The organism is Pseudomonas sp. GW821-FHT02B10, from assembly GCF_059421865.1.
The window spans coordinates 544,384-628,413 of sequence record NZ_JBWKVU010000003.1; the positions used below are offsets into that span (position 1 = coordinate 544,384).

Annotated in this window: 75 protein-coding genes and 1 tRNA gene (1 of these 76 only partly in view); 28 read left to right on the top strand and 48 right to left on the bottom strand. The window is 62.5% G+C overall.

Translation table 11 applies throughout. The features are described 5' to 3' along the window. The 3 genes in view from AC07VU_RS09890 to AC07VU_RS09900 are tightly spaced (each overlapping or abutting the next) and all read right to left on the bottom strand, a layout consistent with a single transcriptional unit that may run on beyond the window. Window positions 1-1,166: the start of an efflux RND transporter permease subunit gene (locus tag AC07VU_RS09890; protein ID WP_277587632.1), read on the bottom strand. The gene continues 1,900 nt to the left of window position 1, outside the view; the window shows 1,166 of its 3,066 coding nt (coding positions 1-1,166); its start codon is at window positions 1,164-1,166; its stop codon lies off the left edge, out of view. Continuing rightward, window positions 1,163-2,233, bottom strand: coding sequence for an efflux RND transporter periplasmic adaptor subunit (locus tag AC07VU_RS09895; protein WP_274305229.1), 1,071 nt, complete (start codon window positions 2,231-2,233; stop codon window positions 1,163-1,165). Before AC07VU_RS09895 ends, AC07VU_RS09890 begins: the two co-directional genes overlap by 4 nt. Beyond that, on the bottom strand, window positions 2,230-3,324 hold the full coding sequence (locus tag AC07VU_RS09900) for an efflux RND transporter periplasmic adaptor subunit (protein ID WP_457275410.1): 1,095 nt from the start codon (window positions 3,322-3,324) through the stop codon (window positions 2,230-2,232). The genes AC07VU_RS09895 and AC07VU_RS09900 overlap by 4 nt, the downstream gene beginning before the upstream one ends. A gap of 237 nt (window positions 3,325-3,561) precedes the next feature. Between AC07VU_RS09900 and AC07VU_RS09905 the strand changes: the two genes are divergently transcribed. After that, window positions 3,562-4,758, top strand: a complete 1,197-nt coding sequence (locus AC07VU_RS09905; RefSeq protein ID WP_123362187.1) for an AAA family ATPase — start codon at window positions 3,562-3,564, stop codon at window positions 4,756-4,758. A gap of 222 nt (window positions 4,759-4,980) precedes the next feature. Here AC07VU_RS09905 and AC07VU_RS09910 read toward each other — a convergent pair whose 3' ends face one another. The 12 genes from AC07VU_RS09910 to AC07VU_RS09965 form a co-directional block, all read right to left on the bottom strand. Then, on the bottom strand, window positions 4,981-5,862 hold the full coding sequence (locus AC07VU_RS09910; RefSeq protein WP_457275408.1) for a transporter substrate-binding domain-containing protein: 882 nt from the start codon (window positions 5,860-5,862) through the stop codon (window positions 4,981-4,983). Beyond that, window positions 5,859-6,641, bottom strand: a complete 783-nt coding sequence (locus tag AC07VU_RS09915) for an amino acid ABC transporter ATP-binding protein (RefSeq protein WP_007925331.1) — start codon at window positions 6,639-6,641, stop codon at window positions 5,859-5,861. Before AC07VU_RS09915 ends, AC07VU_RS09910 begins: the two co-directional genes overlap by 4 nt. Then, on the bottom strand, window positions 6,638-7,297 hold the full coding sequence (locus AC07VU_RS09920) for an amino acid ABC transporter permease (RefSeq protein WP_085533338.1): 660 nt from the start codon (window positions 7,295-7,297) through the stop codon (window positions 6,638-6,640). Before AC07VU_RS09920 ends, AC07VU_RS09915 begins: the two co-directional genes overlap by 4 nt. After that, entirely contained in the window at window positions 7,278-7,943 is a 666-nt protein-coding gene (locus AC07VU_RS09925; RefSeq protein WP_007925334.1) for an amino acid ABC transporter permease, read from the bottom strand. Before AC07VU_RS09925 ends, AC07VU_RS09920 begins: the two co-directional genes overlap by 20 nt. Window positions 7,944-8,501: 558 nt before the next feature. Continuing rightward, the gene (locus tag AC07VU_RS09930; RefSeq protein WP_053259237.1) at window positions 8,502-9,284 is read right to left on the bottom strand and encodes a MetQ/NlpA family ABC transporter substrate-binding protein; all 783 of its coding nucleotides are present in this window, start codon (window positions 9,282-9,284) and stop codon (window positions 8,502-8,504) included. Between the two features lie 363 nt (window positions 9,285-9,647). Then, window positions 9,648-10,589 (bottom strand): sigma 54-interacting transcriptional regulator, encoded by a 942-nt coding sequence (locus AC07VU_RS09935; RefSeq protein WP_495029789.1) that lies wholly within the window; start codon window positions 10,587-10,589, stop codon window positions 9,648-9,650. A gap of 56 nt (window positions 10,590-10,645) precedes the next feature. Then, entirely contained in the window at window positions 10,646-11,227 is a 582-nt protein-coding gene (locus AC07VU_RS09940; protein WP_009046421.1) for an alpha/beta hydrolase, read from the bottom strand. Window positions 11,228-11,563: 336 nt separating this feature from the next. Then, a complete protein-coding gene (locus AC07VU_RS09945) occupies window positions 11,564-11,965 on the bottom strand; it encodes an ExbD/TolR family protein (protein ID WP_009041659.1) in 402 nt (133 codons plus the stop codon). Between the two features lies 1 nt (window position 11,966). After that, the gene (locus AC07VU_RS09950; RefSeq protein WP_009046420.1) at window positions 11,967-12,692 is read right to left on the bottom strand and encodes a MotA/TolQ/ExbB proton channel family protein; all 726 of its coding nucleotides are present in this window, start codon (window positions 12,690-12,692) and stop codon (window positions 11,967-11,969) included. Between the two features lie 63 nt (window positions 12,693-12,755). After that, window positions 12,756-13,583: an energy transducer TonB gene (locus AC07VU_RS09955; RefSeq protein ID WP_150048405.1), complete on the bottom strand. Its 828-nt coding sequence runs from the start codon at window positions 13,581-13,583 to the stop codon at window positions 12,756-12,758. 437 nt (window positions 13,584-14,020) lie between these two features. Further along, complete coding sequence (locus AC07VU_RS09960) at window positions 14,021-14,344, bottom strand: hypothetical protein (RefSeq protein WP_495029790.1); 324 nt, start codon at window positions 14,342-14,344, stop codon at window positions 14,021-14,023. Window positions 14,345-14,546: 202 nt separating this feature from the next. After that, a complete protein-coding gene (locus AC07VU_RS09965) occupies window positions 14,547-15,404 on the bottom strand; it encodes a LysR family transcriptional regulator (RefSeq protein WP_274305222.1) in 858 nt (285 codons plus the stop codon). A gap of 109 nt (window positions 15,405-15,513) precedes the next feature. On the opposite strand from AC07VU_RS09965, the gene AC07VU_RS09970 reads away from it, so the two are divergent. The 14 genes from AC07VU_RS09970 (at window position 15,514) to AC07VU_RS10035 (ending at window position 31,192) form a co-directional block, all read left to right on the top strand. Next, window positions 15,514-16,173: an ankyrin repeat domain-containing protein gene (locus AC07VU_RS09970; protein ID WP_150048403.1), complete on the top strand. Its 660-nt coding sequence runs from the start codon at window positions 15,514-15,516 to the stop codon at window positions 16,171-16,173. 22 nt (window positions 16,174-16,195) lie between these two features. Next, window positions 16,196-16,657 carry a nucleoside deaminase gene (locus AC07VU_RS09975; RefSeq protein ID WP_053259233.1) on the top strand — a complete coding sequence of 154 codons (462 nt, stop codon included), beginning with the start codon at window positions 16,196-16,198 and terminating at the stop codon, window positions 16,655-16,657. Next, window positions 16,644-17,858 carry a CynX/NimT family MFS transporter gene (locus AC07VU_RS09980; RefSeq protein ID WP_495029791.1) on the top strand — a complete coding sequence of 405 codons (1,215 nt, stop codon included), beginning with the start codon at window positions 16,644-16,646 and terminating at the stop codon, window positions 17,856-17,858. Before AC07VU_RS09975 ends, AC07VU_RS09980 begins: the two co-directional genes overlap by 14 nt. A 315-nt stretch (window positions 17,859-18,173) precedes the next feature. Next, window positions 18,174-18,692, top strand: coding sequence for an Hcp family type VI secretion system effector (locus tag AC07VU_RS09985; protein ID WP_007925756.1), 519 nt, complete (start codon window positions 18,174-18,176; stop codon window positions 18,690-18,692). 134 nt (window positions 18,693-18,826) lie between these two features. After that, window positions 18,827-20,869, top strand: coding sequence for a type VI secretion system Vgr family protein (locus AC07VU_RS09990; RefSeq protein WP_495029792.1), 2,043 nt, complete (start codon window positions 18,827-18,829; stop codon window positions 20,867-20,869). Beyond that, a complete protein-coding gene (locus tag AC07VU_RS09995) occupies window positions 20,859-21,602 on the top strand; it encodes a DUF4123 domain-containing protein (RefSeq protein WP_495029793.1) in 744 nt (247 codons plus the stop codon). Before AC07VU_RS09990 ends, AC07VU_RS09995 begins: the two co-directional genes overlap by 11 nt. After that, window positions 21,599-26,437: an RHS repeat-associated core domain-containing protein gene (locus tag AC07VU_RS10000; protein WP_495029794.1), complete on the top strand. Its 4,839-nt coding sequence runs from the start codon at window positions 21,599-21,601 to the stop codon at window positions 26,435-26,437. Before AC07VU_RS09995 ends, AC07VU_RS10000 begins: the two co-directional genes overlap by 4 nt. A 1-nt stretch (window position 26,438) precedes the next feature. Further along, on the top strand, window positions 26,439-26,789 hold the full coding sequence (locus AC07VU_RS10005; RefSeq protein ID WP_277590060.1) for a hypothetical protein: 351 nt from the start codon (window positions 26,439-26,441) through the stop codon (window positions 26,787-26,789). A 424-nt stretch (window positions 26,790-27,213) separates the two neighbouring features. After that, window positions 27,214-27,642 carry an SMI1/KNR4 family protein gene (locus AC07VU_RS10010; protein WP_277590061.1) on the top strand — a complete coding sequence of 143 codons (429 nt, stop codon included), beginning with the start codon at window positions 27,214-27,216 and terminating at the stop codon, window positions 27,640-27,642. 213 nt (window positions 27,643-27,855) lie between these two features. Next, window positions 27,856-28,302, top strand: a complete 447-nt coding sequence (locus AC07VU_RS10015; protein WP_277590062.1) for an SMI1/KNR4 family protein — start codon at window positions 27,856-27,858, stop codon at window positions 28,300-28,302. A gap of 457 nt (window positions 28,303-28,759) precedes the next feature. Continuing rightward, complete coding sequence (locus AC07VU_RS10020) at window positions 28,760-29,104, top strand: hypothetical protein (protein ID WP_495029795.1); 345 nt, start codon at window positions 28,760-28,762, stop codon at window positions 29,102-29,104. Between the two features lie 191 nt (window positions 29,105-29,295). Then, window positions 29,296-29,859, top strand: a complete 564-nt coding sequence (locus AC07VU_RS10025) for a hypothetical protein (protein ID WP_495029796.1) — start codon at window positions 29,296-29,298, stop codon at window positions 29,857-29,859. Between the two features lie 28 nt (window positions 29,860-29,887). Further along, window positions 29,888-30,238, top strand: coding sequence for a hypothetical protein (locus AC07VU_RS10030; protein ID WP_495029797.1), 351 nt, complete (start codon window positions 29,888-29,890; stop codon window positions 30,236-30,238). A 282-nt stretch (window positions 30,239-30,520) separates the two neighbouring features. Beyond that, entirely contained in the window at window positions 30,521-31,192 is a 672-nt protein-coding gene (locus tag AC07VU_RS10035) for a hypothetical protein (protein WP_007928953.1), read from the top strand. 88 nt (window positions 31,193-31,280) lie between these two features. Here AC07VU_RS10035 and AC07VU_RS10040 read toward each other — a convergent pair whose 3' ends face one another. Both AC07VU_RS10040 and AC07VU_RS10045 read right to left on the bottom strand, forming a co-directional pair. Beyond that, the gene (locus AC07VU_RS10040; RefSeq protein WP_495029798.1) at window positions 31,281-32,615 is read right to left on the bottom strand and encodes an aryl-sulfate sulfotransferase; all 1,335 of its coding nucleotides are present in this window, start codon (window positions 32,613-32,615) and stop codon (window positions 31,281-31,283) included. A 64-nt stretch (window positions 32,616-32,679) separates the two neighbouring features. Next, entirely contained in the window at window positions 32,680-35,049 is a 2,370-nt protein-coding gene (locus tag AC07VU_RS10045; RefSeq protein WP_495029799.1) for a TonB-dependent receptor, read from the bottom strand. A 154-nt stretch (window positions 35,050-35,203) separates the two neighbouring features. On the opposite strand from AC07VU_RS10045, the gene AC07VU_RS10050 reads away from it, so the two are divergent. Both AC07VU_RS10050 and AC07VU_RS10055 read left to right on the top strand, forming a co-directional pair. After that, the gene (locus tag AC07VU_RS10050; RefSeq protein WP_009041643.1) at window positions 35,204-36,148 is read left to right on the top strand and encodes a LysR family transcriptional regulator; all 945 of its coding nucleotides are present in this window, start codon (window positions 35,204-35,206) and stop codon (window positions 36,146-36,148) included. 222 nt (window positions 36,149-36,370) lie between these two features. Beyond that, window positions 36,371-37,987 carry an alkaline phosphatase family protein gene (locus AC07VU_RS10055; RefSeq protein WP_495029800.1) on the top strand — a complete coding sequence of 539 codons (1,617 nt, stop codon included), beginning with the start codon at window positions 36,371-36,373 and terminating at the stop codon, window positions 37,985-37,987. A 273-nt stretch (window positions 37,988-38,260) separates the two neighbouring features. Here the strand turns inward: AC07VU_RS10055 and AC07VU_RS10060 are convergent, their stop codons facing one another. After that, on the bottom strand, window positions 38,261-39,166 hold the full coding sequence (locus tag AC07VU_RS10060) for a TauD/TfdA dioxygenase family protein (RefSeq protein ID WP_495029801.1): 906 nt from the start codon (window positions 39,164-39,166) through the stop codon (window positions 38,261-38,263). 183 nt (window positions 39,167-39,349) lie between these two features. On the opposite strand from AC07VU_RS10060, the gene AC07VU_RS10065 reads away from it, so the two are divergent. After that, the gene (locus tag AC07VU_RS10065) at window positions 39,350-40,270 is read left to right on the top strand and encodes a LysR family transcriptional regulator (RefSeq protein ID WP_495029802.1); all 921 of its coding nucleotides are present in this window, start codon (window positions 39,350-39,352) and stop codon (window positions 40,268-40,270) included. A gap of 218 nt (window positions 40,271-40,488) precedes the next feature. Here the strand turns inward: AC07VU_RS10065 and AC07VU_RS10070 are convergent, their stop codons facing one another. Then, window positions 40,489-41,511, bottom strand: a complete 1,023-nt coding sequence (locus AC07VU_RS10070; protein WP_495029803.1) for an ABC transporter substrate-binding protein — start codon at window positions 41,509-41,511, stop codon at window positions 40,489-40,491. A 389-nt stretch (window positions 41,512-41,900) separates the two neighbouring features. Between AC07VU_RS10070 and AC07VU_RS10075 the strand changes: the two genes are divergently transcribed. Genes AC07VU_RS10075 through AC07VU_RS10085 form a run of 3 tightly spaced genes read left to right on the top strand, consistent with a single transcriptional unit; the run spans window position 41,901 to window position 45,945 of the window. Next, a complete protein-coding gene (locus AC07VU_RS10075; protein ID WP_274305211.1) occupies window positions 41,901-43,496 on the top strand; it encodes an ABC transporter permease in 1,596 nt (531 codons plus the stop codon). Next, on the top strand, window positions 43,493-44,320 hold the full coding sequence (locus AC07VU_RS10080; protein WP_274305210.1) for an ABC transporter ATP-binding protein: 828 nt from the start codon (window positions 43,493-43,495) through the stop codon (window positions 44,318-44,320). Before AC07VU_RS10075 ends, AC07VU_RS10080 begins: the two co-directional genes overlap by 4 nt. A gap of 14 nt (window positions 44,321-44,334) precedes the next feature. Beyond that, window positions 44,335-45,945, top strand: a complete 1,611-nt coding sequence (locus AC07VU_RS10085) for an arylsulfatase (protein WP_495029804.1) — start codon at window positions 44,335-44,337, stop codon at window positions 45,943-45,945. 242 nt (window positions 45,946-46,187) lie between these two features. On the opposite strand, the gene AC07VU_RS10090 is transcribed toward AC07VU_RS10085, so the two are convergent. Then, a complete protein-coding gene (locus AC07VU_RS10090) occupies window positions 46,188-47,261 on the bottom strand; it encodes a fatty acid desaturase (RefSeq protein WP_495029805.1) in 1,074 nt (357 codons plus the stop codon). 100 nt (window positions 47,262-47,361) lie between these two features. On the opposite strand from AC07VU_RS10090, the gene AC07VU_RS10095 reads away from it, so the two are divergent. Further along, the gene (locus AC07VU_RS10095) at window positions 47,362-48,366 is read left to right on the top strand and encodes an AraC family transcriptional regulator (protein WP_053259217.1); all 1,005 of its coding nucleotides are present in this window, start codon (window positions 47,362-47,364) and stop codon (window positions 48,364-48,366) included. A gap of 45 nt (window positions 48,367-48,411) precedes the next feature. On the opposite strand, the gene AC07VU_RS10100 is transcribed toward AC07VU_RS10095, so the two are convergent. Further along, window positions 48,412-49,098: a Crp/Fnr family transcriptional regulator gene (locus tag AC07VU_RS10100; RefSeq protein WP_053259216.1), complete on the bottom strand. Its 687-nt coding sequence runs from the start codon at window positions 49,096-49,098 to the stop codon at window positions 48,412-48,414. 102 nt (window positions 49,099-49,200) lie between these two features. Between AC07VU_RS10100 and AC07VU_RS10105 the strand changes: the two genes are divergently transcribed. Next, complete coding sequence (locus AC07VU_RS10105; RefSeq protein WP_495029806.1) at window positions 49,201-49,725, top strand: Mpo1 family 2-hydroxy fatty acid dioxygenase; 525 nt, start codon at window positions 49,201-49,203, stop codon at window positions 49,723-49,725. Between the two features lie 110 nt (window positions 49,726-49,835). On the opposite strand, the gene AC07VU_RS10110 is transcribed toward AC07VU_RS10105, so the two are convergent. The 6 genes from AC07VU_RS10110 to dibA form a co-directional block, all read right to left on the bottom strand. Further along, window positions 49,836-50,825, bottom strand: coding sequence for a sulfate/molybdate ABC transporter ATP-binding protein (locus AC07VU_RS10110; protein WP_007921524.1), 990 nt, complete (start codon window positions 50,823-50,825; stop codon window positions 49,836-49,838). Between the two features lie 3 nt (window positions 50,826-50,828). Continuing rightward, window positions 50,829-51,701 (bottom strand): sulfate ABC transporter permease subunit CysW, encoded by an 873-nt coding sequence (gene cysW / locus AC07VU_RS10115; protein ID WP_495029807.1) that lies wholly within the window; start codon window positions 51,699-51,701, stop codon window positions 50,829-50,831. A 13-nt stretch (window positions 51,702-51,714) separates the two neighbouring features. Then, window positions 51,715-52,533, bottom strand: coding sequence for a sulfate ABC transporter permease subunit CysT (cysT, locus tag AC07VU_RS10120; RefSeq protein ID WP_007921521.1), 819 nt, complete (start codon window positions 52,531-52,533; stop codon window positions 51,715-51,717). Window positions 52,534-52,674: 141 nt separating this feature from the next. After that, window positions 52,675-53,685, bottom strand: a complete 1,011-nt coding sequence (locus tag AC07VU_RS10125) for a sulfate ABC transporter substrate-binding protein (RefSeq protein WP_495029808.1) — start codon at window positions 53,683-53,685, stop codon at window positions 52,675-52,677. A 155-nt stretch (window positions 53,686-53,840) separates the two neighbouring features. Further along, window positions 53,841-54,023 (bottom strand): sulfur starvation response protein OscA, encoded by a 183-nt coding sequence (gene oscA, locus AC07VU_RS10130; protein ID WP_007921516.1) that lies wholly within the window; start codon window positions 54,021-54,023, stop codon window positions 53,841-53,843. 299 nt (window positions 54,024-54,322) lie between these two features. After that, a complete protein-coding gene (dibA, locus tag AC07VU_RS10135; protein ID WP_495029809.1) occupies window positions 54,323-56,242 on the bottom strand; it encodes a phosphodiesterase DibA in 1,920 nt (639 codons plus the stop codon). A 145-nt stretch (window positions 56,243-56,387) separates the two neighbouring features. Between dibA and desA the strand changes: the two genes are divergently transcribed. Then, complete coding sequence (gene desA, locus AC07VU_RS10140) at window positions 56,388-57,572, top strand: delta-9 fatty acid desaturase DesA (RefSeq protein ID WP_007921512.1); 1,185 nt, start codon at window positions 56,388-56,390, stop codon at window positions 57,570-57,572. 248 nt (window positions 57,573-57,820) lie between these two features. Then, window positions 57,821-58,813, top strand: coding sequence for a GGDEF domain-containing protein (locus tag AC07VU_RS10145; protein WP_274305202.1), 993 nt, complete (start codon window positions 57,821-57,823; stop codon window positions 58,811-58,813). A gap of 182 nt (window positions 58,814-58,995) precedes the next feature. Here AC07VU_RS10145 and AC07VU_RS10150 read toward each other — a convergent pair whose 3' ends face one another. From AC07VU_RS10150 to AC07VU_RS10195, 10 genes are all read right to left on the bottom strand, one after another. Further along, window positions 58,996-60,225 (bottom strand): response regulator, encoded by a 1,230-nt coding sequence (locus AC07VU_RS10150; protein WP_274305201.1) that lies wholly within the window; start codon window positions 60,223-60,225, stop codon window positions 58,996-58,998. 139 nt (window positions 60,226-60,364) lie between these two features. Beyond that, window positions 60,365-61,642, bottom strand: a complete 1,278-nt coding sequence (gene gabT / locus AC07VU_RS10155; RefSeq protein ID WP_007930337.1) for a 4-aminobutyrate--2-oxoglutarate transaminase — start codon at window positions 61,640-61,642, stop codon at window positions 60,365-60,367. Between the two features lie 186 nt (window positions 61,643-61,828). Then, window positions 61,829-63,271, bottom strand: coding sequence for an NADP-dependent succinate-semialdehyde dehydrogenase (gabD, locus tag AC07VU_RS10160; protein WP_007930336.1), 1,443 nt, complete (start codon window positions 63,269-63,271; stop codon window positions 61,829-61,831). Between the two features lie 444 nt (window positions 63,272-63,715). Further along, window positions 63,716-64,027: a RebB family R body protein gene (locus tag AC07VU_RS10165; RefSeq protein WP_025808521.1), complete on the bottom strand. Its 312-nt coding sequence runs from the start codon at window positions 64,025-64,027 to the stop codon at window positions 63,716-63,718. A 52-nt stretch (window positions 64,028-64,079) separates the two neighbouring features. Further along, window positions 64,080-64,394: a RebB family R body protein gene (locus tag AC07VU_RS10170; RefSeq protein ID WP_009041621.1), complete on the bottom strand. Its 315-nt coding sequence runs from the start codon at window positions 64,392-64,394 to the stop codon at window positions 64,080-64,082. An 85-nt stretch (window positions 64,395-64,479) separates the two neighbouring features. Further along, window positions 64,480-64,944: a hypothetical protein gene (locus tag AC07VU_RS10175; RefSeq protein ID WP_009041620.1), complete on the bottom strand. Its 465-nt coding sequence runs from the start codon at window positions 64,942-64,944 to the stop codon at window positions 64,480-64,482. A 92-nt stretch (window positions 64,945-65,036) separates the two neighbouring features. Next, window positions 65,037-65,744, bottom strand: a complete 708-nt coding sequence (locus AC07VU_RS10180; RefSeq protein ID WP_495029810.1) for a hypothetical protein — start codon at window positions 65,742-65,744, stop codon at window positions 65,037-65,039. Between the two features lie 18 nt (window positions 65,745-65,762). Next, window positions 65,763-65,990: a RebB family R body protein gene (locus AC07VU_RS10185; RefSeq protein ID WP_007930328.1), complete on the bottom strand. Its 228-nt coding sequence runs from the start codon at window positions 65,988-65,990 to the stop codon at window positions 65,763-65,765. Between the two features lie 119 nt (window positions 65,991-66,109). After that, window positions 66,110-66,640 (bottom strand): RNA polymerase sigma factor, encoded by a 531-nt coding sequence (locus tag AC07VU_RS10190; protein WP_172963020.1) that lies wholly within the window; start codon window positions 66,638-66,640, stop codon window positions 66,110-66,112. A gap of 89 nt (window positions 66,641-66,729) precedes the next feature. After that, complete coding sequence (locus tag AC07VU_RS10195) at window positions 66,730-67,422, bottom strand: Crp/Fnr family transcriptional regulator (protein ID WP_160166685.1); 693 nt, start codon at window positions 67,420-67,422, stop codon at window positions 66,730-66,732. Between the two features lie 254 nt (window positions 67,423-67,676). Here AC07VU_RS10195 and AC07VU_RS10200 point away from each other — a divergent pair. Both AC07VU_RS10200 and AC07VU_RS10205 read left to right on the top strand, forming a co-directional pair. Continuing rightward, window positions 67,677-67,753: transfer RNA gene (locus tag AC07VU_RS10200), tRNA-Arg, on the top strand. A gap of 215 nt (window positions 67,754-67,968) precedes the next feature. Further along, on the top strand, window positions 67,969-68,568 hold the full coding sequence (locus AC07VU_RS10205) for a sce7726 family protein (protein WP_495029811.1): 600 nt from the start codon (window positions 67,969-67,971) through the stop codon (window positions 68,566-68,568). On the opposite strand, the gene AC07VU_RS10210 is transcribed toward AC07VU_RS10205, so the two are convergent. Then, window positions 68,525-69,622 (bottom strand): beta family protein, encoded by a 1,098-nt coding sequence (locus AC07VU_RS10210; protein WP_495029812.1) that lies wholly within the window; start codon window positions 69,620-69,622, stop codon window positions 68,525-68,527. The two genes, AC07VU_RS10205 and AC07VU_RS10210, sit on opposite strands and share 44 nt — an antisense overlap. Before the next feature lie 988 nt (window positions 69,623-70,610). Between AC07VU_RS10210 and AC07VU_RS10215 the strand changes: the two genes are divergently transcribed. Continuing rightward, window positions 70,611-71,162 carry a hypothetical protein gene (locus AC07VU_RS10215; RefSeq protein ID WP_495029813.1) on the top strand — a complete coding sequence of 184 codons (552 nt, stop codon included), beginning with the start codon at window positions 70,611-70,613 and terminating at the stop codon, window positions 71,160-71,162. 12 nt (window positions 71,163-71,174) lie between these two features. Here AC07VU_RS10215 and AC07VU_RS10220 read toward each other — a convergent pair whose 3' ends face one another. The 10 genes from AC07VU_RS10220 to AC07VU_RS10265 all read right to left on the bottom strand — a co-directional run bounded on the left by AC07VU_RS10220 (window position 71,175) and on the right by AC07VU_RS10265 (window position 83,585). Beyond that, a complete protein-coding gene (locus AC07VU_RS10220; RefSeq protein WP_123573438.1) occupies window positions 71,175-71,366 on the bottom strand; it encodes a hypothetical protein in 192 nt (63 codons plus the stop codon). Window positions 71,367-71,448: 82 nt separating this feature from the next. Next, window positions 71,449-72,198 (bottom strand): hypothetical protein, encoded by a 750-nt coding sequence (locus tag AC07VU_RS10225; RefSeq protein WP_274301760.1) that lies wholly within the window; start codon window positions 72,196-72,198, stop codon window positions 71,449-71,451. Beyond that, on the bottom strand, window positions 72,195-72,776 hold the full coding sequence (locus AC07VU_RS10230; protein ID WP_009041613.1) for an RNA polymerase sigma factor: 582 nt from the start codon (window positions 72,774-72,776) through the stop codon (window positions 72,195-72,197). The genes AC07VU_RS10225 and AC07VU_RS10230 overlap by 4 nt, the downstream gene beginning before the upstream one ends. A 37-nt stretch (window positions 72,777-72,813) precedes the next feature. Further along, window positions 72,814-74,565 (bottom strand): vWA domain-containing protein, encoded by a 1,752-nt coding sequence (locus AC07VU_RS10235; RefSeq protein WP_495029814.1) that lies wholly within the window; start codon window positions 74,563-74,565, stop codon window positions 72,814-72,816. 87 nt (window positions 74,566-74,652) lie between these two features. After that, on the bottom strand, window positions 74,653-75,213 hold the full coding sequence (locus AC07VU_RS10240) for a YbhB/YbcL family Raf kinase inhibitor-like protein (RefSeq protein WP_007930309.1): 561 nt from the start codon (window positions 75,211-75,213) through the stop codon (window positions 74,653-74,655). A 232-nt stretch (window positions 75,214-75,445) separates the two neighbouring features. Beyond that, window positions 75,446-75,922: a poly-beta-1,6-N-acetyl-D-glucosamine biosynthesis protein PgaD gene (pgaD, locus tag AC07VU_RS10245; protein ID WP_495029815.1), complete on the bottom strand. Its 477-nt coding sequence runs from the start codon at window positions 75,920-75,922 to the stop codon at window positions 75,446-75,448. Then, the gene (gene pgaC / locus AC07VU_RS10250) at window positions 75,922-77,271 is read right to left on the bottom strand and encodes a poly-beta-1,6-N-acetyl-D-glucosamine synthase (protein WP_495029816.1); all 1,350 of its coding nucleotides are present in this window, start codon (window positions 77,269-77,271) and stop codon (window positions 75,922-75,924) included. Before pgaC ends, pgaD begins: the two co-directional genes overlap by 1 nt. A 3-nt stretch (window positions 77,272-77,274) precedes the next feature. Continuing rightward, window positions 77,275-79,272 carry a poly-beta-1,6-N-acetyl-D-glucosamine N-deacetylase PgaB gene (gene pgaB / locus AC07VU_RS10255; RefSeq protein ID WP_495029817.1) on the bottom strand — a complete coding sequence of 666 codons (1,998 nt, stop codon included), beginning with the start codon at window positions 79,270-79,272 and terminating at the stop codon, window positions 77,275-77,277. Between the two features lie 12 nt (window positions 79,273-79,284). Then, window positions 79,285-81,762 carry a poly-beta-1,6 N-acetyl-D-glucosamine export porin PgaA gene (gene pgaA / locus AC07VU_RS10260; protein ID WP_495029818.1) on the bottom strand — a complete coding sequence of 826 codons (2,478 nt, stop codon included), beginning with the start codon at window positions 81,760-81,762 and terminating at the stop codon, window positions 79,285-79,287. Between the two features lie 314 nt (window positions 81,763-82,076). Beyond that, window positions 82,077-83,585, bottom strand: a complete 1,509-nt coding sequence (locus AC07VU_RS10265; RefSeq protein ID WP_087092321.1) for a YdgA family protein — start codon at window positions 83,583-83,585, stop codon at window positions 82,077-82,079. Window positions 83,586-84,030: the final 445 nt, after the last annotated feature.

Genomic DNA, 84,030 nt, shown 5'->3' on the forward strand with positions numbered 1-84,030 from the left:
ATGCCGCTGTATTCCATGAAGACGAAGACCATCGCCAGCACCAGCGGAATCGAGCACGCCACCACCAGCCCGGCGCGCACGCCCAGGCTGACGAAACTCACCACCAGCACGATCACCACCGCCTCGAACAGCGCGCTGGTAAAGCCGCCGACGGCTTTTTCCACCACCTCGGCCTGGTCCGACACCGTGTGCACGCCCACGCCCACCGGCAGCTCGGCGGTGAGCTGGTCCATCTTGAGGTGCAGGGCCTTGCCGAAGTCCTGGATGTTGCCGCCCTTCTTCATGGCGATCGCCAGACCGATGGCCGGCTGGCCGTTGAAGCGGAACTGCGGCGTCGAAGGGTCGACGTAGCCGCGGCTGATCTCGGCGATATCCGCCAGGCGATAGAAGCGCTCGTTGAGCCGCAGGTTGACCGTGGCCAGGTCTTTCTCGGAAGCGAACTGCCCCGAGGCGCGCACGGAAATCCGCTCCGGCCCGGCCTCGATCACCCCGGCCGGGGTCACCGCATTCTGCGATTGCAGGCTCTGCAGGACCTGGCGCTGGTCGATGCCCAGCGCCGCCAGCTTGCGTGTGGAGAAGTTCAGGTAGATGACTTCGTCCTGCTCGCCGACCATTTCCACCTTGCCCAGGTTCGGCACCTCGCGGACCTCGGCGCGCACCTGCTCCACATAGTCGCGCAGCTGACGCATGCTCAGGCCGTCGGCGGTAAAGGCGTAGACCGATCCGAACACGTCACCGAATTCGTCGTTGAACCCCGGCCCTTGCAGGCCCTGGGGGAAGTCGCCGCGAATGTCGTTGATCTTCTTGCGCACCTGGTACCAGATTTCTGGAATGTCCTTGGCGCTGGTGGTGTCACGCAGGTTGACGAACACCGTCGATTCGCCGGGGCGGGTGTAGCTTTTCACGTAGTCGAGGGAGTCCAGCTCTTCGAGCTTTTTCTCGATGCGGTCGGTGACCTGCTTGAGGGTTTCCTCCTGGGTCGCGCCCGGCCAGCGGGTCTGGATGACCATGGTCTTGATGGTGAAGGACGGGTCTTCCTCGCGCCCCAGGTTCATGTAGGAGAACACGCCCATCAGCAGGGCGACGAACATCAGGTACCAGATGAAGGACTGATGCTTGATGGCCCACTCGGATAAATTGAAGCTCCCTTTTGTGGCCGGCGTCATCGTGGGCTGTCCTCGTCGATTTTGACTTTCTGCCCCGGTTTGAGGCTGTTCACACCGGCGCTCACCACCCGCTCGCCGATTTTGATCCCGCTGCCGATCAATGCCGAATCATGGTCGCGGCTGAGCACCGTGACCTCCCGCGGCGCCACGGTCCGTGCCTGCGGGTCGACGATCCAGACCCGGGTCTGGCCGTCCACTTCCTGCAGGGCCGACAGCGGCACCTCGGTGCGCGGGACGATGGCGGAACTGAGGGTCACGCTGATGGCCGTGCCGAGGCGGAACGCTTCGGGGGTTTCGGTCAGGGTCAGGCGCGAGCGCCGGGTGCGGGTGGCGCTCTGCGCCTGGGGTTCGATTTCACGCACGATGGCGCTGGTGTTGATGCTCGGGTCCAGCTGCAAGGCGACCTTGAACACCACGTCGGCCGGCAACTGGTCCACCAGCGTCGCCGGCAGGTCGATCACCGCTTCCTTGATGTCCGGGCGAGCCAGGGTCACCACCTGCTGACCGGCGCTGACCACCTGGCCGGCCTCGGCATTCCAGGCGGTGACCACGCCGCCGTGATCGGTGCGCAGCTCGCTGTAGGCGAGTTGGTCGCGGGCCTGGCTGACCGCGGCCCTGGCCTGGTCCAACGAAGCGCGGGTGGTCTTCAGGTCGGTCTGGGCGATATCCAGCTGCGCCTGGGCGCCGACGCCACGGTCGAACAATTGCTGCTGGCGCCGGGCGTTAGCCTGGGCATTGATCCACTGTGCCTCGATCCGGGCCAGGTCGCCCTGGGCGGAACGCAACTGGTTCTGCTGGTCGGTGGGGTCGAGGGTGGCGAGCAAGGCGCCCTTGCCCACCTCGGCGCCGACGTCGACATTGCGATTGGCGATACGCCCCGGCACCCGGAAACCGAGGTTGGTTTCATAGCGGGCCTGGATGCTCCCGGCGAACCGCCCGAGGCTTTCCTCGGACTCGGCGCGCACCTCGAACGACAGCACCGGGCGCACCGGCTCGGGCGCCGGTTCTTCCTTGGAGCAGGCGCCCAGCGTCAGGCCGGCGCATAACAGCAGGGACAGACGCTTCATGGCTGGGCTCCTTGGGCGCCGGTCTCGGCAACGACCTCGACAAGCATCCCCGGATGCAGCAACTGGCCGCCGGCGATCACCACTTTTTCGCCGCCCTTGAGGCCTTCGCTGATGATCACCTTGCCGGTCTGGTAGCGCCCCACCGTGACGGTGTGCAGGGTAGCCTTGCCGTCCTCGCCCACCAGCCATACGGCCGGCTCGTTAAGGCTCTTGGTCAGCGCCGCCCAGGGCAGCTCGACACTGGCCTGGCCGGCCGCATGGGCGCTGGCGCTGACCACCGAGCCCAGGTCCATGCCCGCCGGCAGGCCGTCGAGGGCCACCTTGACCTGCACCGTGCCGCTCTGCGCCGACACCACCGGGGTGACTTCACGCACCTTGCCGGTGGTCTTGATGTTCGGGTTGTCCAGCAGGCTGACGGTGATCGCGCCTTGCTTCGGCGGGGCCACCAGCAGCGATTCGTAGACGTTGAACACGGCGTCGCGCTCGCCGTCGCGGGCCAGGCTGTAGATCGGCACCGTGGCCTGCACCACCTGGCCGACTTCGGCCTGGCGCGCGGTGATCACCCCCGGAGCATCTGCGATCAACGCGGTGTAGCTCAGTTGCTCGCGGGCGTTGGCCAATTGAGCCTGGGCCGCGCTCAGGGCGCTCTGGCTACTGCGCAGCGCCGCCTGGGCGGCATCGTATTCGCTCTGGCTGGTGTAGCCCTTGGGCAGGAGTTTCTGCTGGCGGACGAAGGCCGCGCTGGTCTGCTTGACCCGCGCCTGCTCGGCGAACACCGAGGCGGCGGCGGAATCGACATTGGTCTGCAAGTCTTTCGGGTCGAGCCGGGCCAGGACCTGTCTGGCCGTGACCCGGTCGCCGACGTCGACCAGGCGCTGGATGATCTTGCCGCCGACGCGGAACGACAACTCGGTCTGCACCCGCGCCTGCACATCGCCGGTAAGGGTCACTTGCGCGGCGAAATCGCGGGTCTGCACTGGCTGCACGCGCACCCGCGGCCGCTCCTTTTCGCTCGGCTTTTCCGCGCCACAACCGCTCAGTAGCGCAGCCAGCATCAAACCCACTATCCACTTCGATTCGAGACCAGCCATGCAGGCTCCTTGGCGCGATGCCATCGTACAGGTGACGATACGACTGTGAGCTTAGAACAGGGTTCCACCGCTGCACGCGAGGGGATCACAAACCCTGTAGCCGCTGCCGCAGGCTGCGATCGAGCGCAACGCGGGCGCTGCTTTGGCGAACGCAGGAAGCCCTGGGGAGCTGTCGCGGCGGCTACACAATCGGCACCAATCAGGCACACTGCGCCTCCATGCACAAGGAGCCCCGGCATGCTCAAGACCCTGGCAGTGGCCAATTACCGCTCGATCAACAAACTGGTGATTCCGCTGCAGCGGCTGAACCTGATCACCGGCCCCAACGGCAGCGGCAAGTCCAACCTGTACAAGGCCCTGCGCCTGCTGGCGGAAACCGCCCAGGGCGGGGTAGTCAACGCGCTGGCCAGCGAAGGCGGCCTGGAGTCGACCTTCTGGGCCGGCCCGGAACAGATCAGCCGGCGCATGAGCCGTGGCGAGGTGGCGATCCAGGGCGGACCACGCAAAACCGTCAAGCGCCTGCAACTGGGCTTTGCCGGCGAGGACTTCGGTTACTCGATCGGCCTGGGGCTGCCGGACTCCAGCGGCCATTTCATGCTGCCCGGGCACAGCACACCGATTCCGTCGCGCTTCACCCTCGACCCGCGGATCAAGCGCGAGAGCATCTGGAGCGGGCCGGCGTATCGCCCGGCCAGCGTGCTGGTGGATCGCCAGGGGCCGATGGTGCGGGCACGCCAGGGGCGGCAGTGGGAAGTCCTGGCGCAGCACACCTCCAGCGGCGACAGCCTGTTCGACCAGGTCGGCAACCTGCGTTCATCGCCCGAGGTCTTGCATTTGCGCGAGCAGATTCGCGGCTGGCGTTTTTACGATCACTTCCGTACCGACAGCCAGGCCCCCGCGCGCCGGCCACAGCTGGGCACGCGCACGCCGGTGCTGCACCACGACGGCCGCGACCTGGCGGCGGCGTTGCAGACCATCATCGAGGTCGGCGATCAGCAGGCGCTGCGCGAAACCATCAGCGACGCCTTTCCGGGTTCGCGGCTGGAGATCGATGCCGTGCCCGGCGGGCTGTTCGGCGTGCAGTTCTATCAGGACGGTCTGCTGCGGCCGCTGTCGGCGGCGGAGTTGTCGGACGGCACCCTGCGCTACCTGCTGCTGGTCGCCGCCCTGCTGACGCCACGGCCACCGACGCTGATGGTACTCAACGAACCGGAAACCAGCCTGCACCCGGACCTGCTGCCGGCCTTGGCGCGCCTGATCATTCGCGCCTCGCAGCAGTGCCAGGTGTGGGTGGTGTCCCATGCCAGCCGGTTGATCGCGGCGTTGCAGCAACACCCGGAGTGCAACTGCATCGTGCTGGAGAAAAATTTCGGCCAGACCGAAATCGTCGGCCAGGGGATGCTCGATGAACCGGCGTGGTATTGGCCGGATTGAGCGGCCTCAAAAACATCGCGGGCAAGAACCAGGCGTCCCCCCTGCTCCTACGGGGTGCAATGCTTGCCGGCATGGTCGCATGCAATCCCTACAGCCGCTGCCGCAGGCTGCGATAGTTCCGAAGGACCTCGGCGACCTTGAAACCGCTGCGACCGTTCTCCGAACGCGGCCCGGGTCGATCGCAGCCTGCGGCAGCGGCTACAGGGGCTCAGGCACAGACTGTCACCCCTGCCACTTGCCGCCTTCGACAATCACGCTTTCAGGCTTGGTGTCGTCGCTCAGTTCCTTGCGCACGTACTGGTCGTAAAGCTTGAGCAGGTACTTGTCCTCGCCCAGCTTGGCCAGCTCGGCGTTGACCCAGTCACGCAGTTCGATATTGCCCTTCTTCACCGCCGGCGCAATCGGCGCCTGCTCCCCCAGGGTCTGCGGCAGTACGCGGTAACCCGGGTTCTGCTTGGACCAGCTGAACAGGATCAGGTTGTCCTGGGCATAGGCATCGCCGCGGCCGTTGGCCAGGGCTTGCAGGGACTCGGAGTTCTTCTCGAACTTCAGCAGTTTCCAGTCCGGGTGGTTCCTGGTCAGCCAGATATCGGCGGTGGTGCCGGTGGTGACGATGGTGGTGCGGGTCGCCAGGTCATCCAGGCTCTTCACTTCGCTGCCATCCGGCACCAGGGCCTGCACCGCGACCTTGAGGTTGGGGTTGGTGAACTCCACCGCTTCCTTGCGCTCCGGGGTGACGGTCATGTTGGCCAGGATCAGGTCGACCTTGTCGCTCTGCAGGAACGGGATGCGGCTGGCCGGTTCCACCGCGACGAACTCCACCTTGTTTTCGTCGCCCAGCAGGTCCTTGGCGAATTGCCGCCCGATATCGGTATCGAAGCCCACGTAGCGGCCGGTCTCGTCGACGAAACCGAACGGCGGCTTGTCGGTGAACACGCCGACGATCAGCTTGTCGCGGGCCTTGATCTTGTCCAGGTAGCCGGCCGCCGGGGCAGCGCTGGCGCTGGCCGCGGGCTTGGGCGCTTCGGCGGATTTATCGCAGCCGGCCAGCAGGGCGAGGCCGAACAGCGGGAGTAGCAGTAGCGAAGACTTGGCAGTTTTCATAAGAGCTCCAGTTCCTTTGCAGGGATCTTTTTTGGCAGTGTTTCAACGAAGGAGAATTTCTCCAGGAACTGCTGCGCTCGTGCGGTCCGCGGGTTCGTAAAGAAGATCTCGGGAGGGTGTTGTTCGAGGATGCGCCCGGCATCCATGAACACGATGCGGTCGGCCACCGCGCGGGCGAAGGCCATTTCGTGGGTGACGATCAACAGGGTCATGCCGTCCCGGGCCAGGCCCTGGATCACTTGCAGCACCTCCTTGACCATCTCCGGGTCCAGCGCCGCGGTGACCTCGTCGAACAGCATCACCTGCGGGTTCATACACAGCGAACGGACGATGGCGATGCGTTGCTGCTGGCCGCCGGAGAGCTGGCGCGGGAAGGCATCGCGCTTGTCCGAAAGGCCCACCCGTTCCAGCAGCGCCTCGGCCTGGGCGCGGGCTTCGCGGCGGTCGCGTTTCTGCACCTTGAGCGGGCCGAGCAGAATGTTGTCGAGCACGCTCATGTGCGGGAACAGGTGGTAGCTCTGGAACACCATGCCGATGTCCTGGCGCACCTGGCGCCAGTCGGTGGCCGGGTCCAGCAGCTCTTGGCCGGCGAATCTCAGGTGGCCGCCGTGGGCTTTTTCCAGGCCGTTGAGGCAGCGCAGCAAGGTGGACTTGCCGCAGCCGCTGGGGCCGAGAATCACCACCACTTCACCCTGGGCGACCTTGAGGTCGATGTCCTTGAGCACCTGCTGCTCGCCGAAAAACTTGTTGAAACCCTGGAACTCGATCAGTGCGCTCATGCTTGCGTCCAGCGCCGCTCCAGCACGCGCGAGGCGGCCGACAGCGGGTAGCAGATAAAGAAGAAAAACAGGAACAGGGCGCCGTAGATCAGCACCGATTCGTAGGTGCGCTCGATGATCTGCTGGCCGACCTTGATCACGTCCACCACGCCGATCAGCACCGCCAGCGAGCTGGTCTTGATGATCCGCGTGTAGACGTTGATGGTCGGCGGCGTCATGCGTTTCAGCGCCTGGGGCAGCAGCACGTAGCCGTACAGCTGTGGGTCGGACAGGCCAATCGACAGCCCCGCCTCGCGCTGGCCGCGGGGCAGCGAATGCAGGGCACCGCGCACCACCTCGCCGACTTCGCTGGCGCCCCACAACGACAGCACCAGCACCGCGCAGGTGAAGCTCGGGATGCTGATGCCGAAGAAGATTGGGAAACCGAAGAACAGCAGGTACAGCCAGACCAGCACCGGGATCGCCCGGAACAGCTCCAGGTAGATGCGCAGCACGGCGTTCAGCCATTTGCGGTCGAGGGTCCGCAGCACGCCATAGAGCACGCCGCCAACGGTGCTGAAGGCGATGCTCAGCAGGGAGATCGACAAGGTCTGCGCGGCGCCCTTGCCCAGTTGCGGCAAGGACACCCAGAGCAGTTCAAGACCCGAACTGGCCATGTTGCAGCCTCCTTTCCAGACGGCTGAGCAACAGCGACAGCGGCAAGAACAGCAGCACGCAGATCAGCGTGAGCACGGCGAGCATTTCGTAGGTCTTGTAGTAGAGGGCGATGTAGCTCTTGGTGGTGTAGAGAATCTCCGGCACCGCCACCGCCGAGACCACGGTGGTTTCCTTGAGCAGGAAAATGAAATTGGCGAACAGCGACGGCAGGCTGAGGATCCCGGCCTGCGGCAGGATCACGTAGCGCAGCAGCTGCCAGTGCGACAGGCCGATGGAGCGCCCCGACTCCAGCTGGGCCGTCGGCACCGCTTCGACGCCGGCGCGCAGCACCTCGGTGAGGTAGGCGCCGCCGAGAAAGGTCATGGTGATGATCGCCGCGGCGAACCCGGAAATCTTCAGCCCCAATGCCGGCAGGGCGAAGTAGACGAAGAACAGCTGGATCAGCAGCGGGGTATTGCGCGCCAGCTCCACGTACAGCCCGATCAGGCGCTGCAGGTAGGGGGTGCGGAACACCAGGATGGTGGCGTTGATCAGGGCCACCAGCAGGGAGGTGGCAATGGCGATCAGGCCGACCTGCAAGGTCACGCCCACGGCCTTGAGGAAGGCCGGCAGCGTACTGAGGATAAAAGCGTAGTCGAGGGTCATGGCAATCCTGGACGCCGCTGGGGTACAGCGGCGGTGGTGCAGTCCATTGGGCGGTGGGTAACCATCCGGCAGGCATCGACTTTAAAGCTATAAAAACAATAATTTAAATACCGTTAAAGCATATTGATATCACTCAAAAAACTAACCTGCGGGGTTTGCCATGCGCGCCTGAGCCGGCTACTTTTCTGACGCCGTAAGGGATCTTTCCGATTCCAAGGAACGGACAAGCGGCCCTCGACTTCAACGGGCCAGACACGTACATGGACGATAAGAACAATGACCGACCTCAATACCCCGCAACCTCTCGATCCGCAGGACATCGTCAAATGGCTGAAGGCCCTGCGCCGGGCCATGAAGCCTTCCTGAGCAAAATCCCTTCATCGTTGATTGCCCGCGATGGCGTCCTTGCCGATACACCGCGGCGCCTGGATCGCGAGCACGCTTGGCTCCTACAGAAGCAAGGGGAAGCCGTTCTTGCGGGCAATAAAAAACGCCGACGCTGTAGAAGCCATCGGCGTTTAAACCTTGAAGGGGTTTGTACGACTTAAGCGTAGTCCATCAGAAGGCAGGCAATACCGCGCCGCTGTATTTCTTCTCGATGAATTCTTTCACTTGCGGGCTGGTCAGCGCCTTGGCCAGTTTCTGGATGGCGGCGCTGTCCTTGTTGTCCGGGCGGGCCACCAGGAAGTTCACATAAGGCGAATCGGCACCCTCGATCACCAAGGCGTCCTTGGCCGGGTTCAGGCCGGCTTCCAGGGCGTAGTTGGTGTTGATCATGTCCAGGTCGACCTGGTCCAGCACGCGCGGCAGCAGGGCCGACTCCAGTTCCTTGAACTTGAAGTTATGCGGGTTTTTGGCGATGTCTTTCGGAGTCGCCAGGGCGTTTTTCGGGTCCTTGAGCTCGATCAGGCCGGCCTTCTGCAGCAGGATCAGGGCGCGGCCGCTGTTGCTGCCTTCGTTCGGAATGGCGATGGTCGCGCCGTCTTTCAGCTCGGCCAGGGTTTTGACTTTCTTCGAGTAGCCGCCAAACGGTTCGACGTGCACGCCAACCACGGTCACCAGGTTAGTGCCCTTGCCTTCGTTGAAGCTCTTCAGGTACGGCAGGGTCTGGAAGTAGTTGGCGTCCAGACGCTTCTGATCGACCTGCACGTTCGGCTGCACGTAATCGGTGAAGACTTTGATTTCCAGGTCCACGCCTTCCTTGGCCAGGGTTGGCTTGATCAGTTCGAGGATCTCGGCGTGCGGCACAGGGGTGGCCGCCACTACCAGCTTCTCGCCAGCCTGGGCCAGACCGGCAGTCAGGGCAGCCGCCAGTGCGGTGAACAACAGAACCTTTTTCATGCAGTGTCCTTATGAGTCGTCAGTGACGACGGCTTTTGTAATGAAAGTGCCAGCGAAGTGCTATCTCTGGCGTGGAGCGGACAATACCGGGATTTTTTATGCCTTAACAATATCTTTTATTCACGTTGATATTCCATTTTGTTCATACACAATCGGACCGCTCTAGCCCGCATCTGAGGCACTGTGCATGCCCCTGTAGCCGCTGCCGCAGGCTGCGATCGAGCGCGCAGCGCTCGCCAGGTTTTCAGGCTGCCTTCAAAGGGTTTGCGCAGTCGTATGGGCGGCCGCTGCGCAGCCGATCGCAGCCTCCGGCAGCGGCTACAGAAAGCAGCCCGCTGCACGAATCAGGAATGGGAGGGGGCTTCAGATCACCCCGTGTTGCTTGAGCAGGTGTTTCAGCGCCTGCAACTCGGCGGCGGAACCGTCCGCGATCAGGCCCTTCAACTGTTGATCCACCAGCTCCAGCCGCGACAGCTGCGACAGCTGCGGCGGCAGGTTCAGGTGCTCCGGCAGGATCTCCTCGCCACTGCTGACCAGCAGGGCAAAGTGAATCACGTTCTCCAGCTCGCGGGTGTTGCCCGGCCAGCTGTGCTGCTCCAGCACCTGCTGGGCGGCTTCGCTGATCAGCGGCACCGGCAGGTCGAGGCGCTGGCTGTAGATGCCGAGGAAATATTCGGCCAACGACAGGATGTCGCCGACCCGCTCGCGCAGCGCCGGCAGTTCCAGATGGCCCTCGCCGAGGTAGTGATACAGCCGCTCATGGAACTTGCCCGCCGCCACCGCCTGGGCCAGGTCGATGCTGGTGGCCGCCACCAGGCGCACGTCCACCGGGCTCGGCTGATGGGCGCCGACCCGGGTCACCTCATGGTTTTCCAGGGCCGACAACAGCTTGATCTGGATCGGCAACGGCAAGTCGCCGATCTCGTCCAGGTACAGGGTGCCGCCGTTGGCCGAGCCGAACCAGCCGGCGCGGCTGCTGGCCGAACCGCTGAAGGTGCCGGCGGCGTAGCCGAACAGTTCGGCGTCGGCATAGGTAGGGCTGATGGCCCCGCAGTTGACCGACACGAACAGGCCGCTGCGGTCGCTGGCGCGGTGGATATGCCGGGCCAGCAGCTCCTTGCCGCTACCGGTTTCACCGCGGATCAACACCGAGATCGCCCGCGGTGCCAGCTGTTCCAGCTCCTGGCGCAACTGCCGCGAACGGGGATCGACGAACACCAGCGCCTTGGCGCGGATGCTCAGCGGGCTTTTTTCAGCATCGGGAAAGGTCAGCAGCGGCTGGCCGAAAGACTCATGCAGACTCATGGCAGACTCCCGCCCAAATCCGCTTGAAGGCGGGGGCGTTTAACAAAAAGAAAAAATCAGGCGCGGCGCAGGGAATGCTGTTCCATGCGGTTTTGCAGGCGATAGAGATACGCGAAACCCTGCTCCCAGCGCTGGTGCCCGGACTTGACGTTGATATGCCCGGCACCGGACAGGATCCCCGCCTCGGCGCCCCAGTGGCGGGCCAGCTCCAGGGCACGCGGCGCACTGATGGCGCTGTCGTTGTCAGAGCTGACTATCTGGCTCGGGAACGGCAACAGGTCGCTGGGGATCGGCGCGAAATTGCGCAGCGCCGGCGCGCAGGCCGGACGCTCGACATCCGCCGGCGCCACCAGCAACGCACCACGCACCTGGCGCAAGGCGCTGACCGGCGCATGAGCGGCCCAGTGCGCGACAGTGATGCAGCCCAGGCTGTGGGCGATCAGGATCACCGGGGTGCTGTCGGCGGCAATCGCCTCGGCCAGCGCCGCGACCCAGTCTTCGCGCCGGGGCGTCAGCCAGTCGGCCTGCTCCACCCGCGCACTGTTCGGCAGGCTGTTCTGCCAGTGGCTTTGCCAATGATCTTCTGGCGATCCTTGCCAGCCCGGCACAATCAGGTAGCGAATTGATTCGTTGCGCATGGGGAGCTCTCCTGCGTGTCTGTTCCCGATCAAGTATAGGGACGAGAGTTATATTCGTTAAGGAATAAGAAGCTATTTATTAAGATCAATAAAGAATATAAAACACCACCTGTACCGATCCTGTACGAACGCTGGCGTTCAGGCCGGCAAACCGCAGTGCCTGCATCGCGAGCAAGCTCGCTCCTACAGGTTTGTGGCGCCCGCCGGCTTTTGTAGGAGCGAGCTTGCTCGCGATGGCGTCCGTCCAGGCCGGCGCCCTGGGCCAAATCGCAGGCAAAAAAAAGGCCGCACCCTGCCAAGGAGACGGCCTGAAAAGTCGTGGCTTACAACACTGGGTCAGCGGGCGGTGATCACCGAAAGCTTGGTGATACCGGCACGCTCGATGGAGGCCATGGCACGGGCCACTTCGCCGTAGTTGACGCCGTCGTCCGCCTGCAGCTGCACGCGCACTTCCGGGTCCTTGGCCTTGGCCGCCTGAAGATTGGTTTCCAAAAGGTCCGGCTGGATCTCGTCCTTGTTGATAAAAAGTTTGCCGGCGCCGTCGATGCTCACCACCAGCGGGTCCTTCTGCTCCACCGGGGCCACGGCCTCGGTCTTGGGCAGGTTGATCGGAATCGCGTTGGTCAACAGTGGCGCGGTGACGATGAACACCACCAGCAGTACCAGCATCACGTCCACCAGCGGCGTGACGTTGATCTCGCTCAGTACCTCATCGCTGTCCTGGGTCGAGAAGGCCATGTCAGGACGCCTCCTTCACTTTCTGCGCGCTGCCCTGGGCCGCGGCCTTGTGCGCGGTCGGGTGGATCAGCACGCGGAACGAACTCTTCTGCGCCAGGCTGTAGAAGTCATGGGCAAAGTCGTCGAGGTCGGCGGCGGTCAGCTTCAGGCGCCGCAGGAAATAGTTGTAAACCAGCACCGCCGGCACCGCGACGGCGATCCCCACGCCAGTGGCGACCAGTGCCGCGCCGATCGGCCCGGCCACGGTTTCCAGGCTCGCCGAGCCCGCCGCGCTGATGCCTTTCAGGGCTTCCATGATCCCCCACACGGTGCCGAACAGACCGATGAAGGGCGAGGTGCTGCCGATACTGGCGACCACCGCCAGGCCGGTTTCCAGGGAACGCCGCTCACGGACGATCTGCTGGCGCAGGGCGCGCTCCAGGCGGTCCTGATGATTGATGGCCTGGCTCAGGTCCGCCGCGTGCGCTGTGTCGCCGACCTGGATCGCCGCGTAGCCGGCCTGGGCCACACGAGCGGCGGCGCCAGGCTGGGTTTCGCTGAGCTCGGCCGCCGAGTCGAGGCTGGAGGCGGCCCAGAACTGTTTGTGGAACTTGCGATCCTGGGCCTTGAGGCGGGCGAACTGCGCGCCCTTGAGCAGGGCCAGGCCCCAGGTGGCCACGGAAAAGACCACCAGCAGCCAGATCACCGCGCTTTCGATGGATTCGAGTGGAGATGCCAATAAACTCATGATGTGTCCCTCTGTATAACCCTTGTAAGAGCGAGCGTGCTCGCGATAGCGCCTGGCGCAGGCTCAATGAATCTTGAAATCGATGGGCACGCTGACCCAGCCGTCCTGGGCGACGTCACCCTGCTTGGCCGGCACGAAGCTCCAGCGCTTGACGGCCGATAACGCCGCGTCGTCGAGCTGCTGGCGACCGCTGCTTTTCTGAATCTGGATCTCGCCGGGCTTGCCGCTGGCCAGTACATGCACCCGCAGCAGCACCGTGCCTTCCCAACCGCGACGCTGGGCCAGCGACGGATATTCCGGCGCCGGGTTCTTCAAGTACGCGGCATTCGCCGAAGCCGGGGTCACGGGCGCCGGGGCCGGTGGCGCGGGCGGGGCCGGAGCGGCGACAGGCGCGGCCGGTTGTGGCGGCGCGGGCTGTTGCTGGACCGGTTTCGGCGCGGGCTTTGGCTCAGGCTTGGGGACCGGTTTCGGCTTGGGCTGCGGCTTGGGTTTGGGAATCGGCTTGGGCGGTGGCGGCTTGACCGCCAGTTCGTCCTCCACCGGCGGTGGCGGCTCCACCACCGGCTGTACCGGCTGCGGTGGCGGCGGTTCGACCACCGGCGGCGCGGGCCGGGAAAACTCGATAGTCATCGGCGGAATTTCCGGCGGCACGATCGGCAATACCGGGGTCGGCTGCTGGTTGATCCAGTAGATCACCGCACCATGCAACAGCAGGGCGATCACCCCGAGCGCAATCGCCTCGCGCCGCCGCAGCCCGGCCTTGGGAGCCTTCTGCAAACGCAATTGACCCAACGGCAAGCGATGCGGCCGGCCGAGATCGACCAGATCGCCGCTCGGTGCCTGACGCCACAGCACCTCGTGTGCACTGGCGGCGGTCTGGACATTGCCCATTGATTAACTCCCTACAGTCTTTTGCGAGTAACCCGACCCACACCTGCGAACTCCCCTGGAGCAGCGTCGAGGGCTGAATGATTGGCGCCAGACACTTATCTCCGAAAGTAATCTTTGAAGTTATGGATAGATCAAAATCGTATATTGAGAATCGCGTTTTCGCGCAAAGCCCCGCCAATCAAGGGCTACAGGAAAACGCCGCGCTATCCATGCCTTGCAGGCATTGAAAATATTTGCCAAAGGCATTGAAAACAGCTTGGTTAAATTCGGTTAGTCCATCGAAGCGGAACCGGCGAAAAGCACGAAGAACAAAAACACATAAAAGAAAGCAACTAAAAAGAGAGCAATAAATTTAAAAACAAAAGCAACCTATATAAGAAAGCGGCTCGATCGATAAGATCGAGCCGCTGCTCTTACTGTAACTTTCGCCAGGCGGATTACTGCTTGAGGAATTCGCCGCTCAGCCCGACCACGTCGCCGCTGAAGTTGGTCCGCGCGCCCAACGCCCGCAGACGCCCGTATTTGTGATCCGGCGAAAACAGCGCCCAGGCCTGGTAGCCATAGTCGAAGTTGTAGGCGGAAAAGCTGATGGTGGTGGGCTGGCCGCTGTTGTTCTGGAAGTGGTAGTGGCCGGTCACGCTGTACTTCACACCCGCCTGGGTGAGCTCGCCGCTGAAGGAGCCATTGGGGTCGTTACCGTCGGTCACGACCAGCCTGGCGTCAGCGTTGGAGTTTACGTAAGTTCCGTTAATGCTCGACATGATGCGGTTTCCTTATGCTGTTGAAGTATCTTCCAATGAACGCGAGTTCCTTCTGGAAACTCACGACAGGAGGATGCCCCTCAACTTGAACCCTGTCCACGACAAGCACCGCTTATTATTCAACGAAATCGCTATAACCCTCCACTAGTTGCAGCATAAACTATCACCGCAACTAACAGTGGTTATAACCGAGTACGGCCACTCACAACTTCCGCGCCTGGCTCTCGCACAGCTCCAGCAACTGGCTTTCCAGGGCCTTGCCGGCCCGGCTCAAGCCGCTGCTGCCGTACAACGCCAGGCGCACGCCCTGGATGTCCGGCAAGCCGCTGGCGGCGTCGAGCACGCGATGCCCGGCGCCCACCACTCGCACCGGCAACAGGCTGATGCCCAGGCCCGCCGCCACCGCCGAGCAGACGCTGGCCAGGCTGGCGCTGGAGTAACCGATGCGCCAGCGCCAGCCACCAACCTCGAGGTGGTGCAACATTTCATGGCGATACAAACCGCCCACCGGGAACGCCACCAACGGCAACGGATCGCGGCCAAAGGCCGGGGTGGCGCGGCTGTCGACCCAGCACAGGGGTTCCGGCCACGACGCCAGGCAGTCGTCGCTGGCGCCCATCTGCTTGACCAGCAACAGGTCGAATTCGCCGCGTCGATAGAGCCGGGTCAATTCCGGTCCCAGCCCGCTGGTGACCTCCAGGCGCACGCCAGGATGGTCCTGGCCGAAGCGCGACAACAGCGGCATCAGCCGCTCGGCGGCGAAGTCTTCCGGCACCCCGAGGCGCAACACGCCCTCGCTCTGTTGATGCAGCAAGACATCGCTGGCCTCTTCATTGAGGGCCAGGATCCGTCGCGCGTACCCCAGCAGACGCTCGCCCTCGGCGGTGGCCACCACCCGGCGCTGGTCGCGGTCGAGCAACTGGCAGTCCAGGCTCTCCTCCAGCCGCCGCACCTGCTGGCTGACGGTGGACTGGGTGAGGTGCAGGCGCTCGGCGGCGCGGGTGAAGTTGGCACAGTCGACGACGGCGACAAAGCTGCGCAGCAGCACAGGATCGAACATGGCGACACCATTCTGAATGCCACTGATTGGCATGGTTATATTTAATTTCAGAATACATCAGGGCCTGAGCATACTCGGCGCTCATTTACCGCACAGGGGGCCTGTTGCCATGCGTTATCTGTCTTGCAAACACGCGGTCCTGGCGATCTGTCTGTTCGTGGTGGGGGTGGTGATGGCAAAGGATAACCAGCTGCTCGAAGCGGTCCGCGACGGGCAGTTACCCAAGGTCCAGGCGCTGCTTCGCCAAGGCGTGGACGTCAACGTGCGCGGCCTGGACGGCAGCAGCCCGCTGCTGCTGGCCACCGCCGCCAACCAGGTCGAGATCGCCCGGGCGCTGATCGAGGCCGGCGCCGACGTCAACCAGAAGAACCTGATCCACGACAGCCCTTACCTGCTGGCCGGCGCCAGCGGGCGCAATGCGATCCTGCAGCTGACCCTGGCCCACGGCGCCGACCTGAAAAGCACCAACCGCTACGGCGGCACCGCGCTGATCCCGGCTTGCGAGCGTGGACATGTCGACACCGTGCGCCTGCTGATCGAGGCCGGTGTCGACCTCGATCATGTCAATCGCCTGGGCTGGACCTGCCTGATGGAAGCCATTGTGCTGGCCGACGGCGGCCCGGCGCACCAGCAGATAGTCACTCAGTTGATCGCCGCCGGCGCCAACCTGAACCTGCCGGACAACGATGGCCTGAGCCCCCTGCAACAGGCGGAAAAACGCGGCCAGAGCGCCATCGCCAAACTGCTGCGGGACGCCGGCGCGTCCTGATGTGTGCCTTAAGGAGCCCCCCATGAAAGACGATCAGGAGTACCTGCAACGCGCCGTCGAACTGGCCCGGCAAAACGTCGCGGCCGGTGGCCGGCCGTTTGGTGCGGTGCTGGTGCGCGACGGCCAGGTGCTGGCCGAGACGGTCAACCAGATCCACCTGACCCAGGACCCCACCGCCCACGCCGAGCTGCTAGCCATCCGGGTCGCCAGCCAACAGCTCGGGCCGCGCCTGGATGGCTGTGTGATCTATGCCAGCGGCCAGCCCTGCCCCATGTGTTTGAGCGCCATGTACCTGTGCGGTGTGGCGCGCGCGGTGTTCGCCGCGGACAACGCCAGCGCCGCGCCCTTCGGCCTGTCCACGGCGGCGATCTACGAACAACTGGCCCAACCCCTGGCAGCCCGGCGCTTGCCGGTGCAGCACGTGCCGCAGGCGGCGATGCACGAGATCTACCGCGACTGGCAGGCCCGCCATGCCGCTCGCTGAGTCGCGCCTGCGCCGTCTCGGCGGCTGGGCCCTGCTGATCGCCCTGGGGCTCAACCTGCGGCCGATCATCAGCTCCATCAGCCCGCTGCTGATGGAGATTCGTGGCGCCACCGGCATGAGCTTCCAGAGCAGCGCCTGGCTCACCAGCCTGCCGGTGGTCTGCATGGGCCTGGTGGCCTTGCTCGGGGTGCGCCTGGAAGCCCGCCTGGGAGAACGGCGCGGCGTCGCCCTCGGCCTGTTGATGATCCTCTGCGCCTGCCTGGCGCGGTTGCTCTGCGACCAGGCCGGCGCCCTGCTCGCCACGGCCCTGCTCGGCGGTGCCGGCGTGGCCTTGATCCAGGCACTGGTGCCGGCGCTGATCAAGCGCCAGTTCCAGCAACGGGTGGCCTTGGCCATGGGCATTTATTCGGCTTCGTTGATGGGCGGCGGTGGCCTCGCGGCGCTACTCAGCCCGCAGGTCGCCACGCATTTCGCCCATTGGCAGGCCGGGCTCGGCGTGTGGCTGTTGCCGGCGCTGGCGGCGCTGCTGCTGTGGTGGCTGTTGCCTTTCGCCGGGCCGGGGCAGCGCCTCGACGCCCCCTCCATCGGCCTGTGGCGCAACCGTCGGGCCTGGTTGCTGGCGCTGTACTTCGGCCTGGTCAATTGCGGCTACATGAGCATGGTCGCCTGGCTGCCGGCCTATTACCTGCAACTGGGCTGGAGCGCGACCCAGAGCGGTTCACTGCTGGCATTCATGACCCTCTTCCAGGTCACCGCCGCGCTGTTGATGCCCGCCCTGGCGCAGCGCCAGAGCGACCGCCGGCCATTGCTCGCCATCAGCCTGAGCGCCCAGGCCCTGGGTTTCAGCGGCCTGGTGTTGTGGCCGCTGCAGGCCCCGCACCTGTGGGTGGCACTGATCGGCTTCGGCCTCGGCGCCTGTTTCGCCCTGAGCCTGATCCTCACCCTCGACCACCGTCGCGATCCCCGGGAAGCCGGACAGCTGGCGGCCTTCGTGCAAGGGGTGGGGTTCCTGATCAACGCCGTGTCGCCATGGATGACCGGCTGGCTGCGGCAGCTCACCGGCAGCTTCATCAGCGCCTGGTGGGTACTGGTCCTGAGCGTGCTGGCCATGCTGGTGCTGACCCGGGTATTCAGCCCGTCCAGCTACCGGGAGCCACAGATGGCGACCACGGCACCACAGCCGGCCTCCGCGACGCTTTAAAGATCAAGGCCCATGGCCACTATGCGCAACTTCTTGCGCACCCCTCTGTGGATAACTCTGTGAACAGTTATCCAAAGCCTCGATAAACCGGGGCCTGCAGCCAAGTGCGCAACTTCTTGCACAGCACTGCGCAAGAAGTTGCGCACTTTCAAGCGCTTTCGAGCTGGAAATACTGTCAGCGATGCCAGAAAACACCGGAAGCCCTTGTTCCATAAGGCACTTTCAACTCCTGGCATGCTCCTTGATATCAACTTGGCACCCAACCGGGCGATCCGTCCCACCGGGCACCTTTATTTTTTAGCAAGGAGAGCATCCATGGCTACACCAGCGTATATGTCCATCACCGGCACCAAACAAGGCCTGATCACCGCCGGTGCCTTCACCGCTGACTCCGTTGGCAACACCTACCAGGAAGGCCACGAAGACCAGGTCATGGTTCAGGGTTTCCAGCACGAAGTGATCATCCCGCGTGACCCGCAGTCCGGCCAGCCAACCGGCCAGCGCGTGCACAAACCCGTAGTCATCACCAAGGTTTTCGACAAGGCTTCGCCACTGCTGCTGGCTGCCCTGACCTCCGGTGAGCGTCTGACCAAGATCGAAATCCAGTGGTACCGCACCTCCGCTGCCGGCACCCAGGAGCACTACTACACCACCACCCTGGAAGACGCGATCATCGTCGACATCAAAGACTACATGCACAACTGCCAGGACCCATCGAACTCGCACTTCACCCACCTGGAAGACGTGCACTTCACCTACCGCAAAATCACCTGGACCCACGAAGTCTCCGGTACTTCCGGTTCCGACGACTGGCGTTCCCCGGTCGCGGGCTAAGTCCGGCCGACCGTTACACCAACATCGGCCAGCTCTGCTGGTCGATGTTGTTTACGCCATAAGGGATTTCTTGCGTTCGTCGGCGCCCGGCCCCGGGGTCGACCCACGCGGCAGTACTGCACGAGGAACAAGGGATGTTCGCGCCGGCCAATCAGACCCACTTCAGCCTGACCGTCGAAGGTCTGGAGAACGACCTCCAGGTATTGTCCTTCACCGGACGGGAAGCCATCAGCCAGCCCTTCGCCTTCGAGGTCGAGCTGGTCAGCGCCCAGGCCGCCCTGGACCTGGAAAGCCTGCTGCACAAACCGGCCTTCCTGCAGTTGGCGCAGAACGGCACCGGCATCCACGGGCAGATCTACCGCGTCGCCCAGGGCGACTCCGGCAAGCGCCTGACCCGCTACTCGGTGACCATCCGCCCGCACCTGGCCTACCTCGCGCACCGCATCAACCAACGCATCTTCCAGAACCTCACGGTGCCGAAAATCATCGGCCAGGTCCTCGAAGAGCACGGCATCCAAAGCAACGCCTACCAGTTCCAGCTGGGTTCGATCTACCCCGAGCGCAACTACTGCGTGCAGTACGACGAATCGGACCTGCATTTCATCCAGCGCCTGTGCGAGGAAGAAGGTATCCACTACCACTTCCAGCACAGCGCCGACAGCCACACCATCGTCTTCGGCGATGACCAGACGGTGTTCCCGAAACTGGCGCCAGTGGCCTACCAGCAAGACTCCGGCATGGTCGCCAACGACCCGGTGATCAAGCGTTTCGACCTGCGCCTGGAAGCCCGCACCAGCCGCACCACGCGCCGCGACTACGACTTCGAGAAACCGCGCCTGACCCTGGAGAGCGACGCCAAGAGCGAGCTCAAGCCGGACCTCGAGGATTACGACTACCCCGGGCGTTTCGTCGATCGCGAACGCGGCAAGCACCTGGCCAAGCGCGCCCTGGAACGCCACCGCAGCGACTACCGCCTGGCCGAGGGCAAGAGCGATCAGCCGCTGCTGGTCAGCGGGCATTTCCTGGCCCTGAGCGAACACCCGAAAGCGCAATGGAACGACCTCTGGCTGCTGACCGAGATCGTCCACGAAGGCAAGCAGCCGCAGGTGCTGGAAGAGTCGGTGACCAGCGACACCACCCACAACAAGGACGACTTCCACCAGGGCTACCGCAACCGCTTCCAGGCCACGCCCTGGGACGTGCCCAACCGGCCGCCGCTGCTGCACCCCAAGCCGCGCATCCTCGGCAGCCAGAGCGCGGTGGTCACCGGGCCCAAGGGCGAAGAGATCCATTGCGATCAGTACGGCCGCGTGAAAGTGCAGTTCCACTGGGACCGCGAAGGCCAGTCGGACGACAAGACCAGCTGCTGGCTGCGGGTGTCCTCGGCCTGGGCCGGCGCCCAGTACGGCGGCATCGCCATCCCGCGGATCGGCATGGAAGTGCTGGTGACCTTCCTCGAGGGCGACCCCGACCAGCCATTAATCAGCGGCTGCCTGTACCACAAGGAAAACGTCGTCCCTTACGAGTTGCCGGCGAACAAGACCCGCAGCACCTTCAAGACCCTGAGCAGCCCCGGTGGTGGCGGCTACAACGAGCTGCGCATCGAGGACAAGAAGGGCCAGGAACAGATCTTCCTGCACGCCCAGCGCGACTGGGACGAGAACGTCGAACACGACCAGAAGATCCGCGTCGGCAACGAGCGCCACGACACGGTCGAGGCCAACAGCTACAGCGAGTTCAAGGCCGAGGAACACCACACCGTGCACGCCGACCGCAAGGTCGAAGCGCGCGCCAGCGACCACCTCACCGTCGGTGCCAACCAGCACATCAAGATCGGCACCGGGCAGTTCATCGAAGCCGGCCAGGAGATCCACCTCAATGCCGGGGTGAAGGTCGTCATGGAAGCCGGCAGCGAGCTGACCCTCAAGGGCGGCGGCAGCTTTATCAAGCTCGACGCCGGCGGCGTGACCATCAGCGGCCCGCAGGTCAAGGTCAACTCCGGCGGCGGCCCGGGCAGCGGCAGCGGAGCAGCGCCACTGATGCCCGGCGTGCTGAAGCAGGCCGACGCCGACAAGGCCGGCGCCCTGCTGACCCCGGCGCAAATCAACACCCTCAAACGCAACGCGCCTTTCTGCGAAGAGTGCGAAAAGTGCAAGGACGGTGCCTGTGCCATCTGATCGCCTGACACCCCAGGCCTGGCTCGCCCGCCAGCCCCTGCAACCCGACGAGCGCCTGTACCTGGTGATCAGCAACGCCAGCGACGCCAACCCGCTCAAGGACTTCTACCAGACCCAGGGCGCCAGCGGCCTGACCGCCCTCTGGAGCGGCACGCCCTACGCCGACTGGCAGCCGGTGATGCCCTACCTCGCCGAACTCAAACCGACCTCCCCGTTCCTCGACTGGATCGCCACCACCGACGCCGACGACTGGGGCTGGCTCGCCGTCTCCAACTGCGAACCGGCAGTGGTATTCGAACACCTGCGCAGCCTGACCCAGGTGAAGATGCCGGGCGGCGCCGAGGTGTTTTTTAGGTTTTGGGATGGGCGGCATATTTATCCGATCCTCACCGGACTCGGTGAGGATGCAAAGCAAGTCCTGCCGATCTTCGACCGCTGCCTGATCAATGGCCGGGCATTGAGTACTGGCCAAGGCGTAGTCAAGCCACCCAAACCATTCCCCTGGTGGGAGGTGCCGGAAGCGCTGGTCAAGAAGCTCGCCGAGGATGACCCCAGCACCGTGATCGACAACATGATGCAGTGGCTGCTGGAAGACCATGCCGAGCTGTATTTCTCGTTCCCTGAATCCAACTTGCGGCAGAAGGTGGCACGTTTCGTAAAACGCACCCCGCTCACGGAAGAAAACTACACCGGGCTATTGAAAGCCCACTTGGAAAATGAGGTGGTTGCATGAGCATTTTGTTGGGGGAATTCGCCGTTAACCTGACGGCTAAACAGCCGGATGCTCAAGTCATCATCCGCGACTTCAAGAAATGCCTGGCCGACTACCGTGCTCACGCCGAAGCCTGGTACGGCGGCGTGCTGGACGCCGAGCAGCAGTTCCAGGTCGGCGACGAAGTTGCCACCCAGGACAAGGACAGCAAAAGCCGCGCCGATCTTTACGCGAATTGCCCGGCCAACGGCAAGCTCAAGCTGGTGCACAGCTTTGAATCCGCGCGTTTCGTACCGATCGGCAATACGCCGGTACGCCTGGTGCCAGTGGTCGATGGCATGGTCTATGGCAAGAACGAAGCCGGTGCCGCCATCAACGTCACCATCGGCCCCAGCGGCATCAAGGAAGTCACGGGGCTCAAGCCCAACCAGCAATACAAGATCACTTTCTTTCCCAACCCGACCCGTGCGCAAATCGACTCGCTGTTCAACTCTTATCAGGGCGTGATTGGCGACCTGAGCGGCTGGCTGCAAACCGAATGGAGTACCGACTTCCTGCCGCTGTGGAAGGCCCATAACAACGCTTCCATCGGCGGCCGGGCGCTACAGCAGCTAGAGTCGGCCTGGAAGGGTTTCCTGAAGGCCATCATGGGCTTGTGGGGCGATATCAAGAGCCTCTACAACCTGGTGGCCCACCCTCGGGAAAACTACCAGAAGCTGAAGAAGTTCTTCACCGAGGAAGAAATCAAGAAGATCTACAACGCCTCGAAAGACGCCATCCACACCGCTTTGCTGATTGCCAGCGACGAGCCACTGATGTGGATCTACGTGGCGGCGATTGTCGCCTGGGTGAAGATGCTGCCGCCGCAAACCTGCATGGAAGTGCTAGCCGAGCTGACCACCGAAGTGCTGCTGAACATCCTGATCGGTATTGTGCTCACCGGCGGTATCGGTCTGGCCGTACGGGTCGGTACCAAGGCACTCAAGGCCACGCAAAACAGCGGCAAAGTGCTGAAGCTGATCGAAGACTTCACTTCCCTGCTGATGAAAACCAGCAAGAAGAACGCAGCTGGCCACACTGAGACGGCCAGACCCTTGCTGCTCAATGGCAACGCGGCGTTAAGCCCCGGTCGCAAGGCCACCATCGAGATTGCTCCGCCCAAACCGGCAACAACGGCTACAGCTCCCAAGGCGAAACCGAAACCCTCTGGCGGCACAGTGGAAACCGATGCGCAAATCCAGGCGCGCGGCAAGAAGAAGCCTGCCACCCGCGCCGAGCAAACAGAACCCGTCAGTGACGCCCCCAAGCAGTCTACAAACCCGGCGGATAAACCAGCGCAGTGCACAAAAAACACTCGCTGCGAAGGCGACCCCATCTCGATGGTCACTGGTGAGGAACTGCTGACCCTCACCGATGGTGAACTCGATGGCCTGCTGCCCCTGGAATGGACGCGGCTGTATCGCACCAGCGCGGTGGAAATCGACAATCGCCTGGGCTTCGGCTGGAGCCACTCGCTGTCCCATCGTTTGCAAATTAACGATGAAGGCGTGCTGTGGACCGATAATGAAAACCGCCAGACTCATTTCCCGATGCCGACCGAACAGCGTCCGGCCATTACCAATAGCCTGGCCGAGGCTGCGATTTTCCTGGGCGATGCTCCGGGCGAACTGATCCTGACTCAGGCCGGGCAAGGCGCGCGCTTCTATCACTTTCGTGCCGGGCGCCTGACCACCATCAGCGATGCCTATAACAACCAGCTACACGTCAGCTACGATCTGGTCGACCGCATCCAGCGCATCGACAATGGTGCAGGTCGCTCCCTGTTTTTGCGTTACGACGACCGCCATATCGCCGCAGTCGACTATCAGCAGCGACGTCCCGACTACAACGAACAGGGTGAACGCCAGGAACCCTGGCTGACGGTCCAGACCCTGGTCAGCTACCAGTACAACGAACACAACCAGCTGATCAGCGCCACCAATGCGGTGGGTGAAGTCGAACGCTATCGCTATGACGAGCAGCATGTCATTCAGGAGCGCCAACTGGCCGGTGGTGCGAGCTTCCGCTGGGAGTGGGAACACGAAGGCAAGGCAGCCCGTTGTATCCGCCAGTGGTCCAACCTATCGCAGATCGATGCGCGCTATGTGTGGGACGACGAAGGTACGGTCACCGTTATCAACGCCGATGGCAGCGAACAGGTCTACGTGCACGACGAGAATGCGCGGCTGGTCAGCCAGACCACCCCTGACGGTGCGGAAACGCAAAAAGCCTACGATGAAAAAGGTCGCCTGATCGCTGAAAAAGACCCTCTCGGGGCCATCACCGCATACGAGTACAGTGAGGCCGGGCGCCTGATCGCCGTGATTCCTCCAGAGGACGAATCCACCTATTACAATTATTTCGATGGTCATCTCATCGAAGTTCGACGCGGCAACGCGCAGTGGAAATACGAACGCAACGATCAAGGCGACATCACCCAACAGACCGACCCCGATGGCAACGAAACCCACTACTGCTACGACCGCCAGGGCCGCCTGCTGGAAATCACCCATCCCGACGGCAGCCGCCATCAACTGGGCTGGAACGGCCTCGGCCAACTGCTGGAAGAACGCCTGCCCGACGGCGGCCAGCGCAAGTACCGCTACGACGCCCTCGGTCGACAGATCACCCGCCAGGACGAAAGCGGCGCCATCACCCAGTACCAGTGGGACGCCGCCAACCGCCTGGCGCAGATCACCCTGCCCGGCGGCGCGACCCGCGCCTTCAGCTACAACGCCTACGGCAAAGTCACCGCCGAGCGCGACGAGCTGGGCCGCATCACCCGCTACGAATACGCCGACAACCTGCACCTGGTCAGCCGCCGCATCAATCCGGACGGCAGCCAGCTGCGCTATCGCTACGACAACGCGCGCCTGCTGCTCACCGATATCGAAAACGAACGCGGCGAGCAGTACCACCTGGATTACTACCCCAACGGCCTGATCCAGCAGGAAACCGGCTTCGACGGCCGCAGCACCGCCTACGCCTACGACCTCAACGGCAATCTGCTGAAGAAAACCGAATTCGGCGACGACGGCAGCGAGCTGGTCACCGAGTACCAGCGCGATGCCGCTGGCCGTTTGCTGGTGAAAACCCTGGCCGATGGCGAAAAAATCCACTACAGCTACGACGCCCTCGGGCGCCTGGTGAATGTCGACAACGGCCACTGGCCGCTGGCCTACGAATACGACCTGCAAGACCGCCTGATCACCGAACACCAAGGCTGGGGCACCCTGCGCTACGAGTACGACAAACTCGGCCAACTCAGCCATTGCCGCCTGCCCGATGGCAGCAAGCTCGACTACCGCCATGCCCTTGGCGGCCAGCTCAGCAGTATCGACCTCAACGGCTCGCGCCTGACCAGCCACCAGTTCAACGCCGGCCGCGAACAGCAACGCCAACAGGGCCTGCTGCTCAGCCAGTACCAGTACGACGAACAAGGCCGACTGCAGGCCCACAGCGTCAGCCAGCAACAGCACGGCCAGCACCACAACCTCTACCGCCGCGCCTATGCCTACGACGCCAACGGCAACCTCGTCGGCATCGACGACAGCCGCAAGGGCAACCTGCGTTATCACTACGACCCGCTGGATCGCCTGATCAACGTACGCGGTGCCACCCCGGAAAGCTTCGCCCATGACCCGGCCGGTAACCTGCTCGGCCAAGGCGACCAGCCAGCGGCCAACCTGGCCAACGTCAAAGGCAACCGCCTGCTGATGCAAGGCGACCGCCACTATGATTACGACGCCTTCGGCAATCTCAGCCGCGAACGCCGGGGCGCAGGCCAGAAGCTAGTCACCGAATATCAGTATGACTGCCAACATCGGCTAATCGGCGTGAGCCTGCCCGGTGGCAGTACCGCGACATACAAGTACGACGCCTTCGGCCGCCGCATCGCCAAAACCGTCGATGGCCGCACTACCGAGTTCCTGTGGCAAGGCGAACAGCTGATCGCCGAGAGCGCCGAGAATCGCTATCGCAGCTACATCTACGAACCCGACACCTTCCTCCCCCTGGCCATGCTCGATGGAGAAGGTCCGGCCCACGCCACGCCGTTCTACTACCAACTCGACCACCTCGGCACCCCGCAGGAATTGACCGCCTATAGCGGCGAAATCATGTGGTCGGCCAAATACCGGGCCTACGGCAATCTGGCCGCGTTGGATGTATCGGAGATCGACAACCCGTTGCGCTTCCAAGGTCAATACTTCGACGCGGAAACCGGGCTGCACTACAACCGCCATCGCTACTACAATCCGAGCTCTGGACGGTTTTTGACCCCGGACCCGATCAAGCTGGCGGGGGGGTTGAACAACTACCAGTACGTGCCTAACCCTACAGGATGGGTGGATCCGCTGGGATTGACATCTGAACCAGGATCCAAGTGTCTTAGTGCGGTTACTGCCAATCGTGAGGAAATAATTGGTGGTTTAGGTGAGGTTGTTCAGCCTCAAATGAAAGCGATACATCAGCTAGACGAAAATGCATTAGTTGGATTTCGAGGCAGCCTGGCTCGTGGGTTCAAGGGACCACACAAAGGTAACATTCCATTTGACCCATCAGATTTTGACGTTGATGCCTTTATAGTTAGTGACAAGCTTGCCTCAAGGTTCGGCAAACAGCATTTTAGGAGTGGCTCTCGCATTGATGAAATTTCAAAAGCCCAAAAGCAAATTGAAAACGAGTTGAGACAGCGCCCAGAGTTCTCTGGGCTTAGAAATGAACGATTTACCTTCCGTATATTTACACAGAAGGAAATTGAAAAGCTCCAAGCGAAAGCCGACTCTCAAATCTTTTTTATTAAACCAGGAAAATAACATGAGCCCCGAAACCTATAGAGAGTTCGCAGATATCGGTTTAACCCCAGTCGGTTCATTGGAAAATACGGCCACTGTTCTCGGAGATATTCTTGGCGTTACCTTCAAGAAAGATAATGAAGGCACATATGACGAATACCCTGCCTTTCTGGCAAGCACACCAACCCTTAAATATGCACTTCTAGGGGTTCCACTCCCCGAAGATGATTTGCGCGAAGAACCATCTAACGACTTCAATTTGCTAGTTAGTTCTATAGACGATGACTCAGATCTTCCAGAAATTGACATATCAGAGAAATTAATCAGTCAACTGATAAAAAGTGGCGTCGTACAATGCTGGAGACTTAATTAAAACAGGCACCCCGAAGCTGTAACGCTCATACAACAAAGATAGATATTATCGGGGAGCAGCAAAAACAAGCGCCCCATCTGTCAACTACAGCAAAGCTGCAACCAAAAAATCAACCATTTGATAAAATATTACAAACCAAAAAATAGAGAAAAGCTTCAAGCTTCTGCAGAGATTTTTCCTACATAACGCGTCGACTTCTGCCAACTTGTAGCCCCTCCTCTACCCAGATAGCATCTTTCAGTCGCTGCAAAATCAGTGACCGGTTTTGACAGACCGAATATGATCGAGACATGCAAATGTCGCTATGTGAACAGCTGGAATTTTTTGTGCCTACCACTTCTTATATGGCTGCTGTGCGTGGGGCTCCTTGTTCACCCAGGAAAAAATGTCTTTCCAGATAGGAAAATACCCCCAGGAGAAAAGCATGAAAATTAACTGGAGCTCTTTTGGGATTGAACAGAGTTCATCAGTTACCGATGACATAATCTCTCAGACACAAAAACTATTGGGAGTAAGCTTTCCAAGTTCATACTTGGATTTAGTCACCTACTCAGACAAGTCATCGCCAGAAATATCGTCATTTCCTTATAGTGAAAACGAGAGTTGCATTAGTGAGTTTTTTGAGTTCTCACCAGATATACGGCCATATACCATAGCATGGTATGTTCGCGCAGGAGGCACCGCTGGACTTCCGGCAGGCATAGTGCCTATTGCACGGGACGCCAGTGATTATTTAGTATGCTTTAACTTCAACAGATCCTCTATAACCGTGGAAATTTTCGACCAAAACTCAAGCAGCCTTTACTTCGTAGCCAGTAGCTTTGAAGAATTTGTTGGATTATGGACAGAGTAAGAAAATCGGCCTCTCGCCCAATAGAAAATAATGAAACAGTAAATATTAAAAATCGATCCTGGTGAACGACCTGTTCACTGTTGTCGATTGGATAGCGATCTCAAGCTGGCGGGGATTGAATTACCAGTAGGAGTCTAAGCCTTTGGGCAGGTGGATTCGTTGAGGAAAGGCTTGCTGGAAAGAATGGACTAAGGATTTCGAATGAGGTGGTTTATGTACGACTATCAGTCCCTAATACAAAAAATAGACTCTTCGGACGAAGAAACATTCTGGTTCGGCGCAGCAAGCAAGGACCAAATACAAAAATTGGAAAACCTACTACAGCTTAGCTTCCCTGAAGACTTTTCAGCATTCTTAGAGGTTTGCGGTGGCGGCGGCGTAGTCGAATCAGAAATATGTGGAATTGAAAAAAACGATGCGACTCTAGCTAGAGGGGGCACCATCAACTACAGCACCAACTACTGCAGATCTGACTATGATCTACCCGCAGATTTAGCTGTCATTTTTCTAAAAGATGATGAGATTTGTTGGGCAATCAACTGCTCCCCTCAAGGTAAAGGGAAAGTTGTTAGCTACAATATTTTCCGCAAACAAATTGAAAAAACATTAGCTGAAAACTTCTATAACTTCTTTAAACACTACATAGAAATTAGGGCGTAAAAATTTCATACCTATGTTGTTTCGCAACCTTATGTGGCAACGCAGGGACAAAAAACGAAGCTTTTGTGTTAACAATTTTTCCTAAGCTCTGCCCGAAGCACATAAGATTATTTTTAGATTTTTCCTACAAATCAAATCGACTTTTGCCAGCTTGTAAATATTTAATCCAACATACAGCATCTTCAAGCCGCTGCGAAATCATTGATAAGGTGTGGAAGCCCTTTTTAAATCAGGTAAAATACCAAACATGCCCCAGCAATGGGCAGAGTTGTTTTGGGGCATCTAAAGACTCGAGCAGATAACAAAAGAAGCGCAGACGCGTTCTAATCGGCCATTTAAGCTTTAATATAGGCACTCTTCCAAGGGCTGACACCACATATAGAACATGCAATACCTGCCTATAGTGACGAGCGCAATCACATGTATCGAATCATTGGAAAACAATGGTAAAAGTGAAATGAAAATAAAATTAGAATACAACCTTCAAGCCATTCGTGTGCCAAGCGGATGGACAATAACCATAAACAACCTGTTCGAAGTTGAGCTAACAGAGAAGACGTCCGACTGGTACAGTAACTCCGTACTTATTGGTGGCATGCGGAGAAGCACTGGTCATTGTTTTGATGCAAGATTGGAACCAGAAGGAGACCCCTTCGGAGATTTTGTAGTTGACTTCCTGACTATAAAGCATGACAACCGCGGAAAGCCCATAAGAAATTCTGAAGAATATATATGTGAATTTAGAACAAAGAGTAAAAGCGAGTTAGTAGCCAAGATTGAAAGTTACATGCTAGAAGCATGATCTCGTGGCATCAAAAAACTCTCAACTCACCATTATCCAACACCAGTTAAATCCCACCCACTCTTCAGGAAAATCAATTTAAATCCATGTACATAAATAAAACCTCAAAAACCGAGTCCGCTTCATACATTGGAGGGAAACCAGTCATCCCCCAAGGAATGAGCATACCCAAAAGCCCAAACGGCAGTTTGATGAGCTTTTACTTCACGCTGCAATTTCCAGAGGCTCACTCACTACATGGCCACACGCTAAGTATTTTTGCCGCGACTGACGATTTCAACGAAGACTATACGATTCCTGAAATGCTCAAAGTCCCGCTATTGGGGGCAACCATTCCAGATAACTTTTTAAGCGATTACCAAAAATATTTTGCAGCCTTTCTTTTCAGGAATGAAGATAAAACCTATGCAAGTGACTGCCCGATACGGATCGCAATGACTCCCTTAGCATTTAGCCACAGCAAAGGCAGCGATGTATTCGGCTGGGCTGGCGATAAGCCCAAGTGGCTCATGGGTGATGAGACACCGGCCCAATACAAGGGAGCGGCCTTGGACTTTTTATTGCAAGTACATGGAGAACAGTCATTTCCGATTATTGATACCGCCCCTCCACAACAAGAAATGGATATTTTTGGCAAAAGCAAGCCTAGAACAAAAAGAAACTACACTTTATTTAACCAGAACGAAATATACTTCTTTGGAAGTAGAACATCAGACGTTGATGACCGCGTCTACATAGTCACGCAATGCGACTGACATAAAGCTCAACCAGTAGTACAAACAAATGAATACACTGACCCTCAGACAAAAAAGCATCATCCACAACTGCCTACTCGACCTCAAAGACTCTTCTTCCCTGACCATCCAAAGTTTTCTACCTGTAGCGCTAGACAAACTCGCAACTTCGGAGGGTTTCGGCATTGACATGTCGGGAATTTATCTCAGTACTGATGAGGACTTTGAAACCATCCCCGAATACCTGAAAGAAGGAATAGCATTCGAGTTCATGGGCGAGCACGTAGTGCTTTCATTTTCTGACGGAGCCTCCGTCATCAGCAACTGGTGCGACAATAACGCCATATCAGATCGTGAAAGCATTTTGCTAAAATGCAAAATATTGAAAGCAAAATTCTAAACGGAAGATTAGTCAGTAATAAACATCAAGCTCGCATCGATAATCGCGATGCGTTCAGGCAAAAGCTGGTCGCTGAGACTGACGGGAACACGACCGTAGCTGCCTCTGCAAACGGCTTATGCTTCCCCCGCAGGCCATGCTCGACGGGAGTCCCGCTCACAAGCCAAGCCGTCCTTCAATACGCCCCCCTGTCGGACCTACTGCTCCCCCTACCCCATTTGTTTATTCCCGCGCTCATCCGTCTAATCCCTATCCCATCCACCGCAACACAACGAAGCCCTCATGACTCGATACATGCTTTACCCGCTATTCCTGTTTTCCCTTCTGCTCACCGGCTGCGCCACCAAGTTCGACGTCGCGCTCAATGGCACGCCGGATCCGGACTATCAATTTGATCGGCAGGCGCTGGTGCTGGTGACGGCCACGACGGGGAATGACGAGAATTCGCTGAATGCCCGTTATTACCTGCGCGATATGGTCAATGCGTTGAAGGACCAGGGGTTCCGCGAGGTGTTTACCGAGGCGTCGCTGCCCAAGAAGCATGCGCCGATCAAGATGACGGTCAGCCTCGATATCCATAGCAAGCAAGTCACTTACCGCTACACCGCCACCGACTACGGCCAGGTGCAGAACAGCACTTCCACGGTGTGCAAGGATGGCAAGAAAAAGAAGGAAAAGCTGGTCTGCACCAGCACGCCCAATACGTCTTATGGTCCGGTAGGCACCTCGGAACGCACCGGCTACACCACCCTTTCGACCTTTACCGCGACGGCCCGGGACGAAACCACTCGGCGTGCGGTGTATCTGCTGCGGGTGTCCTCTTATAACGAGGATTGCCAGAACGGCAAGGTCGAGGCCTTCCTGGTGGAGCAAGGCCTGCAGAACCTGGATTTCCGCGACCGCGTACAGCGTAATTACACGGTCACCATGCCTGAAAATTACAGCTGCAAATAAGCCTGTAGAGACCTCGCGATGCGCCGTCTGAACCGGCGCTATCGCGAGCGAGCCTTTATAGGTAACCCAGAGCCACGCAGCAGTCGGATCAACGGCTGGCATTAGTCGGTTGCAAAGCCGCCGTCGGCGCAATCACCGCCGTTTCCGAACGTGGCGTGCCTTGTGGCACCCAGTCATAGCTCACCGGCAATGCGCGGTACACCCAGTTGCTGATGGCGTCGCTGCCCGGAGCCTTGCCGAGGAACGGGCTGACGTATTCCCAGACGTTTTCACCGCTTGCCGTGACCTGGAAGAAGCGGCCGTTCATGCCTTCATCGATCAGGGTATTGCCGTTGGGCAGGCGTCGGGCGCTGCTGATGAACGAGCTGTAGAAGGCCCAGCCCGGCTGCCTGGAACTGGCGGCGCTGTACTGCCAGACGATCTGTTGGGTCACGGGGTCGATCTCCAGCACCCGCGAGCCGGAAATCAGCCCCAATGGCACCGAGGGGTAGCCGGCCGTGCCCTGGTTGTCGAACACCAGCAGGTTGCCCGCGCCCGGCAGGCCGGCGGGGATGATGTGGGCGTCGTGCTGGCCGACGAACTGGTCCACCGGGCGCGGCAAGGTCGCCGGCGCTCGCGGGTTGAGGGTCGGCAAGTTGGGGCCGAGGCGCCAGACCACCTTGCCGCTCTGCTTGTCGATGATGGCGATGAAGTTGGCGTTGCGGGAATCGAACAGCAGGTTGTCCGGGGCGAAGCGTTTGTCGCCGGCGTCGAACCACTTGTTCGGGCCAACCACGCTGAGGTTGTTGATGTGCAGGTAGTCCGGGTCCTTGGTGGTGCGCACCAGCTTCAACTGCTCCGGGGTGAAGCCGAATTCCTTGAGGTGTTCGGAGGCCAGCCACTGCCATTTCACTTCGCCCTTGGGGCTGACTTCGTAGATCACGTCATCGATCACTTGCGGCACCTTGAAGCCCGCCACCGCATGCACCTTGTTGGCCAGCACCAGGGTGTTGCCATTGCTCAGGCGGCGCTGGTCATGATGCTGCTGGGCCGCGCCGCCAGGCGCCTGGTCGCCCCATTGCCAGACCACCTTGCCGTCCCAGTCCAGCTCGCCGACGCTCTGGTTGCCCAGGCCATTGCCGGCCGAGCCGAGTTTGCCGGGGTCCTTTTCGCTCAGCTGCAACAGCACCCGGCCACGCGCGCCGCCCACCAGCTGCGGGTCGATGATCGCCGAAGGAAAGCCGGCCTGGGGCCAGGTTTTCACCTCGTTGCCATTCATGTCGATCAGGTGGGTTTTCTTGTCCGCGCCACTGAAGATCACGTACTGATTGAAAGCCTTGGCCGGGTCGTAACGGGTCACGCCGGTGGGGTAGACGCTGGGGGCGGCGAAGGCCCCGGCACTGAACAACAACAGCAGGGGCAACACGGGCTTGAGGTTCAACATGGTGGAACTCCTGTTCAGGTCGAACCGCGCCGCGGAACCCGGCGCGGGTTGCAAATGAGGGTGTTCAGAAGTCGTAGCGGCCGGTCACGCCAAGGGTCCGCGGCGTGCCGAGCAAACCTTCGTAGCCGCCATTCCCCCCCGACCACAGCGTGGTGTAGTAGGTCTTGTCGAAGGCATTTTTCAGCCACAGCGACACGTCCCACTGCCCTTGCTCATAGTTGCCACGCAGGCCGGTGGAAAGGTTGACCACCGCGTATCTGGGGATCTGGCCGTAGTCGGAATCCTCGACGGTGCCGACGGCCTTGGAGCGGAAGGCGTAGCTGCCGGTGACGTAGGGTTCGAGGCCGTTGTCCAGGTTCCATTGGTATTCGCCGTTGGCGTTGCCGATCCATTTCGAGGCGCCGACCACCTGGTGGCCGCTGAGGTCGCAGGAGGCCGGGGCGCCCGGGCGCAGGCTGACTTCAGGCGGGCATGGCGCATCCTTGTAGGACAGGTAGCGCACGTCGTTGTAGGAGCCGTTGAGGTTGAGGGTCAGGCCACGGATGGGGATCAGCGTGCTTTCGACTTCCACGCCCCGTGAGCGCACCGAGCCGGCGTTGGTCAGGTACTGCACGCGGTTGTTGGCGTCGTAGGCGTTGGTCTGGTAGCCGTTGACCTGGGTCCAGAACAGGTTGGCGTTGAGTTGCAGGCGCTTGTCCCACAGGGTGCTCTTGAAGCCCAGCTCGGCATTGTTGGCGCGCTCGGTGCCGATCAGCAGCGAGTCGGCGCCAGCAGTGGGCGCCGAGCCGACCGCAAGGTTGACCCCGCCGGACTTCTCGCCGTGGGACAGGGTGGCATAGCCCAGCAGGTCGTCGGTGAAGCGGTAGCTGAGGTTGAGCAGGCCCGAGGGGCTGGTGCTGTACTGGTTGAGGTCGCCGGAGTCGTAGGCCCCGGCCCGTCCGCGCCGCGCGGTGGCCGCGGCACCGGTCACCGCGGCGCCCCCCACTGGCGCGTTGCGGGTCACCCAGGCGCTTTTCTCTTCATAGGTGCCGCGCAGGCCGGCGGTGAAATCCAGGCGCTCGGTGAGGTGCCAGGTGCCCTGGGCGAACAGCGCGAAGCTGTCGGTGCGGATATGCCCGTTGCCGATGCTGGTGACGTTGTTCAGGGCGCCGGTGGGCGTGCCGTTCCAGATGTCCGCCTTGGGGCCGTAATAGGCGAAGGACTTGTTGTCCAGGTCAGAGCCGAAGTAGTAGGCGCCGAGCACGTAATCGAAGAAGCCGCCGGTGGGCGAGGCCAGGCGGAACTCCTGGGACCACTGTTTATCCTCCACCGAGACCCCGGCGTTATAGCTGGCCGGCACGTTGAGCCCGTCGTCGTTGCGCGGGGTGAAATCCCACCAGCGGTAAGCGCTGACCGAAGTCAGGGTGAAGTCGCTGGGCAGGGTCCAGTTGGCCTCCAGGGAGGTGCCGCCCTGGAACACCGTGACGTGCTGATCGTTGTCCAGGTTGACCTTGCGGTGCGTGCCATCGACCAGGGTGGCGCCGGCCGCAGCGGCCCGCGACTGGTACTGGTTGACGCCATTGATGGTCGGCCCGGTGCTGTACAGCACCCGGGTGCCGGCACTGGAGTCCTCTTCGTTGTAGTCGCCGATCCAGCGCAGGTTGAAGTTCTCGTTGGGCTTGAACAGCAGCTGGCCACGGAAGCCCTGCCGCGAGCCGCCGTTGAGGTCATGGCCGTCGTGTTGGTTCTTGATATCGCCGTCGCTGCGGGTGCGATAGGCCGAGAAACGCCCGGCCAGCTCGTCGTTCAGCGGCCCGGAAATAGTGCCCTTGGTCTGGAAGTAGCCGTCCTCGCCCACCGAGGTCTCGATGCTGCGCTCAGGAGTGAAGCTCGGCGCGCGGGTGCTGATGTTGATCACCCCGGCGGTGGTGTTCTTGCCGAACAGCGTGCCCTGGGGACCGCGCAGCACTTCCAGCTGCTCGATGTCCATCAGGTCGAACACCGCCATGCCCGGCCGCCCCAGGTAGACGTTGTCGATGTACAACCCGACGCTGCCTTCCAGGCCGTCGCTGGCCGGGTTGTTGCCCAGGCCGCGGATCGACACGCTGGACTGGCGCGCATGCATGTAGGCGACGTTGACGCTCGGTACCAGCTGCTGCAGATCCTGGATGCGATAGACCCGCTGGCTCTCCAGGGCCTGGCCACCGATCACGCTCATCGGCGTCGGCACGTCCTGGGCGCTCTCCTCGCGGCGCCGCGCGGTCACGGTCACGGTTTCCAGCTGGCCGCTGGCGGCGGGCCGGGCGGCATCGGCCTTGGCCGGGGCCTCGGCGGGCGTTTCGCCTTGCGCGGCATAGCCGTGGGACCAGCCGGCGCTACCGGCCAGCAGCAGGGCCAGCGGCAAGCGCTTGAGCCGTCGGGGCGAAGTGGGGGAGACAAGGTTCAACGGGCTCATGGGCGGCTCCTGGGCAAAAAACAGACTGATCCGTATATTCTTTTAAGTTATTTATTTATGTTTTTAATAAGATTTACGGAATAAGAGATTGCCTTTATAAAGAGTCGACCTAATGCATAGCCAATGCATTTCCCCGATATTTTCAATGTGAAAAATGCATATCGATCTGCGCCAGCTCCGTCACTTCATCGCCCTCGCCGAACAGCGCAGCTTTGTCGCGGCCGCCTTGGCGGTGAACCTGTCGCAATCGGCCTTCAGCCGCAGCATCCAGGCCCTGGAGCACAGCGTCGGCTGTCAGCTGGTGGATCGCGGGCGCAAGGATCTGGCACCGACCAAACAGGGGCTGGTGCTGCTCGAACATGCGCGGCGGCTGGTCAGCGGCGCGCAGCAACTGGCCAACGAAATCAGCCAGTTCAACGGCCTGGAAGCCGGCGAGCTGCGCTTCGGTTGCGGGCCGGCGCCGGCGGCGGGTTTGATCCCGCGGGCCATCGGCAGCTTTATCGGGCGTTATCCCAAGGCCCGGGTGCAGTTCCAGGTGGATGACTGGCAAACCCTGAGCAAACGCCTGCTCAGCGAAGAGTTCGAATTTTTCGTCGCCGACACCCGGCAATTCGAAGCCAACCCGGATTACCTGACCCAGCGCCTGCGCCCGCGCAAATGGCATTTCTGCTGCCGCGCCGGGCACCCGCTGGCCGAGCAGGAAAGCGTCACCGCCGCCGAGCTGATGAGTTACCCGCTGGCCGCGACCATCCGCCCGCCGAACCTGCGCAAGGTCGTGGTCGATCTCAGCGGCCGGCCGGATTTCGTCCCGAATGTGGAATGCGAGAACAGCTACAGCCTGCTCGGCGTGGTGATGCGCTCGGACGCGATCGGCATCATCGGCGCCTACAGCGATGCGCTGCACAATGCCCGGGGCGAGCTGGTGTGCCTGAAGGTCGAAGGCCTGGCCGACGACCTGGAGGAGCTGTACACCCGCTACGGCATCGTCAGCCGCGCAGGCTATCGGCTGTCGCCGCTGGCCGAGGCGATGATCGAGGAGATCAAGCGCACCGACGCGCTGGATGAGGATCTGTGTTCGCTGGAAAATTTCGCGGTCTGAAACACCGCACCTGTAGCCGCTGCCGCAGGCTGCGATAAGGCCGCAGGCCTTCAGCGATATTGAAATCGCCACGCCCCTTCGGTGCGATCGCAGCCTTCGGCAGCGGCTACAGGGGTCGCCTTCGCCCATGCATATCACGCATGAAAAGCATGCGCCAAATGCGCTTGTCGGAACGCCCCGCGACAGCGAAAACCCTCACCTGTCTTTCGATCGGTGAAGCCCATGTCCAACCCCATCCAACCCGTGCGCAACGTGCTGTACATCATGTGCGACCAGCTGCGCCGCGATTACCTGTCGTGCTACGGCCACCCCCATCTGCACACGCCGAACATCGACCGCCTGGCCGCCGCCGGCGTGCGCTTCAGCCGCGCCTACACCCAGGGCACCATCTGCGGGCCGTCGCGGATGTCGGCCTACACCGGGCGTTATGTCAGCAGCCACCAGGTGGCGTGGAACGCCGTGCCGCTGCCCCTGGAAGAGCTGACCATCGGCGACTACCTGAGCCCCCACGGCATCCGCACCGCGCTGGTGGGCAAGACCCACGCCACGCCCAATCTCGATGCCTTGCAGCGCCTGGCGATCGACCCCGAGAGCCAGCAGGCCGAGGCCCTCAACGAGGTCGGTTTCGAACCCTATCTGCGCCACGACGGGATCTTCCCCGACAGCCCGCTGTTCGACGACAAACGCGAGTCGGCGCCCTACACCCAGTACCTGCGCGAACAGGGCTACCAGGGGCGCAACCCCTGGCACGACTGGGCCAACGCCGCCGCGGGTGAACAGGGTGAAATCCTCAGCGGCTGGAAAATGCGCAACGCCCACCTGCCGGCCCGTGTCCCCGAGCAGCATTCGGAGACCGTCTACACCACCGACCGCGCCCTCGACTTCATCCAAGAGCAGGGCGAGCAGCCCTGGTGCCTGCACCTATCCTATATCAAGCCGCACTGGCCCTATATCGCGCCGGCGCCCTACCACGCGCTGTACACGGCCGAGCAGGTGATCGCCCCGGTGCGCGCCGCCGCCGACGAGGCCAGCGACCACCCGGTGTATGCCGCCTTTCGTCAGCATCAGGAGAGCCAGAACTTCTCCCGCGACGAAGTGCGCCTGAACGTGGTGCCGACCTACATGGGCCTGATCAAGCAGGTGGACGATCAGCTCGGCCGCCTGTTCGATTTCCTGCAAAGCAGCGGGCGCTGGGACGACACCCTGATCGTGTTCACCAGCGACCACGGCGACTTTCTCGGCGATCACTGGCTGGGGGAAAAGGAGTTTTTACTGGAACCGGCCGTGGGCGTGCCACTGATCGTGCGCGACCCGCGGGCGGCGGCGGATATCAGCCGCGGCACGCTGGACGAGCGCCTGGTGGAAACCATCGATGCCCTGCCGACCTTTCTCGACGCCCTGGGGCTGCCCGGCGCCGAACACCGGCTGGAAGGCCGCTCGCTGATCCCGCTGTTGCACGGCACGGCGGGCGACTGGCGCCGCTATGCCATCAGCGAATACGACTACGCGTTCCAGGCCCCGGCCCGCGAACGCCTGGCCCAGCCCATCGACCGCTGCCGCATGACCATGGTGCGCAGCGAGCGCTGGAAATACCTGGCCTACGACGGCTTCCGCCCGCAGCTGTTCGACCTCTACAACGACCCCCAGGAACTGCGCGACCTCGGCGCCGACCCGGCCTATGCGGCGGTGCGCGAGGAACACCTGGGGTATCTGTTCGACTGGCTGCGCGGGCTGAAGCGGCGGACCACCATCAGCCACGAAGAGATCGACCTGCGCGGGCAACGCTTTCGCTATGGCGAGCCGGAGGCGGAGAAGGTGGTGCAGATCGGGGTGTGGTGAGGGCGCCGCTGCGCGGCTGATCGCGAGCAAGCTCGCTCCTACAGGGGCACGGCATTGCGCCTTTCTGTAGGAGCGAGCTTGCTCGCGAAAAGTGAGACGGCGGCTTCGCGGGCTCGATTGCCGGCGAAAAATTTCAAACCCACCGCGCACTCCTGTAGCCGCTGCCGCAGGCTGCGATAAGGCCGAAGGCCTTTGGCGATGTTGAAACCGCCGCGCCCCTTCGGGTCGATCGCAGCCTGCGGCAGCGGCTACAGAGAACCGTGACGACCTCCGTCACAGCCCCTTGATGGTCTGGCTACGCTGCCCATGCACACCCACCGGCACGTCGCCCTTGAGGGTCACGCGGCGGACCACGCGGTCCTGGGTACCGTAGTCGTCGACCGCGTAATGCTGGGTCGAACGGTTGTCCCAGATCGCCACGTCACCGGCGGTCCAGCGCCAGCGCACGGTGTTTTCCAAACGCGTGACATGGCTTTGCAACAGGTTGAACAGGTGCGCCGAATCGGCCTGGGTGTAGCCCTTGATGCGTTTGACGAAATGCCCGAGCACCAGGCTCTTCTCGCCGCTCACCGGGTGCACGCGCACCAGCGGGTGCTCGGTCTCGTAGACGGTGGAGGTGAACACCTTGCGGTAGCGCTCCAGCTTCTCCACCGACACGTCCGGCTTGGCCCCGGCGTAGTCGTATTCGTTGCTGTGCACCGCCCAGAGCTTGTCTGCCAGCTCGCGCAGCTCCACCGGCAGTTCGTTGTAGGCGGTGGCGGTGTTGGCCCAGACCGTATCGCCACCGGAGGCCGGCGCCACCACCGAACGCAGGATCGAGGCCTTCGGGTAGGCATCGACGAAGGTCACGTCGGTGTGCCAGGAGTTGGCGCGCTGGCCCTCGGCGCCGTCCAGTTCGAGCAGGTAACGGGTGCCGTCGCGCACCGGCACGGTGGGGTGCGCCACCGGCTCGCCGAGCAGGTGGGAGAAGGCTTCCTGGCTCTGGTCGTCGAGGTGGGTCTGGCCACGGAAGAAGATCACCTTGTAGTCCACCAGCGCCTGCTGGATGGCTTCGACCGTGGCGGCGTCCAGCTCGCCGGAGAGTTGCACGCCACGGATCTCGGCGCCGATACGGCCGGCCACCGGGTGGATCTCAAGCGCATGAACAGCGGGTTTAACGGCTAGTGCGGCATTGCTCATCGGGTAGACCCTCGTCTGACTGCTTACGGTTGAGCGGCAGCGAAACAACGCTCTATCTATATTCACTTTAGATCTAATAGATATTCACATGCTTCGTTGACGGAATAAGAGCTTGCATTTAAAACCTCATTCCTCACTCGTCGCAAATGCCTTCGGGCTATTTTTCGGATGCCGGGAAAGCATATGGATCTTCGCCAGTTGCGTTACTTCATCGCCCTCAACGAACACCGCAGTTTTGTCCGCGCGGCCGACGCCATGGGCATCACCCAGCCGGCCTTCAGCCGCAGTATCCAGGGCCTGGAGCAGGAGTTCGGCTGCGTGCTGGTGGACCGTGGCAACAAGGATTTGCGTCCCACCCCGGAAGGCCAGGTGGTGTTGCAGCACGCCCTGAGCCTGGTGCAGGGCGCGGCCTTGCTGAGCAGCGAAGTGACGCAGATGACCAAGCTCGACGCCGGCGAACTGCGCTTCGGTTGCGGCCCGGCGCCGGCGGTGAAACTGGTGCCCGACGCGGTGGCGCAATTCACCGGCATCCACCCCAAGGTGCGCATCTGCCTGGAGGTGGATAACTGGGAAAAACTCAGCCGCAGCCTGAGCCGCGAAGAGATCGAATTCTTTATCGCCGACATCCGCCATTTCGAAGCCGACCCGAACTTCCAGACCCAGCCCCTGACGCCCAAGCACGGGGTGTTTTTCTGCCGCCCGGGGCACCCGCTGCTGGCCAAGGAAAGTCTGTCGACCAACGACATGTTCGACTACCCGCTGGCCACCACGCTGATCCCGCCGGGAATCCGCAAGCTGCTGGCCAACCTCAGCGGGCGCATCGACTTTTCCCCGACCATCCAGACCGAGCATTTCCCGGCCCTGGTGAAGATCGTGCGCCAGTCCAATGCGATTGGCGTGGGCACCGAAGAAGCCTTCGTCGAGGACATCGAACAGGGTTCCCTGGCGCTGCTGCACTGGCGCAACCTGCCGCAGAACATCGAGAGCATGAATGCCCGCTGCGGCATCGTCAGCCGCACGGGATTTCGCCTGTCGCCGGCAGCCCGCAAGATGATCGAAGTGCTGGTGGCGGTGGATCGGCAGCAGGTCAGCATGGCGTCCTAGGACGCCATCGCGGGCAAGCCTCGCTCCTACAGAAGACGCAATCTGTAGCCGCTGCCGAGCCCGCGAGGCTGCGATCGCTCTGGGCGGCACTCCGCCGCAGGGGCCGCAAAACCATGCACCGCATACTTCCCGGTAAACCGCGTGGACAGGTTTGGCGAGGACTGCGTCCTCGATCGCAGCCTCGCGCTGCTCGGCAGCGGCTACAGATCAATGCCGCGTTACAACCCCGCCGCCGCCAACTGCGGCGCCACCCATTCGCTGACCTTGAACGGCTTGCGGATCAACCGCTGCTGCGCAGCCAGGTCCACCGCGTCCTGCAGTTTGCCGAGGAACACCGGGTCCAGGGTCGAGGGGAAGATTTCGCTGAAGCGCTGATCCTTGAGGTCCTGCTGCAACACCACCGGCGGGTAGCTGGCCAGCCCCGACACCAGTTCGATATAGGCGTCCTTGTTGCTGTCCTGGGTCAGCCACTGCACCGCCTGCTGCTGAGCCTTGAGCAGCTTCTCCACGACCTCGGGATGGGCGTCGACAAACGCGCCGCTGCCCACCAGCACCGCCTGCACGCTACCGGCGCCGCCCAGGTCCTTGGTGTTCAGCGGCACCTCGGCCAGGCCCTTGGCCTGCAAGGCGTTCAAGTTGGAACCGCCCCAGGTAGCATCGATCTGCTTCGCCGCCAGCGCCGCGACCGCCGCGCTGAAATCCAGGTTGATGATCTTCAGGTCCTTCTCGCTCAGACCCTGGCTGGCCAGCGCGGCATCCAGCGACAACTGCGTGGCCGTGCCGCGGAACACCGCGACCCGCTTGCCCTTGAGGTCCTGCAAGGTCTTGATCCCCGACCCCGGCACCACTCCCAGGTACTGCTTGACCCCACGGGCGGTGGCGCTCAGCAGGCGGGTGTCCAGGCCGTTGGACTTGCCGATGATTGCCGCCAGGTCCCCCAGGTAGGCCAGGTCCACCTGACCGTTGGCGAAGGCCTCGTTGATCACTGGGCCGGCGCCCTTGAAGTAGTTCCACTGGATGCTGATGCCCTGGTCGGCGAAGGCCTTTTCGAAGATCTGCTGCTGGCGCAGCACGTCCGTCACCCCGCCACCGCTGTGCTGGGTGCCGGCGCTGAGGTCCGGCACGGCGATGCGGATCTGCTTGAGCTCATCCGCCTGGGCCAGCAGCGGCAGGTATCCCAGGAGCCCCGCCAGGGCCGGCGCGGCGAACAGACTGAGGACGCGTTTGAAGGGAAGGTTCATAAGGTGTGGCTCCTGGCTGCGACGGGCATTGAGGAGCAGAAGGTAGGCTCAAGGCGATCAAAGCTTTAAATACTATAAATTCACATTTTAATAACCTGTTCGAATAAACCAGCCAGGACGCGGCTCTGCGCGGCATATGCATGGTCAGCATCGAAAATATTCTCCAAATGCATTGGATGCGGCGTGCCTGGAGGCCTTAAATGGCCTCTCTTATCTCCCAATAGCATCGATATAACTTTTTATATAACCAAACACGAACTGTAGGAGCGAGCTTGCTCGCGATAGGCCGCAGGCCGGTTTTGGCCCCGATGCCGCTATCGCGAGCAAGCTCGCTCCTACAGAAAGAAGACGGTTGAAATCAGCAAGAAACCCGACAACGGAGGTCATCCATGGCCCGTGTTTCCCTTCTCAGCTTGCCGTTGGCCGCGCCCGCCGATAAGCCGCTGTCCTGGCCGCGCATCCACCGGCGGCTGTTGCCCTGGCTGCTGCCCCTGGGCCTGTTCGCCCTGTGGTGGCTGGCCAGCCGCAATGCCTGGATGAGCGAGCAGATCCTGCCGGCACCGGCATTGGTCTGGAGCAGCGCGCTCGAGCTGGCCGGCGGCGAGCTGTGGAGCCATCTGGCAATCAGCCTGCAACGGCTGGCCTGGGGCCTGCTGGCGGGCATCGGCGCCGGTGCCGTGCTGGGCGCGGCGCTGGGTTCCAGCCGGCGCCTGGAACGCCTGGTGTTCCCCACCTTCGCCGCCCTGTCCCAGGTTCCGACCCTGGCCTGGATTCCGCTGTTCATGGTGTTTTTCGGCATCGGCGAACTGCTCAAGCTGGTGGTGCTGGTCAAGGCCATCGTGGTGCCGGTGACCCTGCATACCCTGGTCGGCGTGCGCGACGCCCAGCCCAGATTGCGCGAGGCCGCCGCCGTGCTGCGCCTGCCGCCGCACCTGCTGATCCGCCGGCTGGTGCTGCCCGCCGCCCTGCCCGCCTTCATGGCCGGCGTGCGCCTGGCCCTGGCCGCCGGCTGGACCTCGCTGCTGGCGGTGGAGCTGCTGGCCTCCAGCGAAGGCATCGGCTACCTGATGGTCTGGGCGCGCCAGCTGTTCATGCTGGATATCGTCTTCGTCTGCATCGTGGTGATCGGGGTGATGGGCGTGGCCATGGACCGCGGCATCGGCCTGCTGGACAAGGCCCTGGTGCACTGGCCGCACCCGGCCATCGCGCAGATCCGCCGCGGCCCGCGCTATCAGGGCTGGCAACGCCTGCAGCCGTGGCTGCTACCGCTGTTCCTGCTGGCGCTGTGGCAAGTGGCGAACCAGTTGGAATGGGTCGACGCCAATATCCTGGTGAGCCCGCTGACGGTGCTGCAAACCACCTGGAACGGCCTGCTCGACGGCAGCCTGTCGGGCGGCCTGGGCCTGAGCCTGCGGCGCACCCTTGGCGGCCTGTTGCTGGGGGGCGGCCTGGGGTTTGCCCTGGGCCTGCTGCTGGGCCTGTCGCCTCTGAGCGAACGTCTTCTGGGGCCGACCCTGGCGGCGCTGCGGCAGATCGCCATTTTCGCCTGGGTGCCGCTGCTCACCGCCTGGTTCGGCCTTGGGGAGCTGGCGAAATGGGTATTTGTCGCGCTGGCCGCGTTCTTCCCGCTGTTTATCGCCACCCAGCGCAGCGTCGCCAACCTGTCGCCGCAACTGACCGAGGCGGCGCAAGTGCTGCGCCTGAACCTCTGGCAACGCCTGCGCCGCCTGGTGCTGCCGGGCGCCGCGCCGGGGATCTTCGCCGGCCTGCGCCTGAGCCTGATCTACGCCTGGCTGGGGACCATCGGCGCGGAATATTTCATGCCGTCCAACGGCGGCATCGGCAGCCAGATGATCGGCGCCCAGCAGCTGCTGCGCATGGACCTGATCATGGCCGGCATGCTCCTGGTGGGGCTCACCGGCGCCCTGCTCAACCTTATTGGCCAACAGCTCGAAACCCGCGCCACACGCTGGAGACACGCATGAACGCACTCGTACCTTCTCCCATCGTCAGCTTCAGCCATGTGGGCAAGACCTTCGAGGTCGCCGGCGGCGAGCTGGAGGCGATCCGCGAATTCAACCTGGAGATCGCCGAGGGCGAATTCGTCGCCATCGTCGGCGCAAGCGGCTGCGGCAAATCCACCCTGCTGCGTCTGCTGATCGGCCTGGATACGCAGTTTCGCGGCGAGATCCGCGTCGACGGCAAGGCCGTCAGCGGCATCGGCGGCGAACGCGGCATCGTGTTCCAGGAACACCGCCTGTTCCCCTGGCTGACAGTCGCGGAAAACATCGGCCTGGGCCTGGTCAACGAAGCCCTGAGCGCCAGCGAACGGCAAACCCGCATCGCCGATTTCATCGAACTGGTGGGCCTCACCGATTTCACCCGCGCCTACCCGCACCAGCTGTCCGGCGGCATGGCGCAACGAGTAGCCATCGCTCGTGGCCTGGTGGCCAGCCCGCGCATCCTGCTGCTGGACGAACCCTTCGGCGCCCTCGACGCGCTGACCCGCCAGCAGATGCAGGACGAGCTGCTGGCGATCCGCGAGCGGGCCAGGATCACCACGGTGCTGGTCACCCATGACGTCGAGGAAGCGATCTTCCTCGCCGACCGCGTGGTGGTGATGGAACCACGCCCGGGCCGGATCAAGCGGGTGGTGGACATCGCCCTGCCCCATCCGCGCCAGCGCAGCAGTTTCGACTTCCACCAGCTGCGCGAAGAACTGCTCCACGAACTGACCCGTGACTATCACTACCAGGTGCCTTTGCCCGCCCAGATCCGTGACCTGCCACTGGCCTTTATTGCTTGCTGATAAGGAGTGAACAGATGCCGCAACGTCCCAACTTTTTGGTGATCCTGGCCGACGACCTGGGCTTTTCCGATCTCGGTGCCTTCGGCGGCGAAATCGCCACGCCGAACCTCGATGCCCTAGCCGAAGGCGGCCTGCGCCTGACCGACTTCCACACCGCGCCGACCTGCTCGCCGACCCGCTCCATGCTGCTCACCGGCACCGACCACCATATCGCCGGCATCGGCACCATGGCCGAGGCCCTGACCCCGGAACTGATCGGCAAGCCGGGCTACGAGGGCCACCTCAACGACCGCGTGGTGGCCCTGCCCGAGCTGCTGCGCGACGCCGGCTACCAGACCCTGATGAGCGGCAAATGGCACCTGGGCCTGACCGCCGAACTGGCGCCCCATGCCCGGGGTTTCGAGCGTTCGTTCTCGCTGCTGCCCGGCGCCGCCAACCACTACGGCTTCGAGCCGACCTACGACGAACACACCCCGGGCCTGCTCAAATCCACCCCGGCGCTGTACATCGAGGACGACCGCTTCATCGAGCAATTGCCCAAGGATTTCTATTCCTCCGACGCCTTCGGCGACAAGCTGCTGCAGTACCTCAAGGAGCGCGACCAGACCCGGCCGTTCTTCGCCTACCTGCCGTTTTCCGCGCCGCACTGGCCGTTGCAGGCGCCCGAGGAGGTGGTCGCCAAGTACCGTGGCCGCTATGACGCCGGCCCCGAGGTGCTGTGCCTGGAGCGTCTGGAAAAGCTCAAGCAACTGGGGCTGATCGAGGCCGATGTGGAGCCGCACCCGCTGCTGGGCCTGAGCGCCGAATGGGCGGCCTTGAGCGAACAGCAGCGGCAGGTTTCCGCGCGGGCCATGGAGGTCTACGCGGCGATGGTCGAACGCATGGACTGGAACATCGGCCGGGTGGTGGACTACCTGCGCCAGCAGGGCCAGCTGGACAACACCTTTATCCTGTTCATGTCCGACAACGGTGCCGAAGGCGCGCTGCTGGAAGCCTTCCCCAAGTTCGGCCCGCAGCTTTTGACCTACCTCAACCAGCACTACGACAACAGCCTGGACAACATCGGCCGCGCCAACTCCTACGTCTGGTACGGCCCGGCCTGGGCCCAGGTCGCCACCGCGCCGTCACGCCTGTTCAAAGCCTTCACCACCGAAGGCGGGATCCGCGTGCCGGCGCTGGTGCATTACCCGCAGTTGGCGCTCAAGGGGCGGATCAGCCATGGCTTCGGCACGGTGATGGACATCACCCCGACCATTCTCGACCTGGCCGGCGTGCGTCATCCCGGCAAACGCTGGCGCGGCAAGGAGGTGGCGCCATTGCGCGGCAAGTCGTGGCTCGGTTTCCTGTCCGGCGAGACCGCGCAGGTGCATGACGAACACACGGTCACCGGCTGGGAACTGTTCGGCCGCCGGGCGATTCGCCAGGGCCACTGGAAAGCGGTGTACATCCCCGGCCCGGTGGGCCCGGCGACCTGGCAGCTGTACGACCTGAGCCAGGACCCGGGGGAGATCCACGACCTGGCGCAGCGCGAGCCGGACAAGCTCGAGGCGCTGATCGGCCATTGGCAGCAGTATGTGGATGAAACCGGGGTGATCCTCAGCGCCTCGCCGTTCCAGCCGGATTGATCCTGTAGCCGCTGCCGAAGGCTGCGATGGTCCGGGCCACGCTGGTCGTAGGACCTCCTAGGGCCTTGAGATCGCCACGGCCGTTCCGGCCGATCGCAGCCTGCGGCAGCGGCTACAGGTGGGGGAAAACGCCGAAGGTTGCGCGTCTGCGGAATCGCCATCGCGAGCAAGCTCGCTCCTACAGGTTATCCATGTACTTGTAGGAGCGAGCTTGCTCGCGATTGGCCCTCAAATGCGATACATCACGCCCCGACACCCCGCACCGCCTGCGCCGCCACCTGTTCCTTGCGGATAAAGCGGTTGGCCCGGCCGAAGGTGCCGAAATCGTTGAAGCGCACGCCCATCTCGGCCATCACCTTGTGCGCCACCGGCGCGGTCAGCTGGCGGATGTAGAAGGGTTCCTTGACCACGAAATGGTGGATGCCGTGGGTGCTGCCGAAATTGCAGCAGAACACCTGCAACGGCCACAGCCACCAGGGGTTGAGCACCTGGGTCTGCTGGATCACGTTGCCCGCTTCGATGTCGCCGTAGTAGTGCATGTTCGAGCTGACAAAATGCAGGCAGAAGGTGCGCAGCACGTTGGGGCCGACGATCACCACCACGGCGATATCGAGCACCTGCATCACTGCCAGGGTGCTGGCCGACCAGTCGATCGGCGCACCCAGCAGCGCGGCGACGCCATTGGCGGCGTGGAAGCCTAAGAACACATACCAGGCCCCCCAGTGCAACAGCGCCAGCGGTGCGTACACCTTCAGGGTGCGCTTGAGGATGCTGCGCTTGTGCGCCCAGGTCCTGGCGCGCAGGGTGCGGATCAATGACGACATGACATTGTCGCCAACCATCAGCAGGCGGGCGATGCCCCAGGGCTCGCCGTTGGTAATGGCGCGCTCTTCCATGTCGGCCTCGGTGCCGGACACCTTGTGGTGGTTGAGGTGCAGATGGCGGCGGATCCACGGGTTGATGGTGCTCGGCCGCGCCAGCCAGACCAGCGCCAGCATCAGGTTGTGGGGGACGCGCTGCTTGCGGAAATACATGCTGTGGATCAGGTCGTGTTCCAGCTCGTGGGTCAAGGAGGCGAAAAACGCGTTGAGCAGCAGGCAGGCCCACCAGACCATGTACCCGCCGATATAGAGCGCCGCCGTGCCGATCATCCCGGCCAGGGCCAAGGCCAGGATGCCTGCGCCCAGCGCGTCCTGATGCTTGAGCAGCGGGTAGCGCTCGCGCAACTCGACGCCCCTGGCCAGCACTACCTCGCGAATACGCGCCGATCGTTGCTGTGCATTCAGCCGGTCGGGACTTGCAGAAGTACCGTACATGCTTCCATCCTCTGGTTATTGATGTTCGCATCCTGCCCTGCGCCCGCGCGCCGGGCGCTAGCCGCGGACGCCAACCTGTTGACCGGACGCGCCAACCGCCATGACCGAACCCACTTCCCTCGCCAGCTGGACCCGCGCCCTGCGCAAGCAGCTCGATGCCCTGGGCCTCGACAGCACCGCCTTGTGCCACCAGGCCGGCCTCGACCCACAGCTGATGGACGATCCCAACGCGCGTTACCCGCTGTCGGCCACCACCCGCCTGTGGCAACTGGCGGTGCAGGCCAGCGGCGACCCGGCCATTGGCTTGCGGGTCTCGCGCTTCGTCAGCCCGACCACCTTCCATGCCCTGGGTTATGCGCTGGTGGCCAGCGGCAGCCTGCGGGAAGTGTTCGAGCGCATCGTGCGTTATCACCAGGTGGTCAGCGATGCCCTGGAGCTGGAGCTGACCCGCACCGAGGACCGCTATCGCTTTCGCCTGAAGGTGCCCGAGGGCAATCCGGAGCCGGCGGTCGAGGCCATCGACGCCTTTGTCGCGATCTACGTGCGCACCTGCCGCAACCGCCTGGGCCGCGACTACGCGCCGCTGGCGGTGTACCTGCGGCGCCCCGAGCCGGCGGACTCCAGGCAATGGCACACGGTGTTTCGCGCGCCGGTGTTTTTCGGCGCCGACGAGGATCGCCTGGAGTTCGGCCTGCACGATTTCGACAGCCACCTGGACGACGCCAACCCGGAACTGGCCGAACACAACGAGGCGGTGCTCAAGCGTACCCTGATGCAACTGCAACCCTTGACCTGGGAGCGCAAGGTGCGCGGGGTGATTGAGGCCCAGCTGCCGGAGGGCGAACCTTCGGCCGAACGGGTGGCCCAGGCCCTGCACCTGAGCCTGCGCAGCCTGCAACGCCACCTGGCGGACGAGGGTTGTCGCTTCGACACCCTGCTCAACGAATGCCGGGAGAACCTGGCCCTGCTGCACCTGCGCGACCCGCAGTGCTCCCTGAGCGAGATCAGCTACCTGCTGGGGTTCGCCGACGCCAGCAGCTTCAGCCGCGCGTTCAAACGCTGGACCGGGATGACCCCGGGGCAGTTTCGCGATGGGTTGCGTTAGCCGTGGATTAGCGGTGGCAGGGCCGGCCTCATCGCGATCTGCAGGTCAAACTCCGGCCAATACCCGCAACCGCGCTTCGTCGAGGATCTCGATCTCGCCGTAACCCAGCTTGAGAATGCCTTGCCCCTGCAAGTCCTTGAGGATCTGGTTGGTGGTCTGGCGCGACAGCGACAGCAGCAGCGCCAGTTGCTCCTGCGGCAGGTGCAGGACCCGGCGCGGGGTGTCCGTTTCGCCGTAGCCGCGAGCGATCATCAACAGCCGGTTGGCCACCCGCGCCGGGGCCGGCATCAGGCTCAGCTGTTCGAGGTTGATAAAGGTCAGGCGCAGCTTGTGGCTCATCAGCAGCGCCAGCTGCCGCCAGTATTGCGGGTGTTCGTCCAGCAGTTCGAGCAACGCCGCCTGGGGCACATTGAGCAGGCTGCACGGGCCCACGGCATAGGCGTCATGGGTGCGCGGCTGGCCGTCGAACAGGCTGATCTCGCCGAACCAGTGCGGCGCCTCCACCAGGCTCAGCAGCGCCTCCTTGCCCTCCTCGCTGACCGCGCCGATGCGCACCGTGCCTTCCAGTACCGCGTACAGGCCGCAGGGCGGATCGCCGCGCTGGAACAGCCGTTGGCCCGGCGCCAGCGAGCGCAAACGGGCATTGGCCAGCAGACTATTCTGTAATTGAACGGGCAAGCGGCTGAACCACTGGCCACTCATCAGGCGCTCACGCCAGACCTGCATCTTCATCGATAGCGTTATCCAAACGGGCAGCGAGCCGATTGTCGCCTAGCCGACAGAACCGGCGACCGGCGCAGGGCATGATTCGATCACCCTACAGGAGGAACAACAATGAAAAGCCTCGTCGACCATCTCAGTCAATACGCCGCCTACCACCGTGATCCGCGCAACATCGCCAGCCACTTTATCGGCATTCCGCTGATTGTGCTGGCCGTCGCCGTCCTGCTGTCGCGCCCCGCCTGGCCGGTCGCCGGGCTGTGGCTGTCGCCGGCGCTGCTGCTGGCGCTGGCGTCCTGCGCGTTCTACCTGCGCCTGGAACTGCGCCTGGGCCTGCTGATGACGCTGCTGATGGGGCTGTCGGTGTGGGCCGGCCATGGGCTGGCGCAGCAAAGCACCCTGGTCTGGCTGACCAGCGGGGTGGGCATGTTCGTGATCGGCTGGGTGATCCAGTTCGTCGGCCATTACTACGAAGGGCGCAAGCCGGCCTTTGTCGATGACGTCTCGGGGCTGATCGTCGGGCCGTTGTTCGTGGTGGCGGAGCTGGCGTTTCTGCTGGGGCTGCGCCAGACGCTCAAGCATGAGGTCGAGGCGCGGGCGGGAGGGGTGCGGGTCAATCCGAAGCGTGCCGCTGTTTGAAATGGCTATCGCGAGCAAGCTCGCTCCTACAAGGGATGGGGTTGACCATAAGCTCATGGGTCATCCCCGGATCATTGTAGGAGCGAGCTTGCTCGCGATGCTTTCGGCTTTTAGATATTGGCGACCTTCTGCCAGACCTTGGGCTTGAAGAACAGCGTCTCGCCCTTGGCCAGCCCGACCAGGCTGTCATGGTCTTTCACCACTTCGGCCTCGATCAGTTCGCTCTGCCCTTCGACCTTCAAGGTCACTCGGGTGGTGGCGCCCAGCGGACGGATATCGCGCACTTCGGCGGCATGGTGGTCGGCCAGTTCGGAGCGCGACAGCGACACTTCGTGCGGGCGGAACAGCACATGGTGGTCCTCGCCCAGGTGCAGGCGGTTGGAGTCGCCGAGGAAGTGGTAGACGAAGTCGCTGGCCGGGTTTTCGTACACCTCGCCCGGCGAGCCGATCTGCTCGATCACGCCCTTGTTCATCACCACGATACGGTCCGCCACTTCCATGGCTTCTTCCTGGTCGTGGGTGACGAATACCGAGGTCAGGTTGATGTCTTCGTGCAGCCGCGCCAGCCAGCGCCGCAGCTCCTTGCGCACCTTGGCATCCAGGGCACCAAAGGGTTCGTCCAGCAGCAGCACTTTCGGCTCCACCGCCAGGGCGCGGGCCAGGGCGATCCGCTGGCGCTGGCCACCGGACAGCTGTTCCGGGTAGCGGTCGGCGAGCCAGTCCAGCTGCACCATATTCAACAGCTCATGGACCTTCTCGGCGATCTTGCTTTCGCTCGGGCGCTGGTTTTTCGGCTTCATGCGCAGGCCGAAGGCGACGTTGTCGAACACGCTCATATGGCGGAACAGCGCGTAGTGCTGGAACACGAAACCGACGTTGCGATCGCGCACGTCGTGGCCGGAGACGTCCTCGCCGTGGAACACGATGCTACCGGCGTCCGGGGTTTCCAGGCCGGCGATGATCCGCAGCAGGGTGGTCTTGCCGCAGCCGGACGGGCCCAGCAGCGCCACCAGCTCACCGCTCTGGATGTCCAGGTTGATGCTGTTCAGGGCCTTGAAGGCGTTGAAGTTCTTGCTGACGTTACGGACTTCGATCGACATGATTCATTCCTCCGCGGCGCTGGCGCGCAGGCGGTTGATACGGTTTTCGCTCCACTGCTTGAGCAGCAGGATGAAGAGCGCCAGGATCAGCAACAGGCTCGCGACGGCGAACGCGGCGACGTGGTTGTATTCGTTGTAGAGGATCTCGACGTGCAGCGGCAGGGTGTTGGTCACCCCGCGAATGTGCCCGGAAACCACCGACACCGCGCCGAACTCACCCATGGCCCGCGCGGTGCAGAGCACCACGCCGTAGATCAGGCCCCACTTGATGTTCGGCACGGTCACATGCCAGAACATCTGCCAGCCGTTGGCCCCCAGCAGCCGCGCGGCTTCCTCTTCCTGGGTGCCCTGCTCCTGCATCAGCGGGATCAGCTCACGGGCGACGAAGGGCACGGTGACGAAGATGGTCGCCAGGACGATGCCCGGCAGGGCGAACACGATCTGGATATCGTGATCCTGCAGCCACGGTCCGAACAGGCCCTGGGCGCCGAACATCAGCACATAGACCAGGCCGGCGATCACCGGCGAGACCGAGAACGGCAAATCGATCAGGGTCACCAGGATGCTCTTGCCGCGGAAGGTGTATTTGCTCACGCACCAGGCGGCGCTGACGCCGAACACCAGGTTCAGCGGCACCGAGATCAGCACGGCGATCACCGTCAGCTTCAGGGCCGACAGCGCGTCCGGCTCGAAGATCGCGGCGAAGAACGCGCCGAGGCCGAGCTTGAGCCCCTGGGACACCACGATAAACAGCGGCAGCAACAGGAACAGGGCGAAGATCAGCCAGCCGAGGCCGATCAGGATGCGCCGCGAGGTGGCGCTGCCACGACGGTCGGCGTTGGCCGAAGAGGCTGCGAAAATGGACGATTGGGACATGGTTCGCGCCTCCTTAAGGTCGTTCGATGCGCCGCTGCAACAGGTTGATCAGCAGCAACAGGACAAAGGAAACCACCAGCATCAACACGCCGATGGAGGTCGCGCCGGTGTAATCGTACTGGTCGAGCTTGACCATGATCAGCAGCGGCAGGATTTCGGTTTTCATCGGCATGTTGCCGGCGATGAAGATCACCGAGCCGTACTCGCCGACACCCCGGGCAAAGGCCAGGGCAAAACCGGTCAGCCAGGCCGGCAGCAGCGCCGGTACCAGGATGTGGCGGAACACCTGCCAGGGCTTGGCGCCGAGACAGGCGGCGGCTTCTTCGACCTCACGGGGAATGTCGGCCAGCACCGGCTGTACGGTGCGCACCACGAACGGCAGGGTGACGAAAGTCAGCGCCAGGGTGATGCCCAGGGGGGTGTAGGCGATCTTGAAACCCAGGTCGGTGGCGAACTGGCCGACCAGGCCGGTCGGCGCGTACAGCGCGGTCAGCGCGATACCGGCCACGGCGGTGGGCAGGGCGAACGGCAAGTCGATCATCGCATCGATGATCTTGCGTCCGGGAAAGCTGTAGCGCACCAGCACCCAGGCCAGCAGCGTGCCGATCACGCCATTGATGATCGCCGCGTACAGCGCCGTGCCGAAGCTCAGCTTGAGCGCGGCGAGCACCCGCGGCGCCGAGACAATGGCCCAGAACTGATCCCAGGTGAGTTGGGCGGCATGCACGAACATCGCCGCCAGGGGTATGAGCACAATCAGGCTGAGGTACACCAAGGTGTAGCCCAGCGTCAGCCCGAAGCCGGGTATGACGGGGGAGATACGACGCGACATAAAAGTCCTTGGTTAGCGGGTAGATACCATTGTAGGAGCGAGCTTGCTCGCGAAGAACTCAAGGGCACCGCGCTCAATCAGAATGTACGCGTTATCGTTGACGATCTTCGCGAGCAAGCTCGCTCCTACAGGTAGTGTTGCTTACTGCGCCTGGTAGATCTGGTCGAACACCCCGCCATCGTTGAAGAATTTCGGCTGGGCAGTTTTCCAGCCGCCGAAGTCCTTGTCGATGGTCACCAGGTCCAGTTTGGGGAACTGCTGGGCGTATTTGGCCGCCACATCCTTGTCCCGCGGGCGATAGAAGTTCTTCGCCGCGATCTCCTGGCCAGCCGGGCTGTACAGGTGCTTGAGGTAGGCCTCGGCGATCTCGGTGTTGCCCTTTTTCTCGGCGTTCTTGTCCACCACCGCCACGGGCGGCTCGGCGAGGATCGACAGCGAAGGCACGACGATGTCGAACTTGTCGGCGCCGCCGTCTTCCTTCAATGCCAGGAAGGCTTCGTTTTCCCAGGCCAGCAACACGTCGCCCTGACCGTTGTTGACGAAGGTGATGGTCGAGCCGCGGGCGCCGGTATCCAGCACCGGTACGTGCTTGAACAGCTCCTTCACGTATTCCTGGGCACGGGCTTCGCTGCCACCGGCTTTCAGGCCATAGGCCCAGGCGGCGAGGAAGTTCCAGCGGGCGCCGCCGGAGGTTTTCGGGTTCGGCGTGATCACCGACACGTCTTTCTTGATCAGGTCGCCCCAGTCCTTGATGCCCTTGGGGTTGCCCTTGCGCACCAGGAACACGATGGTCGAGGTGTAGGGCGTGCTCGCATCCGGCAGGCGTGTTTGCCAGTCGGCCGGCAGGGTCCTGCCGAGCTTGGCGATTTCATCGATGTCGCCGGCCAGCGCCAGGGTCACCACGTCGGCGCGCAGGCCGTCGATCACCGCGCGGCCCTGCTTGCCCGAGCCACCGTGGGATTGCTGGATCTTGACGTTGTCGCCCGGGTGTTCCTTTTTCCAGAAGCTTACGAACTCGCTGTTGTAGTCCTGGTACAGCTCGCGGGTCGGGTCGTACGACACGTTGAGCAACTCGTAATCCTTGGCAACGGCGGAACCGGCAAAAACGGCGCTGGCGAGGGCGGCCAGGGCATAACGGCGAATCGACGACATGATGGAGCTCCCGAAATTTTTTAATGTGCTGGCATTTTTCTTATGGCGAATCAGGCCCGCATTCGTGGGCGAACGCTGGGGTTCAGGTTGGGGGTCATGGATGACGCCCTCCGGTTGTCCAGTCGGGCCTCTCATGGCGAGAGGTGGTGCGGCGTTCAGCTTGGTTTGTTGCCAGGGTGTTGCAGGCGGAACTTTTCCTTGCGTTCGATCTGCACGACCTGGGCGTTGTGCACGGTGATTTCCACCGCGCCGAAACGCAGGTCGCGCAATGCGCTTTGAATCTCGCGCAAGATGGTTTGTTCGTCCTGGCCGTCAACGCTACGAAGAGATGCGCTCATGGTGTTGCTCCTGAATGAGATGTGCCTGGCAGTGGCGGCACTGCTTGCGGCGTGAGGGCAATAGTAGATAGGCGCAGATATTCTTAAAAATACTATTTAAGAATGCTTATATAACCAGAAGAAATTATTTGAATTGACGCGAGGTTGCGTCTCTTCAGGCGGCAGAAAACCCTGTAGCCGCTGCCGCAGGCTGCGATAGGACCGCAGGTCCTCCTGCGTCCTCACGAGCGCCACGGCCGTTCCGGCCGATCGCAGCCTGCGGCAGCGGCTACAGGGTGGAATCTATGCAAGCCTGGCAATCAGTGGATCTGCGGCGCCCGGTTCCATTGCAGTTGCGCCGCCGGCACCGGGCGGCCGAACCAGTAGCCCTGGCCCAGGTCGCAGCCCTGGTCGAGGAGGAAGCGCGCCTGTTCCACCTGTTCGATGCCTTCGGCGTGCACCTGCATGCCCATGCTCTGGGCCAGGGCGATGATCACCCGGGAGATCGCCGCGTCGTCTTCGTCCCCCGGCAGGCCGGCGACAAAACCCTGGTCGATCTTCAGCTTCTGCACCGGCAGGCGCTTGAGCCGCAGCAGCGAGGAATAACCGGTGCCGAAGTCGTCGATGGCCAGGCGCAGCCCCAGTTCGCGCAGGCGGTGCATCTGCTCCAGGGCGACTTCCGGGTCTTCCATCACCGCGCTTTCGGTGACTTCCAGCTCCAGGTAGGCCGGGTCCAGGCCGGTGTCGTGCAGCACCTGGGCCACCTGCTGGTACAGCTCGCGGCGGGCGAACAGGCGGCTGGAGACATTCACCGCGACGAACGACAACGCCATGCCCTCCGCCTGCCATTGGCACATCTGCCGGCAGGCCTGCTGCATGACCCAGGCATCGATCTCGGCGATCAGCCCGGCGCGCTCGGCAATCGGAATGAACTCCCCAGGCGGAACCAGGCCGCGCTGCGGATGCTCCCAGCGCACCAGCGCCTCGACCCCGACCAGGCGGCTGCTGGCAAGGTCGTGCACCGGCTGGTAGAACACCCGCAGCTCCTGCTGCTCCAGGGCGCGGCGCAATTCGAAGGCAATTTCCACCCGTTGCTGGGCGTGGGCCGTCAGTTCCTCGGTGTACAGCGCGTAACTGTCGCGCCCGGCGCTCTTGGCCTTGAACAGCGCCGTGTCGGCATTGCGCAACAGTTGCTCGGCGCTCAGGGCATCGCTGGGAAACAGGCTGATGCCGATGCTGGCATTGATGAACAGCTGGTTCTCGTCCATCAGGAAAGGCTGCTTCACCCCGTCGATGATGCGCTGCGCCAGCACCGCGGCCTGCCCCGGCTGCGCGCAGCTCTCGACCAGCACCGCGAACTCGTCGCCGCCCAGCCGCGCCAGGGTGATGCCCGGGCCGAACATGCCTTGCAGGCGCTGGGCCACGGCCTTGAGCAGGCGGTCGCCGATATTGTGTCCGAGGCTGTCGTTGATCATCTTGAAGTGATCCAGGTCGACCATCAGCAGCGCACAGCCGCGTTTGTGAATCTGCGCCGACGCCAGGGCCTGCTCGGCGCGGTCGGTGAACAGCAGGCGATTGGGCAAGTCGGTCAGCGGATCGTGGTGCGCCAGGTGGGCCAGTTCGTGCTCGGAATCCTTGATCGCGCTGATGTCGGAAAACACCGCGACATAGTGGCTGAGCTGGCCGTCGTCATCGCGGATGGCGCGGATGGTCTGCCACTGCGGGTAGATCTCGCCGCACTTGCGCCGGTTCCAGATCTCGCCGCTCCACTCGCCCGTGGTGCTCAGCGAATCGAACATGGCCTGGTAGAAATCCGCCGTGTGATGCCCGGACTTGAACAGGCTCGGCTGGCGGCCCAGCACCTCGTCGCGCTGATAGCCGGTGATCTCGATGAATGCACGGTTCACGTGGACGATCTGGCCCCGGCGGTCGCTGACCAGCACCCCTTCGCGGGTGCAATCGAACACGGCGGCCGCCTGGCGCAGACGCTCGCGGTCCTCGCGCTGGTGATGCAGCCAGGAGTCGGCACCCAGCAAACGCAGCAGACGGCCCCGCGCGATGAAGATCAGGACCGCGCTGACCAGGGCCCAGAGATACCCGTTGATCAGTTGCCAGCGCGCCAGATCGTTCGACTCATCGAAGAAACTGCTCAATAAATGACCACTGAGCTGCAACCACACCACAGACAACAAGAGATAGAGCAAGGCTGCGCGCAAAGCGTCGCGGGAAGAAACCGACATAAGGTCGTCAATGTCCTTACGGAAAGCTTGGGATTATAGAGGAAGAAACATCTCGCCACTCTTATCTGAAAGGGCGACTGGTTTTCTCTGTGGGCTCGGTGATAATGCGACTGCTGTTTTTTCTTTATCGAGGGCCCTACAGCCTATGTGGTACGAAGGTTTTCTTGGCTTGTCGGCCTGGCAACTGGTGGCAGTCACCCTGTTAATGACTCACGTGACCATCGTTGGCGTCACGGTTTACCTGCATCGCTATTCAGCCCACCGCTCCCTGGAGCTCAATGCCGGCCTGAAACATTTCTTCCGCTTCTGGCTGTGGCTGACCACGGCGCAGAACACCCGCGAGTGGACCGCCATCCACCGCAAGCACCACGCCAAATGCGAGACCGAGGATGACCCCCACAGCCCGGTGATCAAGGGCCTGTCCACGGTGCTGCGCAAAGGCGCCGAGCTGTACCGCGAAGAGGCGAAAAACCCGGAAACCCTGCGCATCTACGGCAAGAACTGCCCGGACGACTGGATCGAGCGCAACCTCTACTCGCGCTACAAGCTGGGCGGCGTGGCGCTGATGGCGGTGATCGACCTGCTGCTGTTCGGCACCATCGGCATCACCATCTGGGCGATCCAGATGATGTGGATCCCGGTCTGGGCCGCCGGCGTGATCAACGGCCTGGGCCATGCGGTCGGCTATCGCAACTTCGAATGCCGCGACGCGGCCACCAACCTGGTGCCCTGGGGCATCCTGGTCGGCGGCGAAGAGCTGCACAATAACCATCACACCTACCCCAACTCGGCCAAGCTGTCGGTGAAGAAGTGGGAGTTCGACCTGGGCTGGGCCTGGATCAAGGTGTTCAGCTTCCTGCGCCTGGCCAAGGTGCAGCGGGTCGCGCCGATCGCCCATCGGGTCGAAGGCAAGGGCCACCTGGACATGGACACGGCGATGGCGATCCTCAACAACCGTTTCCAGATCATGGCGCAGTACCGCAAGCTGGTGATCGCGCCGCTGGTCAAGCAGGAGCTGGACAAGGTCGATCACTCGGTGCGCCACCAGTTCCATCGCGCCAAGCGCCTGCTGTCGCGGGAGACCAGCCTGCTGGAAGAGCGCCACCATGCGCGTATCCAGAACATGCTGGAGCACAGCCAGGCCCTGAAAGTGATCTACGAAAAGCGCCTGGCGCTGCAGCAGATCTGGGCCAAGACCAGCTCCAACGGCCACGACATGCTGGCGGCGATCAAGGACTGGGTCCACGAAGCCGAGGCCAGCGGGATCCAATCGCTGCGCGACTTCGCCAGCCAGTTGAAAACCTACTCGCTGCGCCCCGCCAGCCTCTGACGCTGGCCCGTTCACCCGCCATGGCGAGCCCGGCTGCCGTGGCGGGTGGGCTTCGCTGCCCTCCCCGCCCCATGAGCTCCAGCCCGTCCTGCGCGCCACCGTGACCGCCCAGCGGGTGCCAGCTCCCAGACCGCGGCAAACGGGAACTTCGTCGCCAATCCCCTATCTCAAGCAACACTTCGCCATCCAGGCGGGCTTTCCGTGGCCGCTTCGTTTCCCGAGCGGCGAGCGCTTTGAGATCGGTGCCGATGGTCAACAAGAACCCACAACTCCCATCCGCTTTTCCCCAGTGGCCCGAGGCCGCGCAAACCCTGATGGCGCTGATGCATGCCCAGGGCGAGGTCGCCCGGCTGACAGAACGCGAACAGCTGTTCAGCTCGTTGCTGGTCAGCGTCAATGCCGTGCTCTGGGCCTTCGACTGGGAAGCCCGCCAGGTGCTGTACGTCAGCCCGGCGTATGAACGCATCTTCGGCCGCTCCGCCGGCCTATTGCTGGCCGACGCCAACGAATGGCGCGACAGCGTCTACCCCGACGACCTCGAATACGCCGAGCGAACCCTGGCCCAGGTGCTGGAAAAAGGTGCGGTGGAAGACCGCGAATACCGCATCATCGATGCCCAGGGCCAGGTCCGCTGGCTCAGCGACAAGTGCTTCATCAATCGCAATGCCGCTCCCGGGGACCGGGTGATCATCGTCGGCCTGGCCGAGGACATCACCGAGAAAAAGCACCTGGAAACCGAGCTGCAACGCCTGGCCACCACCGACGTGCTGACCCAGAGCAGCAACCGCCGGCACTTCTTCGAATGCGCCAACCGCGAATTCGAGCAGGCGCGCCAGCAAGGCACGCCGCTAGCCTTCCTGCTGCTGGATATTGATGACTTCAAGGTGGTCAACGACACCTACGGCCACCCCGAGGGCGATAACGTCCTGCAACGCATCGCCGAGACCGGCCGCGCGACCCTGCGCCGTGGCGACCTGTTCGGGCGTATCGGTGGCGAGGAGTTCGCCGCCCTATTCCCCGGTTGCGCCCCGGACATGGCGCGCCAGGTTGCCGAACGCCTGCAGCGGGAAATCCAGCGCCTGACCTTCAGCCATGGCGAGGAGCAGTTCAGCATCACCGTCAGCCAGGGCCTGACCAGCCTCACCGTCGACGACGAAAACCTCGACAGCCTCTTCGCCCGCGCCGACGCGGCGATGTACGAAGCCAAGCGCCAGGGCAAGAACCGGATCGTTTCGGGGTAGGTCGCAACTGCAACCCACCGTAGCCGCTGCCGAGCCCCGCGAGGCTGCGATCGGCTGCGCAGCAGTCGTAAAACCCGGCAACTTGATCTTCCTGGCGAACCGCGTGCCCAGGTTTGGCGAGGACTTTGTCCTCGAACGCAGCCTCGCGGGCTCGGCAGCGGCTACAGGATTGCGCGGTGTCCTCACGCTTCTCGCGTATCGGTTTTACGCAGGCGAACCAGCTCCGGCAGGCCGATCTTGAGCAGGCGCGCGGTCTTGCTGTCGGCCAGTTCTTCAAGGCCCTCGGATGGCCGCAAGCGGGCGAGCTGGGCGGAGAGGTTCATCACCAGGGCCTCGCGGGAATAAACCCCGCCACCGAGCTGGTAGGCCGAGGCAATCAGCTCGCGCAGCTCCAGCGGCAGGCGCCAGCGAGTGCGCAAGGCCGAACCATAGGCCGCGCCGAACTGTGCCAGGGCATCGCCGATCTCTTCCATGTCGTCCAGCGCGCCACCGGCCTGTTTCCACTCTTGCAGGCAACGCAGCAGCGCCAGGTCCCCCAGACGATGCAGCAGGCCGGCGCAATAGCAGCGCTCCTGGTCCAGGTCCAGCAAGCGGGCCAGGGTTCGGCCGTATTCCGCGGTGTGCAGCGACAGCTCCCAGTAACGCTCGGCGTAATCGCCCAGGGCCGGGTCGCTCAGGCGCGCGCTGCGCTTGAGCGCCAGGCCGAGAATCAGGTTCATGCTCTGCCCGGTACCCAGCCGTTGCAGGGCCTGGGCCAGAGTCTGCACGGCGTTGCCATGGTGCTGCGCGGCGCTGTTGGCCGCGGCGATCAGCACCGCGTTGATCTGCGGGTCGGTACGCACCTCTTCTTCCAGCAGCTTGAGGTCGAGACCGTTGGGGTTGAGGCTGCGCTTCACCGCCAGTTGCACATCGGCGAGCAACGGCGCGCCGTCGGCCAGCTCGCGGCGGCGCTCGAGAAAAGTCCACAGGGTCATGCCCGGCGCCAGGGTCGGCACCCCGCACGACACTTCCTGGCCGGGGTCCAGCAGCAGGTCCTGCAGGCGCTGGGTCAGGCCTTCCATGTTCAGCGGCTTGGTCAGGTAGGCCGTCGGCGCCAGCGGCAGGGCTTCGCGCACGCTGGCACTGTCGTTGCGGCTGCTCATGAGGATGAACGGCAGCACCGGGTTGCGCTTGCGCTGGCGCACGCTGCGCAGCAGGCCCAGGCCGTCGACGCCGGGCAACTCCCAGTCGGCGATCACCAGGTCATAGGGGTTTTCGGCCAACAGTTGCAGGGCTTCCTGACCGTCGGCGCACACATCCAGCCGCGCGTCGCAACGTACATTCAACAACACCTGCTTGAGCAAATCGCGCGACCAAGGGTCCGACTCGGCAATCAACACTCGCGGTACAGCGGGTAAATCCACAGCAGTCATGCAGCACGCTCCCTGGGCAATCCCTTGCACCTTAGTCAATGCCGAGGCTTGCATACAACGCAAATGCACTGCGCAGCCTCGTTCGGCACAAAAAAACCCGCCGAAGCGGGTCTTTTTGTCGATCGGGTCACAGGCGGGATCAGAGCTCGGAGAAGCACTCTTCGATGATCGCCAGGCCCTTGTCCAGCTGCTCGTCCGGCGAGGTCAGCGGAACCAGCACGCGCAGGACGTTGCCGTAGGTGCCGCAGGACAGCAGGATCAGGCCCTTGTCGCGCGCCTTGGCAACAACCTGTGCCACGGCGGCCGCGTTCGGCTTGTGGCTGTCGCCGTTCTCGAACAGCTCGACCGCGATCATCGCGCCCAGAGCACGCACGTCGCCGATCACCGGGTACTTGGCCTGGATGGCCTTGAGGCCGGTCACCAGACGCTCGCCGACCGCCTTGCAACGGTCCAGCAGGTGCTCTTCCTCGAACACTTCCATCACGGCCAGGGCCGCGGCGCAGGCGATCGGGCTACCGGCGTAGGTGCCGCCCAGGCCGCCTGGCGCGATGGCGTCCATGTATTCGGCCTTGCCGCAGACACCGGCCAGCGGGAAGCCGCCAGCGATGGACTTGGCGAAGGTGGTCAGGTCGGCGGCAACGCCCATCTGCTCCATGGCGAAGAAGGTGCCGGTACGGCCAGCGCCGGTCTGCACTTCGTCGGCGATCAGCAGGATGCCGTGCTGGTCACACAGGGCGCGCAGACGCTTCATGAACTCTTTAGGCGCGACGTAGAAACCGCCTTCGCCCTGCACCGGCTCGATGATGATCGCGGCGATGTCACGTGGCTCGGCATCGTTCTTGAAGATGCGCTCGATGCTGGCGATCGAATCGTCGATGCTCACACCGTGCAGCTCGTTCGGGTACAGCGCGCGGAAGATGCCGCCTGGCATCAGGCCCATGCCGGCCGAGTAAGGCACGACCTTGCCGGTCAGGCCCAGGGTCATCATGGTGCGGCCGTGGTAGGCGCCGGTGAAGGCGATCACGCCGGCGCGGCCAGTGGCGGCACGGGCGATCTTCACCGAGTTCTCCACGGCTTCGGAACCGGTGGTCACCAGCAGGGTTTTCTTGGCGAAATCGCCCGGCACCTTGGCGTTCACTTTTTCGCACAGTTCCACGTAAGGCTCGTAGGCCAGGACCTGGAAGCAGGTGTGGGTCAGCTTGTTCAGCTGCTCGGTCACCGCGGCGACGATTTTCGGGTGCAGGTGGCCGGTGTTGAGTACGGCGATACCGCCGGCGAAGTCGATGAACTCGCGACCTTCAACGTCGGTTACCGTGGCGTTCTTCGCGGAGTCGGCGAAGATCGGGTGAATCTGGCCAACACCGCGCGGTACGGCGGCTTCACGGCGTTTCATCAGGGATGCGTTGGTCTTGCTCATAGTGTCCTCATTCGCCGCTCATCGGTCGGCGTGGTTCAAGGATGACGTGGCGGGGAGGCAACCGCGGCAGCATGCGATGATCGACTGCCCCGGCTATCCCGGCCACTACTGAAATATCGTTTACAACACGCCAGGGGACAGCGCTCTCGTGCCCCTGGCGTTTAAAACCATGCCTTGGCGCGGGTATCAGATGCCCAGGCAGAGGTATTTGATTTCCAGGTAATCCTCGATGCCGTACTTGGAACCTTCACGGCCCAGGCCCGAGGCCTTGATACCGCCGAACGGCGCGACTTCGTTGGAGATCAACCCGGTGTTGACGCCGACCATGCCGTATTCCAGGGCTTCGGCCACACGGAACACACGGCCCAGGTCGCGAGCGTAGAAGTACGAGGCCAGGCCGAACTCGGTGTCGTTGGACATCGCGATCACTTCGGCTTCGTCCTTGAAACGGAACAGCGGCGCCAGCGGGCCGAAGGTTTCTTCCTTGGCCACGGCGGCGTCTTTCGACACGTTGACCAGGATGGTCGGCTCGAAGAAGTTGCCTTCCATCGGCTTGCCACCGGCCAGCAGGGTCGCGCCTTTGCCCAGGGCGTCGGCGATGTGTTCCTGGACCTTGGCCACGGCTTTTTCGTCGATCAGAGGACCTGTGGTGGTGCCGTCTTCCAGGCCGTTGCCGATCTTCAGCTTGGCCACCGCGGCCTTGAGCTTCTCGGCGAAGGCGTCGTAGACCGAATCCTGGATGTACAGGCGGTTGGCGCAGACACAGGTCTGACCGTTGTTGCGGTACTTGGAGATGATCGCGCCTTCGACGGCCTTATCCAGGTCCGCGTCGTCGAACACGATGAACGGAGCGTTACCGCCCAGCTCCAGGGAAACCTTCTTGATGTCCTTGGCGCATTCGGCCATCAGCTGGCGACCGATTTCGGTCGAGCCGGTGAAGGACAGCTTGCGCACGATCGGGTTGCTGGTCAGCTCGCCGCCGATGTCGCCGGCGCTACCGGTGACCACGCTCAGCACGCCTTTCGGAATGCCCGCGCGGTGCGCCAGCTCGACCAGGGCCAGGGCCGAGAACGGGGTCTGCGACGCCGGCTTGATCACCATGGTGCAACCAGCGGCCAGGGCCGGGCCGGCTTTACGGGTGATCATCGCCGCCGGGAAGTTCCACGGGGTGATGGCCGCAGTCACGCCGATCGGCTGTTTGATCACGATCAGGCGCTTGTCCGGCTGGTGGCCGGGAATCACGTCACCGTAGATGCGCTTGGCTTCTTCGGCGAACCATTCGATGAAGGAGGCGGCGTAGGCGATTTCGCCCTTGGCTTCGGCCAGTGGCTTGCCCTGCTCCAGGGTCATCAGGCGACCGAGGTCGTCCTGGTTTTCGATCAGCAGCTCATACCAGCGACGCAGCTTGGTCGCCCGCTCCTTGGCGGTCAGCGCGCGCCAGGCCGGCAGGGCCTTGTCGGCGGCTTCGATGGCACGACGGGTTTCGGCAGCGCCCATCTTCGGCACGGTGCCGAGGATTTCGCCCGTGGCCGGGTTGTTCACTTTGATGGTCTGGCCGTTATCCGCGTCGACCCAAGCCCCATCGATGAAGGCTTGCTGGCGGAACAACTGGGCGTCTTTAAGCTGCATGTCGGTTTCCTTAACAGCACCGCGCGGGGCGGAGCGAATTGTGATTGTTGAAAGGCGCCTTGACAGGCTGCCGTCAGGAAAAACTGTTACCGGGCTCAAGCACAGAAATAGCGCCTGTCAGAATAGACGGGCGGATCGGCTCTTTGACAAGAGCGTTTGAAATCTCAAACGAATCCTAGGGTCAACCAGGGGACAGGGCAATAGGCTGTTCGAAAAAAAGAACGAAAACGCCGCTTTGGCAGAATCTTTCGGATCAACGACACCGTCCCTGCGATTGCCCCCTCTGTAGGAGCGAGCTTGCTCGCGATGGCGGCCTGGCGGTCGACATGGGTGTCGAATGGGCGTTCTTTATCGCGAGCAAGCTCGCTCCTACAGGGGGTTGGGCGTACCAAACGCAAAAAACCCCGCAGCCGGAAGGCTGCGGGGTTGTTCCAGGGCCAGGCCTTAGGTGAACGACTTGAGGATCGTCAGCAGGCTGGCGAGGTTGTCGCCGACACCGCCCTGGGCCATTTTCTCGGTGGCCGCCGCGCCTGCGGTGGTGTTGACGCTGTAGATCTGCATCACGCCCTGGTTGGTCGCCGCCTGGGCCAGGGTGTTTTGCTGTTGCTGGGCCGAGACCGAGTTCTGGAACAGGATCGCTACGGATTGCCCCAGGGACTGGTAGATGGTGCCCATCGACATGGCCGGCGCTTCGGCCACGACCTTGACGTTGGTCTGGGTCACGGCGTCGGTGATTTGCGGACTGACTGTACTCATAGGTGAAACTCCTTATTTCAAGAAAGAACAACTTCCGTTAGCGCTCGCCCGATCAAGGGTTGAACGATTTGAGGACTGTCAGCAGGCTGGTCAGGTTGTCGGCCACGCCGCCCTGGGCGACTTTTTCGGTCGCCGCCGCGCCGGCGGTGGTATCGACGCTGTAGATCTGCATCACGCCCTGGTTGGTGGCGGCCTGGGCCAGGGTATTTTGCTGCTGCTGGGCGGAAACAGCGTTCTGGAACAGAATCGCCGTCGCCTGGCCCATGGACTGGTAGATGGTGCTCATCGCCATCGCTGGGGATTCGGCCACCACTTTGACGTTGGTCTGGGTGACCGCGTCGGTAATTTGCTCGTTGACTAATGGCATGGTTCAACTTCCTTTGTTTAGTACACGGCGGGTTCCGTGTTAACCAATGAACGTGGCAAAACACAGGCTGTGAACGAGCAAATGCTCAATGGTCCTCCGGCGCGTCGCCTGCCTGGTCGATACGGGAAAGCACCGCCTCGACCTGCTGCACCAGCCCCAGCATCCGCGCTTGCACGGCTTCCTCGACGGTCTGGCGGATCAGTTGGTTCTGCGCGCTGCTGAGCATCCGCACAGGCTCCTCCGGCGCATCGATAACCGTCGCCTGTTGCTTGGCCGCCAGCCACTGGCGGATCACCGCTTCACGTTGCTGGGGACTGCCCAGCAGGCTGCTTTCGCTGACCCTGGCCTGCTCCATCAAGTCGCGGGTGCGTTGTCTCTCGCTCTCGATCAAATGCTGGGTCTGGTTGAGCACCCGCTCCATGACACCCGTGCGCGGCTCGCTGCGCATCCAGGCTTCGAGAATCTGCTTTTCGCCCGGGGACAGGCTCAGGTTGAGCGCATCGGCCAATTGATAAAGACTCGCTAGCGAGTCGGAATTTTCCTGGGGCATCTCGGCCTCCTCCTTGCTCATTAAAGAACGTGCTGCTGCCCAGTCCCGGAGGGCTCCGGGACCGGGTGTTCATGACGCCAGGACGGCGTGAATCAGGACGGCGGCGCGCCGCGATTGGCCAGGGTGTTGCTGTACTTGGCGATGCTCTCGTCGATCTTGTCGATGGCAATACCCGCCGCTGTCGCCTCCAGGGCGCCGGCGGCCGCGGCAACGGCGGCGGCCGCCCCCACCAGCAGATCGGTGGCCAGGGCGCCCAAGGCGTCCTCGGCGGCTTTTTCCGGATGGTTTTCGACGATGTTTTTCGTCATCTGCTCGAGCAATACCGCCTGGGCCGCCAGCGCCAGCTTGCTGACCCCGTCGAAATAGCCCGCCGCCGATTGCGCGACCAGGCCGGCGGCCTGGCTGATCATCATGTCCGGGGCAATGGCGATCTGCGCCGGGGCATAGCTGAAGGTCTGCGCGTTGGTGAACTGCACCGCCTCGACGATCTGGCTGTTCAGCGCATCGGTGCTGCCGGTCGGCGGCGCCGCGACCTGGACCATCATGTAGTCGTTCATGCGGTCCATCACCGTGCGCGGCGACTTGCTGGGAGGACTCGGTGGCGGGGAGTCGCCCGCTGGGGTGGGATCGGCAACCTGGGGCCCCGCAGCCCTAGGCTCGGCGGCTTCGGGATTGCTCGGCCTGGAATTGCGCGGCTCGGTATCGCTTGGCTTGGGATCGGCCGCCTCGGGGTCGGTCGCCGACGTGGCGTCAGTCTCCGGCTCGACGGCGGCGGCAGGTTTTTTCTTGAACCAGAACATGAGGCATCTCCCCAGGCGTCAAGGCTTCTCGCCGATCTGCATGATCAGCGACACCGCCTTGGAGATCACCGCATTGGAGATCTGATTCAACGCCTGCTGGCTGTTGACCGCGTTCTGCAGGGACAGCCCCGCCGAATGACTGGCCACCTGGTACAGCGAGGCAATGGCCTGGGCCGGCGCCTCGGCCACCACCTTGACGTTGGTTTGCGTTACAGCGTCGGTAATCTGGCTGTTGACCTCTGGCATACATCTCTCCTTGATGGAAGGCGCCAGCGCAGGCGCGCTGGCGGTGAACTCGTCGACGGTTTCAGGTGCTCATGACACAAGAACGCCCGGCATCCACGGCTGTGAACGCAAAAGCGCTGTCAACGCAGCGCCGCCCGCAGCAACTGCACGCGCTTGCGCACCAGGGGCTGGGCGATGCCCAGCTCGGCGGCGATCTGCGGGTATGGCAATTCCTCGACAAAGCGCATTTCAAACAACCGCCGCTGGAGCAATGGCAGTTGCTCCACGCGATTGCCCAACTGCACCAGTCGTTCGAACCGCTCGGTGTACTCGAACACCGACAGGCAAGGCGCGGCGAGCAGGGCCTGGTGATCGTGCTCAAGGTCGATCGAATGATCGAACAGCTGCCCTTCACGCTTGCTGCGCCGCAGGCTGTCGAGAAACACGTGGTCCAGCACCAGAAACAGAAAACCCTGCGGCTCTCGTATGCGTTCCGGGGAACGCCTGAAGAACAGCAGGGCTTTCACGGCCGTGTTGGACAGCCACTCCTGGGCCAGGGCCAGGTTGCCCCTGGCTCGCCGGTTGGCCCGGCGCATCAGCTCGGGGTACACCGCTCGCCAGCTTGCCTCGAACAACCGGTCGACCGCCGCCACTTCACGAAAAGATCCCATCGCCAGCACTCCCTGTGCATTCCTTGATGAGCCGACAGTCTCTGATCGCGCAACAGGCGCTCGCTGTTACCTGGGGAACAGCTGGACAATTAATTCAGCGAACAGGCCTTGCGCCGCAGATGCTCGACATCGTTGATCACCAGGTGGCCGCTCTGGCAGCTGATCACCCCCGAACGCCGCCACAGCTGCAACTGCACATTGAGCTTCGGCCGGCTGGTGTTGAGCATCGAGGCCAGGATGCCCTGGTTGCGCGGCACCGCCGCACAGGTCGCCGGGGCCAGCTCGAAGTCATCGATATTGGCCAGCAGGAACCGCGCCAGACGCGACTCCAGGCGATGCAGGCAAACCAGCTCGAGCAACTCCAGGATCTTCATCAGGCGGGTCATCAGCAGCATCAACACGCGCTGCCAGAACAGTGGCTCGTCGTACAGCACCCGGAAATGCCGCCGCCCCAACAGCAGCACCCGGGTCGGGCCGCAGGCGAAGGCCGAGGTTTCCCGGGCGTGGCCCTCGATCAGCGCCGACTCGCCCACCACCTGGCCGACGCCGGCGCTGCCGACAATCTGCTCGCGCCCGTCCGGGCCATGAATCACCGAATACACCTGCCCTTCGGCGACCAGCGCGATGAAGTCCAGCGCCTCGCTCTTGAGGTAGAGCACCTCCCGGTCACTCAACGAGCGCTCCACGGCATGGGTGGCCACATAACGGATCAAAGTGTCTGGCAGCCCCCTGAACAGATCGGAGCGTGCCAGCAGAGTCTGACGCAACGAAAAATCGAGCATTACCGCGCCTTTTGAATGCATGCGTTCGCCTTGACTGGTAGGAAATCGCTGCGCGAGCACGCAGCGGTGAGAGCGCTTGAAGCCATAGAGCAAAGCAAACAAAGGGACGTCCGAGAGGAGGACTTGTGAATGGGGCGAGGGGGCTTGCGGGTATCGCAAAGGACAAGATAAACAACGAGGCGACGACCAATCATCACGCGAAAAAAAACCGCATGGACGCCCTAAGCCGACATGGGTATGATGTCGCCCGCACTGCACTCGTAGCTCAGCTGGATAGAGTACTGCCCTCCGAAGGCAGGGGTCGTGGGTTCGAATCCCGCCGAGTGCGCCAGCCAGAAACGCAAAAGCCCCAGGTCGCATGGCCTGGGGCTTTTTCAATTCACGATTAAAACAAAGTTTATATAACCAGCTAATAATACTTCATACAAATTATATCTAGAAACTAAATCCCCTATAAAATCCCAGCATAAAAACCATTAAAACTAGACATACTGACAGTTTCGACATATCATAATTCAGCACCAACTTCAAGCATGAGCAATATATATGGACGCGAGAAAGATCACACGCGATAGGGATGTACGTGCAGCTTTACTCAGCAAGGTAATCGCCGAGCATGTTAGTGACCCTTCCACTCTTGTAATTGAAGAACTTGGTTTAGAGCATGGCGCCTGTCGAGTAGATGTAACTGTTGTCAATGGTGCCCTACATGGATACGAGATAAAAAGTGATGCTGACACTTTAGAGCGTTTACCATTTCAGGTAGAGGCTTACTCTCGCTCTCTAGATAAAGCCACTCTTATTGTTGCTGAACGACACTTAGTAAAAGCCGAAACAATTTTACCTGAGTGGTGGGGAATTAAGTCTGTGCATGTTGGGCCTCGGGGCGCCATACATATAAAAACACATAGGCCTGTTTCTTATAACCCGAGTATCTCTCCATACCATCTAGCACATCTGCTTTGGCGCCCAGAAGCTGAAGAGCTTTTAATTTCAAAAGGTATTCCAAGCAAAGCCCTGCGCGTAAACAAATCAGGGCTTTACTCGTTACTTGTTGAAACCACCTCTTTGATTGAGCTTAGAACTTACGTCCGAGCAAAGCTCAAATCACGTGCAGATTGGAGAGTTCATACACCACTCTCGTAATATGATGGTTATTTGTAACGCTTGGCCACGTTGAAGTTCCCCCAGTAGTCACCGCACTTTGTGCAGTCGAACACTCGTAAATATACGAATCCCCCCAAGAAAATTCCTCCCCATCAAAAACTTTCGGAATAGCATTTACTATTTGATCACAATGAGCTCTATACTGGGATCGACCATTCTTCTTCACTTGCGAACCAACCACAATGAACCAATCATCTTCAATTGTGTACTTTATCTTAGCATTTGGATCCATCAACCTTGGGTCAAGATTCCCAGTTTGAGGATGAGAGACTGTGTAGTCAGAAAAGGATGGAATCCTATCTTTGTCATTAAGCCGGCCAAGTAAATTTTTATATCCTAACCACTCAAATCTTTTGGCACGGCCATTTGGACGATAATTCACTGCATTTATGGTAGCAGGAAAGGCCGTTCCAGATACCGTCAAGGAGCGCCAACGATTTATGTATGGCGTGTTCCCGAGAAAACCTAGCATCGTAATAGCGTATGTTACGGCCGAGTTTGGAACAAATTCTTTACTATCTATAACTAGGTCCACATCTGTGGCAGATAGTGAAAAGTAATCTAGAAGTTCTGTAATATCACTCTTCAAATCTAATCGATCATAGTCGTCCGCAACCAGTCGGAGACATATCCCCCTCTTATACTCACCCGTTACACCAAGAACAGATTTTTGATAATCTGTGTGCCGGGAAAGCCCAGTTACTGGAACTACATTACAACCTTCAGCTTCAGCCAAACCTATTAATCGTGATAGGTGATGTTCACCGTTAGCACAGGTAGCAACTGGAGACAAATAACAAGAGTCAATGAAGCAACGCCGCCCCCCCCATTTTTCTTTCAGCCTCTTACCAAACTTCTCCGTATGCTCATCTAGAGTTTTTTTAGGTGCACTGGCCTCAAAATCCCAAGCCTCTTCTGGGATCTCTAATAGTGGAGTTATATTGTCTTTAACACTAGCAGACAATTTCCAAAGCGCCTGATACTCACCCTGACGCCACTTAACAATTGGAACATAATGCCTATGATCAAACAATTCGAGTCCCTTCCTTTTCTATCGATAGTATTTTATTAAATACAGCCTACAAAGCTAAAACATTCAATGCGATGATGTCAATACGCCACCAAAATACAAATCCATTCGCACCCCCTACCAATGGCGTATAAGCCACTACCATATAGATAATAAACCCCCCAAAACTCATAGAAATCAGTAAATTACACACTTCTTCTTTCAAGAAAATAGGAGAACCCTTGAAAGCCTTACCTACACAACCAGCCCACCTATTCAAAATCGCTCAGAAAAGCACTAATTTACTCTTCGCCGAGCAACTTCTAGCAGATCCACTCCATCTCTGAGCAACAAATAAGCTGCATTAGAGAATCAATAGATATCACCATCCTCACTCCCTTTAAAGTAACGGACGCAAGACTCTCTAGGAGATCCGTTCCCGCCTTGATCCGCTGATGAGCACAATCCAACACATGCGCTATCGGCTCATCACTATCGATCAGCAGAACAGGACAGTCAGGAAAATTGGTTTGCAGCGGTATGTACTTCGACATGACATGTCATCCCTAACTTGGTTAAGAAGACTGCCGATCTCGTCGCCAAACGAGTGGGTGGCAGCCGTACGCGGGTTGGCGAACCGGTAAGTTAGTAAACCCGGCAGACCCGAAGGTCTCCCGCGCACAGCCGCCATTGATCGCCATCACCCGTACAGAAATGCACGCGCAAGGAGTCGATGACACGACTGCGCCTAACTTTAAACGGATCGCCAAATCCGGTCGCTGATTTTTCAGCGACAGGGAGAACTATAGGGAGGGAGGTTTGGGAGGAACAAGGCGGATTGGCTGCATTCGTTGTGAGGTATTTCGCTTCTTGATGAAGCCTTTTCTCTCCGAAAACCCTTTAGGTGTCTCCAATCTTTTTTGCGATGATGCCTCCCCTGATGCCATTCACGCGCCCGGCCCACTGCCGAGCGCATACCGTTTCCCGCCAGACTCATGGAAGACCCCACACGATGAATATCCCGACCCTTTCCGGCAACACCGCGCCCTCTCACCAGGCGCGTTATTACTACGGGCCCAACTACAAGAAAATGACCCTGGCGGGCCTGGTCTTCGGTGGGCTTTCGCTGTTCGCGGTGTTCGGCACACCCAGCGAGAACAACAGCGTGATCCGGCTGATAGAGGCCCTGGGGCTCAATGGTCATCTGGTCATGCAACTGCTCGGCGTCCTGGGCGTGGCCATGACCGCCGCCGCCGCGGGTGCACTGATCTTCCTGCGCGGTGCCGGCAATCGTTATGTGGTGCTGACGGATAAGAAGCTGGTGGCCCCGGTCAGCAACTTCAGTTCGAAGATCCGCGAGATTCGCCTGATCAATATCTCGGACGTCGAGCTGGTGGAGGTCTTCAACCAGCGCTTCATCCGCGTCCAGCACAGCGACGGCAAGATGGAACTGGTGGAGAACATGTTCAAGAACCAGGAGCTGTTCTACGACTGCTACAAGGCGATTGCCCTGGCCATCGAGGCCAAGGGCCAGAACGTGAAACGCGCGCCCGCCCGCAAGTAACCGCGCCGGGTTTCAGTCTGGCGTCTGCCGCTGCGGCACCGCTTCATCCTGATCCGCGGCAGGTTGGGCCTGTTGCGGGTCTTCATCTTCTTCACCGGCCTCGAGCAGAAAGTCCTTGCGACTCTCCTTGATGGCCTGGCGGATATCCGCGCCCTTGGTCGGGCAATTCAGCAGTGCAGCGATACGGTCGATGCGTGGCGCCATGGCCAGCCTCTCACTTTCAGGAAACTGGCTCGATAGTGCGCGTTTTCGTGGTGCCAGGCCATTACTTGCGCGCGTTTTGCCCTCAGGGTTGCTGCAAGGCCTCCAGGCGCTCGGCAATTTCCTCGTCGGGGAAACGCTGCTTCAGGGCGATGATGTACTGGTCGGCGACCTTGTCCTGGCCGGTCTTGCGCAGCCGCAATACCTCGCGCAGGGCGTCGTCGAGGATCGACTCCGACGCATGGCGTTCAACCGGCTCCTTGCCCTGCTCCTTACCCGGGAATGACGCCAGGTGCCCCAGGGACTCATAAGGCTTGGCGGTGAAGGCTTCGGTATCCCGGGTCAGCGGCAGGCCCGCCCCGGGTGCCGCGGGAGCGGGTGCCGACAAGGCGCCAGCGGCCGCCTCCGGCGTCGCAGCCAGTTCGAAGCGGTTCGATGCTTCCATGGTTGATTCCGCATGGGCGGATTCCGCGGGGGCAGCGCCGGCGGGCGCGGACTCGGCCTGGCGCCGTGCAAGCTGCGGGGCAGCGGCCTTTGCCACGGGTGCCGGCGCGGGAGCGAATGCCTGGCTCGGCGCCGGCTCTGGAGAGCGCTGCAACACGCCCAGCAGCAGGGTCACGCCGAACAGACCGGCGAACGCCACTTGCCAGCGCGGCTGGCGGCACAGATCGAACCAGCGTTGCCACAGGGAAGGCCGGGGTGCCGGGGCTTCGCGCCGGGCCGTGGCCATGATCAGGGCGTCGAGGCTGGCCGGCGGTTCGCCGTGGCTGTGCTGGCGAATGTGCTCGAGCATGCGCTCTTCTTCGGTAGGGGGAAGCTGTCGGGCGTCAGTCATGTCAGTACCTCCTCGGCCAGGAGCCGACGCAGTTTTTTCAGCGCATAACGGAAGCGGCTTTTCACCGTTTCCAGCGGCGTATCGGTAAGGCTGGCGATCTGCGGCAACTCCAGTTCGCCGTGGGCGCGCAGCAGGAACACCTCGCGCTGGTCGGCGGGCAGATCCTGCAAGGCGGCGTCGATGCGTTGCCGTTCACGGCTCAGGCTCAGGTGTTGTTCCGGGCCGCTGGCGTCATCGGCCAGGTCGTGCAGCTGCTCGTCGTAGCTGTCGTGCAGCGGGTTGCGCAGGCCGTGCTTGCGCCAGTGGTCGATCAGGCGGTTGCGGGCGATCTGGTACAGCCAGGTGCGAAAACTGGCCCGGCCCTGTGGCGCGCTGGTGGTGCGGATCAGGCTGAGCCAGGTGTCCTGGTAGACCTCGTCGGCCAGCTCGGCCTTGTCGCACAGGCTCAGCAGGAACCGGTACAACCCCTGGCGATGCCGCTGGTAGAGGACCTCGAAGGCGGCGCTGTCACCCGCGCGATAACGCGCCAGCAGCGTTTCGTCGCTGCTGGCGGGCTCTGGTCGATTCGCCGCAGGCATGGTCGTGCTGAACTCCTTCGGGTGGTGGGTCATGACGTTACTCACGGCGGCTCAAGGCCTCCCCGGAACGTCCCGGCTGATCCGCCGGAGCGGCAGTCTGCAGGCTCTGCGCCAGTTCCACCAGCTGCACGAACTCGCCGCGCAGGCCGAAACGGTCTTCGCCCTTGGCGCCGCGGGCCAGGGCGACGGTGTCCTTGAGGCCGAAGTCGCCGGTGTAACGAGCGTCCTTGAGCTGCTGGGCGAACGCCGCCACGGCTGCGGCAAATCTTAGATCATCGCTGGCCTGGACGAGTTTGCCGTGCTGTTGCGACGCCAGGATCGGCCGCTCGATCAGCCGGCTGCTGCCGCCCTGCGGTGCCTGGTAGCGTACCCGCAGCATCGCCAGCTCGTCGTCCTTGATGTTCGATTCCGACGACGCCTGGGCCTGGCCATAACGCAGCGGCTCCAGCCAGCCCTGCTCGCCCTTGGGCACGATTTCATACAGCGCGGTGACCGTATGCCCGGCCCCGATCTCGCCGGCATCGACCTTGTCGTTGTTGAAGTCCTCGCGTTTCAGCGCGCGGTTCTCATAACCCAGCAGGCGGTATTCGCTGACCTGGGCCGGGTTGAATTCCACCTGCAGCTTCACGTCCTTGGCCACCACCGCCAGGGTCGAGCCGAGCTGGTCCACCAGGACCTTGCGCGCCTCGCGCAGGTTGTCGATATAGGCATAGTTGCCATCGCCGGCGTCGGCCAGTTGCTCCATCAGGTACTCGTTGTAGTTGTCCACGCCAAAGCCGAGGGTGGTCAGCGACACACCGCTTTTACGCTGCTCGACGGCCATCTGCTTGAGACGGTCGAAGTCGCTGATGCCGACGTTGAAGTCGCCATCGGTGGCCAGCAGGATGCGGTTGATGCCGTTCTTGATGAAGCCTTGCCGGGCCATCTGATACGCCAACTGGATGCCCGACGCGCCGGCGGTGGAGCCGCCCGCCGTCAGTTGCTCGATGGCGTTGCGGATCTTCGCCTTGTCGCGCCCGGAAGTGGGCTCCAGCACCACCCGCGACTCACCGGCATACACCACCAGCGATACCCGGTCCTGTTCGCGCAACTGGTCGACCAGCAGCTTGAGGGTGCTTTGCACCAGCGGCAGGCCCTCGCGGCGATCCATGGAGCCGGACACGTCCACCAGGAACACCAGGTTGGCCGGCGCCAGCTCGGCGACGGCGCGATCCGAGGCCTTGATGCCAATGCGCAGCAGACGGGTGTGGGGGTTCCAGGGCGACGGCGCGATCTCGGTGGTCACGCCAAACGGCGAACCGTCGCCGGGCAGGGCGTAATCGTAGGGGAAGTAATTGACCAGTTCTTCCAGGCGCACCGCGCCTTGCGGCGGCAGGCTGCCCTGGTTGAGCAGACGCCGGACGTTGGCGTAGGCACCGGTATCGACGTCGACGCTGAAGGTCGAGACCGGAGCCTGCGCCACGCTGTGGATCGGGTTGTCCGGCAGGTTCTGGTACTGCTCCCGCGGTTCGGCGCGATAGCCGGCGGGCAGCGATTCGCGCGTCATCATCGAGGCGTGCCTGGGCGCCGGAGCGAGCGCCTTGGCGTTGTTGTATCCAGCCGGGATCACATCGGCGCGCGAGGCCTCGCTCGGCGAGGGCACGGCGGCCTGCGGCTCTACCGCCTCCGGGGCGGGCAAGGCACCGCCCCGGGTCTCAGGCGAGGACGGGCCGCAACCGGCCATGGCCAACAGCAACCCGGCGGCGCACCCCTGAACGGCGGGGCGAAGGAAATACGGAGAAAGGAACATGGGGGCTGACCTCGGGAGAAATTGATCCATTCCCTCCTTCAGACGAAGCCCCTCGGCGATTCGGGTTAAGCCCCGGAAAATTTTTTCTTAGCGCAGGTAGCGCCGCACCACGCTGCTGTTACGCAGCACGTGGCCGTTGATCTTTTCCAGCAGCTGGGCGCGGGTCAGGCCGGCCGGCAAGGCGTCGGGCGCCAGCTCCAGGGCGTAGATCTGGATGATGTAGTGGTGCGCGCTGTCGCCCACCGGCGGGCAAGGGCCGACGTAGCCGGTGGTGCCTTTGCTGTTGGTGCCGCCCAGCCCTTCCAGCGTGCCCTTGGCCCCCGCGCCCGCGGCGATCTGTCGGGTCGTGGGCTTGATCCCGTAATGCACCCAGTGGTCGATACCCTGGCCTTTGGCGCCGTCCGGGTCGTGCATCACGATGGCGTAGCTGCGAGTGCCCTCCGGGCCGGCGGTCCAGGCCAGGGCCGGCGACAGGTTATGCCCGCCACAGCCCTTGGCATCGCTGGCGCTGGCCGGGGTGAACAGGCGGTTGTCCGAGACACCGGGCACGTTCAGGGTGAAACGCTCCTGGGCCTGGGCCGGCAACTGCAGGCACAGCAGGACGGCGCCGGCGGCCAGCCAGGTATTGAGAGAGGCAAAACGGGACATACGCGAGCACCTTCTGCGAATGGGTTCATCGGAGCCTGGAAACAGGAGCCTGGAGACTATAGCTGCGCGGCGCAGCGTTGCGCTTGAGCAATATTGGCGCTGATTGAGCTTGAGCCGTGGCCGCTTGTAAACGAAAAAACCCCGGATTTTTTCAGCTCCGGGGCTTTTTTCGACGAGCGCCGGGATTTTTACCCGGCCGCCCTGATCCCGCGACCTTCAACCGGCCGCCGAATCAGCGCTCCACGGAATCCGCCAGCAACGGCGCATGCGGCTGGCGCTCGGGGTTCAGGCGCAAGAAACCGGTGGTGACAAGGCTGATACCGCCCTCCTCGTCGTTATGCACCGTCATGGTCCCGGGCTGGCGCATGCGCGCAAAGTTGGTGGCGCTGAGCTTGAAGCTTTCGCTCAGGCGCTGGTCGTCCAGCGCCGGCGACGGCAGGCGGCGCCGGGCAAAACTTTTGCTCTTGCGCTGCTGGTAACGCGCCCAGAGGATCAGCACGGCGGCGTTGAGCAGGGCCACCCACAGGTAGGTCTGCAAGGTGCCCAGCGCTTCCAGCACGCCGACCTCGATACGCGGGCCGTCGTGGGTGTCGATCAGCGGCCACAGGCCGCGTACCAGCAGGTACAGCAGGCCGATCCAGGCCAGCACGGTGAACGCCGCATCGACGATCACCAGCAATGGGCGTTGACGGGTTCTGATGATTTTCATCAGCGAGCCTCCTCTTCATCATCTATCGGCTTGATGCCACGGTCGGGGCTGACCCAGCGCGCACGCTTCTGGTGTTGGCTGAACAGCACCTTGGGGAAACTGACAAGCGTGGTGAACAGGCTGACGAGCCAGAACACCAGGGGGTACCAGACCACCCAGAACATGGTCTTGCCCAAGCCCTTTTCATACCGGCGATCGATCAGGATGCTGACCGCGAACTGCAGCAGGCAGACCATCGCCAGCACCAGCCCGGTGAAGGCCGGCGGCATCAGGCGGTCGACGGCGATGGCCTCGGGCATGACGATGAAATGGCCAACGCCCCAGAAGATCACCGACAGCAGGAAGGTGAAGGCCCAGCCGGTGGACAGGCAGTATTCGAACAGCAGCGGCCACAGGTAGCGGTGGCGCCATTGCCAGATCCCGCGGATGTTCTTGAACAGCACCTCGGCGCCACCCTGGGCCCAGCGCAGGCGCTGCTTCCACAGGCCGCGCAGGGTTTCCGGCATGAGGATCCAGCACAGTGCCCGCGGCTCGTAGAAGATGCTCCAGTGATCGAGTTGCAGCTTCCAGCTGATGTCGATGTCTTCGGTGATCATGTCCGGGCTCCAGTAGCCGACCCGGTGCAGGGCCGAGCGGCGGAAGGCGACAATCACCCCGGAGACCGTGAAGATCCGTCCGAACACCCGCTGGGTGCGCTTGATCAGGCCGATGATCGAAGAGAACTCGCCCACCTGGACCCGGCCCACCAGGGTCGAGCGGGTGCGAATGCGCGGGTTGCCGGTCACCGCGCCCAGGCGCGAGTTCTCCAGCAGTGGCGCCACCAGATAGGCGGCGGTGTTCGGCGCCAGCAACGCGTCGCCGTCGATGCACACCAGGTATTCGCTGCGCGCCGCCACGGCGCCCATGCGCAGGGCCACGGCCTTGCCCTGGTTTTGTGCCAGGTGCACCACCCGCAGCCGCGGATCCTCCAGCGCCAGGGCGTCCAGCACTTGCGCGGTGTTGTCCTTGGAGCCGTCGTTGATCGCGATGACTTCGATGTTCGGGTAGTGCTGGGCCAGCGCCGCGTGGATGGTGTCGGCCGCGTTGTCGCCCTCGTTGTAGCAAGGGATCAGGATGCTGATCAGCGGCTCGCCCGCCAGCGCCGGCGGCAGGGTGTCGTCCTTCCAGGGCCAGTGGCGTTCCCAGTGCAGCCAGAAGTACAGGCCGCCGGCGATCCACAGGCCGGACATGAACAGCGGGTAGAAGAACACGAAGTCCATCAGGAACTGGCCGGTCACCAGGAAGATCAGGCCCAGCGGCACACCGAGGACAATCGCCAGGACGAGCAGGGCTAGCAGTCGATCCAACATGATTTAGGGATTCCACTTGGTGGAGAGCGCGGGACGGATGGTCTTCAGGTCCGGCGAGTTCTCGAGAAAGTTATCCGGGTAGTAGCCGAAGCTGGTCGCGCCCTGGCGCTTGAGCCGGCCCATCCAGTCGGCCATCTGCGCGGCGTCGATATCGCTCGCCGGTTTTTGCGCCCAGTCCCGGGCCTGCAGTTCGAAGACGGTACGGTTGAGCGCGCCGGGGCGTGCCTTGACCGTGGCCACCAGTTGCTCCAGCCAGGCGCCGGAAGCCTTGCGCGGCTGGCCCTCCATCAACGGCATGGCCATCGGCGCGGTCCAGTCGTAATTGGCGAGGAAGTCGTCGAGGTTCTGGGCGAACCAGGCTTCGCTCTGCGGGTTGAGTATCGGCTCGGCGAACAGGTTGCGCGCGGTCAGCACCTGCGGCCCACGGATCGCCTTGACCTTGGCGGTCAGCTCATGGGTGAAGTCGATCAGGTAGCGGCTCTTGAAGCGGGTCCAGCGCTGCAGGGTCGCCGGATCGGCGCGCAAGGCGGCGATCGAACCGGGCAGGCCGTTGGCGGCATAGGCGCGCAGGGCTGCGGGGCTGGCGTCTTCGAAGTCGGAGAACACCGCGTCGTCGTGGTAGAGGATGCCGTCCACCGAGGTCAGGCGCGCCACGTCTTCGTAGATCTCACCGATGATGCGCCGCACCTGCGGGTCGAACGGCGACAGGCGCCGGTACTGGTCAGGGTCGACCGCAACCTGGCCGGTTTCCGGGTCCCAGCGGGTCACGCGTGGCAGGCTCGGGTCGAGGGCGAAACTCAGCACCGGCATCCAGGCGAACACCTTGACGTTGGCCCGGGTGCGCAGTTGCCAGGCGACCCGGTCGAAGATATCGGCGCGCACCGGCAGGTGGCGGTTGGCGAAGTACAGCGAGTGCACCAGGCCATCGCCCTTGGGGTCGGCGAAGGCTTGCAGGAACACGGTGTTGACGCCCAGGTCGGCCATGCGCTGGACCAGCTTGCCGAGGTTGATTTCCTGCTGCTGCGGGTCCGGGTCGTAGACGTTGTCCAGGTCGACATGGGCCACGCGCATCGGGTTGCTGGCCTCGACGCCGACGATGCTGTTGGAGAAGTGGATGCCGTCCGGGTCCGAGGACACCAGGAAGCGCGGGCTGCTCATCAGGTTGTCGAGGGCATCGAGGCCGTCGTCGAGGGTCAGGGCCATGTCGTAGCCCTCCTCGCCCACCACCCGCAGCGCGGTGCCATCGGCGGCGCCATAAGGCCAGACCCAGACCCGTGGGTTGTAGCCGGTGGCGGCGCGGATTTTTTTCGAGATCGCCGCCACGTCGCTGCGCAGGCGCGCCTCGAATTCGGCTTCGCTTTCATAGCGCCCGGTGTTGGCGTCATAGCGCCGGGTGGCGGCGGCCGGTTGCAGGTTGCCCTGGGGGTTGGCCAGCACGCCCTTGTGGTTGGCATCGGTGTGGGCGGCGATTTCCACCAGGCCGGAACGGGAGATCTCGCGGACCTGCTCCCAGGTCAGGAAGTCCGATCGCTTGTGCGGGGTGCCGGCAAAATCCACCGGCTGGTTCAGCGGGGTATCGACCCACGCCCCCACCGGCGCCAGCAGGGCATGCCAGTTGTAGCTGCGCAGCACCGGCAACACGCGGGTGTAGAAGCTCGCGTAACCGTCGTCGAAGCTCAGCAGCACGGCCTTGACCGGCAGCTCGGGGCCGCCTTTGCGCGCCGCCATGATCTGGTCCACGGTGACCGGCTGGTAGCCGTTCTCGCGCAGCCAGGCCAGCTGTTCGATCAGGCGTTCAGTGCGCACGGCCACCACCGCCTGGTCGGGGTCGCGGTCTTCGACGTCGTGGTAGGCAATGCCCAGCACGTGGTTTTTCGGCCACGGGGTTTCGCTGGCGGGCACCGGGCGTTGCGCCGGCGCCAGGAAATCCGCGGCGGGCTGGGCGCAGGCGCTGAGAATCAGGGCTCCCAGCAGGAGGATGCAACGGGTCATCGGAGGCATCTTCGGACTCTTCTAGAAGCGGTAGGTAAGGTCGAGGAGCAGGCGCAGGTCGGTTTCCCGGTCGCCGTCATAAGGCCGGTTGAGCACGCTCAGGGCGGCACCGGCTTCGAACACGTCGTTCCAGGTCACGCGCTGACCATAGCTGAGCAGGCCGATCGCCCCGGTGGAGTAATCGCGCTGGCTGTAGGTACCGGCGCCCACCTGGAACTGCTGGCTCCAGGAGGTTTCGTAGCGGTGATAGAGCACGTGGTTGACGTTCACCGTCGGCAGGACCGTGAAGTCCGACTTGGGGTTGAAGTAGGGCGTGTCTTCCTTGCTGTTGCGGCTGGCGCCGACTTCCAGGCCCAGGTCGACCTGTACGTGGGGCGTGGCATAGACGCCCTCGCGACCGGTGAGCACAGCTTCGAAACGGTTGTTGCCATCGCTGAAATGCGAGGGGCTCAGGGCCAGCCGCCATTCCCGGCTCTCGTTGGCCCGCCAGCGCACGAAGCCGCTGCCGCCATTGGCGTAGATGTTGCTGTTGAGCGCCCGCAGCGGCGTGTTGGCCGAGAGGTATTCCAGGCTGGCGCCGTACTGCCAGTGATCGTCGATGTCGCGGGCCAGGGACAGCCGCGCGCCCTGCTTGTCGTCGAAGCCGTAGGAGTGGTTGGAGACTTCCGCTTCCAGGGTCATGTCGCGGGTCCGGCGCTCCACGCCGATCCGCTGCCAGCGGTGATGCCCGGTGCCTTCCTGGAAGTCGCCGGTGGCATAGCCGAGGCCGCCGAACAGGCGCCAGTCTTCATTGATCGGCGGGCTGTAGAGCACCGTCTCGATGCCGAAATCCTTGCTCCCGGAAACCGCGCCGGCGCCGCTGTTGCCACCGCCGTAGCTCTTGCCGCCATAGGTCTCGACCCGCAGCTCGGCCATGTCGTGCACTTGGCGCTGGCGGGCCAGGCGCTGCACCTGACGGTTGTCGGGATAACGCTGCACCACGTCGTCGGTCAGGGCATCGAGCTGACGCCATTCCTGCAGGTCCTGGGCGGTGTGGCCCTGGGCAACCTCGAGGCCGACATCGCGCGGCGCCATGCTCTCGGTTTCCTTGAGCAGGCCCTCGGCGCGACGCGGCCAGTCCCGGGCCTGGTACAGGTTGGCCTGGGCCACGCGCAGGCCGATATTGCCCGGCGCCTGGTCCACCAGGCTGGCCAGGCGCTGCTCGCTGCCCGGCAGGTCGGCGCTGTAGGTGCCGGACTGCGCGGCGAGCTGCTGGGCGTCCATCCATTCATCGTTGGGGTTGCCCACCGGCAAGCCCTTGAGCTCGACCCGCGGTTTCTGGTTCCTGGCCAGGTCGTCGGCGACCTGTTGCGCCTCCTGCGGGCGGTCGCTTTCCAGCAAGGCGTAGTACAGCGCGGTGCTGTCTTCGACGCGGTCGCTGACATCGGCATCCGGCGCCGCCAGCACCTGGCGATAGAGGTCGCTGGCGATCTCCGGCTGGCGCTGGTCCAGGTAGGCGGCCGCCACCCAACGCCGGGCGTAGGTGGGGATGGCCACGTCTTCGGCGGTCAGCGTGCGGTACTGGTCAATTACCTGGGCGGTGCGTGCCCGGGCCTTGAGCGCGCCCATGCGGTCGATGCGCCAGCGGGTCACGTCGTCCTTGGCCGCCGGGTCCGGGGTCCAGGTGGCGAGCAACTGGTCGTAATCGGCCAGGGCGCGGTCGGCGATGACATAACGCTCTTTCTCGCTGCGGGTCGCCAGCTCGGCCAGGCGCACACGCTCGGCGGCCAGGTCGCCTTGCAGACGGCGCTCGATCAGCGGATCGATCAGCCCCGGGCGCTGGCGGGCCAGGCGCAGGGCCGGTTCTGGCAGGCGGGCCCGTTGCAGGGCGAACACGTATTCGCGGGCGACTTCCGGCCGGGTGCCGGCGCGGATAAACGCCTGGTCGAACTCGAACAGCGCGTCATACGGCGAACCGGCGCGGGTCAGGGCGTAGCCCAGGGCCAGGCGGCGGGTGGCATCGTCAGGCTTGGCCGCCACCAGTTCGCGGGCACGGCGCACGGCTTCCTCAGGCTTGCCGGCGTCGGCCTGGGTCAGGGCCAGGCCCAGTTGCAGGTCGGGGTTGCGTGGGTCGCGTTCGAGGGCCAGGCGGTACACCTGGATCGCCGCGTCCCAGCGCTGCAGATTGCGGTAGGCACGGGCGGTGGCGGTCAGCGCCTGGATCGGCAGCACCCGGCCACGGGCCTGGGTTTCATAGACATTCACCACCTCGCTGTCGAGGCCGGCCCAGCTGGCGATCTGCAGGTGGTCGCTGACCAGCCCGGCGTTCAGGCGGTCGGCCGGCACCTGGCGCAAATGGCTCAGGGCTGGCGCATAACTGCCGGCGCGGGCGTCGAGAATCAGGCGGTCGTACGCCGGGTCGGCGAGGGCCAGGGTCGGCCACAGCAATTGGCTGCATAACGTCAGGCGCAGCAGCGGTCGCAAACCATAAAGGCGAACAGGATGAACAATGAACGGCATTTCTTCAGCATCCTTACATGGCTAGCCGGGGTCTTGTGTCCCCCCGCCTGATACGTGCCAGGAAGCCGAATCAGATGACTCGGCCAGATTGGGGCGGAGTCTTCCATGCAAGGCTGATGCGGATGCGCAAATGCAATATTTCTTCAGATTCGTTTCTGCGCGAATCCGCGAACGACGTGGCCTGTAGCCATGTTCAAGGAGGCTCTGGGGGGGAATTCTCCAGCCAGCCACAGGCAAAAAAAACGCCCGGCGACTCCGTGGTACGGAGGCCGGGCGTTTCTGGCTGAAAACCCCGTGGAGGGGTTTTGCGCGGCTTACTGGATGGTGACCGGACCCAGTTTGCTCATGACAAAACCGACGAACTGCTCAGGTGTCATTTTCTGGCCGTTGAAGTCCACTTCGTTGTTGGCATAACGCAGCTTGGAGACGATGTCGTTGCCTTCCAGCTTGGCCAGCTGGGTGCCCAGCGCCATGCCGCTGACCATGTCGGCGGCCATGCTGCCCTGGTCGGCGATCGCCTTGGCGTCGGTCACGCCATCCAGCTGCGCCTGCACCGATGCCATGTCGGCGATCATCGGCTTGGACAGCAGCAGGTTCAGGTCCAGCTGGGTGAGCAGTTGCTTGCTCAGTTCGGCCGGCGGCAGTTCCATGGATTGCGGCTTGTTCAGGTCCACCACCAGGCTCAGGCGGCTTTCGCCATTGGTGGTCTTGAATGAGAGGTTTTCCAGGGCGATATGCGGCTGGGCGGCCAGCAGCTTGTCCAGGTCAGCCTTGACCTGGGCCTGCTCGGCCTCGCTCAGGTTCAGCTCGGGCGCTGGCTCCCCGGCGGCTTCGGCCGCGGCGACGGCGTCTTCGTAGGGTTGCAGCTTGTTCTGGTAGACCTGCATCAGCGACATGCCGGAGGCGATGTCGAGGTTCTTCATGCTCCAGGTCATTTGCGCCGAACCGACGGCTTTGCCGTTGAGGGCGACTTCGCCGATCTTGTAGTCGGCACGGCCGGCCAGGTGGGCGCCCTTCTCGTCGGTGGCGCTCTTGATCTGCGAATTCTTGAAGCTGAGCACCGACTGTTTCTCGCCGAACGTGGCCTTGGTGCTGGTCAGCTCCAGGGTGTTGTCTCCGACGTAGAAGCCATAGTTGCTCTTGGTCAGGTTGCTGGCCAGGGTCAGGCCGTTGAGCTCGACCTGCACCGGCGTCTGGTCTTCGGCGACGCTGTTGAGCTTGAGGCTGTCCATGTAGCCTTCGGCCTTGACCTTCTGCGCTTGGGCGCTGGTCGAGAGGTCCAGCTTCAGGCCGGAGAACTTGAGGGTCGACTTGTCGTCCAGGGCCGTCTCCAGCGGCAGCAACTCCAGGTTGCCGGTGGCGGAACGGTCGTAACCCAGGTTGACCACGCCCTTGAGCGGGGAAACATCCTTGGTGGCGGCGAACCATTTCTCGGTCAGGGCGTTCTTTTCCAGCTCGTAGTGACTGGTGGCCATGACCGGCAGCCATTTCAGGGTCATCAGGCGCGAGAACGGCAGCGGGCCGTGTTCGATGCGGTCGACGAACACCAGCTCGACCCCCTCGGCGCTGTCGCCGAACATCTCGCCCTGGCCCTTGAGGCGGTAGCGCGCGGTGCTGCTGAACAGGTTGCGCTCCAGCGATACCAGCTCCAGGCTGGCGGTACCGTTGGAACCGACCATGGCGGCCTGGAGTTCCTTGTTGGCGTCGGCGATAGAGGTTTGCAGCACCCCTTCCAGCTTGGTCCCGGTATACCAGGCGCCGCCGGCACTGATAGCGCCCACCGCGACGACGATTCCTAACAGTACGCCTGCTGATTTATTCATTATTTGACCCGATCGATCCGTTGTTGAAATGTGTGGTCGTCTTCCCTGAACCCGGCACGGGTTGTGGCTCGACTGTGCGTAAAACTGCCGAAGATTAGCACCGGCCAGGCCAGGCGGCCCAACCTTTCCATGTGAAAAGTCGTGAATGCGCAGGGCAGAAAGCTATAGCGCGTTTAGCCAGGTAAATCGCGGAGTCAGGATTTGCGGTTGCTACGCAACCGGTCGCAGCCTCGCGGGCTCGGCAGCGGCTACGTAGACGCCGCGTTCCTGTAGCCGCTGGCGCAGCCTGCGATCGGCGGCGCAGCCGTCGCTGGGCCAGACGGTGCGTTTCTTCAGGCAGATCGTGGACTCAGGGTTTGCGGTTGCTGCGCAACCGGTCGCAGCCTCGCGGGCTCGGCAGCGGCTACGTAGACGCCGCGTTCCTGTAGCCGCTGGCGCAGCCTGC

Bases quoted from the DNA above. Each gene is read 5' to 3' on its own strand.
- AC07VU_RS09910 (WP_457275408.1), bottom strand. From the start codon at position 5,862: ATGAAAACTGCCAAGTCTTCGCTACTGCTACTCCCGCTGTTCGGCCTC.
- pgaA (WP_495029818.1), bottom strand. From the start codon at position 81,762: ATGCCGTTCATTGTTCATCCTGTTCGCCTTTATGGTTTGCGACCGCTG.
- AC07VU_RS10145 (WP_274305202.1), top strand. From the start codon at position 57,821: ATGGTCAACAAGAACCCACAACTCCCATCCGCTTTTCCCCAGTGGCCC.
- gabT (WP_007930337.1), bottom strand. From the start codon at position 61,642: ATGAGCAAGACCAACGCATCCCTGATGAAACGCCGTGAAGCCGCCGTA.
- oscA (WP_007921516.1), bottom strand. From the start codon at position 54,023: ATGAGCGCATCTCTTCGTAGCGTTGACGGCCAGGACGAACAAACCATC.
- AC07VU_RS10190 (WP_172963020.1), bottom strand. From the start codon at position 66,640: ATGGGATCTTTTCGTGAAGTGGCGGCGGTCGACCGGTTGTTCGAGGCA.
- AC07VU_RS09990 (WP_495029792.1), top strand. From the start codon at position 18,827: ATGTTCGCGCCGGCCAATCAGACCCACTTCAGCCTGACCGTCGAAGGT.
- AC07VU_RS10045 (WP_495029799.1), bottom strand. From the start codon at position 35,049: ATGAGCCCGTTGAACCTTGTCTCCCCCACTTCGCCCCGACGGCTCAAG.
- AC07VU_RS10075 (WP_274305211.1), top strand. From the start codon at position 41,901: ATGGCCCGTGTTTCCCTTCTCAGCTTGCCGTTGGCCGCGCCCGCCGAT.
- AC07VU_RS10085 (WP_495029804.1), top strand. From the start codon at position 44,335: ATGCCGCAACGTCCCAACTTTTTGGTGATCCTGGCCGACGACCTGGGC.
- AC07VU_RS09970 (WP_150048403.1), top strand. From the start codon at position 15,514: ATGCGTTATCTGTCTTGCAAACACGCGGTCCTGGCGATCTGTCTGTTC.
- desA (WP_007921512.1), top strand. From the start codon at position 56,388: ATGTGGTACGAAGGTTTTCTTGGCTTGTCGGCCTGGCAACTGGTGGCA.
- AC07VU_RS10050 (WP_009041643.1), top strand. From the start codon at position 35,204: ATGCATATCGATCTGCGCCAGCTCCGTCACTTCATCGCCCTCGCCGAA.
- AC07VU_RS09940 (WP_009046421.1), bottom strand. From the start codon at position 11,227: ATGCGCAACGAATCAATTCGCTACCTGATTGTGCCGGGCTGGCAAGGA.
- AC07VU_RS10080 (WP_274305210.1), top strand. From the start codon at position 43,493: ATGAACGCACTCGTACCTTCTCCCATCGTCAGCTTCAGCCATGTGGGC.
- AC07VU_RS10070 (WP_495029803.1), bottom strand. From the start codon at position 41,511: ATGAACCTTCCCTTCAAACGCGTCCTCAGTCTGTTCGCCGCGCCGGCC.
- AC07VU_RS10110 (WP_007921524.1), bottom strand. From the start codon at position 50,825: ATGTCGATCGAAGTCCGTAACGTCAGCAAGAACTTCAACGCCTTCAAG.
- AC07VU_RS10015 (WP_277590062.1), top strand. From the start codon at position 27,856: ATGTACGACTATCAGTCCCTAATACAAAAAATAGACTCTTCGGACGAA.
- AC07VU_RS09905 (WP_123362187.1), top strand. From the start codon at position 3,562: ATGCTCAAGACCCTGGCAGTGGCCAATTACCGCTCGATCAACAAACTG.
- AC07VU_RS10090 (WP_495029805.1), bottom strand. From the start codon at position 47,261: ATGTACGGTACTTCTGCAAGTCCCGACCGGCTGAATGCACAGCAACGA.
- pgaB (WP_495029817.1), bottom strand. From the start codon at position 79,272: ATGCCTCCGATGACCCGTTGCATCCTCCTGCTGGGAGCCCTGATTCTC.
- AC07VU_RS10180 (WP_495029810.1), bottom strand. From the start codon at position 65,744: ATGTTCTGGTTCAAGAAAAAACCTGCCGCCGCCGTCGAGCCGGAGACT.
- AC07VU_RS10010 (WP_277590061.1), top strand. From the start codon at position 27,214: ATGAAAATTAACTGGAGCTCTTTTGGGATTGAACAGAGTTCATCAGTT.
- AC07VU_RS10220 (WP_123573438.1), bottom strand. From the start codon at position 71,366: ATGGCGCCACGCATCGACCGTATCGCTGCACTGCTGAATTGCCCGACC.
- AC07VU_RS09965 (WP_274305222.1), bottom strand. From the start codon at position 15,404: ATGTTCGATCCTGTGCTGCTGCGCAGCTTTGTCGCCGTCGTCGACTGT.
- cysW (WP_495029807.1), bottom strand. From the start codon at position 51,701: ATGTCCCAATCGTCCATTTTCGCAGCCTCTTCGGCCAACGCCGACCGT.
- AC07VU_RS10185 (WP_007930328.1), bottom strand. From the start codon at position 65,990: ATGCCAGAGGTCAACAGCCAGATTACCGACGCTGTAACGCAAACCAAC.
- AC07VU_RS10055 (WP_495029800.1), top strand. From the start codon at position 36,371: ATGTCCAACCCCATCCAACCCGTGCGCAACGTGCTGTACATCATGTGC.
- AC07VU_RS10195 (WP_160166685.1), bottom strand. From the start codon at position 67,422: ATGCTCGATTTTTCGTTGCGTCAGACTCTGCTGGCACGCTCCGATCTG.
- AC07VU_RS10060 (WP_495029801.1), bottom strand. From the start codon at position 39,166: ATGAGCAATGCCGCACTAGCCGTTAAACCCGCTGTTCATGCGCTTGAG.
- AC07VU_RS09985 (WP_007925756.1), top strand. From the start codon at position 18,174: ATGGCTACACCAGCGTATATGTCCATCACCGGCACCAAACAAGGCCTG.
- AC07VU_RS10230 (WP_009041613.1), bottom strand. From the start codon at position 72,776: ATGCCTGCGGCGAATCGACCAGAGCCCGCCAGCAGCGACGAAACGCTG.
- AC07VU_RS10020 (WP_495029795.1), top strand. From the start codon at position 28,760: ATGAAAATAAAATTAGAATACAACCTTCAAGCCATTCGTGTGCCAAGC.
- AC07VU_RS10125 (WP_495029808.1), bottom strand. From the start codon at position 53,685: ATGTCGTCGATTCGCCGTTATGCCCTGGCCGCCCTCGCCAGCGCCGTT.
- AC07VU_RS10005 (WP_277590060.1), top strand. From the start codon at position 26,439: ATGAGCCCCGAAACCTATAGAGAGTTCGCAGATATCGGTTTAACCCCA.
- AC07VU_RS10065 (WP_495029802.1), top strand. From the start codon at position 39,350: ATGGATCTTCGCCAGTTGCGTTACTTCATCGCCCTCAACGAACACCGC.
- AC07VU_RS10000 (WP_495029794.1), top strand. From the start codon at position 21,599: ATGAGCATTTTGTTGGGGGAATTCGCCGTTAACCTGACGGCTAAACAG.
- AC07VU_RS09930 (WP_053259237.1), bottom strand. From the start codon at position 9,284: ATGAAAAAGGTTCTGTTGTTCACCGCACTGGCGGCTGCCCTGACTGCC.
- AC07VU_RS10265 (WP_087092321.1), bottom strand. From the start codon at position 83,585: ATGAATAAATCAGCAGGCGTACTGTTAGGAATCGTCGTCGCGGTGGGC.
- AC07VU_RS10240 (WP_007930309.1), bottom strand. From the start codon at position 75,213: ATGTCCCGTTTTGCCTCTCTCAATACCTGGCTGGCCGCCGGCGCCGTC.
- cysT (WP_007921521.1), bottom strand. From the start codon at position 52,533: ATGTCGCGTCGTATCTCCCCCGTCATACCCGGCTTCGGGCTGACGCTG.
- AC07VU_RS10175 (WP_009041620.1), bottom strand. From the start codon at position 64,944: ATGCCCCAGGAAAATTCCGACTCGCTAGCGAGTCTTTATCAATTGGCC.
- AC07VU_RS10205 (WP_495029811.1), top strand. From the start codon at position 67,969: ATGGACGCGAGAAAGATCACACGCGATAGGGATGTACGTGCAGCTTTA.
- AC07VU_RS10095 (WP_053259217.1), top strand. From the start codon at position 47,362: ATGACCGAACCCACTTCCCTCGCCAGCTGGACCCGCGCCCTGCGCAAG.
- AC07VU_RS10170 (WP_009041621.1), bottom strand. From the start codon at position 64,394: ATGCCATTAGTCAACGAGCAAATTACCGACGCGGTCACCCAGACCAAC.
- AC07VU_RS09975 (WP_053259233.1), top strand. From the start codon at position 16,196: ATGAAAGACGATCAGGAGTACCTGCAACGCGCCGTCGAACTGGCCCGG.
- gabD (WP_007930336.1), bottom strand. From the start codon at position 63,271: ATGCAGCTTAAAGACGCCCAGTTGTTCCGCCAGCAAGCCTTCATCGAT.
- AC07VU_RS09915 (WP_007925331.1), bottom strand. From the start codon at position 6,641: ATGAGCGCACTGATCGAGTTCCAGGGTTTCAACAAGTTTTTCGGCGAG.
- AC07VU_RS10165 (WP_025808521.1), bottom strand. From the start codon at position 64,027: ATGAGTACAGTCAGTCCGCAAATCACCGACGCCGTGACCCAGACCAAC.
- AC07VU_RS10235 (WP_495029814.1), bottom strand. From the start codon at position 74,565: ATGTTCCTTTCTCCGTATTTCCTTCGCCCCGCCGTTCAGGGGTGCGCC.
- AC07VU_RS10225 (WP_274301760.1), bottom strand. From the start codon at position 72,198: ATGACTGACGCCCGACAGCTTCCCCCTACCGAAGAAGAGCGCATGCTC.
- AC07VU_RS10030 (WP_495029797.1), top strand. From the start codon at position 29,888: ATGAATACACTGACCCTCAGACAAAAAAGCATCATCCACAACTGCCTA.
- AC07VU_RS10105 (WP_495029806.1), top strand. From the start codon at position 49,201: ATGAAAAGCCTCGTCGACCATCTCAGTCAATACGCCGCCTACCACCGT.
- AC07VU_RS10040 (WP_495029798.1), bottom strand. From the start codon at position 32,615: ATGTTGAACCTCAAGCCCGTGTTGCCCCTGCTGTTGTTGTTCAGTGCC.
- AC07VU_RS09920 (WP_085533338.1), bottom strand. From the start codon at position 7,297: ATGGCCAGTTCGGGTCTTGAACTGCTCTGGGTGTCCTTGCCGCAACTG.
- AC07VU_RS09955 (WP_150048405.1), bottom strand. From the start codon at position 13,583: ATGGGCAATGTCCAGACCGCCGCCAGTGCACACGAGGTGCTGTGGCGT.
- AC07VU_RS09950 (WP_009046420.1), bottom strand. From the start codon at position 12,692: ATGAGTTTATTGGCATCTCCACTCGAATCCATCGAAAGCGCGGTGATC.
- AC07VU_RS09895 (WP_274305229.1), bottom strand. From the start codon at position 2,233: ATGAAGCGTCTGTCCCTGCTGTTATGCGCCGGCCTGACGCTGGGCGCC.
- AC07VU_RS09945 (WP_009041659.1), bottom strand. From the start codon at position 11,965: ATGGCCTTCTCGACCCAGGACAGCGATGAGGTACTGAGCGAGATCAAC.
- dibA (WP_495029809.1), bottom strand. From the start codon at position 56,242: ATGTCGGTTTCTTCCCGCGACGCTTTGCGCGCAGCCTTGCTCTATCTC.
- AC07VU_RS10215 (WP_495029813.1), top strand. From the start codon at position 70,611: ATGAATATCCCGACCCTTTCCGGCAACACCGCGCCCTCTCACCAGGCG.
- AC07VU_RS10035 (WP_007928953.1), top strand. From the start codon at position 30,521: ATGACTCGATACATGCTTTACCCGCTATTCCTGTTTTCCCTTCTGCTC.
- AC07VU_RS09900 (WP_457275410.1), bottom strand. From the start codon at position 3,324: ATGGCTGGTCTCGAATCGAAGTGGATAGTGGGTTTGATGCTGGCTGCG.
- AC07VU_RS09925 (WP_007925334.1), bottom strand. From the start codon at position 7,943: ATGACCCTCGACTACGCTTTTATCCTCAGTACGCTGCCGGCCTTCCTC.
- AC07VU_RS10150 (WP_274305201.1), bottom strand. From the start codon at position 60,225: ATGACTGCTGTGGATTTACCCGCTGTACCGCGAGTGTTGATTGCCGAG.
- pgaD (WP_495029815.1), bottom strand. From the start codon at position 75,922: ATGAAAATCATCAGAACCCGTCAACGCCCATTGCTGGTGATCGTCGAT.
- AC07VU_RS09980 (WP_495029791.1), top strand. From the start codon at position 16,644: ATGCCGCTCGCTGAGTCGCGCCTGCGCCGTCTCGGCGGCTGGGCCCTG.
- AC07VU_RS10025 (WP_495029796.1), top strand. From the start codon at position 29,296: ATGAGCTTTTACTTCACGCTGCAATTTCCAGAGGCTCACTCACTACAT.
- AC07VU_RS09960 (WP_495029790.1), bottom strand. From the start codon at position 14,344: ATGTCGAGCATTAACGGAACTTACGTAAACTCCAACGCTGACGCCAGG.
- AC07VU_RS10100 (WP_053259216.1), bottom strand. From the start codon at position 49,098: ATGAAGATGCAGGTCTGGCGTGAGCGCCTGATGAGTGGCCAGTGGTTC.
- pgaC (WP_495029816.1), bottom strand. From the start codon at position 77,271: ATGTTGGATCGACTGCTAGCCCTGCTCGTCCTGGCGATTGTCCTCGGT.
- AC07VU_RS09935 (WP_495029789.1), bottom strand. From the start codon at position 10,589: ATGAGTCTGCATGAGTCTTTCGGCCAGCCGCTGCTGACCTTTCCCGAT.